The 115,343-nt window shown below is 43.2% G+C and carries 88 protein-coding genes, 1 other RNA gene and 5 pseudogenes (1 of these 94 running past the window's edge); 52 read left to right on the top strand and 42 right to left on the bottom strand.

Translation table 11 applies throughout. The features are described from left to right. The 5 genes and pseudogenes from AC58CZ_RS09935 to AC58CZ_RS09955 all read right to left on the bottom strand — a co-directional run. Positions 1–245, bottom strand: a pseudogene (locus AC58CZ_RS09935) (signal peptidase II); the annotation flags it as partial. A gap of 156 nt (positions 246–401) precedes the next feature. Then, positions 402–1,052 (bottom strand): IS1595-like element ISPssp3 family transposase, encoded by a 651-nt coding sequence (locus AC58CZ_RS09940; RefSeq protein WP_186474408.1) that lies wholly within the window; start codon positions 1,050–1,052, stop codon positions 402–404. A 202-nt stretch (positions 1,053–1,254) separates the two neighbouring features. Further along, positions 1,255–1,998, bottom strand: coding sequence for a TorF family putative porin (locus AC58CZ_RS09945; protein ID WP_071001644.1), 744 nt, complete (start codon positions 1,996–1,998; stop codon positions 1,255–1,257). Between the two features lie 348 nt (positions 1,999–2,346). After that, a pseudogene (locus tag AC58CZ_RS09950) lies at positions 2,347–2,574 on the bottom strand (threonine synthase); the annotation flags it as partial. A 53-nt stretch (positions 2,575–2,627) separates the two neighbouring features. Then, a complete protein-coding gene (locus AC58CZ_RS09955; RefSeq protein WP_497413148.1) occupies positions 2,628–3,278 on the bottom strand; it encodes an IS1595-like element ISPssp3 family transposase in 651 nt (216 codons plus the stop codon). Between the two features lie 55 nt (positions 3,279–3,333). On the opposite strand from AC58CZ_RS09955, the pseudogene AC58CZ_RS09960 reads away from it, so the two are divergent. Both AC58CZ_RS09960 and dsbD read left to right on the top strand, forming a co-directional pair. Next, a pseudogene (locus tag AC58CZ_RS09960) lies at positions 3,334–3,537 on the top strand (transposase); the annotation flags it as partial. Positions 3,538–3,650: 113 nt separating this feature from the next. Then, entirely contained in the window at positions 3,651–5,822 is a 2,172-nt protein-coding gene (gene dsbD, locus AC58CZ_RS09965) for a protein-disulfide reductase DsbD (protein ID WP_427648278.1), read from the top strand. A gap of 205 nt (positions 5,823–6,027) precedes the next feature. On the opposite strand, the pseudogene AC58CZ_RS09970 reads toward dsbD, so the two are convergent. Beyond that, positions 6,028–6,909, bottom strand: a pseudogene (locus tag AC58CZ_RS09970) (IS982 family transposase). 171 nt (positions 6,910–7,080) lie between these two features. Here AC58CZ_RS09970 and AC58CZ_RS09975 point away from each other — a divergent pair. From AC58CZ_RS09975 to AC58CZ_RS09985, 3 genes are all read left to right on the top strand, one after another. Next, positions 7,081–7,914, top strand: coding sequence for a cation efflux transmembrane domain-containing protein (locus tag AC58CZ_RS09975; protein WP_186474716.1), 834 nt, complete (start codon positions 7,081–7,083; stop codon positions 7,912–7,914). Positions 7,915–8,535: 621 nt separating this feature from the next. Further along, positions 8,536–9,390: a 16S rRNA (adenine(1518)-N(6)/adenine(1519)-N(6))-dimethyltransferase RsmA gene (gene rsmA / locus AC58CZ_RS09980; protein WP_071001639.1), complete on the top strand. Its 855-nt coding sequence runs from the start codon at positions 8,536–8,538 to the stop codon at positions 9,388–9,390. Positions 9,391–9,441: 51 nt separating this feature from the next. Further along, positions 9,442–10,278 carry a symmetrical bis(5'-nucleosyl)-tetraphosphatase gene (locus AC58CZ_RS09985; RefSeq protein WP_071001638.1) on the top strand — a complete coding sequence of 279 codons (837 nt, stop codon included), beginning with the start codon at positions 9,442–9,444 and terminating at the stop codon, positions 10,276–10,278. Positions 10,279–10,472: 194 nt separating this feature from the next. Here the strand turns inward: AC58CZ_RS09985 and AC58CZ_RS09990 are convergent, their stop codons facing one another. From AC58CZ_RS09990 to AC58CZ_RS10030, 9 genes are all read right to left on the bottom strand, one after another. Further along, positions 10,473–11,108 carry a BLUF domain-containing protein gene (locus AC58CZ_RS09990; protein ID WP_071001637.1) on the bottom strand — a complete coding sequence of 212 codons (636 nt, stop codon included), beginning with the start codon at positions 11,106–11,108 and terminating at the stop codon, positions 10,473–10,475. A gap of 234 nt (positions 11,109–11,342) precedes the next feature. Then, the gene (locus AC58CZ_RS09995; RefSeq protein WP_071001636.1) at positions 11,343–13,790 is read right to left on the bottom strand and encodes a site-specific recombinase; all 2,448 of its coding nucleotides are present in this window, start codon (positions 13,788–13,790) and stop codon (positions 11,343–11,345) included. Between the two features lie 233 nt (positions 13,791–14,023). Beyond that, the gene (locus AC58CZ_RS10000) at positions 14,024–15,808 is read right to left on the bottom strand and encodes an acyl-CoA dehydrogenase C-terminal domain-containing protein (RefSeq protein WP_212564468.1); all 1,785 of its coding nucleotides are present in this window, start codon (positions 15,806–15,808) and stop codon (positions 14,024–14,026) included. Positions 15,809–16,137: 329 nt separating this feature from the next. Then, positions 16,138–17,931 (bottom strand): acyl-CoA dehydrogenase C-terminal domain-containing protein, encoded by a 1,794-nt coding sequence (locus AC58CZ_RS10005; protein WP_494224820.1) that lies wholly within the window; start codon positions 17,929–17,931, stop codon positions 16,138–16,140. 494 nt (positions 17,932–18,425) lie between these two features. Beyond that, positions 18,426–20,138, bottom strand: a complete 1,713-nt coding sequence (locus AC58CZ_RS10010; protein ID WP_494224819.1) for an EAL domain-containing protein — start codon at positions 20,136–20,138, stop codon at positions 18,426–18,428. Between the two features lie 160 nt (positions 20,139–20,298). Continuing rightward, positions 20,299–21,165 (bottom strand): 16S rRNA (uracil(1498)-N(3))-methyltransferase, encoded by an 867-nt coding sequence (locus AC58CZ_RS10015; RefSeq protein WP_494224818.1) that lies wholly within the window; start codon positions 21,163–21,165, stop codon positions 20,299–20,301. A 297-nt stretch (positions 21,166–21,462) separates the two neighbouring features. Then, on the bottom strand, positions 21,463–22,311 hold the full coding sequence (gene metF / locus AC58CZ_RS10020; RefSeq protein ID WP_494224817.1) for a methylenetetrahydrofolate reductase [NAD(P)H]: 849 nt from the start codon (positions 22,309–22,311) through the stop codon (positions 21,463–21,465). Between the two features lie 13 nt (positions 22,312–22,324). After that, the gene (gene ahcY, locus AC58CZ_RS10025; protein ID WP_494224816.1) at positions 22,325–23,749 is read right to left on the bottom strand and encodes an adenosylhomocysteinase; all 1,425 of its coding nucleotides are present in this window, start codon (positions 23,747–23,749) and stop codon (positions 22,325–22,327) included. A 354-nt stretch (positions 23,750–24,103) separates the two neighbouring features. Continuing rightward, complete coding sequence (locus AC58CZ_RS10030; protein ID WP_494224815.1) at positions 24,104–26,017, bottom strand: TonB-dependent receptor domain-containing protein; 1,914 nt, start codon at positions 26,015–26,017, stop codon at positions 24,104–24,106. Positions 26,018–26,419: 402 nt separating this feature from the next. Between AC58CZ_RS10030 and AC58CZ_RS10035 the strand changes: the two genes are divergently transcribed. Continuing rightward, complete coding sequence (locus AC58CZ_RS10035) at positions 26,420–28,390, top strand: mechanosensitive ion channel domain-containing protein (protein WP_494224814.1); 1,971 nt, start codon at positions 26,420–26,422, stop codon at positions 28,388–28,390. Between the two features lie 42 nt (positions 28,391–28,432). Here AC58CZ_RS10035 and AC58CZ_RS10040 read toward each other — a convergent pair whose 3' ends face one another. The 5 genes from AC58CZ_RS10040 to AC58CZ_RS10060 form a co-directional block, all read right to left on the bottom strand. After that, positions 28,433–29,065, bottom strand: coding sequence for a DNA-3-methyladenine glycosylase family protein (locus AC58CZ_RS10040; protein WP_494224813.1), 633 nt, complete (start codon positions 29,063–29,065; stop codon positions 28,433–28,435). A 170-nt stretch (positions 29,066–29,235) separates the two neighbouring features. Next, on the bottom strand, positions 29,236–29,967 hold the full coding sequence (locus tag AC58CZ_RS10045; RefSeq protein WP_494224812.1) for a Smr/MutS family protein: 732 nt from the start codon (positions 29,965–29,967) through the stop codon (positions 29,236–29,238). Between the two features lie 107 nt (positions 29,968–30,074). Further along, complete coding sequence (gene trpC / locus AC58CZ_RS10050) at positions 30,075–30,950, bottom strand: indole-3-glycerol phosphate synthase TrpC (protein ID WP_494224811.1); 876 nt, start codon at positions 30,948–30,950, stop codon at positions 30,075–30,077. Between the two features lie 72 nt (positions 30,951–31,022). Beyond that, a complete protein-coding gene (gene trpD, locus AC58CZ_RS10055; RefSeq protein WP_286708301.1) occupies positions 31,023–32,144 on the bottom strand; it encodes an anthranilate phosphoribosyltransferase in 1,122 nt (373 codons plus the stop codon). A 101-nt stretch (positions 32,145–32,245) separates the two neighbouring features. Beyond that, complete coding sequence (locus AC58CZ_RS10060) at positions 32,246–32,869, bottom strand: glutamine amidotransferase-related protein (protein WP_494224810.1); 624 nt, start codon at positions 32,867–32,869, stop codon at positions 32,246–32,248. An 811-nt stretch (positions 32,870–33,680) separates the two neighbouring features. On the opposite strand from AC58CZ_RS10060, the gene glnA reads away from it, so the two are divergent. Together glnA and AC58CZ_RS10070 are read left to right on the top strand one after the other, a co-directional pair. Next, positions 33,681–35,090 (top strand): type I glutamate--ammonia ligase, encoded by a 1,410-nt coding sequence (gene glnA, locus AC58CZ_RS10065; RefSeq protein ID WP_494224809.1) that lies wholly within the window; start codon positions 33,681–33,683, stop codon positions 35,088–35,090. 222 nt (positions 35,091–35,312) lie between these two features. Further along, on the top strand, positions 35,313–36,005 hold the full coding sequence (locus AC58CZ_RS10070) for a DUF4124 domain-containing protein (protein WP_494224808.1): 693 nt from the start codon (positions 35,313–35,315) through the stop codon (positions 36,003–36,005). A gap of 130 nt (positions 36,006–36,135) precedes the next feature. Here AC58CZ_RS10070 and AC58CZ_RS10075 read toward each other — a convergent pair whose 3' ends face one another. Then, positions 36,136–36,852, bottom strand: a complete 717-nt coding sequence (locus AC58CZ_RS10075) for an SIMPL domain-containing protein (RefSeq protein WP_430284132.1) — start codon at positions 36,850–36,852, stop codon at positions 36,136–36,138. A 255-nt stretch (positions 36,853–37,107) separates the two neighbouring features. Here AC58CZ_RS10075 and ffs point away from each other — a divergent pair. The 11 genes from ffs to AC58CZ_RS10130 all read left to right on the top strand — a co-directional run bounded on the left by ffs (position 37,108) and on the right by AC58CZ_RS10130 (position 51,638). Beyond that, an RNA gene (ffs, locus tag AC58CZ_RS10080) (signal recognition particle sRNA small type) lies at positions 37,108–37,204 on the top strand. A 209-nt stretch (positions 37,205–37,413) separates the two neighbouring features. Continuing rightward, on the top strand, positions 37,414–38,010 hold the full coding sequence (locus AC58CZ_RS10085) for a LemA family protein (protein WP_494224807.1): 597 nt from the start codon (positions 37,414–37,416) through the stop codon (positions 38,008–38,010). A 39-nt stretch (positions 38,011–38,049) separates the two neighbouring features. Beyond that, the gene (locus AC58CZ_RS10090) at positions 38,050–40,938 is read left to right on the top strand and encodes a M48 family metalloprotease (RefSeq protein ID WP_494224806.1); all 2,889 of its coding nucleotides are present in this window, start codon (positions 38,050–38,052) and stop codon (positions 40,936–40,938) included. Positions 40,939–41,000: 62 nt separating this feature from the next. Then, positions 41,001–41,891: a DNA polymerase III subunit psi gene (locus AC58CZ_RS10095; protein WP_494224805.1), complete on the top strand. Its 891-nt coding sequence runs from the start codon at positions 41,001–41,003 to the stop codon at positions 41,889–41,891. Positions 41,892–41,983: 92 nt separating this feature from the next. Then, positions 41,984–43,120 (top strand): 3-phosphoserine/phosphohydroxythreonine transaminase, encoded by a 1,137-nt coding sequence (gene serC / locus AC58CZ_RS10100; protein ID WP_494224804.1) that lies wholly within the window; start codon positions 41,984–41,986, stop codon positions 43,118–43,120. 295 nt (positions 43,121–43,415) lie between these two features. Further along, entirely contained in the window at positions 43,416–45,248 is a 1,833-nt protein-coding gene (locus AC58CZ_RS10105) for an ABC transporter substrate-binding protein (RefSeq protein WP_494224823.1), read from the top strand. Between the two features lie 145 nt (positions 45,249–45,393). Then, positions 45,394–46,173 (top strand): hydroxyacylglutathione hydrolase, encoded by a 780-nt coding sequence (gene gloB / locus AC58CZ_RS10110; protein WP_494224803.1) that lies wholly within the window; start codon positions 45,394–45,396, stop codon positions 46,171–46,173. A 101-nt stretch (positions 46,174–46,274) separates the two neighbouring features. Then, complete coding sequence (gene yejB / locus AC58CZ_RS10115) at positions 46,275–47,345, top strand: microcin C ABC transporter permease YejB (protein ID WP_093070793.1); 1,071 nt, start codon at positions 46,275–46,277, stop codon at positions 47,343–47,345. Then, a complete protein-coding gene (locus AC58CZ_RS10120; protein ID WP_494224802.1) occupies positions 47,345–48,466 on the top strand; it encodes a microcin C ABC transporter permease in 1,122 nt (373 codons plus the stop codon). Before yejB ends, AC58CZ_RS10120 begins: the two co-directional genes overlap by 1 nt. Positions 48,467–48,482: 16 nt before the next feature. Continuing rightward, on the top strand, positions 48,483–50,150 hold the full coding sequence (locus tag AC58CZ_RS10125) for a dipeptide ABC transporter ATP-binding protein (RefSeq protein ID WP_494224822.1): 1,668 nt from the start codon (positions 48,483–48,485) through the stop codon (positions 50,148–50,150). Between the two features lie 183 nt (positions 50,151–50,333). Beyond that, positions 50,334–51,638: an iron-containing alcohol dehydrogenase gene (locus AC58CZ_RS10130; protein ID WP_494224801.1), complete on the top strand. Its 1,305-nt coding sequence runs from the start codon at positions 50,334–50,336 to the stop codon at positions 51,636–51,638. Between the two features lie 494 nt (positions 51,639–52,132). On the opposite strand, the gene folE is transcribed toward AC58CZ_RS10130, so the two are convergent. Continuing rightward, positions 52,133–52,729, bottom strand: a complete 597-nt coding sequence (folE, locus tag AC58CZ_RS10135; protein WP_494224800.1) for a GTP cyclohydrolase I FolE — start codon at positions 52,727–52,729, stop codon at positions 52,133–52,135. 395 nt (positions 52,730–53,124) lie between these two features. Here folE and AC58CZ_RS10140 point away from each other — a divergent pair, with 395 nt between their 5' ends. Both AC58CZ_RS10140 and AC58CZ_RS10145 read left to right on the top strand, forming a co-directional pair. Continuing rightward, positions 53,125–53,934 (top strand): enoyl-ACP reductase FabI, encoded by an 810-nt coding sequence (locus tag AC58CZ_RS10140; protein WP_165596971.1) that lies wholly within the window; start codon positions 53,125–53,127, stop codon positions 53,932–53,934. A 135-nt stretch (positions 53,935–54,069) separates the two neighbouring features. After that, positions 54,070–54,768: a DUF1275 family protein gene (locus AC58CZ_RS10145; RefSeq protein WP_494224799.1), complete on the top strand. Its 699-nt coding sequence runs from the start codon at positions 54,070–54,072 to the stop codon at positions 54,766–54,768. A 64-nt stretch (positions 54,769–54,832) separates the two neighbouring features. Here AC58CZ_RS10145 and AC58CZ_RS10150 read toward each other — a convergent pair whose 3' ends face one another. After that, on the bottom strand, positions 54,833–54,997 hold the full coding sequence (locus AC58CZ_RS10150) for a hypothetical protein (protein WP_167669405.1): 165 nt from the start codon (positions 54,995–54,997) through the stop codon (positions 54,833–54,835). 390 nt (positions 54,998–55,387) lie between these two features. On the opposite strand from AC58CZ_RS10150, the gene AC58CZ_RS10155 reads away from it, so the two are divergent. The 7 genes from AC58CZ_RS10155 to AC58CZ_RS10185 all read left to right on the top strand — a co-directional run bounded on the left by AC58CZ_RS10155 (position 55,388) and on the right by AC58CZ_RS10185 (position 64,771). Then, a complete protein-coding gene (locus AC58CZ_RS10155) occupies positions 55,388–56,809 on the top strand; it encodes a DASS family sodium-coupled anion symporter (protein WP_494224798.1) in 1,422 nt (473 codons plus the stop codon). Positions 56,810–56,937: 128 nt separating this feature from the next. Next, the gene (locus tag AC58CZ_RS10160) at positions 56,938–57,159 is read left to right on the top strand and encodes a metallophosphoesterase (RefSeq protein ID WP_494224797.1); all 222 of its coding nucleotides are present in this window, start codon (positions 56,938–56,940) and stop codon (positions 57,157–57,159) included. 36 nt (positions 57,160–57,195) lie between these two features. Beyond that, on the top strand, positions 57,196–57,738 hold the full coding sequence (locus tag AC58CZ_RS10165) for a metallophosphoesterase family protein (RefSeq protein WP_494224796.1): 543 nt from the start codon (positions 57,196–57,198) through the stop codon (positions 57,736–57,738). 68 nt (positions 57,739–57,806) lie between these two features. Continuing rightward, entirely contained in the window at positions 57,807–58,394 is a 588-nt protein-coding gene (locus AC58CZ_RS10170) for a DUF1543 domain-containing protein (protein WP_494224795.1), read from the top strand. Position 58,395: 1 nt separating this feature from the next. Next, a complete protein-coding gene (locus tag AC58CZ_RS10175) occupies positions 58,396–58,713 on the top strand; it encodes a hypothetical protein (RefSeq protein ID WP_494224794.1) in 318 nt (105 codons plus the stop codon). A 234-nt stretch (positions 58,714–58,947) separates the two neighbouring features. Then, positions 58,948–63,165 (top strand): ATP-dependent RNA helicase HrpA, encoded by a 4,218-nt coding sequence (gene hrpA, locus AC58CZ_RS10180; protein WP_494224793.1) that lies wholly within the window; start codon positions 58,948–58,950, stop codon positions 63,163–63,165. 190 nt (positions 63,166–63,355) lie between these two features. After that, positions 63,356–64,771, top strand: coding sequence for a hypothetical protein (locus AC58CZ_RS10185; RefSeq protein ID WP_494224792.1), 1,416 nt, complete (start codon positions 63,356–63,358; stop codon positions 64,769–64,771). Between the two features lie 138 nt (positions 64,772–64,909). Here AC58CZ_RS10185 and AC58CZ_RS10190 read toward each other — a convergent pair whose 3' ends face one another. Together AC58CZ_RS10190 and AC58CZ_RS10195 are read right to left on the bottom strand one after the other, a co-directional pair. After that, positions 64,910–65,239 carry a hypothetical protein gene (locus AC58CZ_RS10190; RefSeq protein WP_058024686.1) on the bottom strand — a complete coding sequence of 110 codons (330 nt, stop codon included), beginning with the start codon at positions 65,237–65,239 and terminating at the stop codon, positions 64,910–64,912. Positions 65,240–65,869: 630 nt separating this feature from the next. Further along, positions 65,870–66,730, bottom strand: coding sequence for an AraC family transcriptional regulator N-terminal domain-containing protein (locus AC58CZ_RS10195; RefSeq protein WP_494224791.1), 861 nt, complete (start codon positions 66,728–66,730; stop codon positions 65,870–65,872). Positions 66,731–66,895: 165 nt separating this feature from the next. Between AC58CZ_RS10195 and AC58CZ_RS10200 the strand changes: the two genes are divergently transcribed. Next, the gene (locus tag AC58CZ_RS10200) at positions 66,896–67,309 is read left to right on the top strand and encodes an organic hydroperoxide resistance protein (protein ID WP_284719382.1); all 414 of its coding nucleotides are present in this window, start codon (positions 66,896–66,898) and stop codon (positions 67,307–67,309) included. A gap of 350 nt (positions 67,310–67,659) precedes the next feature. On the opposite strand, the gene AC58CZ_RS10205 is transcribed toward AC58CZ_RS10200, so the two are convergent. Then, on the bottom strand, positions 67,660–68,577 hold the full coding sequence (locus AC58CZ_RS10205; RefSeq protein ID WP_494224790.1) for an EamA family transporter: 918 nt from the start codon (positions 68,575–68,577) through the stop codon (positions 67,660–67,662). Positions 68,578–68,871: 294 nt separating this feature from the next. Between AC58CZ_RS10205 and AC58CZ_RS10210 the strand changes: the two genes are divergently transcribed. Further along, a complete protein-coding gene (locus AC58CZ_RS10210; protein ID WP_494224789.1) occupies positions 68,872–69,555 on the top strand; it encodes a YetF domain-containing protein in 684 nt (227 codons plus the stop codon). Between the two features lie 109 nt (positions 69,556–69,664). On the opposite strand, the gene AC58CZ_RS10215 is transcribed toward AC58CZ_RS10210, so the two are convergent. From AC58CZ_RS10215 to pnuC, 3 genes are read right to left on the bottom strand one after another with little or no spacing between them, the layout of a single operon-like run. Continuing rightward, positions 69,665–70,051 (bottom strand): inner membrane CreD family protein, encoded by a 387-nt coding sequence (locus AC58CZ_RS10215; protein ID WP_494224788.1) that lies wholly within the window; start codon positions 70,049–70,051, stop codon positions 69,665–69,667. Between the two features lie 57 nt (positions 70,052–70,108). Next, on the bottom strand, positions 70,109–70,687 hold the full coding sequence (locus AC58CZ_RS10220) for an AAA family ATPase (RefSeq protein WP_256714059.1): 579 nt from the start codon (positions 70,685–70,687) through the stop codon (positions 70,109–70,111). Next, positions 70,659–71,363, bottom strand: a complete 705-nt coding sequence (gene pnuC, locus AC58CZ_RS10225) for a nicotinamide riboside transporter PnuC (protein ID WP_093070811.1) — start codon at positions 71,361–71,363, stop codon at positions 70,659–70,661. The genes AC58CZ_RS10220 and pnuC overlap by 29 nt, the downstream gene beginning before the upstream one ends. Before the next feature lie 278 nt (positions 71,364–71,641). Here pnuC and AC58CZ_RS10230 point away from each other — a divergent pair, with 278 nt between their 5' ends. From AC58CZ_RS10230 to AC58CZ_RS10260, 7 genes are all read left to right on the top strand, one after another. Beyond that, on the top strand, positions 71,642–72,787 hold the full coding sequence (locus AC58CZ_RS10230) for a beta-ketoacyl-ACP synthase III (protein ID WP_494224787.1): 1,146 nt from the start codon (positions 71,642–71,644) through the stop codon (positions 72,785–72,787). 239 nt (positions 72,788–73,026) lie between these two features. Next, positions 73,027–74,118 (top strand): peptide chain release factor 1, encoded by a 1,092-nt coding sequence (gene prfA / locus AC58CZ_RS10235; RefSeq protein WP_494224786.1) that lies wholly within the window; start codon positions 73,027–73,029, stop codon positions 74,116–74,118. A gap of 103 nt (positions 74,119–74,221) precedes the next feature. Beyond that, positions 74,222–74,530 carry a type II toxin-antitoxin system HigB family toxin gene (locus AC58CZ_RS10240; RefSeq protein WP_058024706.1) on the top strand — a complete coding sequence of 103 codons (309 nt, stop codon included), beginning with the start codon at positions 74,222–74,224 and terminating at the stop codon, positions 74,528–74,530. Continuing rightward, positions 74,520–74,870 (top strand): helix-turn-helix domain-containing protein, encoded by a 351-nt coding sequence (locus AC58CZ_RS10245; RefSeq protein WP_071001597.1) that lies wholly within the window; start codon positions 74,520–74,522, stop codon positions 74,868–74,870. Before AC58CZ_RS10240 ends, AC58CZ_RS10245 begins: the two co-directional genes overlap by 11 nt. An 83-nt stretch (positions 74,871–74,953) precedes the next feature. Continuing rightward, positions 74,954–76,480, top strand: a complete 1,527-nt coding sequence (lysS, locus tag AC58CZ_RS10250) for a lysine--tRNA ligase (RefSeq protein WP_494224785.1) — start codon at positions 74,954–74,956, stop codon at positions 76,478–76,480. Between the two features lie 151 nt (positions 76,481–76,631). Continuing rightward, a complete protein-coding gene (dnaX, locus tag AC58CZ_RS10255) occupies positions 76,632–78,563 on the top strand; it encodes a DNA polymerase III subunit gamma/tau (RefSeq protein ID WP_497413149.1) in 1,932 nt (643 codons plus the stop codon). Between the two features lie 235 nt (positions 78,564–78,798). Then, entirely contained in the window at positions 78,799–79,698 is a 900-nt protein-coding gene (locus AC58CZ_RS10260) for a LysR substrate-binding domain-containing protein (protein WP_494224783.1), read from the top strand. A gap of 108 nt (positions 79,699–79,806) precedes the next feature. On the opposite strand, the gene AC58CZ_RS10265 is transcribed toward AC58CZ_RS10260, so the two are convergent. After that, positions 79,807–80,988 carry an acetylornithine transaminase gene (locus AC58CZ_RS10265; protein WP_494224782.1) on the bottom strand — a complete coding sequence of 394 codons (1,182 nt, stop codon included), beginning with the start codon at positions 80,986–80,988 and terminating at the stop codon, positions 79,807–79,809. Between the two features lie 41 nt (positions 80,989–81,029). Continuing rightward, complete coding sequence (locus AC58CZ_RS10270; RefSeq protein WP_494224781.1) at positions 81,030–81,221, bottom strand: DNA gyrase inhibitor YacG; 192 nt, start codon at positions 81,219–81,221, stop codon at positions 81,030–81,032. Positions 81,222–81,403: 182 nt separating this feature from the next. On the opposite strand from AC58CZ_RS10270, the gene AC58CZ_RS10275 reads away from it, so the two are divergent. Next, positions 81,404–82,060, top strand: coding sequence for a class I SAM-dependent methyltransferase (locus AC58CZ_RS10275; RefSeq protein WP_494224780.1), 657 nt, complete (start codon positions 81,404–81,406; stop codon positions 82,058–82,060). A 155-nt stretch (positions 82,061–82,215) separates the two neighbouring features. Here AC58CZ_RS10275 and AC58CZ_RS10280 read toward each other — a convergent pair whose 3' ends face one another. Both AC58CZ_RS10280 and purD read right to left on the bottom strand, forming a co-directional pair. Then, positions 82,216–83,610 (bottom strand): AarF/UbiB family protein, encoded by a 1,395-nt coding sequence (locus AC58CZ_RS10280; RefSeq protein ID WP_494224779.1) that lies wholly within the window; start codon positions 83,608–83,610, stop codon positions 82,216–82,218. A 391-nt stretch (positions 83,611–84,001) separates the two neighbouring features. Then, positions 84,002–85,312, bottom strand: coding sequence for a phosphoribosylamine--glycine ligase (gene purD, locus AC58CZ_RS10285; RefSeq protein WP_494224821.1), 1,311 nt, complete (start codon positions 85,310–85,312; stop codon positions 84,002–84,004). A gap of 175 nt (positions 85,313–85,487) precedes the next feature. Between purD and AC58CZ_RS10290 the strand changes: the two genes are divergently transcribed. Both AC58CZ_RS10290 and AC58CZ_RS10295 read left to right on the top strand, forming a co-directional pair. After that, on the top strand, positions 85,488–85,703 hold the full coding sequence (locus tag AC58CZ_RS10290) for a hypothetical protein (RefSeq protein ID WP_494224778.1): 216 nt from the start codon (positions 85,488–85,490) through the stop codon (positions 85,701–85,703). Between the two features lie 65 nt (positions 85,704–85,768). Next, entirely contained in the window at positions 85,769–90,613 is a 4,845-nt protein-coding gene (locus tag AC58CZ_RS10295; protein ID WP_494224777.1) for an NAD-glutamate dehydrogenase domain-containing protein, read from the top strand. Between the two features lie 135 nt (positions 90,614–90,748). On the opposite strand, the gene AC58CZ_RS10300 is transcribed toward AC58CZ_RS10295, so the two are convergent. The 3 genes from AC58CZ_RS10300 to cysG form a co-directional block, all read right to left on the bottom strand. Continuing rightward, positions 90,749–94,624, bottom strand: coding sequence for an SbcC/MukB-like Walker B domain-containing protein (locus AC58CZ_RS10300; protein WP_494224776.1), 3,876 nt, complete (start codon positions 94,622–94,624; stop codon positions 90,749–90,751). Positions 94,625–94,702: 78 nt separating this feature from the next. After that, complete coding sequence (locus tag AC58CZ_RS10305; protein WP_494224775.1) at positions 94,703–96,274, bottom strand: exonuclease SbcCD subunit D C-terminal domain-containing protein; 1,572 nt, start codon at positions 96,272–96,274, stop codon at positions 94,703–94,705. 153 nt (positions 96,275–96,427) lie between these two features. After that, complete coding sequence (gene cysG, locus AC58CZ_RS10310) at positions 96,428–98,050, bottom strand: siroheme synthase CysG (protein WP_494224774.1); 1,623 nt, start codon at positions 98,048–98,050, stop codon at positions 96,428–96,430. Positions 98,051–98,360: 310 nt separating this feature from the next. Here cysG and AC58CZ_RS10315 point away from each other — a divergent pair, with 310 nt between their 5' ends. Beyond that, on the top strand, positions 98,361–98,540 hold the full coding sequence (locus AC58CZ_RS10315; protein WP_494224773.1) for an SDR family NAD(P)-dependent oxidoreductase: 180 nt from the start codon (positions 98,361–98,363) through the stop codon (positions 98,538–98,540). 39 nt (positions 98,541–98,579) lie between these two features. Here AC58CZ_RS10315 and AC58CZ_RS10320 read toward each other — a convergent pair whose 3' ends face one another. The 3 genes from AC58CZ_RS10320 to AC58CZ_RS10330 are packed head-to-tail and all read right to left on the bottom strand — an operon-like array spanning position 98,580 to position 101,538. After that, the gene (locus AC58CZ_RS10320; protein WP_494224772.1) at positions 98,580–99,218 is read right to left on the bottom strand and encodes a phosphoadenosine phosphosulfate reductase domain-containing protein; all 639 of its coding nucleotides are present in this window, start codon (positions 99,216–99,218) and stop codon (positions 98,580–98,582) included. 51 nt (positions 99,219–99,269) lie between these two features. Next, positions 99,270–99,860: a DUF934 domain-containing protein gene (locus tag AC58CZ_RS10325; RefSeq protein ID WP_494224771.1), complete on the bottom strand. Its 591-nt coding sequence runs from the start codon at positions 99,858–99,860 to the stop codon at positions 99,270–99,272. Continuing rightward, a complete protein-coding gene (locus AC58CZ_RS10330) occupies positions 99,853–101,538 on the bottom strand; it encodes a ferredoxin-like domain-containing protein (protein WP_494224770.1) in 1,686 nt (561 codons plus the stop codon). Before AC58CZ_RS10330 ends, AC58CZ_RS10325 begins: the two co-directional genes overlap by 8 nt. Before the next feature lie 355 nt (positions 101,539–101,893). Here AC58CZ_RS10330 and sat point away from each other — a divergent pair, with 355 nt between their 5' ends. Then, complete coding sequence (gene sat / locus AC58CZ_RS10335; protein ID WP_494224769.1) at positions 101,894–103,162, top strand: sulfate adenylyltransferase; 1,269 nt, start codon at positions 101,894–101,896, stop codon at positions 103,160–103,162. Positions 103,163–103,286: 124 nt separating this feature from the next. Here the strand turns inward: sat and AC58CZ_RS10340 are convergent, their stop codons facing one another. Next, positions 103,287–103,805, bottom strand: coding sequence for a hypothetical protein (locus AC58CZ_RS10340; protein WP_494224768.1), 519 nt, complete (start codon positions 103,803–103,805; stop codon positions 103,287–103,289). 366 nt (positions 103,806–104,171) lie between these two features. Here AC58CZ_RS10340 and AC58CZ_RS10345 point away from each other — a divergent pair, with 366 nt between their 5' ends. From AC58CZ_RS10345 to AC58CZ_RS10365, 5 genes and pseudogenes are all read left to right on the top strand, one after another. Continuing rightward, on the top strand, positions 104,172–105,299 hold the full coding sequence (locus tag AC58CZ_RS10345) for a sulfate ABC transporter substrate-binding protein (RefSeq protein ID WP_494224767.1): 1,128 nt from the start codon (positions 104,172–104,174) through the stop codon (positions 105,297–105,299). A 284-nt stretch (positions 105,300–105,583) separates the two neighbouring features. After that, positions 105,584–106,675, top strand: coding sequence for a sulfate ABC transporter substrate-binding protein (locus AC58CZ_RS10350; protein WP_494224766.1), 1,092 nt, complete (start codon positions 105,584–105,586; stop codon positions 106,673–106,675). A gap of 223 nt (positions 106,676–106,898) precedes the next feature. Next, on the top strand, positions 106,899–107,783 hold the full coding sequence (gene cysT, locus AC58CZ_RS10355; protein ID WP_071001578.1) for a sulfate ABC transporter permease subunit CysT: 885 nt from the start codon (positions 106,899–106,901) through the stop codon (positions 107,781–107,783). Position 107,784: 1 nt separating this feature from the next. Then, positions 107,785–108,723, top strand: a complete 939-nt coding sequence (gene cysW / locus AC58CZ_RS10360) for a sulfate ABC transporter permease subunit CysW (RefSeq protein ID WP_075107597.1) — start codon at positions 107,785–107,787, stop codon at positions 108,721–108,723. Between the two features lie 97 nt (positions 108,724–108,820). Continuing rightward, positions 108,821–109,540: pseudogene (locus AC58CZ_RS10365) on the top strand (sulfate/molybdate ABC transporter ATP-binding protein); the annotation flags it as partial. A 130-nt stretch (positions 109,541–109,670) separates the two neighbouring features. Here the strand turns inward: AC58CZ_RS10365 and AC58CZ_RS10370 are convergent. Then, on the bottom strand, positions 109,671–110,000 hold the full coding sequence (locus tag AC58CZ_RS10370) for a metalloregulator ArsR/SmtB family transcription factor (RefSeq protein ID WP_494224765.1): 330 nt from the start codon (positions 109,998–110,000) through the stop codon (positions 109,671–109,673). A gap of 323 nt (positions 110,001–110,323) precedes the next feature. Here AC58CZ_RS10370 and AC58CZ_RS10375 point away from each other — a divergent pair, with 323 nt between their 5' ends. The 3 genes from AC58CZ_RS10375 to bfr (AC58CZ_RS10385) all read left to right on the top strand — a co-directional run bounded on the left by AC58CZ_RS10375 (position 110,324) and on the right by bfr (AC58CZ_RS10385) (position 111,923). Then, positions 110,324–110,515: a (2Fe-2S)-binding protein gene (locus tag AC58CZ_RS10375; RefSeq protein WP_058025142.1), complete on the top strand. Its 192-nt coding sequence runs from the start codon at positions 110,324–110,326 to the stop codon at positions 110,513–110,515. A 374-nt stretch (positions 110,516–110,889) separates the two neighbouring features. Then, a complete protein-coding gene (bfr, locus tag AC58CZ_RS10380; RefSeq protein ID WP_223332615.1) occupies positions 110,890–111,378 on the top strand; it encodes a bacterioferritin in 489 nt (162 codons plus the stop codon). A 62-nt stretch (positions 111,379–111,440) separates the two neighbouring features. After that, positions 111,441–111,923 carry a bacterioferritin gene (bfr, locus tag AC58CZ_RS10385; protein ID WP_494224764.1) on the top strand — a complete coding sequence of 161 codons (483 nt, stop codon included), beginning with the start codon at positions 111,441–111,443 and terminating at the stop codon, positions 111,921–111,923. Between the two features lie 156 nt (positions 111,924–112,079). Here the strand turns inward: bfr (AC58CZ_RS10385) and AC58CZ_RS10390 are convergent, their stop codons facing one another. Then, a complete protein-coding gene (locus tag AC58CZ_RS10390) occupies positions 112,080–113,456 on the bottom strand; it encodes a DHA2 family efflux MFS transporter permease subunit (RefSeq protein WP_494224763.1) in 1,377 nt (458 codons plus the stop codon). 618 nt (positions 113,457–114,074) lie between these two features. Here AC58CZ_RS10390 and yghU point away from each other — a divergent pair. Next, positions 114,075–114,914: a glutathione-dependent disulfide-bond oxidoreductase gene (gene yghU / locus AC58CZ_RS10395; protein WP_494224680.1), complete on the top strand. Its 840-nt coding sequence runs from the start codon at positions 114,075–114,077 to the stop codon at positions 114,912–114,914. 244 nt (positions 114,915–115,158) lie between these two features. Further along, positions 115,159–115,343, top strand: the 5' portion of a protein-coding gene (locus tag AC58CZ_RS10400; RefSeq protein ID WP_494224681.1) for a DUF1176 domain-containing protein. 898 nt of this gene lie beyond the right edge of the window; 185 of the gene's 1,083 nt are visible here — the first part of the coding sequence; its start codon is at positions 115,159–115,161; the stop codon falls past the right edge of the window.

A 115,343-nucleotide genomic window follows, 5' to 3' on the forward strand; every position in this document is an offset into this window, starting at 1 on the left:
TACCAGATAAAAGCGCGACTGCCATTGGCAACCATTTTTGGCATTTTGTCCAACTTATCTTTAGGTGTTATTGAGTTGCCTGAAGTCACGTACATAGCTTTAGGCGTATGATTTATGGTTTTAGAGTCAATCGATTGATGAGTACTACTCACAGCTATAGGTACCTTCTTGTCAGCAATATTAGTACTAGCCGATTCAACGCTATTCAATTTAGTACTATCTAATCTGTCGGTAGATTCAGTCATAGTTGTTTCCTTTATCTATGTTTATACAATGAACAATGTTAAACGTATATGTTTTTGGTATACGATTATTAATCGCGCCACTTTCATAAACGGCTCCACTTACCGCTCTGGTATTATGAAACTTACGGTAATAATTTTTGGGGCTGTCCTAGATAACTAGTTCAAACCCTGTTTAACCCATTGTTTTAATTGTAGTAATTGCGACTTTGGGTCACTGTGATTAAAACGCCACTCACATTCCTTTAAATAGAAGTGAAAATGCTCTTTTGGGACCCCGTTAAACTTACGTAGATGCCGTTTAGCTTGGTTCCAGAAGTTCTCTATACCGTTAATATGATTCTTATCATTAACAAAGGTTTTGGAGTGGTTAATACGATAATGAGTAAACTCACTGACATCTAATGCGTTATAGCTTTTAAATGAGTCAGTATAAACAATGCTATCAGGCTTCACTTTTTCTCTTATAATGGGGATCAAAGTATCTGCTTTAGCATTGGGTATAATACAAGCGTAGACCTTGCCATTACGCTTTAATAGACCAAACACGGGCACTTTGCTACCAGCACCTCGCCCTCGCTTGCCTTTACGAGTGCCACCAAAGTATGATTCGTCTACTTCGATTTCGCCTTCAAATAGACCAGGGTCTTGACTATTCTCGTAAATAAGCAGTCTTAGCCTATGAAAGTAATAACTGGCTGTGGTTTTATTAACACCAACTAAGCTTGCTGCTGTTCTCGCGGTAGAACCGGCAACAAATAACTCGATGAGTCTGCTTTGTTTATACCAACTTAGTTTACTCTTTCTCATAGTGCTATCCTAAATAATTTTACTCATCTAGGACAGCCCCTTCTTTTTAATCTATTCAAACAATCTTTATTCGATATAAATATTAAGCATTTAACATGCCAAGACGTATTTAGAACCAATTCTCCATAAAAAAATCCTGCCTTGAAGTAAGACAGGATTTTTTTATCGCAAGGCTAATTTTCTAGCCTATGCTATTTACAACTTAGAATGCTTTAGTAATTGTAAATACAGCACCAGTCTCTACACCACGTTTGTACGGGTTGGTGTCGGCGTCAATATTTGTGCCGACAGCAGCAAGCTCAGCTGACAGGTCTTCAACAGAAGCAAAGCTGTAAGTCACACCAACTTTCCAGTCGATGTAGTTATCATCGCCACTAGCGTTATCACTGAAATCATAATCGTCAGCAGTGGTATAACCTAAGCTTGCTACACCACCGAAAGATGCGCTCAATGGCATGCTATAAGTCAGGTTTAAATACCATGCATCAGTATCTAAGCCAAAAAAATCATTAGTGAAATTCACGCTTGCAAGCAAACTGTCACCAACAGTGATGGTGTCTGCAAAACCTAGACGTGCATACAGCTCAAGCCAATTCAAATCAGAAGCACTTGGATAGCCGTAGTACCATAAACCGACATCTAAAACTGGTTTAGACGCCAAAGAGCCAAGTTCAGTGCTATAACCTACATATGGATCGAGCTCTAATGAGCTACCAAAGCCGACATTCGAGCCCCAGACACCTGCGTATAAGCCAGAGCTATGGGTTAATCCATAACCAACTTGAACGGCAGGGTCGCTTTCAGTTTGTGTCATACCACGATAGCGGTAATCTGAAGTCATTGCTGCAGTACCAGAGAATGATACATCGCTTTCAGCTGCCATAGTCAAGCCACTTGCACAAGTGAGTAAAGATGCAGCCACTAATGTAGAAAGTTTAAAGTTCATGTTGGTATTCCCCCAAGCTGTTTATTACAAATGTTCAAATCGAAATGATTTGACTCTGAACTTGTTATTGAAATAGCAAAGGGCGTGCCAACTTTATTAAGTTACTGTTTTATCTTATTTCTTTGCAATAAAACTGCAATAACTTACAAAACCAACTTTGAAGCATTATTGTATTGCACAAATATTGGGCGATTTATTGATTTTGCACCAAAACAAATCAAACTGTATCAAATTGTTTGTAAATAGGAATTATTCTTATACAGTTTATATTCTGCACGATGCAATAAAAAAAACCAACCGCAGTTGGTTGGCTTTTTAAGTATTTTCTTCTGAGCAAAGCATGAAAAATTATTTTTCCATATTTGATAGGATTGATGTTCTGACATCATCCAATGTGGCATTGATGGTGAGCATCACGGCATCGGCACATTGTTTGATCGCAGTGTCAGGATCTTTTAGACCATTACCCGTCACTGTGCAAACGATCACCGAACCTTCAGCGATTTTACCTGCTTTAATATCACGGATTGCACCGCCGATTGAAGCCGCCGATGCAGGCTCAACGAATACGCCTTTTACTTCTAATACTCTTGGATTAGGTTTGGTCATTTTGGGGCTGTCCTAGATAACTAGCTCAAACCCTGTTTAACCCATTGTTTTAATTGTAGTAATTGCGACTTTGGGTCACTGTGATTAAAACGCCACTCACATTCCTTTAAATAGAAGTGAAAATGCTCTTTTGGAACTCCGTTAAACTTACGTAGATGCCGTTTAGCTTGGTTCCAAAAGTTCTCTATACCATTAATGTGATTCTTGTCATTAACAAAGGTTTTGGAGTGGTTGATACGATAATGAGTAAACTCACTGACATCTAATGTGTTATAGCTTTTAAATGAGCCAGTATAAACAATGCTATCGGGCTTCACTTTTTCTCTTATAATGGGGATCAAAGTATCTGCTTTAGCATTGGGTATAATACAAGCGTAGACCTTGCCATTACGCTTTAATAGACCAAACACGGGCACTTTGCTACCAGCACCTCGCCCTCGCTTGCCTTTACGAGTGCCATCAAAGTATGATTCGTCTACTTCGATTTCGCCCTCAAATAGACCAGGGTCTTGACTATTCTCGTAAATAAGCAGTCTTAGCCTATGAAAGTAATAACTGGCTGTGGTTTTATTAACACCGACTAGGCTTGCTGCTGTTCTCGCGGTAGAACCGGCAACAAATAGCTCGATGAGTCTGTTTTGTTTATACCAACTTAGTTTACTCTTTCTCATAGTGCTATCCTAAATAATTTTACTTATCTAGGACAGCCCCTTACTTGAGCCTATGGATGAGGTACTACTCAATCATCGCTCTTTGGTTGAAACGGTGTTTGGGGAGCTTAAAAACTTGTGCCAAATCGAACACTCACGCCATCGTAGTGTCACGGGGTTTATCACAAACTTGCTGTCAGGTTTAATTGCTTATTGCTGGTTTCCCTATAAACCCACCATCAAAAATATGCCTCAGCAGGGACAGGTAGCAACATTGTAAATAGTGTCAATGAGTTACAATGTGGCTTATCCCGAACTGGGGTTGTAAATAGACAAGTCCATACAGACAGTGAATTGGTCAATTCGAATATTGGAAATAATAGGTAGCCCTTCATGTCCCTTAAGAGCGCAGAAAAGTCTCCGTCATTAACGCAAAATAAATCGTCGAAAAAATCTTATCTGTTGGCGTTCGCTTTCAGCGCGGGTTCATTATTGACAGGGCTAGCAGCGACTGGGCTGACGGCCGTGCCAGTGGCATCGCAAGCGGCAGGATTGGGCGATTTATTTAGCAGTGATAAAAGCGCGACCCAACCGAAATTTTTGCCCGTTAACGAAGCGTTTCAAGTTAGCAGCAGCAGCAAACCGACCAATAATGGCACGCGCTTAGCCATTAAATTTGACATTACGCCTGAGCACTATGTTTATAAAGACCAAATTAAGCTAACGCTGCCTGCAGGCGTGAGCGCCGCACCTTTTACCTTTAGCCAAAAGCCAGTCTCCATCGACGATCCAACTTTTGGGCAAGTATTGGTATTTGACCAAGCCAATATGGTTGCTACTACCATTTTGAGTAGTAGTAATGGCAAGGCGATAAATAATGCCGCCGTGACGATAGGTTGGCAAGGCTGTGCCAAAGCGGGTCTATGCTATCCACCGGAGAAAATAAAAACCACAGTCAATATTGCTGCTGCGTCACAATCGGCAGCCAATAGTTCAAGTAGCACTGCTACAGGTTCTGCGAGCAATAACAGCAATGCAGAAACTGCGCAAGCCTCTACAGATGGGACAGTTACCAATAGTCTTGCTACAGAGCAAACTACGCCAGATGACGAGGTGATTGATTACGCTTTGTTAGATGACGAAGCATTAGATGCAGAGCTTGGTGCGACCAATACCATCTCTGGTGCCGATGAAGAAGTGGTAGGCGATAATGTCACAAGTGAAGCAGCGAACAATGACGCTGTCATAAATAATGCTGCTGCAACGAACAATACCGTTGTTGGCGATAATGCGATTGATAGCGACCCTTTTGGCTTAGCCTCGCATCCGTGGTTGGCATTGGTGTTATTGTTCTTGGCAGGATTGGGCTTGGCATTGACACCATGCGTGTTACCGATGCTACCGATTGTTGCCAATATCGTCGCGCGTGAAGACAATCCAACGGTAAAACGCGGTGTTATTTTAACGACCAGCTACGCTATTGGTGTTGCCATCGCTTATGGTATTTTAGGCGCGGTCATTGCGGTATTTGGCGAATCGTTAGGCATTATCGGTTGGCTACAAAATCCGATTATTTTAATTGGGTTTGCCATCGTTTTTGTCTTATTAGCCCTTTATATGTTGGGCGTATTTAGCATTCGTCTGCCGAGATTTATCAGTAGTAAAATGCAGGGTCTAAGCCAAGCGGGGGATAGCAAGCTTGGTAGTACGGGCGGCAGTTTAATTGCGGGATTCTTATCGGCGCTCGTGGTATCGCCTTGTGTTTCGGCACCCTTATTTGGGGCGCTGCTTGCTGTATCAACGATTGGAAGTCCATTACTTGGCTTTGCGGCTTTATTTATGCTCGGTTTTGGTTTATCAGCGCCGCTTATTTTAATCGGCGCGACCCAAGGTAAAATCATGCCAAAAGCGGGTGAGTGGATGAACTGGGTCAAGCAGGGCTTTGCTTTGTTGCTTTTTGCCGTGGCATTGTTATTAATTGAACGCGTCTTTATCTCGCCTGTGATGCTGATGGTTTGGGCGCTGTGGTTTATGGTCGTGGCGATGTGGGCGTGGAGCTGGCTAGGCAAAGGTCGGATGCTGACCCAAGCGCTAGGCTTAATCGCTGGTATTTGGGCGACGTGTTTAATCGTCGGCGCCGCATTGGGCAATGACGACAGCTTGCATCCGCTTGCCTCCCTAACTGCGGTTCCGGTGCTGCAGACAACTGCTGGTCAACCAGCCACCAGTAATGCAACCGATAAGACGGTCACGACGCTGGCTGAGTTAGATGCCATTGTCGCCGCCAATCCTAAAGTGCTGGTCGATGTCACCGCCGAATGGTGTATTGCATGCCGGATTATGGAGAAAAACTTATTTCATAATCGCCCTGCGCAAATGCAAGATTGGCAATTGGTCAGACTTGATATCACGGAGACAACAGCGGATTCAAAAGCAATCTTAGCGCGTTATAAACTATTTGGTCCGCCAGCATTGCTGTATTATCAAGACGGGCAATTGGTCAATCAGCAAGTGGGTGAAATCGGGCGCGCAGCGTTTGAGCAAACCTTAACCGCGCTAAATTAATCGTTTAAATGTAGATAAATTCCACATCATTTCTACCCATTAAAAAGCCAACGTCCTTTGATAATAGGACGTTGGCTTTTTCAATCTTACTAAATAGCCTTTTTAATATAGACGCTAAATCCTTGGTTTAACGTTATTTATTACTATTCATTTAACTACTTAACCCCAGTTCGGGATAAGCCACATTGTAACTCATTGATACTATTTACAATGTTGCTACCTGTCCCTGCTGAGGCATATTTTTGATGGTGGGTTTATAGGGAAACCAGCAATAAGCAATTAAACCTGACAGCAAGTTTGTGATAAACCCCGTGACACTACGATGGCGTGAGTGTTCGATTTGGCACAAGTTTTTAAGCTCTCCAAACACCGTTTCAACCAAAGAGCGATGATTGAGTAGTGCCTCATCCATAGGCTCAAGTAATTGGGGTTTCATATTACGCCGAAGTTTGGTTATCAACGTGGTATCATTGTGTTTTGTGAGCCACTCGTTTAGGGCTTTACTGATATAGCCTCTATCCCCAAACACCTTGCCAAACACAGGCGTTGCCATATCCTTAACAGGCACTCTGTCATCCGTATTACCCGCAGTGACTTTAACAGATACAAGCTCGCCCTTATGATTGATAATGGCGTGTAGCTTAAAGCCATAGAACCAGCCCATGCTGCTTTTGCCTCGGGTTGCAAGTCCCTTAAAGACTTTATGACGGTAGATACGCTTGTTATGACAAACTGCTATCTTGGTTGAATCAATATAGCTGATACCCGTACAGTCGCCCATCATGCTTTGCAAGTAGCTGCACAGTGGCATGATACTGCGCGGCACAAGCTCTATAAATCGCGAGTAGCTCGGCAGATTTGGAAACGCCCGTTTCATCATGCCAAGCATATGGTGGTAGTAAAAAGACTTAAACTGTCGATACCGCAGTTGATGAAACAGTACCAAGATGGTCATCATTTCTGCTACACTTATCTGGCATGCTCTTAACCTTTGGTGTCCCGTTGCGATTAAATGAGCGTCAAACTCAGGTTTGAATTGCTAATAAAAGTCGTCAATATGGCAGTAGAGTTCGGTTAGGTTGTCCATGTAAGAAGTCCTTGTTGTGAAGTTTGTCTTGGTAAACTCACTTTAGCAACTTCGGACTTCTTTTTTTATCTTTTTTTTGAGCGCTTATCCCGAACTGGGGTTATTTATCAATTTCTCAGCCTGTTTTTTTCAGCCTACTTTTTGAACCACCACCCGGATATAAATGTAACTATGAATAAAACAACTTTTAAAATATCGAAGATGGACTGCCCTTCGGAGGAAAACCTAATCCGAATGAAATTAGAGGGCCACTCGAATATTGAACATCTTGAGTTCGACATTCCTAACCGTCAATTAACTGTGTTTCATCATGACAATATAGAAGGGATAGAGACTGCTATTCATGACCTAAAATTAGGAGACACCCTACTCTCGACCGAAACCATTGACCCCTCTGATCCCAACAATAATTTTAAAATTGATGCTGACTCTAGTCACAAAAAAGATGCTGAGCAAAGAAAGCTACTATGGATAGTGCTGGTCATTAACTTTGCTTTCTTTATTATTGAAATGAGCACGGGACTGATTTCTCGTTCGATGGGGTTGGTCGCCGACAGCTTAGATATGTTAGCAGATAGCTTCGTGTACGGAATTAGCTTATTTGCGGTCGGTGGAACGGTCATTAAGAAAAAACGGATTGCTAGAATTGCCGGATATTTTCAAATTACGCTAGCGATTCTTGGTTTTTTAGAAGTACTAAGACGTTTCTTTGGCAATGAGCAGTTACCTGACTTTTCTACCATGATAGTCATATCGATTCTTGCGCTAATTGCAAACTTGATTTGCCTCTATTTACTACAAAAATCGAAAAGCAAAGAAGAAGAAGCCCATATGCAAGCCAGTATGATTTTCACTTCAAACGATGTGATTATCAATTTAGGGGTAATTGTTGCAGGGATTTTGGTTAATTGGTTACACTCTAGTACGCCTGATTTGATTATTGGTAGCATCGTATTTGCTGTAGTTATTCAGGGCGCCTTTAGAATATTGAAGTTGAGTAAGTAGCCAAGCCTAATAACTGAAGCAAATAGCTCAAGTAAGTAGCTTAATTAAACCGCTAAGTGTAAAGTAACTGGGTTTGAAGCAAATAAACATCATAAGGATATGAGACCTCAAGCAATGATTGAACAAACTTTAAATCTAGTCACCACCAAAGACCATCAGCAAGTTGCCGTTTGGCGAATAATAGATGATGAAGTCTTTGATAAGAATCTGGGAGACCTTCCTAAATTTTGTGTAAGTATTTAATCTAAACGTCAGTTACACAGAATCTGGGATGGTCTCTTCAAGTCCTCACTAGCGCACCGATCATAGATAGAATATCTATGGTAAGTACATCATGAAGTACACTGTGGCTATCTCAGCAAGTTGAAACCTTAATACCATTAGCTCACAGCCAAGAGTTCAAGTCCTCATTAGGGTACCATCCTTATTCCCATTATGGGTCTTATGCTAGATGGTTCGAGAACAAAAAAGTGCCATGTCGGTTGTGATACATTTTAGATGACTTATAGATAAACTACCTCAAAAACACAGCCTAATTATGAGCTGTGTTATAATTTGCCATTATAACACCAGCACATTGCTATCATCTCTCATTTATCTTTTATCCATTAAGACTCTCTTATGTCCAACTCTACATTTGATGCTCAAGCCATTTCTAACAGTTTACGTACAGCCAAGCACCAACCGCGTAAGCGCTTTGGTCAAAACTTCTTGCATGATACCAGCGTCATTCGCGAAATCGTGGAAAGCATTCGTCTCGAGCGCGATGACAATTTGATTGAGATTGGGCCTGGTATGGGCGCATTGACCGAGCCTTTATTGGCAGAAGTAGATGCGATGACAGTCGTAGAGTTGGATCGCGATTTGGCAGACAGCTTGCGCATTCGTATTGGTGCCAATAGCCATCCAAATTTTACGATTATTAAAGATAACGCCATGCATGTGGACTATCGTGAGCTTTACAGCGAGGAGCGCGGTAAGCTACGTGTCGTCGGGAACTTACCATATAACATCTCAACGCCTATTTTGTTTCATTTGCTTGAGTTTGCTGATGTCATTCAAGACATGCACTTTATGCTACAAAAAGAAGTGGTTGAGCGCATCACAGCCGACGTTGGTAGCAAAACTTACGGTCGTCTGTCTGTGATTATGCAGTATTACTGTGATACAGATTATTTGCTGACTGTGCCTCGCGGCGCTTTTAATCCACCGCCCAAAGTCACCAGTGCCGTTTTTCGCCTAACGCCGCATATTGACAAACCGATAGTAGCAGAGGATGAAGAGTATTTTGCCATTGTGGTACGTGAGACCTTTAACCATCGTCGCAAGACGCTTCGCGCTATCTTCAAAAAATCAACCTTGCTGCCGACGCTGAGTGAGGATGATTTTGCCGCTTGCGGTATCGACCCACAGGCACGTCCTGAGACGTTGAGCGTTACAGATTTTGTCAATCTAAGCAATCAGGCTCGTCAATAGACGTTTAATGTAAATAATGACCAATTATTATATAAAAATCATAGAGGGATTATGAGTTTTCGCCATCAATATGTCATTGGTGACCTACAAGGTTGCCACGCGGCTTATCTACAATTACTAAAGACATTAGATTTTGATCCTAATCAAGACAAGTTATGGTTCGCCGGTGATTTGGTAGCGCGTGGTGAGGACTCATTAAATACCTTACGCGACGTCAAAGCGTTGTGTGAGCAGGGCGCTGCAGCAACGGTATTAGGCAATCATGATATCAATTTAATTGCAGTCTGGCGCGGCGCTGCAAAACTCAAGAGCAAAGACAAAACTGCGCCAATTTTTGCAGCGGATGACTGTGATGAATTGCTTGAGTGGTTACGCAGGCAGCCGATATTGGCGTATCCAGATGAGCATACGGTGTTGGTACATGCAGGGATTCCACCACATTGGAGTATTGAGGCAGCAGCAACATATGCAAAAGAGCTAGAATCGCAGCTGCAAGGGAGCTTAGAGCAGCTTGATGAACTACTGCCAAATCTCTATAGTAAAAAAGCCGATAAATGGCATTCAGGTATTGAAGGCTTTACCAGAATGCGAGCAATTGCCAATTACTTTACTCGTATGCGCCTGTGTCAGCAGGATGGTTTGCTTGAGTTTGATTTTAATGCTGGGCTAGATGAGCCTATGCCAACCGATTTTTTACCATGGTTTGAGTGGCAAGTACCGCGCACGCGTAAGATACTATTTGGTCATTGGGCCGCGCTACAAGGCGAGATTGATTTACCACATGCGCGTGCACTCGATGGTGGGTGTGTATGGGGCAACTGTCTGTTGGCGTATCGTCTCAGCGACGGCAAGGTAATAGCCTCAAGTGCACAGTGCCCGAGTTCATAACGTAGGCTACAAATACCCGGACTACAAATACCTTAGTATAAAAGCCTAAATAATCTTTTTAAATAGGTCCGCAAAAGCCGTCTGTTTCAAGTGGGCTATTGATTAATTAACAGCCCTGTTTTGATGGTTCTACTGAGATATACTCAGATGATTGAGTTATGCTCAAATGATTCATAAGGTGTCTAACTGAGTCATTAAGGAATAACGTCGTACCTGAATAATAGGACAGCGGCGGTTGACGCGACCAGTAGCCCAAGAAATATAAATAATAAGATATTATCTTGAGTTAACTTTTCTTCAAGCTCAGAGTAACCTAAGTCATCAAAGGTGATGTAGTTTGTGTCATGACTGATGTTAGAGTATTCGAACTTCCTCACACATTCAATAAAGTATTCAATAAACCAGTATGGCCAGTGTTCTGGTTTGAATGGTGAGATCTCTCCTAACTGCGCATGATCAGACAGTCTATGCCAATTGCTGGCGCTTAAGTTAAGACTGTGCATACGCCAATCTTCAAAGCGGCATTGACTGACCTGCTCAACAGCAACGACGTCTACTTTTTTATGGTTCCTATCTTTAAATATTCTTTGCATAAGAGAAAATACAACGTCTTTTGCGCCTTCTAAGCATTGAAGGAAGCTTTTTTCATCATTGCATAGAAAACCTGCAATTTTATTATTTTTATTGTAGACATGCGAGTGTCTTTGGATATGCTCAAATACAGATCTATCGGTGGTATTAACTCTACTAACATAGATGAGTCTTACAAGGGAGGTTGATGCAACGTCCTTCATAGATTCTTCCAGTTTGCTATGGCTGGCTATATTCATTCTTGTCCTTGTTTAGTGATCTATCCCAATATCTTATTGAGCCCGCTCTTCATTATTTTAGATGATTTTTGAATCCTAAGTTTGTTGAGCTGTGCGAGAGTTTTGCTTCTACGTCCATATTTTCAAGATTAAGGGGTAAAAGCTTTAGCTAAGTTGTGTGAGTGTTTCAGGCCTTGTACCAAATAGTTTTAATCTCAATAATTCACCAAGCATAAAGCCGCCCAAGCGAGCCTTTTAATCAGGCAGCTTTGGCGGCTTTTTAGGTTTTGGCAAAGGTGTTTTGGCATCGACAGTAGACTTGCCGTCAGCATCCGCATGATTTGACTTGTGACCAACAGTATCCTCATTATCGATGGTATTGAGCGTCTTGGTGACTTTGTCATATTGGATATCGTCGGTATAAGGCGTGCTATTTAGCTCTTCATCTGCCAGACCATCATCAAGATTGACAACCTTCTTAGGAGAGTTGTGAGGTTGGGTGTGATCGCCTTGTGGTTGACTGTCATAGTATATGTCTGTACTCGCTTCCGCGTTTTGCGCTACTGCTTGCTTAGACTCGGGTAATATTCTGACATCAGACAATCGGCGTACCACATAATTGCTTGGTATGGCTTTTCCATTTTTTTGTGCTGAAGTGTCATCAAATATCATGTGACCTTGACTATCGATTCGTGCATATTTCATTGGCTTGTCGCGTGGCCAGAAAAAGTCAGAAGGATGGCTAATGATATGTCCAAAAACTAGCTTTGTGAGACGACTCCATTCAAAGAAACGCACTTCTTTTGAACGTAAAGCAACAAATAACGCCAGCGAAAAACTGACTATCAAGTTGACCATACCAATAAGCGCCACACCCAATATAGAAATCAGAATGAGGCTCCAGCTGATGTCATCAGCAGATATATTGAACAATCCGTGTGCCAAGTTCGCTGATGCAAAAGCAATGTGGCGAATATCAATTGGTAAGCCGAATATGTAGCCGATGGTTGCTGTACTACCTAAGAAAACCCCGAATAAAAAGTTACCCATGATAGCGCCCAAGTTCGCTTCTATAAAGCCGCCTAAGCGCTTAAGCCATGATACAGGCAGTATATATTGTAGTAGTTTATGGCGTTGAATACGCGCACCTACTTTGTTATAGACCGCTAAATTGTCGTAATAACCGGCGATCAAACCCGCTAAGAACAAATATACGCCAGCGATAGCCGCATGAGGAAGCGCTAATGAGTGAAATGGATCCAAGTCATGGAGTAGATGACCTGCTTTTTCGGTACCAATCATCGGTGCGCCTGTGTACTGTAACCAAGCAAAAGAGATGATAAGTGCAACGGGTATCGCTAACATAACGTTGCCCATGATAGCGATGAACTGAGTACGTAAAATATCAACGACCAACTCTGATAGCTTATTTAGCTGATGAGACTTCTTGCCAGAGCCTTCAGATATAGTAGAAGCAATAGCAGCAGCGGTCATGGCTGGTTGCTTGGTAGCGACCGTTCCGCGAATCACGTGAATGAACACAAAGCCCAAGCCATAAATCATACTGTTAATAAATGCTCGACCCATCGGTGCGAGCGCCAATTGGTAAGCCAGTATTTTTATGGTGGCCATAAAGGCAATGACAAAACCGCCAATAGAGGCCTTTTTGAGCATCTTTTGATAGCCAGTCTTATCGGTGCTGATATAGTGTTCACCCACGCGACTGGCATTTTCAGTGACTTTACGTGACAGCAGTTTTGTGTTGTTATCAATCAAATGGCCAATGCTATAGCGGCGATTGGTAGTGGTGATCAGGGTCTGGATCAACTCAATGACGGCGCGATCTCTTCTTTGATTGTCGTCTGTGACAAGTTCTGTCAAGATACGCATGCGCTGCAAGCTTTGATCTAAGCGCAGCATCATATTGGTCAAACGAATAGAAATACCTGTTTTGTAGATCCGTTTGCGGATAGTCGCAACGATATCTTCGCATTGCTCAATCATAACCAGCAATGGCGCTGGATCAACGGCTTGCTCTGGGGTAATGTCGGTTAAGGTATCAAGCTCGTGCGCTTGTCTATATTGATTAACAAAGAGCACCGCTTCTTGGTTTTGAGCAACAAAAGAAGCAGAGTAGTTGAGCATCTGCGGATAAGAATCCATCAAATCAGGATGTAAGCCAAGACCGCTGATGCGATAAGACAAAATAATAATCGCATTCAAAATACTGTTTTTTGCCGTGGCAACCAAGTCTAGGTGTTTTTCTTCCACCCTCAGAAGCTGCACGAGTTCGTCCCATTTTTTTGTCTCAATATTGGCAAGCCAGCGCTCATCAGTACGCTTATCAAACAAGTAACCAACCAGTTCAACGACGGAGTCATCTTGAGGGAGTATCGGCAAAAACCGATGTCCGACCAATCGTCTTAAGCTATTAAAGAATCCTTGATCCGACATAATACCTGTATCGGTATATAGCGAGATTTGACGATATTGGATAATCAATTTCAGGACAAAGCTAGAGAGTCCATCGCCGTATTCTGGATGTTGATGGAGAATATCAATAAGGGTTTGAATGTTTTGGTTGGCTAAAGCAGGTTCTTTGTCGCTGACTCGTAGTTCATCGATCAAGCGTTTGAGCACCGCAGGATCGGGCACATCACTTAGGGCTGTAATCTGTTGTAATATGCGTTTTAATTCTGACACGTCGCACCCTTTATTGTGGTTGTTTCAATCGTTTTTATTATTTAACACTGTGCATGATATTGTTAGGAATCATGGCTTTTTATGGCACTTAAGTGACACCTTATCTTGCGCTATTTTAATCGTAACCACGCATCGATAGTGAATTATTTTGTTAGCAGTTATTTTGCCAAAAAAAAGGACAGTCATTGAACTGTCCTTTTTTCATGGTTTTATCGGGTCTTCATAATGAGCATTTAGCTGGCTGGTACATCAAAGTAGTCAAGATCAAAGTTCATCATCGGGTCACTACCAGCTTTGACCATCTGTGCATGCGCATTGATACGTGGCAAGATACGGCCAACGAAATAATCAGCAAGCTTGGCTTTGTTGGTGTAGAACTCACCCTCTTTGCCATTGGCGGCCTCGACCATCAACGCAAACATGTATGAGTAAGCAAGGTAGCCAAACGCATGCATGTAGTCAACCGCGCAGCCATTGATTTCGTTTTTGCGTTCGCCAATATTGTTCAGCACCGTTGTGGTGAGCTCTTCAATCGTATCCGCTGCATCTAAAGTAGCTTGTTTGATACCATGATCCGCTTGCATATTGTTAACAAAATCACGAATCTCACCCAAGAAATGGGTGACATATTTGCCGTTATTTTTTGCCACTTTACGGCCTAACAGATCAAGTGCCTGAATACCGTTGGTGCCTTCATAAATCTGCGCAATACGAGTATCACGAACGATTTGCTCCATACCCCATTCGCGGATATAACCATGACCGCCAAATACTTGCTGGCAATCAACCGTGGCTTCTAGTGCTTTGTCGGTTAAGAAGGCTTTGGCAACTGGCGTCAGTAGGGCAACGCGCGCCGCCGCGGCTTGAGCGGCCTCTGGGTCAGTACTAAACTTTTCTTCGTCAAGGTTTTTGGCGACATACATGGCAAAGCAGCGTGACGCTTCGGTGTTGGCTTTGGCATTTAGCAGCATGCGGCGCACATCAGCATGGTGGATGATGGCATCGGCAGGTTTTTCTGGGCTTTGGATTTGAGTGTCACTGCGACCCTGACCACGGTCATTGGCGTATAATGCTGCGTTTTGATAAGCCAGCTCAGAGCCACCAAGACCTTGCAGACCCATGGTCACACGCTCATAGTTCATCATAATAAACATAGAAGATAATCCGGTGTTTTCTGCGCCAACCATCCAGCCTTTGGCGTTATCAAAGTTCATCACGCAAGTGGCAGACGCTTTGATACCCATTTTGTGCTCGATAGAGCCAACCGCCAAGGTGTTGCGCTCGCCCAAGCTACCATCTTCATTGACCAAGAATTTTGGCACGACAAACAATGAAATGCCTTTTGAGCCTTCTGGCGCATTGGGGGTTTTTGCCAATACCAAATGAATGATATTGTCAGTGAGGTCATGCTCACCACCAGTGATAAAGATTTTGGTACCAGAGATATTATAGCTACCATCATCGTTTGGCACGGCTTTGGTTTTGATGATACCGAGGTCAGTACCCGCATGCGGCTCTGTCAAGCACATGGTACCAGACCATTCACCGTTATACATTTTTTCTAAGTAAGTCTGTTTTTGTTCTTCAGAGGCAGCGGCATTCAGACACAGCGTTGCACCGACGGTTAGGTTAGGGTATAGGGCAAACGATTGGTTGGCCGTAAAAACCATCTCTTCGGTGAGCATGGTAACCATTTTCGGGAAGCCTTGACCGCCGTATTCAGCGTTACCGCTTAAGCCAACCCAGCCTGATTCAGCATACTGTTTGTACGCGTCTTTAAAACCTGTTGGCGTAGTAACAACGCCGTCACCCTCAAAGGTTGCACCTTCTTCGTCACCGCTACGGTTGATAGGCAACAAAACGTTTTTTGACAGTTTTGCCATTTCTTCTAAAATCATATCGACGGTTTCGGTATCGACATGAGCTAGGTTTTCGTTATTTTGCCAAAATTGTGGCGCTTTAAATACATCATTTAATATAAAACGCATGTCATTAAGAGGGGCGTTATAAACAGCCATAAACATTCCTTTGGTTTAAATAGATAAAATTGGAGTTGTTAAGATTATCAACTGTTCTCTTGATGTAACCTTAGCGATTCATGTTCAAAGTTTAACAAATAAGCTTGTAGGCGGGTGTATTTCTTCGTGAATTGTGCGTGCACCAAAAGTTAGCAGCCACTATTGCAGTCATTGAGTAGGTTTTGGACAGAGCAACTACTTATAAAAAGCACGCGACTGGTTGCTATCAACGATCATAATCAGCATAGTAAGACCCATACCAAAAAAATCGGCAACACAGCTTGGTATGTTGCCGATAAAAATACGATATGAGAGGGATTTGGGGCTAATTAAAAAGCAAACTGGTCTACATCCATGCTCATGTATGGCTCAACGCCTGTGCTGATACGCTGTACATAGGTCGTGGTGCGTGGTAGTAGTTTAGTGAAATAGAACTGAGCCGTTTTAACCTTGGCATCATAGAATGCTTTTTCACCAGTGCCGTCGGCAATAGCGGTTTGAGCAACCAATGCCATACGCGCCCATAAATAAGCCAAAGTTACATAACCACTAAAGTACATGTAATCAACCGCGGCAGCGCCAACAGCGTCTGGGTTTTCAGTGGCTTGCATCCCAATACGTGATGTTAGATCACCCCATTCTTTGACATGTTTGGCAAGTGGGCGGATGAACTGACCCATCTCGTCATTTTCTTTGTTCTCTTCACAGAATGTGTGGATAATTTTGACAAAGTTTGCAAGCAGTTTGCCTTGCGAGCCCAGCACTTTACGGCCGAGTAGGTCGAGTGCTTGGATTTCTGTGGTGCCTTCGTAGAGGCAAGCGATACGCGTGTCACGGACGTTTTGCTCCATGCCCCACTCACTGATAAAGCCGTGACCGCCATAGACCTGTACGCCGTGATTGGCCGCTTCGAGCCCCGTTTCAGTCAAGAACGCTTTAGCAATTGGTGTCAATAGTGACAGCATTTGGTCAGCAAATTTAAGATCATCGCCTTCGCCTTTGGCAACGGTATCGGCAAAGTGTGAGAGGTAATAAACCAATGCGCGACCGCCTTCAGCAAAGGCTTTTTCGGTCAACAGCATGTTGCGAACGGCTGGATGAACGATGATTGGGTCAGCGACTTTTTCTGGCGCTTTGGCACCTGATAGTGAGCGCATCGCTAAGCGGTCTTTTGCGTAAGTCAATGAGCCTTGGAACGCATATTCTGCAGCAGTCAAGCCTTGAACTGCTGTACCGATACGAGCGACGTTCATAAAGGTAAACATGCACTGTAGACCGCGGTTTTCTGGGCCAATCAAGTAGCCTTTTGCACCATCAAAGTTCATCACGCAAGTCGCTGACGCTTTGATACCCATTTTGTGCTCAATAGAGCCACAGACGACGTTGTTGTTTTCGCCAAGGCTGTTGTCTTCATTGACCAACACTTTAGGTACGATAAACAGTGAGATGCCTTTGGTGCCAGCAGGCGCGCCTGGTAGACGGGCTAGAACGATATGAATGATGTTGTCGGTGAGGTCGTGCTCGCCTGCTGAGATGAAGATTTTTTGACCGGTGATGCTATAAGTACCGTCATCATTTGGCTCAGCTTTGGTACGGATAATACCCAAGTCAGAACCCGCATGGGCTTCTGTCAAGCACATGGTGCCTGACCATTCGCCGGTGACCATTTTTTCTAGGTAAGTTTGTTTTTGCTCATCAGTGCCATGATGCTCGATGGTTTGAATTGCGCCATGCGATAGGCCAGGATACATAGAAAATGACCAGTTAGCCGTACCGACCATCTCATTGATGACCGTTGATAGTGAGAACGGCATGTTTTGACCACCAAACTCTTCTTCAGCAGATAAAGCAGGGAAGCCAAGCTCACAGTACTGCTTATAAGCTTCTTTAAAGCCTTTTGGCGTGGTGACCTTACCATTGTCAAACTTACAGCCTTCTGCATCGCCGCTTTGATTCAGTGGTGACAACTCGTTTTCAGCAAAGCTTGCCGCCATTTCAAATAGGCTGTCCATTAGCTCGCGGTCAGCTTCTTGGAACGCTGGTAATGTTTTATAATGGCTTTCACTATCGAGTAGCTCATGCATCACGAATTGAATATCACGTAAGGGCGCTTTGTATTGCATAACTTCCTGTCCTTTTTAGAATGTAACCGATCATAGCCCACAATGAGCATATGGTCGCACTATCCTCTAGTGCGTTATTCTTACCTAGCCAGTCTGGAAATCTAAATAAATGATAAACAGTGAAGCAGGTCAACCATGCTATCGATTACATAAAATAGTGTTGAAAAGAGTGGTGATTGTCAGAGTCAAAGAAAGATTAAATGTCCTCTAACAAATTCACTATAAAAGATAGGCTTTCATTAGCGATTATACAAGTTTGGTGAAAGCACTGATAAGTCATGAACCTGTCTTGCATCGATTGTGCAATCAACGTTAGGCCTCAATCTGAATCATTAATAACCCTATGAAACATTGACCGATATACAACAGGACAGATCAAAGATTCAGAGTTGTATCAGCCAATTTTCATCATAAAAATAACGTTCACATAAAGAAAAACCGCTTTAGAGTCAAAGGCGCCAATAAGCGGTTTTATGATACCCAGAAAACAAGAGCTATTCGGTGGCATACTGTTTGACCAGCATTTCAGTGGCCACATCAGCGGGTACAGGTTTGCCAAACCAATAGCCTTGTCCGTTTTTGCAACCCATGTTCAGCAACACATCGCGCTGCTGTTCAGTTTCTATACCTTCTGCCACCACATGCATGTCTAGAGCATCTGCCAAGTCTAGAATGGCTTTTACAATGGCATGCTGAGTACGGTCGGTATCAATTTTTGAGATAAAACTTTTATCAATTTTGATAAAGTCAAAGGGGTAGTCTTGCAGATAACTCAAGGATGCATAGCCCGTACCAAAATCATCTAAGGCAAGACGGACGCCCAATTCTTTGAGAGAGTTGAGTTGTTTTCTGACATCATCATGGCGCTGAATCAAAGAGGATTCGGTCACTTCGATATGCAACTGACACGCCGCAATATTGTGCTGTACCAATAGGCCGCTCACCATGTCAAAAAATTCAGGATGACTAAATTCGGCCGCATCGGCATTGATACAGATATGCTGACAAAACCCTTGCTGTTGCCATTCAGATAACTGCTTGGCAATCTTGTTAGCCATCTGTGAAAACAGCTCAAACGAGAGCTTATGGGTCAAAATAGCATCGATAAAATGTTTTGGTTTTAGTAGACCGCGAGTGGGATGTTGCCAGCGAACTAGTGCTTCAAACCCTGTGATAATCCCCGTATCCAATAAGAATTTTGGTTGATAATACGGTATGAACTGTCCTTCAGCCGATGCTGCTCTCAGATCGGCTTCTAACTGTAGGCTGCCTGAAGTGGCTTTTTCAATCGTTTTGTCATACCAACGGATATCATCGCCGCCGTGTTGTTTGACATACTGTAAGGCTTTTTCTGCTTTGCTCAACAATCCTGTTACCTGAGCATCATTTTTGGGAAAGTAACTGACGCCTACAGAAATATGGCAGTAGATATTTGCATCTGTAGCCGCGTTTCCATTCATTGTGAAGGGTATCTCGCACATTTGCATGAGCGTATCTAGCTGATGACGTACCATATTGCCATCTTGACACTCAAACAATAAAGCAAAGTCATCCCCGCCAAAGTGGGAAAAGCAGCGTAAATGCTCTAAATGGAGCTCTTTGATACGTTTCACAAACTTCTGTATTAAAGTGTTTATTCCCTCAGACCCCAGCAAGCTTGCCAGATTGCGATAGCGGTCTATATTGAGACGTACAATCACGACTTCTTGATAGGTGTCTAATAAAACGTCACTGGCCTGACTCAAAAACACTTTGCGATTGGGCAATCCAGTCAGTTGATCGTAGTTGAGTAAATGAGCAACCTGCTTTTGATCTTTAACGACGGCAGACATGTCGCGTAGCATACCTACATGAAATACCGTTTGGTCGATACAAATTTTACGATAGGTGATTTGGCAATCGATCGTCTCACCATAGCGATTGGCCATGGAAAAATCCAACTCGTAGAAACCTGACTCTCTTAAATTATCCTTAATCTCTTTTAGGATAAGCTGCTCTTCTTCTGACAAAAATTCAGCCGCGTAAATACCGAGTGGACGACCGACCAAAAAGGATTCTTTATAGCCAATCATAAGCTCATAGCTGGCATTGACAGATAGATAGCGTAAATTGCTGTCTAATACAAAAACAGCATCTTCGATCTGCTCACACAGTTGGGCCATGAGTCGCTGTTTAATCGATACTGGAATGGGGTCAAAGTTGCTCATAATAATGTTTCACAAAAAATAAAGGCTTATAAAAAATAAGTACTGTGATTCAATTTACTAAATTAGAACTAAGATCACTTTTGATTCTACACAATATAAAACAAAAGTTCTATTTTAAAGTGTCTATAAATGATAGTAAATCTCATTAATGATACTGATTTTAACCATACAAAGCGAGTAAAGTAGTCAATGCAACCACGGATGCTGTCTCTGTACGTAATACCCTACTGCCAATTTGCCAAGGCATAAAACCTACAGATTCGGCCTTTTGACACTCATCGTCACTGAGACCTCCTTCAGGACCAATCAATAGTTCAATATAGGGAGACTCTTGCTTGAGAACTGAGGCCAGTTTCTCGGGTTTTGCAGGTTGTCCTGCTGCTGGCACACTCATCTGCATACGTAGATTTGCAGCGCTACGTAGCACTTGATAATAAGTGTCTTGGCTGAGTATAGAGACGATAGGACTGACCATTGTTGCTGTATTCAAGGCATCAGACGCAGGTTGATTCAGCCATTCATTGATAGATAGTGGGGCAAGTATCAGAGGTGGGCGATTCAGGCCGCATTGCTCGCATGCTGCTATAGCGACTTGTTGCCAGTGAGCCAGTTTTTTCTCGATTTGTGCAGGTTTTAGGTTGACCTCGCCATGATGACTACTAAGTAGCTGTATGGCAGTCACACCAAGCTCGGTTGCTTTTTGTACCGCATAATCCATACGCTCGCCGCGACTCATTACTAAGCCGATTTTACTAATAATAGGCGCCGTACGATCATCCTTTAGATGAGTGAGGAGGGTAGCCGTCGCGTTTTTTTTACTGATTGCTTTTAGCTCTACCTTATATTCACCACCAAATCCATCGAACAAGATACCTTGATCACCGATATTCGCACGCAGCACTCGGCACCAATGATGGACGATGCTGTCTGGCAACTCAACATGGCTCCCTAGAGGTAGGTCACCCAGCTTAGGTAAAGGCATAGCATCAGTATTGTCGTTATTAATGGCATAAAAAAAACGTCGCACTTGGTCTTATTCCTATTATTTGATTGTGAGCAGTTATTATTGACCCAGTAGAATATCACTTGATGCCACGAAAGGCATTCCTTTTATGATAATTACTGCTAGATAACAGCGCTCAACGGATAAACGACATTATCATATAGTAAGAAAAATTTAAGAAATACATTAAGATGAAATGTGTTTTTTGATACATGAATGTCCAGTAGATAAAATTTTCCAATAAAAAAACTGGCACTCCGAAGAGCGCCAGTTAGTTATAAATTCATTATATACTTGCTTAATTATCAAGATTATCAAGTATTAAACAGTAAGTCCTAATGCTTCAACCAAGCGTTTATTTGGCTCAACTTTGTTCATGCTATAAAAATGCATGGCTGGCACGCCTTCGCTCATTAAGCGCTCACATAAGCGATACACCACATCAAAACCAAACTCGCGAATAGATTTGCTGTCATCGCCAAAATCCGCCAATCGCTTGCGCACATAACGCGGAATATCAGCGCCGCAGCTATCAGCAAAGCGTATCAGGTTACTAGAGTTGGTGATCGGCATGATGCCAGCTACCAATGGTTTGGCAATGGTATCGATACCGCGTTTCTCTAACGTGTCACGCAAATACAGATAGCTGTCTGCATTATAAAAGAACTGCGTGATCGATGCATTGGCACCAGCGCGGTACTTATTCGCCAAGTTGTCAACATCAAACTCAAAGCTACGCGCTTGTGGATGCATCTCAGGATAGGCCGCCACTTCGATATGGAAGTGATCGCCTGAGTACTCACGAATGAACTTGACCAAATCTACTGCAAATGGCAGCTCACCCATACCCACCTGACCGGATGGCAAATCGCCACGTAGTGCGACAAGACGTCTGATGCCTAAGCTTTTATAAAACTCAAGTAACTCAGCGATTTGCGCTTTGTCATCGCCGATACAAGACATATGCGGCGCAATTTCAGTCTCACTGCGCGCGCTTAGTGCTTGTACGATGTCTAAGGTACGGCTACGAGTTGACCCGCCCGCACCGTAGGTCACCGAAAAATACGCCGGTGACAACTTATTTAGCTCATCATAAGTACTGAGAAGCTTTTCGTGACCTTGCTCGGTTTTTGCAGGAAAGAACTCAAAGGAGAAAGCAGGCTTACTCACAGTCAGGCTCCTTTTAGTATTTATAAGCGTCAGGTTTGAATGGACCTTCGACAGGCACACCCAAATATTCAGCTTGCTTTTGGGTCAGCTTAGTCAATGTACCGTTAAAGCCTGCAACCATCGCAGCGGCCACTTCTTCGTCCAACTTCTTAGGCAATACTTTTACGTATAAGTTATCAAAGCGCTCATCAGTCGGCAGATCAGCGAACTTTTCTTCGAACAGATACATTTGAGCCAATACTTGGTTGGCAAATGACCCGTCCATGACACGTGATGGGTGACCAGTTGCGTTACCTAGGTTCACTAGGCGACCTTCGGCAAGCAAGATCAAATAATCGTTTTCATCATCTGAGCGGAATACTTGATGCACCTGTGGCTTGATCTCAACCCAGCGCCAGTTATCACGCATAAACTGAGTATCAATCTCGGTATCAAAGTGACCAATGTTACATACAACCGCACCAGGCTTAAGGGCCGCTAGCATATGACGGTCACAAACGTGATAGTTACCAGTCGTGGTGACAATCAAGTCTGTGTCTTCAAGCAAGCGTTTGTTGATGCTGTCTGCACCGCCAGTGTTGTCACCGTCGATGTATGGTGATAATACTTCAAAGCCGTCCATACATGCCTGCATGGCACAGATAGGATCCACTTCTGACACACGGACAATCATGCCTTCTTGGCGTAAGCTTTGCGTAGAGCCTTTACCTACATCGCCGTAACCGATAACCAAAGCGCGGCGACCAGCAAGGAACATATCAGTGGCGCGTTTAATAGCGTCATTTAAGCTATGACGGCAACCGTATTTGTTGTCATTTTTAGACTTGGTAACTGCATCGTTGACGTTGATGGCAGGCACCTTTAATGTACCTTTATTCAACATCTCAACCAAACGGTGTACACCAGTGGTGGTCTCTTCTGAGATACCATGGATGTTGTCAAGAAGCTCAGCATACTCATCATGAATCAAAGCAGTCAAATCACCACCATCATCCAAGATTAAGTTGGCATCCCACAGCTGGCCTGAGGCTTCGCCGCCAACATGTACTTGCTGGCGTAGGCACCATTCGTACTCTTCTTCTGTTTCGCCTTTCCACGCATAAACAGGGATGCCAGCAGCAGCAATCGCTGCAGCAGCATGGTCTTGGGTTGAGAAGATGTTACATGAGGTCCAGCGGACTTCCGCACCTAACGCGACTAGTGTCTCGATGAGGACAGCAGTTTGGATGGTCATGTGGATACAGCCAGCGATTTTCGCACCTTTTAGCGGCTGGTCTGCTTCGTAGCGACGACGCAAGCCCATTAGGGCAGGCATTTCAGCTTCGGCAAGGGTGATTTCACGGCGGCCATAATCAGCAAGGCTGATGTCAGCAACTTTATAGTCAGTGAAAGAGGGGTCGATCGTATGGGCAGAGGGTGTAGTAGACACTGCGTCCATAATATGCTCCTATCAGTGGTTAACGAATGATAAAAAGAATAAAAACGCAGGTGCCGTTGTTTGCGCTGTGAGCGACCAAAAACATGGTCTCTCGACAGTTAACCGAGCCTAACATAACCTGTGATTGCATAACGATAGAATGTCAAGGCAGTAAATCACTGTTATGGCGCAACACCTCTCGGAGGTCGTTATTGTAATAGATGAGGGGTTAATTGTCACCTATTGACTGAGATAAATAGCTGAGGCCTTAGACAAACAAAACCTCAAACAGGAATCTATAGCCATAAAAAAAGGCCACCTTTAGATGACCTTTTTTGTTTTAGTTTAGATGGTTTTAATCAGACTAAGTTAAACTTAGTACCAGTTATAAGTTAGAGAGGTGAAAAAGTTAGTACCGTCAGTATTATAGCCAATATCTGTTATATAATCTTCGTTAGTGATGTTGTTTAAGCGTGCCGTCATAGACAAGTTATCAGTAAGCTTATAGTTACCACTGATGTTCAGCAATCCATAATTGTCTACAAATTGAGCGTCAGTATTGGTAATTCTGCTGTAATAGTCTCCCACATACTGATATTCAGCGCGTATATCTAAACTTGGTAAACGGTAGCCTATGTAGACTAATCCTTTATGTTCAGGACGATAAGGAAGGTGGTTACCACTGTAATCTATGGCATTCTGACTAAAATCTACTCTGCCAGTATAGTCACTCTTATCTTTAGCATCTTGATAGTCATAGCTACCACCAAATAAATAGCTATCAATAACCCAATCAGATGTTAATGATACACCTCTAATTTCAGCTTTATCTACATTGACAGCTGTGCCTTCTGGAAACGAAATTAGATCATCAACATCATTATAATAGCCAGTCAGCCGTGTAGCTTGTAATGGTGTGCTGTATTCAACAAAGGCTTCATAGTTGTCGCTGATTTCCGGCTGTAGATCAGGGTTGCCACCATATCCAGGGTATATATCATTGAACGTAGGTGCGCGGAACCCTTTTGCGTAGCTGGTACCAATACGCCATTCAGGGTTAATATGGTAGGCGCCGCCGAAATTATAAGTGGTTTCATCACCATATTGTGAGTTGTCATCAAAACGTATATTAGCTTGGGCATCGAACTGGTTAGTTGCCAAAACATAGCCTAAAAAGGTACTGGTCACATCGCGATCATCAATGTCATATTCACTACTATCTAGGCTTTGATTTAGGTACTCAACGCCGTAAACGCCTTGGCCGACCGCAAGTTGATGTTGACCTACTAAGCTGATTTGATCTTGTTTGCTGTCAAACACTCCACCGTATTCGCTAGAAGAGTCACTTTTATCAATTGAGTGACCATACTGTAATTTAAGTGAAGAGCCTGGTAGATAACGCCAATCTACGTATGCTTGAGCGCTACCGTTTTCTTGATCAGCATGAGCATTCTCATAATCACCATCATCAAAATCGGTAGTGGATTTACTGTACAAAGCACTGGCGCCTGCCAACCATTGATCATTAATACGTTGATTTAAAGCAATACTTACGTTGTCGCTTTCAAATCCATCTTCATCTTTATTATAACCAACTGCATTAGGCAGCTTGGCGCTAATGCCGTCATCTTCATTGTGACTAGCTGACAAACTCAATGTCGTGCCAGTCTCGTTAGCGAACTGTGCGCTAGCACCGTATAAGTATTGATCATTTGAGCCGACACCAGCGGTAACTGACATACTGCTTCGATCTATATTGCCGCCTTTAGTGAATACTTGAATGACACCGCCCATCGCATCCGCACCGTAGATGCTAGAACCTGATGCTCCATAGAGAACTTCAATTCGATCAATTTGATCAGCAGGTAGCAAGTTTAACGCGGCGCCGCCCGCACTTAACGAGCTATACCGTATACCATCAATAAGTACTAATATTTGTTTATTATCATAACCGCGCATATAAAAATTTGAGGTAGTCCCTGAGCCGCCATTGGTGTAATGACTGAACCCTGGCTGACGTCTAAGCACTTCCATTACCGTTTGACCTTGATAACGCTTAAGCACTTCGCTATCAATGACGCGAGTTTGTGCAATCACATTACTGGTTTTAGTGGGCGTACGCGTGGCTGTTACGACAATTTTGTCAAGCTCAACTTGTGGCATCTCGCTATCGTTAGTATTGATTACCTCAGGGGTCGCCGCCATCGATGTGTTGACTGCAAATAAACCAAGCGCGCTTAAGATACTTAGGCGAAGATAGGTACGTGAAGATGAACGTGATAAAGACATGATCGATTCCAAAGTAATCAAATTAAAAAATACAGACATAAAAAATAACTATTAAGACGTAAAAGGTGTCAAAAGTTACAAAAAACAGTATATAAGCAAAACTGCGCTCATTATCTACAAAAGTTCCGCCTTTATAAACCACTTTAACCTAATGTTTCTTCACGGTAGGATGAATATAATTCATGATGAGATGCTACTCATTCATTGGAAAGCTACTTTTCTTATTAATACATATCATTTTTAGCAAGTGAGAGAGGTTGCACAGAGCAATCAAAATAACTGACTGACACAGTTAGCGACAAAAACCTATAATCAAAAGCACTGCTGTTATAAATAATTGTTATCATAGTGCCGATATTATGTGTTCTTCATTGTGCCACTCATAAAGTTAAGAGGTTTGTTTTGTCTACTCAGCATAATCTGACTCCCAGTACCGCATCCCCTTCATCGAAATCTACTCTTAAGATACCATTTGCGGTCGTATTGCTTCTACTGGCGATGATATTAAGTATTGTGTTGCCAAGAACCGCTTTTGCTGTTGACGCTGGTTCGCTTGGCGTTGGTGGTGATAGTAGTGAGGAGACGGTAGCTACACCTTTACCTGATTCATTTGGGCGAGATACGCCGCGTCATACTGTACAGGGTTTTATCAGTGCGCTGGGCGAAAACGACTACTTGCTGGCAAGTAACTATCTAAATTTATCCAAGTCCGATAACCCAACGACTGTCGTACGTCAGTTTAAACAAGCGCTCGATGCGGGTGGGCGATTCCAACCTGATTTGCAAATCAGTAATACCCCTGAGGGCAATCTCACCGATCAACTACCACCAAGTCAAGAAAATGTCGGTGTGATTAACATCGGTGAAAAAAGTGTGTCGTTGTTACTAGAAAGAGTGGTCTCTAAAGAGAACGAGCAGTATTGGCAGTTCTCGAGTGAGACGCTGAGTTCTATACCAGAAGTGATAGAAAACTCAGAGCCGACCTTGGTATCGCGCTACACGGTGGATTCATTAGATGGCAAAAAGCTCTTTGGTTATCAGTTGGCTGATTTGGTCGCTGCGCTATCCATGATTGTGAGTAGCTTTGTCCTCACTTATATCGCAGTATGGCTGTTATACCATCTATTGAGGATTGTTTATCCTCGTGTGCGCGGTGTGCCTTTGCCATTACCGGACAAAGTGATACTGCCGCTTTCTGTGGTCATTATGGCGCTGATCTTATCTGAAGTGATGGTCTATGCAGGCGTGTCCGTCACGCTGCGCGAACCAGTCAATCGCTTTACTGATATTGCTTCTTGGCTTGCGCTAACTTGGCTGCTATTACGAGTTATTGATGCCATATTTACTCGAGCGGTCAACCTAAGCTATAAGAAAAACTATACTGAGCGTGTCTCAATCTTGGGACTGATGCGAAAAGTCGTCAAAGCGCTACTCTTAATATTTGCGGTCATTGTCATTTTTGGTAATTTGGGTTTTGACTTAACCACGGGTATTGCTGCACTGGGTGTGGGTGGTTTGGCATTGGCACTTGGTGCACAAAAGACCATTGAAAACCTTGTTGGTAGCGTCGTAGTCGTAGCGGATTCACCAGTACGTATCGGTGATTATTGCAAATTTGGCACTTATGAAGGTACTGTTATTGACATCGGTATTCGCTCATCACGTGTGCGCACATTGACACGGACCGTTGTCACGGTGCCAAACGGTGATTTTTCATCGATGCAGATTGAAAACTTTACCTCGCGTGATATGTTCCGCTTCTTTCATCAATTATATCTGAAGCGTACTGCGGATATCGATGTGGTCTTCAAGATGGTCAAAGACTTAGATGAGTTTTTAAAAGAGCATGAGATGACCAACCAAGAGTGGAATCAAGTTAATATTTTAGAGCTACGCCAAGACTGCTACGTCATTCAGCTACAGGCATATATCAATGCCAATGATGTGATGGAGTTTTATGATAAGCAAAACGTGGTATTCGTTGATGTATTAAACCAAGTCGCAAAATATGATGTCGAACATGCATTGCCAACCCAGCAGCTGATTGTCAATCAAGCTGAGCTTGAACATCATATGGAAAACAATATTGTTAAAACAGAGGATGACGCCTCAGAAGACCATAGCGATACGAATAGCAATGAAACAAATGTCAGTCTAGAAGACAATGATGATAATAATTCTGATGATGTGACTATCAACAAAGACCCCGACAATGCTAACGATGATATGGCAAATAACCACAAGTTATCTATGGCAACTGTCAGTAGAAAGGGAGCGCTAAAAGCGCTAAAGCATAAAAGTCGTATGCTACGAAAAAGTAAGTTTAAACACACCAAGCATAAATTTAGCCTTTCTATATGGAATCAGCCTTAGGCAAGAACTCTTCGCCTACGGCTATTTACTTTGTCAGGTGAGTCATAAAGGAATGGCGCTCTTATTGCGCAATGAGCCGTAGTATGACCACAGAAGTAGGCTGGCAGCGCTGCGATAAGGTGACCAGTGCTGAGTGAGGTTTTTGAGCTGTTTGGGTGTTGGTCGTTCTGCTAAGCCTAATAACTCCATCGCCGCAACCTTAATGGCCAAGTCGTCAACAGCAAGCACGTCTGCGCGTTTTAAAGAAAAGAGCAGGTACATCTCAGCGGTCCAGCGTCCGATGCCCGTAACCGCGGTAAGTGTGTTTATTACCTCTTCATCAGGCATGTTTTCTAAAGCTGCAAAATCGATATTATGATCCACTAAGGAGCGAATATAGCGAGTTTTTTGCTTAGACAATCCCTGAGCTTTTAAAGCCTCGTCAGTTGCTTCACCGATTTTATACGGCGTTGTCAACGCTGCATCAACCAACCGCTTCCAGATACTTGCCGCAGCGGCAACAGACAACTGCTGACCGACCATCGCTCTCATTAACTGCTCAAATCCACCTGCATTGTGCCTAAGATCAGGTAGACCAACTTGCTCGTAGACAGCCGCGAATTTTGGCTCAATTGCAATCAATGCGCTGATGTTTTCGGATAGCTCTTGGGGTGTCTCAATGGTTTGTATGCTCATATTGATGTCACTTTGGCAGTTAAATAGTGAGTGGATAATTCAATAGTAAAGGCTGATAGGCGAATATCAAAGGAATCATCGTTAAGGATTGACAGGTGGATAATCGATAAAAAAAGGACTGCTTATGGGCAGTCCTTTTTTATTTAATACCGTTGAATCACCAATACAACCTATTCACCATCTGTTTTAGGCTTTTTGAGCAGCACCAATACCGCACCATTGCCACCGTCTTTTGGCGGCGCAGAGCAAAATGCCAATACTTCTGGCAATTGGCGTAACCAACCATTGATACAGGTTTTTAGAATTGCTTCGCTACCTTTACCGTGGACAATTTTTACCATGGTTTCATTTTTTTGCTTCGCTTGGCTTAGCAGTTGCGTCATGGCGTCACGTGCTTCTTCTATCGTACAGCCATGGATGTCTACCGCATCGTACCAACGCAGCTTGCCTTTTTTGAGCTGATCAAAGATTTTGTTTTGCAAGGTTGGCTGCTTATATGACAGGTAAGCTTCAGCGGCGACTGGGTTCAGTAGCGCCTGCATGTCTGACAAGCCTGCGCCTAAATCGCTGGCTTCACTGCCTTGAGCGGCCGCACGTTTTGATAGTGTTGCGGCATCAGGTTTACCTACTCTTGCCGTGCTAGTAGGTGAGCGTACGTTTTTGTCTTCTAGCTGAATGACACCATGCATAGCTTGCATGAACAGTACTTTATCATCGTCAACATGTTCACTGTCTAGCTGCTTGACGGTCTTTTTCACTTGCTTTTGCGTTGGCAAAGCGACAGGCTCAGTGGGCTTTTGGTTTTCACCTTCAGGTGAGTTGGTATCACGGCCTTTACTTAATTGGCCTTTTAATTCTTTGAGCTGGTCTTGCATTTCTTTTGAAAACAGAGAGTTTGACATAAAAGTTAACGTATCGTTGGTTGATGAATGAAAGGTTGAGTCATTTATAGGGTAAATATTTTATTCAAGCTACCTGATTCTATTGAGGCTTGAACTATTGAGTTACTTTACTCGTCTACTGCGACGCCCGCAAGTAAGGATTGTAACGCTTGTCCCGGATGATCGGTTTTCATAAATTGTTCACCGATTAAAAAGTGCTGAATATCGTGACTTAGCATAAGACGAATATCATCACTGCTATGAATGCCGCTCTCGGTCACGATCAGTGGTTTTTGATCGGCATTATCAGCATCAGCAGAGAGTGCTTCGATTAAGATATTTTTCAAATCGAGCGTGGTTTGTAGGTCTACATCAAACGTGTTTAAATCACGATTGTTAATACCGTAAATATTGTGCGCTGAGCGTGGTAGCTGTAGCGCCCGATCAAGCTCAGACTGTGTATGCACCTCTATCAGCACATCCATACCAAGCTCAATACTTAGCGCGTGCAACTCTTGTACTTGTGTGTCATCTAGGCAGGCCATAATGAGTAAGATGCAGTCAGCACCCATTAAGTAAGATTGATATATCTGATAGACATCAATCATAAAATCTTTGCGAAGTATTGGTAAGCTTGAGACATTTGCCGCTTGAATAAGGTACGTATCATCGCCCTGAAAATAATCGCGATCAGTCAAAACCGATAGACAGCTGGCGCCCGCTTGCTCGTACTGCTGCGCAAATAGAGCAGGGGTAAAATTATGATTGATAACGCCTTTAGATGGCGAGGCTTTTTTGATTTCAGCAATAATGCCAACACCATTATTTTCAGTGTTAGCAGTACGTAATGCGGCAGCAAAACCTCGGCGCGGTTTGTTAGCAGCTGCGACTTGCGCTTTTAAGTCTGCAAGAGATAGCGCCGCGCGAGCTGCTTTTACTTCTTCTACTTTGGTTGCGACAATGCGCTGTAGTACCGAAGGTATGTCTGAATGAGTTGTGGTCATGCTGTTATCCGAATATTGTTAAAGGTATATAGGTAGTGATATATAGTTTTGCACTGTATTGGTGCGTATAAGTCAACCCTCAATCACTAGCTGCTGCGTGTATTTGGCCAAAGACTCAAGCTTGAGTAAAGCATCACCATTTTGGATAATTTTTTGAGCTCGGCTAACGCCATTAGGATAGTTGCTGGCAAGTCCGGCGGTATATATTGCCGCACCTGCGTTCAAAGCAATCATATCGCGGGCTTTAAGTACAGCACGGTCATGGGTATCAGCACCAGATAGAGCAGCGCGGATCAGTGCAAGGCTTTGCTCAGGAGAGTCGACATCGAGACCAATCAGGGTTTGCGATTCGATACCTGCATCTTCTGGCATCATCTCATAAACGGATATTTCACCATCTTTTAGTTCAGCAACTGTGGTCGAGGTTGCTAGACTGATTTCATCCAAACCATCTTTTGCGCCGACGACCATGACATGCCGTGCGCCTAGGTTTTTCATGACTTTGGCAATTGGCTCACACAGCTGCGCGGTAAAGACACCAATAACTAAATTGGGCGTACCAGCAGGGTTGGTTAATGGACCTAGAATATTAAAGATGGTACGCGCTTTTAGCTCACGACGTACAGGATTGGCATAACGCATGGCGCTGTGATGGTTGGGCGCAAACAAAAATCCAACCCCTTCATTCTCGATACAATCTTTTGCTTGTTCTGGAGTCAGCGCAAGACTGATGCCTGCTTGCTCAAGCAAATCTGAGCTACCAGATCTGGTTGAGACACCACGATTACCATGCTTGGCAACTTGTGCGCCAGCCGCCGCGACAACGAATGCCGATGCAGTCGATACGTTAAATAAGTTGGCACCATCACCGCCAGTACCAACGATGTCGACCAAATAGTCGCAGTTTTTTGGCTCAATATTGGCAGCCAGCGCGCGCATCGCACTGGCTGATGCGGTGATCTCATCGATAGATTCACCTTTCATACGTAGACCTGTCAAGATAGCGCCCATCATCGCGTCGCTACATCTACCTTGCATGATGATCAGCATCACTTGATACATCTCATCAAAGGTCAAATCGATGTGCTGAAAGATTCTACTCAAAGCCGTCGTCAATAATTGATGTATTTGGGCATCAGACAGTTTTGCAATACCCTCTGGCGTGTGAGCTTCTTCTGTTTTTGTCGTACTCATGATGATCTCGCTTATGATTGTTTTTTTATGTGAATCTGTTTTTTATGTGAATCTATCTATGATTTGAGATAGAGTAATGAAAGCAGGTTCTTAAGTCAAAACTAGCCTACCTGTGGTAGCGCATCTGATGCTAGTTTTGCCAAGCCATAAGTGTGTAAAAAGTTATTAAGTAGTTGATAGCCTGCTTCGCTCAAAATGGACTCAGGATGAAACTGGACGCCTTCTATGGCAAGTGACTTGTGACGGATACCCATGATCTCTTCAATACTACCATCAACGCTCTGCGTCCATGCGGTCAGCTCAAGGCAATCTGGCAGGGTACGCTTATCAATGACAAGTGAATGATAGCGTGTGACTTGCGATGGGTTTGGTAGTCCGGCAAATACGCCTTGGTCATTATGATAGACGGCTGATAACCGTCCGTGCATAACTTCGCCTGCTTTGACGACTTGTCCACCAAACGCCTGCCCAATCGCTTGATGACCCAAACAAATACCAAGTATCGGAATAATGCCTTTGAATGTCTCGATAACTTCGAGCGAAACACCCGCACGATCAGGGTCGCATGGACCTGGGCCAATAACAATCACGTCCGGTGCTAACGTTCGAATCTGCTCGATAGTGACCTGATCATTACGCCAAACGGTGATGTCCTGCTGCAATTCACCGAAATATTGTACGATATTGTACGTAAAGCTGTCGTAATTATCGATCATCAAAATCATGAAGGTTTCAACTTATCAGTTTTATTCTGTTTGTAATATGGGATATACGCCTACCGTTGTTCAGGGCTTTAGTTACCAAACAAAAGCAGCTATGATTACGACATAGGGCGTTATGGCGCGCGGTTATCTTACCACTATTTTGTTCTCTATCAAATGCAGGGCATGGGCTAGCTAAATAAGCATTACATAAAAATATTTTTCTCTGATCATAATGATTTCACGATCAGAGCCAAATCAGCAAATCGATATTTTATTATTGCACTGTAAAAGAACAATATAATAATTATAAGATTTTCTCAGCACCAATATAGTGCAAAATTATCACAATTAGTGCGTCGAATAACCTCTCAACATAAAGGTTGTTAGCAAAAATATACTTTCATATAAAAATTATTTGGCGTAAGGCACTGTAATTATTGGAAAAATGTTGTTTTAGGTGAGGTAAATAGTAATTTTTTTGAGATATTGGCATAGCCTTTGCATTGAGGTTGGTATGATTATTGATGACCATAACAACGGGTCTAAAAATAATTATTCATAAGTGCCAGAAGAGTTCAGCATGACGAGTTATATATTGCTAGAATGATATGAGAATTGACTTAGGATGTTTGTAGACCATTGAGATGACTATTGGTCTAATTAAGAAAGCGTCTTAGGTGAGTGTCTTGACTAATCCGACAAATAGTGCTGATAATAAGCATAATATCGAATGCGCTGTTTGGTATTGGAAGGACATCTGGAATTCTTGCACAAGAAATGGCACCAACAATTTTAAATCGCAATTACGTGATCAACACAACGGAGACTATTCATGTCGAATAAACTATTAGATCTTATCCAATCCTCTAATGCTAAATGGGTTGATTTTCGCTTTACTGATACGCGCGGCAAAGAGCAGCATATCAGCTTCCCAGCGCATACCGTTGATGAAGATGTCATGGAAGATGGCAAAATGTTTGATGGCTCATCAATCGCTGGTTGGAAAGGTATCGAAGCGTCAGATATGATCTTGCGTCCTGATCCAGAAACTGCTTTTGTTGACCCGTTCTTTGACGCGGTGACTGTGGTAGTGACTTGCGATATCATCGAGCCATCAACGCTACAAGGTTATGACCGTGATCCACGCTCTATCGCACGTCGCGCTGAAGAGTATTTAAAGTCTACTGGTATCGGTGATACTGCTTACTTCGGTCCTGAGCCTGAATTCTTTGTATTTGACGATGTTAAATGGTCAGTCGATATGTCTGGCGTTAGCCATAAAATCACGGCTGAAGAAGCAGCATGGTCGACTAACGAGACTTACGAGTGGGGCAACATGGCGCATCGCCCACGTGTGAAAGGCGGCTATTTCCCAGTACCACCAATCGATAGCTCACATGATATGCGTGCTGTTATGTGTGAACGCATCGAAGAAATCGTTGGTGAAGGTTCAGTTGAAGTTCATCACCATGAAGTGGCGTCTTGCCAGTCTGAAATCGGTGTTGCATTCAACACAATGGTACGTAAAGCGGATGAAGTTCAGCAATTGAAATATGTTGTCCATAACGTGGCGCACCAGTTTGGTAAAACAGCGACCTTTATGCCAAAACCAATCGTTGGTGACAACGGTTCAGGTATGCACGTGCATATGTCAATCTCAAAAGATGGCGTAAACACGTTCTCTGGTGATGAGTATGCTGGTTTGTCTGAGACCGCATTGTACTTCATCGGTGGTATCATCAAGCACGCTCGTGCGCTGAATGCTATTACCAACCCATCAACGAACAGCTATAAGCGTCTTGTACCGCATTATGAAGCACCTATCAAGCTTGCTTATTCAGCCTCTAACCGTTCGGCGTCTATTCGTGTGCCACATGTAAGCAGCCCAAAAGCGGTACGTATCGAAGCACGCTTCCCTGATCCAACGGCGAACCCATACTTGGCATTTGCTGCGCTATTGATGGCAGGCCTTGACGGTATCCAGAACAAGATGCACCCAGGCGAAGCAGCTGACAAGAACTTATATGACTTGCCACCAGAAGAAGAAGCGCAAATCCCAACGGTTGCAGAGAGTCTAGATGTTGCGCTACAAGCACTAAAAGATGACCATGACTTCTTGTTAAAAGGCGATGTGTTCACTAAAGACATGCTAGAAGCGTTTATTGCTTTGAAAGAAGAAGAAGTACAACGCCTAAACGTGACTGTACACCCTGTCGAGTTTGACATGTACTACAGCTGCTAATAACGAATTAGTCCGTTAAGTTAATTCGATAAAAAAGAACCAGTCAAGTGAATTTTGGCTGGTTTTTTTGTGCCTGTTCAAAAAGATAGTGGTATAAATGGATGATATTTTTTTAAATACCATTGATTTCACATCAAATCCTACTGATTTTGCACCAAAAGTGTCGCATAATAGTTCTTATAAAAGTATATTAATAGTAAATACTAATTAGGTTGACTGACTATGAGTTTGTTATCAAAGCGAGATTTGTTACGAGGTAATATACAGTTAGGAGCATTGGCTATCATGGCTAGCCTTTGTGCACCTCTCAGCAACGCAGCGCCTATTTATAAAGTGGTGGATGAAAACACGGGGCAAATCACCTTTACCGATCGTCCGCAATCCTATGAGCAGCAGGCTGATAAACAAGTCAGTCAAACCAATATCAGCACAGGGGCAAGTAGTGCGTCCAGATCGATGCCAAGTGAGGCCAGAGGCAATACCGATTTGCCTGCTGTTGCTACCACCACGCCTACGGTCAATGTGAACTATCAGTTAAGTATGATTGAACCGAGTGCCGAGCGTGCTTATCAGCGCCCTTCGCAGAATATTGTCATCGCGCTTGACGTAAAGCCTGCATTAAAAAATGGTGATCAAGTGAGCATTTATTTTGATGATGAAGAAATTGCTCAAGGTCTGAGTGCCTCTGTTGCGACAGTTGATGTTCAGCCAGGCCCGCATAGTATTCGCGCTGTCGTAAAAACAGTATCAGGACAAACCCGTCAGCAAGTCAATCGTACCGTGCATGTCATTCAAAACACCTTGATTCTACAAAAGAAAAAGAAGCTTGCCGAGCAGCTGCTTGCTTACGAGCGCTTGCCATGGCATCAGAAGGTACTGTTAAAAATGCGCGGTAATGACGCTGTATCTCAATAGCAAAGTCATTAGTAATATATAAATAAAAAGGGCAGACATGATAATCACGTCTGCCCTTTTTATGTATTGCTTCTACTGAGCTTTAAATAAGCCTGTTAAGCCTGTTGTCATTTACTTATTTGGTACTTACTTATTTGGTCAGCTCAATTGTACCATTGGCAGTGACTGAGATAGTGCTGTTACCAGACTCAAAGCTTTGGCTTGGTACTGACTCGTCTGCCATTCCTGATTTCATGCTCATAGCGCTATACATTGGACGTGGATAGTTGCTACCGGTATTCAAATTAACATTCACGACGCGATAGCCGCGTGCATCCCAAGCACGAGTCAGGCTCTTCGCTTGCTGCTGAAAAGCGCGAGATGCTTCAGTCATTAGTTTTTGCTCTAGCGCATCTTTTTTGGTATCTGAGACGCCAAAGTTAAGATTGTCCATGACTAAGGTTTCTTGTAGATCTGCAATCAGCTGACTGGTTGCTGCAAAGTCTGTACTTTTCAAGTCTATGTTTGCTTGACCTGTCCAACCAATGATTTTGTCGTTTTTGTCATAGCGTGGATAGGTACGCTGCTGCCCGGTGCTCACAGTCACGCTTGGGTAGCGCTTGGCAATCTTCATGGCATTATTGATTGACGTGTTGAGCATTGTCGCTAATGTTTTGGCATCCGTTGCCTGAGCCTTTTTATATAAGCTGGCGCGTACTTCATCGTTTTGGATTTCTTCTTTTACTTCTGTCTGAAACGTCAGTTGGTCATAGCCTGTTGGCTCTGCATGGGCGCTACCCATCATGGCTGTCATTAAACAAGCAGTACCAGAAGCGATGGCCAGTTTATTCAATAGAGCATTTTTCATTATTATCTCCTAAATTAGTTTTAATAGTCTTCATATGAATGTTTTTAAAATCCATTTTCATATGAGAAGTTGTGCGTCTCATTTTCTAAATGCGGACATGTGTGCAACTTCATTCACTAAAATAGCAAAATCTGTATAAGTTGCTGTGAGAATTTTGTGAGCTAGGTTACTGGGTTATTTTTCGATTAAAACAAACAGTTTTAAGATAGGGGTTGTAAAATTAAAAAATCCTTGTATAATCTCATCCGGTGGCTCCATTGGTAGCCTCGCAACATTGTTCTATGAATCCCGCCAGGACCGGAAGGTAGCAACGGTAATAGATTTGATGTGTGCCGAGGATGTGCTGATGGAGTCGCTTTTTTTTGCCTAAAATTTGATAGATATTCTAATAAAGTACCTAATATACCGGTATTCTGTATTAAGCCCTTCATTGTAAAGGGCTTTTTTTTGTCTAAAATTTCATTCGATTTCTTATTTAAATTAAAAGCGTCATTGATTCATATGCGTTAAAATACAATGTACTAACGTTTGTTAACATTCTGGACACTTTGAGGTTTGGTTATGAAGATGTTTGTTTGGCTGTTCATTATATTTGTGGTGCTAATCGTTGTGTTTGGGGTGTCCATATTTAATAAATTGGTGCGTGCACGTAACCAAGCAAAGAACGGCTTTGCGCAGATAGATGTGCAGCTCAAACGTCGCCATGATTTGATTCCAAATCTAGTCGAAACAGCCAAGCGTTACCTGACTCATGAGGAAGAGACACTGACACGAGTTATTAGCGCACGCAATCATGCTCAAAACCTACAAGACTCGCATAAGCATCAGCCAGACTCACAAGAGCACATGGCACTATTTGCCAAAGCAGAAGGCATGTTTTCCAAAGCGTTGAGTCAGTTTTCGGCAGTGGTAGAAGCCTATCCTGAGCTTAAAGCGGACAGTATGATCAAAGAGTTGATGGATGAGCTGACCAACACAGAGAACCGCATTGGTTTTGCTCGTCAGCACTATAACGATAGTGTGATGTTTTATAATAATGATCGTGAAGTGTTCCCTAACAATCTTGTCAGTACGACTTTTGGCTTTCGTCCGCTTAGTCCCTTGGTATTCGCAGACAGAGATACCATTGCTAAAGCACCGAATGTTAATCTGGGCTAAGATTTAGATAAATTTGGCCAATGTTAGGCAGCCCATTTAATGGACTTTTTTGGTGAACAGCGAATACGTACACGCCGCAGTCTATTACTGTATGGGCTGTTTTTTCTGATTGTGCTTGCTCATATGGCGGTGGCACTGGCTATCATGGGTTTGCTGTTAACGATATTCACGGGTGGTATATATCATTGGGTATTGATACTAGTCATTCTCTTTATAGTAGGCGGTTTCGTTGGTGGGAGTTTTTTAGAATATCGGCGCTTGAGAGCGGGTGGTCGCGCTATTGCTCAGCGAGTAGGGGCGGTCAGACTGTTTATTGATAACAGTCAGGAACCATGGGAGCACAGCCATGGGGTCGCGCATCAACATGAAATCAAAGAAAAAGTTCACTATCGCTCACATCATATAGCAGTACGAAGCGAGCGTGATTTCCCACCAGTCTATCGTCGTTATTATGAAATTGCCTATCAGTTAGCGATTGCGTCAGGTTTGTCTGCGCCTCTCTTATACGTACTACCCAATGAGCAAGGTATTAATGGCTTTGTCGCGGGTCGTCATAGCCAAGATATGGTGCTTGTCGTCACCCAAGGTGCGCTAGATAAGTTGTCTGATGAGGCGCTATATGGGCTCATTGGTCATGAGTATGGTCATATATTGCATGGTGATGCCACGTTCAATCTACAGCTGATGGTGGTGCTAGCTGGTTTACAGATATTATATGATTGGAGCGATCCAATTCCCAATAGCCGCTATTCTGACAATACAGTTGCCACCGATATTCCTCTATCACAGAGACAAGTTGACAGTCGTGCACGCCATATAGAGGCGCAGACCGCCCGTTTTACCACGCACAGTGAGTGGGTGGAGTATTGGCAGACACAATCACAGCATCAGCAGGCATCAGACAAACGTGAGTCTCGGTGGGTGCAAAGTAGACCTGTGATCGATCGTCAAGCACCCCGTAGTGTCTGGACACTACTGCTCCATGGTCTAAGCTTCTCAAGTATGGCCAGTGCCCAGCTAATCAAACACAGCTTTAATCGTGAGCGTGAGTTACTTGCTGATGCAACCAGCGTACAATTAACGCGCTCGCCTGCGATCATAGAAACCTTAAAAGCCATTCATCAGGACCCGATTGGGTCACGCCTCTCTGGTATTGCCGATGTCAATGGACTCAGCCATTTTTTCTTTGTCAGTAGTGGTACGGATCTGGGGGATGTGTCGTGGTTTGCCACTCATCCAAGCTTGACGGAGCGTATGAGTGCTATTAATGCTGATGCCTATCGTAAGTTTGCCGTACAAGTCGTTAAAGAAAAGCGGATCAATCAGCAGAAAATAAAAGAAATATATCGGCAGCGCCATCTAGGTGATTGGGGAGCTGTAATAAAAAATAGCCTAAGCAAAAATTCACAGAAAAAGTCTCAATTGCCGCATCGATCATTGCTCAATATTGATGCAGAAGAAAACCATAAGCAGAACGCTATTTTTGATAACACTGCAAGTAACAGTGAAAGCCAGACAGATAAAGGTCTTGAGTTCACTAAAGAGGTAGATACAATTATCGATGGTCGCTTGCAGGTAGAAATAGCACCTATAGATACCGATAATTTGCTGAAGCCTTGGCAGGCCAAACCTGACGCTGACCTACCAGAAGATACATTAATTAAAGCGAGCGATATTCAAAAGGTGTCACTCCCGCAATATGTACTCAATCATATTTATCATCCACTTGGTGCACAAGCGCTAATAGAAGCGGTCATGCTTTGCCATCAGCATCAACCATTGTCAACAAATGCATTATATGGTTTGGCAGATATTTGGGGTGAGGGCTTTTCTATTGAAAGTGACTCTACTAGTCATAAGCAAGTATTACCCCATAGGATAGATGCTAAGCTACTGGCCATAGTGGCCAATTTGGATAGACGTTTGGACAGTGCTTTGATTGTATTTGCATTAGCCCAGTTACGTCGTCATGACTTATCTGAAATACATATCAAAAAATTAAAGCTTAGAAGTGACAGCGAACACAGTCACGAAAGCAATCAGTACTATAAAAAACAAGCAAAATGCCGTACGATGTTGTTGCGTTACCAACAAGGTATGGTTGAGTTATTTCACCAACAGCTGACATCTGACTTAACTAAAAGCTTAGCTTGTGATTCTGTAGATCACAAAATATCGAGTGATCGCTCTTACTCGGCAGCGAATTCATTCAATCATTCATTAGCTGTAGAGAGGCAAAAATCATCCATACTGTCATTATGGCAAGCGTTACAATTACAGCAGTTACTACCGATATTGTCTGAGGTTTTACACGATACGGATACGCAAGCTCTATCATCACAGACACTCAAAACTGGTATAGAAGGCGTAAGGGTACAGCTAGATCCTTCAGGGCAAGTATTTGAAGCACTGAGCGATGCTCAGATATCGATGGTGGTTTTACTGGCGTATCGCCTATCAAAAGACGCTAAAGGCCAGATGATCTCAATATATGAGCGCTCATTATTGAGTGAAGGTGATGAGAGTGTGGCGCATTACATTTTAGATTTAAGACGTCATGCGCGTTTGGTTGATATTGATTTAACGACAGTGAGCGATGTCAATTTGCAATGGTTGTTATTAAAAGCACAACACTTAAATAGTATTCAATTATTAGCGATTATTGCTGCGGTTCCTATTTCTACTATTCATTCTATCAAGCGGCCCATAAATACTTTGGGTAGTACTAATTATCCAGAGAGACAACAGGATGGTAGTCAAATAGATTATAATGACGATAGCACGGTAAGACCTGCTCATCATGAGTATCGACAATGGCTAAGTACATTGCATACCGTGATGTTACACGATACGATAATCAGCCAAGATGAATATGATTGCCTGATCGCAATGTCAGAGCGCTGGCTAGGCGTACGGCAGCTTTTTTGATAAGAACTACCAACATCATCTAAAAAACTATATAGACAACATAATTAGGATAGTAGAGTCATATGAGTGATATCCAAGACCCGCTAAGTGTATTGCAGCGCCGTGTGCAGCAGCGCCAAATCCTAGCGATGATGGGTATCAATCAATGGGTGCGGCCTGAGTCAAGTACCGTAAATATAGCGGATATCACGATAGATTCGGTTGAGCACTCAAATACTGGCTCTATTGATACTGAATCCGCGAGTGCTGGAGCTGCTATAGAGACAGTCGTTCAGCCGACCAGTGGTTATGATACGAATGACTCTTATAGCAGCAACCATGACAATGTGAATGACGATACTCATGGTCTAGGTATTCATGAACAGGCAGCCACCGAGCAAAGCCCAGTCACCTATAGTTTTGATAGTGTGGGCAATGAGATATCTGCTACTTCAGATGCACCTCGTCTTCACAATAGTCCAGATATCGAATCAAACCAAACCGCCGCATTTTTTATAGATGAAGTGGTGCAGTCAACAACTGCGCCTATTGCGCCACATCAATTATCTCAAAGCAGTCATAATAGTGATAGTGTAAATGACGACAGCTTGAAAAAGGTAGCACCATTTAGCTTACAAGGTGGACGCTATGGGGACTGGGTGATATTGGTTGATATTCAAGCACTTAATAATGATAGCCAAAAGCTATGGAATAATATCACTCAAGCACTCTCAATGACTCATGAGACGACCTCATTTCCGATTTGCGCCGGTATGGACACAGTAGAGCTTGCCAATGCCAGCCTTGCTGGATATGTCTTTAGAATTGGTCTGCGCGAAGAGATAAAAGTTGCTGCTTTAACAGTACTACCTGAAGGTCTTCAGCACCCCAACCTTATGACTGTGCCTACATTAGATGACATGATTGCAGATAGTGATGCTAAACGTCAGCTGTGGGAGCGCATATCTCATTGAGTGATATTAAAACTGATATCGATGTAAATTTTTTTATCAACAAACTGAAATAAAGGTCGCTTCTTTATTTCATCATACCTAGGACTGTGATTATGTCTATAACCCAAACATCTACACCCACTGCTAATAATAGTACCCCGCATCGTCTGCCAAACTTCTGTGCTGGCCCTGCCACGATGCCAACATCCGTATTGGAGCGTGCTCAGAGCGAATTGCTCGACTGGCAAGGTCGCGGCCTATCGGTCATGGAAGTCAGTCACCGTAGTAAAGAATACATGGCGATTACTGACAAAGCAGAAGCTAAGCTACGCACGCTTATGGAGATACCAGATAACTATAAAGTGCTGTTTTTACAAGGCGGCGCTAGCTTGCAGTTTTCTGCCATTCCATTGAACCTGCTCAATGGTGGACGCGGCGATTATTTGACGACTGGTGCATGGTCAGGTAAGGCGATTAAAGAAGCCCAGCGCTATGAAGCACTTGGTCTGGGTAAGATTAACTTGGTCGCGACTGGCAAAGAGGACAACTTTACGACTGTACCTGCCCAAAGTGAGTGGAATATGAGTGACGATGCCGCTTATTTTCACTACTGTGCCAACGAGACTATCCATGGTCTACAGATATTTGAGCCGCCACAAGTAGACGCGCCAATCATTGCCGATATGTCATCTTGTATCTTGTCACAGCCGATAGACGTGTCTAAATTTGGTATGATCTACGCGGGCGCACAGAAAAACATCGGTCCTGCAGGTTTGGTCATTGCAATCATCCGTGATGATCTGTTGGGGCAGGCAAGTGAGTGGTGTCCTATGCTACTGAACTATGAGCACCAAGCAGACAAAGAGTCTATGTCTAACACGCCAGCGACGTACTCTTGGTACTTAGCAGGACTGGTGTTTGATTGGTTGGAAGAGCAGGGCGGTGTGGCTGCTATTGGCAAAATCAACCAGCAAAAAGCCGATTTACTTTATAAGACAATCGATGAGAGCAGTTTTTATAACAACCCAGTCGATCCTCAGTATCGCTCTATCATGAACGTGCCATTTACTTTAGCAGACAGCAGCCTTGATAAAGTGTTCTTAGAAGAGTCAGAAAAAGCTGGCTTGTTAAATCTAAAAGGTCATCGTGACGTAGGCGGTATGCGAGCCAGTATTTACAACGCTGTACCACTTGAGTGGGTACAGCAATTAGTCGACTTTATGATTGCGTTTGAAAAAAAGCATGCATAAGTCATAATAGCCTTTAAAATAAAAGACGCTGCTTTTACAAGTTGCGTCTTTTTTTATGAGTATATTTGTCGATGCGCAATTTTAGTAAAAAGCGTTCAATATCTGCCGCCATTACATCTAATACCAATGATGTCGTACTGATGGATGTCGCACTGATGCCGCGTAACATGGCAAACCATTAGGTTAAAAAACCTAAGTTTGTTATGATAAAATTTTGCTATAACACTATTTTGCCGTCAGCTCTTAATTTTTGATACTCGCATTGGTTAGCATAGAGGTTTGTTATAACGTTATGATGAAAAAAAATGCCCTGCTAAAAGCTGTTTTGCTAGCCATCACCGTCAGCTGGATACCGAGCAGTATTGCGGCACCTATCACAACGACAGCGCTTGGGCACAATAGCCCGACTGAGTATATTAATGCACCTTATATGCCCTATGCCAATCCAAAAGCGCCGTCAGGCGGTACGCTGTCGCTAGATACCCGCGGTACGTTCAACAGTGCTAATAAATGGATGACGACGGGTGTGGCGATGATTGGTACGGATTATCTATATGATACTTTGATGACGGGCTCATTAAATGAAGCGTTTACCATGTATCCACAGCTGGCCAGCAAGGTAACCTATGATCCAGACGATACGAGCTGGATTATCTATCACATCAATCCTGCCGCCCGTTTTTGGGATGGAACGCCTGTGACCAGTCATGATGTCAAAGCGACTTTTGATGCAATATTGAATAAAGGCCCCATGTCTATTCGTAGCTATCTGGCTGATATCAAGGACATTCAAATTATTGACGAGCAGCAAGTAAAATTTGTCTTTGCCTCTGCTGAGAACAAAGAAATCCTACTGACGGTTGGTCAATTTCCTGTTTTTGCAAAATCCTCAATTGAGGCTGATTTTGAAAAGATCAGCCTGACACCCTTGATGGGTAGTGGGCCTTATAAGCTGGGACGCGTCGATGCGGGGCGTTCGGTGAGCTACATACGTGATCCCAATTACTGGGGTCGTGATTTGATGGTCAATCGTGGTCGTTACAATTTTGACATGATTAAGTTCGTTTATTATCAAAGCGATGAGATTGCCTTTGAAGGATTTAAATCTGGTCAGTACCGCTTTCGCCCCGAAAACAAAGCATCAAATTGGGTGAGTGGTTATGATTTTCCTGCAGTGAAAACAGGTCTTATCAAAAAAGAGACCATAACCAGTCAAAACCCAGTGCCCATGCAGGCATTGGTGATGAATTTGCGCCGCCCAATCTTTCAGGACATTCGAGTGCGCCAAGCCCTAACGGCTGCTTATGATTTTGAATGGATGAATAAGACATTATTTCATGGACAGTACGAACGTTTGCAGAGCTTCTTTCACGGGTCGGAGCTTGCGGCAACTGGTACACCGTCTAGTGAAGAGATGCAGGTGTTAACGCCTTTATTGTCTGATCTTGAACCGATTCAGCGTAAAGCCGTCTTAGCAGAATGGCAGCTACCCACCAGTGATGGCAATGGCTTTAATCGACAAGGATTACTAAAAGCGCGGCAGTTATTGCTAGATGCTGGATTTTATTATGATGATATGAAGCTATATCAGCCGAATGGTCAGTCCGCCCAAATTGAGATTTTGATGACAGGCGAGACCATGGGCCGTGTCTTGTTGCCTTATATTCGTAATTTAAAACGCTTAGGGTTTGAGGCAACCTTGCGCCAAGTGGATGGGCCGCAATATTATGAGCGAACGCGCCGTTTTGATTATGATATGGTCGTCGATGTGTTTGCCCAAAGTCTATCGCCTGGTGCTGAGCAGGCTGCATTTTGGGGTAGTGCGGCGGCTGATGAGCCTGGCAATCACAATAGTGCTGGTATCAAAAATGCAGCCGTCGATGAGGTGGTTGCTAATCTTGGTAATGCCAAAAATCGTGACGAAATTGTGTTATATACGCAGGTGCTTGATCGGTTGTTGCGAGCGGGTCACTATGTCGTACCATTGTATGGTAAGTCTGGCACTAACGTTGCTTATTGGGACCAATACCGTCATACAGACACATTACCGACCAACGCCGTCGGCATCGATTACTGGTGGGTGGACAAAGAAGCAGAAGGACGCATCAACAAATATTTGAAGCAGTAAGCAGTACCTTTTGACAGGATCTGGTCTAGTAATAGCTGACTGCCAAACGTATAGGCTGTTACCACGCAGTAAAAGCGAGAAGTAAAATCAAAACGAAATAATTCAAAATAACGAGTAAAAAAATAACTACTGGTAAGGATTTGACATGAGTATCCGTATTCACCCCATTAAAGCGTTTAATGATAATTATATTTGGACCTTAATTAATGAAAATAATAAGCAGGCGATCGTCATTGATCCAGGTCAAGCCCAGCCGGTTATCGATTATCTAGAGACGCATGGACTAGAGCTAACCTCGATTTGGACCACGCATCATCATCATGATCATATTGGTGGTGTCGCAGAATTGCAGGAGTCGTATCCGATGACCCATCTGGTTGCGCATAGTGAGCATGGGGTTGATGAGGATCAAACCATTAAAGATGGCAGCACGGTGAGTGCATGGGGCTGCTCTGCACAAGTCTGGGACGTCTCAGGACACACCGCCAGCCACATGGCCTATATCTTAGATATTGATGGGCAAAAACATTGTTTCTGCGGGGATACGTTGTTTAGTGCAGGTTGTGGACGTGTCTTTACGGGTACGATTGAGCAATTGCATGATAGTTTTAAGCGTTTGAACGGCTTGCCTGATGAGACACTACTGTATCCTGCGCACGAGTATACGGCTAGTAACCTACGCTTTGGATTGTCTATCGAGCCTGACAACGAGGCAATGCAACAAGCACTAGCGCAAGCTGAGGCACAAACGGCACAAGGTGCGCCGACACTGCCAGTGACGCTAGAGCATGAGCGTGCGATAAACGTGTTTTTGCGTACCCAAGAGCCAAGTGTGATTGCAGGGGTTAAATCAAAAGTAACTATCGACGATGATAACTCTTTGATGGTATTTGCAGCGTTACGCGAGCTGAAAAACAATTTTTAATGCAAGCTTTTAATACATAGATATATTTGTGTAGACCTTTAGCACGAAAGAATATACTGCTGTCGTCATCGCCCTCTCTCTTTATTTAGGAAGTCGCCATTATGGGTCGTTATATCTTAAAAAGACTCCTACTGATATTACCGACACTATTTTTGATATTGCTTGCCAACTTTGTAATCGTACAAGCGGCACCAGGCGGACCTGTTGAGCAGCAGCTTGCCCTTATTGAGCAGGGGTCAAAAGACAACGCACTTGGTGGTAATATTGGCGCGGGCAGTGCAGGTGGCAATGACAGCACTTATCAAGGAACGCGCGGTCTCTCTGAGGAAATGGTCGCTGCTATTAATGCTCAATATGGCTTTGATAAATCCGCTCCAGAGCGATTTTGGCTTATGTTAAAGAACTACGCTCAGCTAGATTTTGGTGAGTCGTTTTTTAAAGGACAGTCGGTGACCGATCTCATTATAGAGAAGCTACCAGTCTCGATATCGCTTGGTCTTTGGAGTACGCTACTCATTTATCTGATCGCCATTCCTTTAGGGGTGTATAAAGCGATGCATCATGGCTCAGGCATTGATAAATTCACTGCCATGCTGCTGGCTATTGGACATGCGATACCTGTGTTTGTCTTTGCAGTTATTTTATTGGTATTTTTCGCAGGTGGCACCTATTGGAATATTTTCCCGCTACAAGGGCTCACGTCCGAAAATTTTGACCAGCTCAGCGCGCTTGGTAAGGTGAAAGATTACTTTTGGCATTTGGCACTACCGCTGCTAGCCAGTACCGTAGGTGGTTTTGCGGGCTTGACGTATCTGACCAAATTTAGCTTTTTAGAAGAGTTGGGCAAGCAGTATGTATTGACCGCTCGCGCAAAGGGACTGGGTGAGGGTCAGGTGTTGTATGGTCATGTATTTCGCAATGCTATGTTAATTATCATCGCAGGTATCCCAGCCGCTATCGTTGGTATTTTCTTTGCCGGTAACTTTTTGATTGAGATCATCTTTAAACTAGATGGGTTGGGTTTGTTAGGTTTTGAGGCCATTCAACAACGCGACTATCCAGTGATATTTGGCACGCTATTTATCTTCACCTTAGTGGGGCTGCTACTGCAATTAATCAGCGACTTAAGCTATCACTTAATTGATCCCCGTATTGATTTTGAGGGGCGCTAATGTCAAATAATCAATCTTCATCAAAGAGCAGTACTATTAATAGCGAATCAGATAAAGCGCCAAAGCCTGAGCACAATCCTCAGGTAGCGCTACCGAAAAAGCAGCGCTTAAACCCCATTTGGCAAGCGCGTTTAAATCGCTTTCGCCAAAATCGTCTTGGGGTAATATCACTGTTTGTTTTTGCAGTGATATTTGTCATTTGCATGGCAGCTAACGTCATTGCCAATGACAAACCTTTACTGGTGCAATATCAAGGCGATTATTATTTTCCGGTATTAAAGGCCTATCCTGAAACGACATTTGGCGGTGTATTTGAGACCGAAACCAATTATAAAGATCCTGCAGTGCAGTCGCTGATTGATGAGCAAGGGTTTTATATAATGCCGCCTATTCCGTTTGCTGATCAGACACCCAATGTCGAGCTTGGTCTGCCTTATCCAGCGGCTCCAAACGCTCAGAACTGGCTTGGCACTGATGATATGGGTCGCGATGTGCTCGCAAGGATACTTTATGGTATGCGCGTCTCATTGTTGTTTGGTCTGGCGCTGACGCTCGCTGGTGCTCTCATCGGTATTATTGTCGGTGCAATACAAGGCTATTATGGCGGCTGGGTAGATCTGGCAGGGCAGCGCTTTATGGAAGTATGGGGCGGTATGCCTCAGCTATTTATGATTATTATTTTGGTCAGTCTGTTTAGTCCCAGTATTATCATGCTATTTGCCATGATGCTGTTATTTGGTTGGATGGGGCTGGTCGGTTTGGTAAGAGCAGAGTTCTTACGTGCCCGTAATTTTGACTATGTGCGTGCCGCGCGTAATCTCGGTGTGTCTGATAGCCAAATCATGCTCAGGCATATTTTACCCAATGCGTTAGCCTCAAGCTTGTCGCAGCTACCGTTTATCTTAACGGCCAATATCATTGCGTTGACCGCGCTGGACTTTTTGGGTTATGGGTTGCCGCCTGGCTCGCCGTCTTTGGGTGAGCTGATGGTACAAGGAAAAAATAACCTTGATGCCCCTTGGCTGGCTTTGTCAGGGTTTTTTAGTTTGACCTTTATTTTGTCATTGCTCATCTTCGTCGGCGAAGCACTGCGTGATGCGTTTGATCCGAGGCGCTCTTGATATGACCGATAATATTATGGCTACCGAGCAATACAACGCGCCAAATGAAAATCTTAATCGCGCGCAAGACAAGCTCATGCTGACAGTAGATAGCCTAAGTATCACAACTGCTACAGGCATCCAGCTGGTCGATGCGCTGTCTTATGAGCTAAGACAAGGGCAAACTCTGGCTATCGTTGGTGAGTCAGGATCTGGCAAATCGATTGCCAGTCTTGCGTTACTAGGTCTGCTACCAGAGAATTTGACGATTAGGGGTGAGGTTCAGCTGGCAAGTACAGCAGGCATGTCTCAACTACCGATAGCGAATGACAAATCGCGTAATGCCGCATTACGTGCTATTCGTGGGCAGCGGATCGGTATGGTATTTCAAGAGCCGATGACAGCGCTGAATCCGCTACATACCGTTGCAAAACAAATCGCTGAATCACTGCGTTTAAGCGGCGTACCCAAAAAGCAATGGCGAGACACCAGCATTGCCTTGCTAAATGATGTCAATATCACGGATCCCGCTGACAAGTTGAATCGTTATCCACATGAGTTGTCAGGTGGTCAGCGTCAGCGAGTAATGATTGCGATGGCATTGGCTCAGCAGCCTGATATCTTGATCGCTGATGAGCCAACCACCGCACTTGATGTGACATTACAGCATGAGATTTTGGCACTACTGAATGATCTTAAATACCAGCATAATATGGCGATGATATTAATCAGCCATGATCTCAATCTGGTCAGGCGCTATAGTGATGAGGTTATCGTGATGCGCCAAGGTCAGACGATTGAGCAGGGTCAAACGTCGGCGGTATTTGATCAACCCAAGGCAGATTATACTCGCACGCTCATTCAGCAAGACTTCGGTCAAGCGCTACAGCCAGTAGCAGATCATGCAGATGGACCATCAACTGTATTAAAAGTGAGCAATCTCAACGTACAATTCTCAATCGAAAAAAGTCTATTTGGGAGTACAAAACGTTGGTTTGATGCGGTCAAAGCTGTTGATATGACCTTGCAAAAAGGACAGGCATTAGGGATCGTCGGTGAGTCTGGATCTGGCAAAACCACCATTGCACTGGCGCTGAGTCAGCTGCTTGGCAATCAAGCACGAGTGCATGGACAAATAGTGGTGAATGGGCAAGATATCTCAGCACTGTCCAAAAAAGCGCTACGTAACTTTCGCTCGCAGATTCAAATGGTGTTTCAAGACCCTTTTGCCAGTATCAACCCTCGTATGACGGTCATGCAAATTGTGGAAGAAGGACTGTTGGTACAAGGCGTGGATAAAGACGCGCGTCAGCAGGCGGTGATGGAGAGTTTGGCTACCGTCCATTTACCTTTAGCATTCGCGCAGCGTTATCCGCATGAGCTGTCCGGCGGTCAACGTCAACGCGTGGCATTGGCGCGCGCACTCATCATGAAACCGAGCCTACTTATATTGGACGAGCCTACCTCTGCGCTTGACAGTACCACGCAGGTAACGGTGGTCAGTTTATTGCGTGAAATTCAACAAAAGCTGCAAATAAGTTATGTCTTTATCAGTCATGATCTCAAAGTAGTACGCGCACTATGTCAGCATATTATGGTACTAAAACAAGGGGCATGCGTGGAGTCTGGGCTCACAGAAGATATCTTTAGCCAGCCACAGCATCCGTATGCCAAGCAGTTATTAAAGGCGAGCAGTACACAATAATAGCGACATACCAAAAAAGGCAGTGGTACAATCATGCTAGACAGTGGTTTGCTTTATTCAAACATCCTTGCTGTACATATACTTATCTACTCTGCTATTGGCAAACGTCGTTTAGCCTTTATCAACTAGCTCAAACTATTGTTATCGCGGTTAAAATCATCATTAAAAAGGATTTTTGTACCCATGAAAAAACAAAACAGTATTACTAAATTAGTAAAGAATAACAGCTTGCAGTATGCTGGTTATTTGGCAGTGGCTAAGACACGCGCTAAAGTGCTAAAAGCAGTCTCTTACGTGATACCTATCAGAAGACCGATGTTGTTTGTCGGTGAGGCTGCCTGTAATGAGCTATGCGACATGCTCATCAACGAAGGCAATACCAATGTCTTTATCGTCACTGATGCCGTGCTAAACAAACTCGGTATCCCTGCAAAAGTCACTGATTATCTAGATGCAAAAAATATCAGCTATCATGTCTATGATGGCATTACACCAGACCCTACTTTTAACGTAGTCAAAGAAGGACTGCGCCAATCTATAGCAGCAAATTGCGACGCTATTATCGCCATCGGCGGCGGTTCAGTGATCGATGCTGCCAAAATGATCGCTATGTCTCAAGGCAATAAATGCAAGCCTCAGCAACTGATTGGTATTCTTAAAGCAAGAAAACCCTCCGCGCCATTATATTGCGTGCCGACGACTGCCGGTACTGGCTCAGAGGCAACCCTTGGTGCAGTGATATCTGATGATAAAACACACCAAAAAGCATTGTCTATTGATCCAAGAATGGTGCCGCTCGCCGCAGCGATTGACCCCATTATCATGAAAGGTATGCCAGCACACATCACCGCTGATACGGGTATTGATGTATTGACCCATGCATTAGAAGCATGGATGAGTGCCAATGCCAGCGTGGAAACGGACTACTATGCAGCCTCTGCCGTCAAATCTGTCATGCATTATCTACCATTAGCTTACAAAGATGGTGGCAATCTAAAAGCAAGAGAAGAGATGGGAATTGCCGCCCATTATGGTGGTATCGCCTTTAACAAAGCGGGCTTGGGTTATGTGCATGCCATTGCTCACCAATTAGGTGCCTACTATAGCATTCCTCATGGTCGTGCTAATGCGATTGTGTTGCCTTATGTGCTTGATGTTAATCGTAAAGCAAGCAAGCAGAGACTGGCCGCACTGGCAAAAAGAACGGGTATGGTAGCAGACGGCCAAGCTGGTCATGGTGATAAAGAAATAGCAGATCATCTCATCGTACAAGTCAGAGCGCTTATCGCAAATTTAAATATTGATCCGACCGTTAGCGGTATGCAGGCCAGTGATTTTGATGATATTGCAAAAGCAGCAGCAAAAGAAGTCAGTGATACTTATGCCGTACCAACCTATCTCTCAGCAGCTGAAATTAAGGAAATTTTAACGAAAATTAAGCAAGTAAGTGATGAGAGTGCTGATAAAGACACTCAGAAAGCATCATAGCATTGTACTTGTACTGATAGACTTATGATAGACAAAAAAAGCCTATGACTCTTTTGAGGATAGGCTTTTTTAACACGTTTAAAACAATATAAGATATTGAAATAAAATAGTTTATCTCTATATGTTAACCATCCTAAAGCCTGTGTCATGATCAAATCATCTTGTAATTTATCTTGTGCTACGACTTAATTAATAAAAAATAACTTAATAAATTGTAAGTATATAACAATACAGGAATGTTTTATTGATACATAAGCGTTACGATAGTCAAATGATATTATGTTTGGGAGATTTTTATGAATCGCATATTATCGTCTACAATGATTGGCCTGGTTATCGTAACAATCATTGCAAGACTCTGGCGTATACGGCAAAGACTATGAGCTTGATTTGCTAAAACTTGAAATCTTACTTTGTATAGCTAAAACAAAAAGGACGCATTAGCGTCCTTTTTTTGTCTTACTTTCAAGCGTTTAGAGTAGATTTACAAGTGTTTAAAACGCCAGTTGGCGCTTAGGGACGGCACCCAAAAACTCATTACGAGCTTGATTGTTGTGTTGATACTCACCAAGCATCGCGGTACTACGCGTGGTTGAATGCTGTTTGCTGACACCGCGCATCATCATACACATGTGCGAGGCATCCATGACTACCGCCACGCCGCGACAGCCAGTAACATCCATGATGGTTTGTGCAATCTGTTCACTCAGGTTTTCTTGTATTTGTAGACGACGAGCAAACATATCGACAATACGGGCAAACTTCGACAGCCCCAGTACTTGACCATCAGGCAGGTAGCCAATATGAGCCACACCATGGAACGGTAGCATATGATGCTCGCACAGTGAATAAAACTCAATGTTCTGTACCAGTACTAGCTCACGATTGGCTGATGGAAAGACAGCATCATTGACCACTTCATCTATGCTTTGATGATAGCCTTTGGTTAAGTGAGCAAAAGCCTTTGCCGCACGTACAGGCGTGTCTAATAAACCAGGACGATTCAAGTCTTCGCCAGTCGAACCAATCAGTTGGCGATAGGATTCGGTACTTTCTTTATAATCTGGGGTTATTATTGGGGTGTTACTCATAAGTTTGGCAGCCATCCAAAATGTGGGTGTAGCTTAACGTTGAATCCTATCATGTCAGGATTCTTATAAAATTGTGCAAGCTGGGAAGGGCTGTGATTATACTCGAAATCTGCTGAACTTCATACTGCTGTGGTGAGTAGTTCAGAGTTTAGTCATTACAGGGCTGTCAGAGATACAATTAGAACGGTGACCATGATGATATTTCATTAGTATTATTGAGATACTAATGATAGTAACCAAGTACAGTTTACGACTGTTTACTTAAATGAATTCGTGTATAATTCGTGTATAATAAGTCATCTTTTGATTTGCATCATTTCATGACGCGTCACTTTCTAATTACTCTAAATAAACCTATATTCTAAATCATCTCGATTGATTCAAAAGGAAATCTTATGCTATTGCAAGGACAACGATTTGTCGTAACTGGCATCGCAAGTAAACTCTCTATCGCTTGGGCTATTGCAGAAGCGCTACACCGCGAAGGCGCCTCACTGATCCTGACTTATCCGAATGATAAAATCAAAAAGCGTGTGGACATGGCTGCCGAACAGTTCGAAGCGGATTTGGTGCTAGAGTGTGATGTCGCCTCTGATGAGTCGATTGCTGCTTGTTTTGAGCAAGTAACTGCGCATTGGGGTGATGGTATTGATGGTGTGGTACACGCCATTGGTTTTGCCCCAATGGATCAGCTAGATGGTGACTTTGTCAATGCTACTACGCGTGAAGGCAGCCACATAGCACATGATATCTCTAGCTACAGCTTTGTGGCATTGGCAAAAGCAGCTCGTGAGTTGCTTGCAATGCGTCATGGTTCTATGCTGACATTAACTTATGAAGGCAGTATCTCAGTATTGCCAAACTACAATGTCATGGGTATGGCAAAAGCCAGTCTTGAAGCCAGCGTGCGCTACTTAGCGACTTCTATGGGCGGCGAAGGTATCCGTGTCAATGCGATCTCAGCAGGTCCAATTCGCACGCTAGCTGCTAGTGGCATCAAATCATTCCGTAAAATGCTCGATATCAGCGAAAAAATCGCACCACTACAACGTAATGTCAATCAGATGGAAGTAGGTAACGCAGCACTATTCCTATTATCTCCGTGGGCATCTGGTATCACGGGTGAGATCATGTTTGTTGATGCAGGTTTTAATACCGTCGCTATCAGTGAGCAGTTGATGATGCTGGATGAGCCAGCGCAATAATCATTTAAGTATTTTTTGCGTTGATGGTCATTACCAATGATTCACTCAGCTATTGAAATTGAAAAGGCAGCCAATTGGCTGCCTTTTCTCGTTATACTATGGGTCTTTTTGGCAGTAGACCTTTAGGTGACAAATATGATAACCAAGTTACCAAAGTGGATATTGTGGGGTGGGGCAGTATTGGCATTTAGCGCCGGCTGCGTGAATACAACCGCATTGATGGGATTTGCCAATTTATCAGTCTCGCATGTCACCGGTAACGTTAGCTTATTTGCTGCAGCTATCGCTTACTCAGATTCTCATAGTATTTTGTATATCGGTGCGCTACTATTGTCTTTTTTGTCAGGGGCAATATTAAGCGGTTTTGTCATTGGGCAGACATCCTTAACACTAGGCCGTCGTTACGGGCGTGCGCTATATTTTGAAGCAGCATTACTAATAGCTGCCTACTGGTTATATCAGCAGCATGACTATCTCGGACAATTGGCAGCAGCGATGGCCTGCGGATTACAAAACGCGATGGTAGCCACTTATAGTGGAGCAGTTATTCGCACAACTCATTTGACAGGACTGACATCCGATATGGGTGCAGCAATCGGTAACTGGCTTGCGGGTCGCTCCATTAGTAAGCCGACATTGGGCTTTCAGGCCGTTATCTGGTATTGCTTCTGCGGTGGCAGTACAGTGGGGGCTTTTTTGTTTGCCAAAGTTGGCTATGATGCGTTGTTTGTACCCATCGCAATCGTTCTAACAGCAGCATTTATATATAACTATGTCTCCAATCACTTGCCAGAACAAAGAGAAACAAAACTAAAAAAGCGCTCATCATCATGACAAGCGCTTCTTATTTTTGCTGTTAATACTAGATAACTGGCTTTATCTGCCGTTCTGCCATCTTTTATTTTGCGCCTTCTTCTTGATGATCTTCATGCTCATGCATACCTTGCATCATATCTAACGCTGAGTCGTCAGTACGCTGTTGATCTTCTTTGGCCAGACTATCTTGATTGATGTCTTTTGGCGCCATTTTTGTGGTTGCATCGGTTTTATTTGCATCTGTCATAGTGTCATTCCTCTTGTTTTTATTGATGATTATCTATCTAACCCTAAAATTATGTGGTATCGGTTTTTACTTGTATAGCCCCAAATGATGAATGTTTGAATGCTTTATGTAATTTTTATCAACCAAGGCGTCCATTCAAAGCAGTGAGAACAAAGTAGTGAGAGAGCTACTATTGAAAAATCTCACAAAGTCGAGAGGTGATTATCATTAACGAATCAAACAGACATCCTAAAAAAACAAAATTAATCAAAATGTATTCATATATAAGTTATTCTGATATGATATTTTCGCGCGTAATGTTCGCTATATGAATATCATGATGTCTTAAAATAAGTGTGTGTTGCAATAATTTTGACTTCATACTCACTTTGGATGCGATAAGGATAATTTATGTCAGAGAAAAAGCTGGATAGCCATATTCCTGATGATGGTAACGAGTATTTATTTACGGATACATTCCCAAAGGGAACGGGAAAAGGATTGATCGTGGTCGCCATTGCGGCAATCATTAGTTTTATTATTTACAGTGTATTGCCATTTGAGGTCAGTGCTAACAAAGGGCTAGCAATGCTGTTTTTTATCGGCGTGCTATGGCTCACTGAGGCGATACACGTCACAATCACTGCGATCTTGGTGGTTGTGGTTGGGACATTAATTGGCATTCCTGATTTTAATGCTGAAGTCGGTCTGCAAAGCTTTGCCAGTCCCATTATTTATCTCTTCTTTGGTGGTTTTGCCTTGGCGGCCGCGTTACATGTACAAAAGCTTGATAGAAAGATTGCGCTAAAAATTCTTTCGTTATCAGGTGGTAAGCTAAGTACCGCTGTACTATTGATTTTTGGCGTGACTGCGTTTTTGTCAATGTGGATCTCAAATACGGCGACAACGGCAATGATGCTACCGCTTGCTCTCGGTATTTTGACGCAAGTGGACAGTAAAGAAGATCGCGGTACATTTGTGTTTGTACTGCTCGGTATTGCGTATTCAGCAAGTCTCGGTGGTTTGGGTACGATTGTCGGCTCGCCACCAAATGCGATCGCCGCAAAAGCGTTGGATATCGCGTTTGTTGATTGGATGAAATTTGGTATTCCAATGATGCTGATACTATTGCCAGTATTGTTGGGCGCGATGTACCTATTTCTAAAGCCTAATCTAAACCGCACGATGACCTTGCAACAGGATGAAACTATTCATTGGACCAAGCCGCGCGTATTGACAATTGCTGTTTTTATTATAACAGCGGTGAGCTGGATATTGTCTAAGCAAATTGGTGCTGCAGTTGGTATCGAAGATACAGATGCCGTTGTTGCATTGCTTGCAGCAGTGGCGGTCGTGAGTCTGGGGCTGGTGTCTTGGAAACAAGTATCAGACAACACGGATTGGGGTGTATTGATGTTATTTGGTGGCGGTATTGCGCTATCAAATATTCTAAAAGTATCAGGTGCGTCATTAGTACTGGGTGAGACGGTTGCTAATGGCTTACAAACCGCGCCACTATTGGTTGTGATGCTTGCAATCTCAGCTTTTATTATTTTCTTGACAGAGTTTGCATCAAACACGGCATCAGCTGCGCTCTTAGTCCCTGTATTTGCGGCAATTGCCGAGCACATGGGTATACCGAGCGAAGTATTGGTTCTCATTATTGGTATCGGTGCATCTTGTGCCTTTATGCTACCAGTTGCCACGCCGCCAAACGCTATCGTATTTGGTACAGGTTTGATCAAGCAAACAGAGATGGTACGTACAGGTGTCATCCTTAATATTATCTCTACTGTTATCGTTGGCTGTTGGGCGTATTTCTTCCTACTATAAGTCTAACGAACCATTAGCATTACCATGATAAATAATACCTGATGTCCCAATATTAATGAGGCATCAGGTTTTTATTTTTTATACTCTCTTAATTTATTACATTATAACTTATGGGGATAATAGACATTATGACGACATTCAATAATAAAAATTGCATTACAATCGCTGCTATTTCAGATATTCATAGTAATGTCTTCGCGCTTGACGCTGTGCTTGCTGATATCAAAAAGCGCGATGTCAATCAAATCGTCAATCTTGGTGATATTTTATATGGGCCGATAGCGCCTAAGGCGACCTATGAATTACTAATGGCCCATCGAGATGATATTGTTACCATTCGGGGTAATTAAGATAGGCAGATTTATGAGGCGCTGAATTTATCAACCATGGGAGAAGTCGCTGATAACCCAACGATGGATTTTATTGTCAGTGATCTTTCCAAAGGCGCGATTGAATGGATGCGCGCTTTACCGTTTGATTGTCATTTAAGTGAGGATGTTTATCTTTGTCATGGGACGCCAACTGATGACATGGTATATTTGCTTGAAGATATCGCAACAGGCGCACCGACAGTACGTAGCGACTCGAACATTTTATCATTATTAAATGGTATGGCCAGCCCTGTCATTATCTGTGGACATACGCATATTCCGCGCACGGTGACACTATCGTCAGGGCAAATGGTTATTAATAGTGGCAGTGTGGGTTATCCCGCCTACGAAGATAATTTGCCCATTCTTCATAAGATGCAAACGTATTCGCCTCATGCCAGCTACGCGCTTATAACCTGTATAGAAACGGCGCAAGGTAAATGCTGGCAGACTGAGCATATTAAGGTCGCTTATGATCATGAAGCAGCAGCAGAACTGGCGCTCAAAAATGGACGTAGAGATTGGGCATTTGCTTTAAAAACAGGGCGGGTATTGTAATAAGACGCGCTCGATATTATGTTCAATTAAAATTAGCTACAATGAAAAATTTATAAGGACTGCGTTACATGTTAACTTTATATATGGCTCAACTTGGTGGCCGTCCCAAAGGTCGCCTGATTGAACAGCATGACATCTTTTTTGGTGTGGCCAATCACGTCAGCGAGCTGGTAGAGGATATCAATCAGCATTGGCCAGAAGTCAAAAACAAATGGCACATTGATTCGTATCGAGCGATTACTAAAGTTGATGGCTATGCGATCAAATTGGTTGAAACAGCTAAGCAAATCACAAAAGGTGCTGATTTAAAGCTGTTTTTTATAAATTTGGGCGGCTATCAGCAGGGCAGTTTTGAAGAGTTTCATTATAAATTGCTTATTGTCGCCACCAGTAAGGCACAAGCCATTAAGCAAGCCAAGCAAAGCGAGTTTTATAAACAGTTCACTTTTAAAGATGATGCATCGCCGTTCGACGCCGCTTCACATATTGATGATAAGTTTGAAGTAGATATAGACGATATCTATAACGTGAATGATCTGCTCTCAAATGCTCAGCTGTTGATTGAGCTTATCGTTGATGCAGGCGGTGTCGATATCAAAGAAGATAAAGAATACGTGGGTTATCTGAGTATTAAAAATCTAAGGAAATTATCCTAATATGTCACTAGATATGTATTATAAAAGTGGTCTAATCCGCAAAGCGCGCTGTCAGATATCTGATGATATGCTGCCCATCCTTTATCAGATTCACGATAACGCAAAATTTCCACGATTAACGTGGTTAATTGACAATATTTATGAAAACCCGCAGATTCGTCCTGACATAGCGAAAGAGTTAGCTAATGAGATGTTAGGGTTTGAAAAATTGATACTGTCACTACATCTTCCTTTTCCTAGGCTGGCACTGCAAGAAATGCATACCTTTTTTGTGGGGGCTGCGACTCACCAACAGGTTATTTATACTGTTAGTCATTAGTTTTCTCATTTAGACCATTTCTATGCCTTTATTGATGTGAAATTTAATATTTATGGTCTAAGTGTGTCTTGATTTAATATTGATTATTAGATAGAGGCGTTATCGTCCTCATAGCCATAGAAAAAACTTCAGCTTTGCAACTAAGCATCATACAAGCATCATAACTACCTTGAATCACCCTGCATTTGCCTCCATAATCTAACCACTTATACATAATAAATAGCCTAAGCAAATATGTCTGATACTTTTGAAAATACCAGTCTAAAAACATCTACCGTAGATGAAACTAACATTGCAAAGCGACCAGCGGAATTACTGAGTGATTTACCAGTACTTGCTAAAGATAGCTATTACTTAAGCCGTCTCGAACGAGAGCTGGCGCGCGCTGCGGTGTTCAAAAATAAAAAATCTAATCATGATTCTGAGCAAAAAAACAATCACGACGAGGTCCTTACCAAGAAGCGTGCCCAATACGACAAGATAAAAACGCGCTCTCAAAAAGCAGTGCAGGCACGTATTGATAGCATCCCAAGTGACTTACCTGCCAAATTAAATCTTGACCTGCCTGTTAGTCAACGCGCAGAAGATCTGGTACAAGCGATCATTGATAATCAGGTCATTATCGTGGCGGGTGAGACAGGTTCGGGTAAAACCACACAGTTGCCTAAGCTTGCCATGCTGGCAGGACGCGGTATTACCGGACAGATAGGGCATACGCAACCAAGGCGATTGGCGGCTCGTAGCGTTGCAAACCGTATTGCCGAAGAGCTGGGTGAGCCTTTGGGTAATACGGTTAGTTTTAAGATTCGCTTTAATGAGCAAGGCTCAGCGCAATCTGTAGTCAAGCTGATGACCGATGGTATTTTGCTGGCTGAGCTGGGTCACGATCGTTTTTTGAGTAAATACGATACGATTATTATTGATGAAGCGCATGAGCGTAGTTTAAACATCGATTTTATTATGGGTTATCTGAAAAAAATGCTACCCAAGCGCCCAGATTTAAAAGTCATTATCACTTCAGCGACCCTCGATACCACGCGCTTTAGTGAGTACTTTAGTCATTATGATGCCAAGCTAAAACGGCAAGTTCCTGCACCTATCTTTAACGTCGAAGGGCGTAGTTTTCCAGTAGAAGTGCGTTATCGTCCGCTGACCGATGAGCCAGTAAACAGCTCAGAAGATGACAGCTATGATGATTTTGAAGAGAACCTGCCGCGTGCGGTGGTTGCTGCTGTCGAGGAGTGTTTTAGCGACGCGCAAAATAAAGGCCATGCTGATCAGGCTGATATCTTGATATTTGCTGCGACCGAGGCGGAAATTCGTGAAATGCAAGAAGTGCTTGAGCGCCATGGTCCACGTCATACCGAAGTGTTGCCACTGTTTGCACGGCAGACGTATGAAGAGCAGCAGCGTATCTTTCAGCCATCAGGTCGAGGTCGACGAATTGTCATTGCGACCAACGTTGCAGAGACGGCATTGACGGTGCCGGGTATTCGCTATGTGATTGACTTGGGGTTTGCGCGTATTTCGCGCTACTCGTATCGCTCACGTGTACAGCGTCTACCGATTGAGGCGATTTCGCAAGCGGCTGCCAACCAGCGTAAAGGTCGTTGTGGCCGTGTCGCGCCAGGTGTCTGCATTCGCCTATATTCTGAGGAGGACTTCAACGGTCGTCCTGAATTTACTGAGCCTGAGATTCTACGTACCAATTTGGCATCCGTGATATTACAGATGGCAAATCTGCGTTTAGGTAGTGTCGATGACTTTGAATTTATTGAGCCGCCTGATAGCCGATTGGTTACGGATGGTCATAAATTGCTTGATGAGCTGGGGGCAATCACTTCCAAAAAGGACATCGCTGCTCAGGATAAAACCAATAAGCCAAAACGTCAAAAAGGACTCGATCACCTGCGCTTGACCGCGACAGGTCAGAAAATGGCACGTATGCCAATCGATCCAAGGCTGGCACGTATGCTGGTGGCTGGTTCTGACTTTGATTGTATTCGTGAAATGCTGATTGTCGTGGCTGCGCTCGCTGTGCAAGATCCTCGTGAGCGCCCTGCCAACAAGCGTACGCAAGCGGATCAAAAGCATGCAGTCTTCCGTCAAGATGATTCAGATTTCTTGTTTTATTTGAGTCTATGGAAGGCACTGTTTGAAAAAGACGAAGACGGCAATAAACTGTCTGGTAATCAGCGTAAGCAGTTTGTGAAAAAGAACTATCTGAGCTTCCCGCGTGTTCGTGAATGGCATCAAACGCATCGTCAACTGCTACAAATGGTGACAGATCTTAAGCTGATAGATACCAGTGATGCACAAGCATCCGATAAAAATGTCGCTAAGAATGACCCAACCTCGATTGAAGATGAAGAACTAAAAGCCGTCAAATATGCCAATTTGCATAGAGCATTATTGACGGGTCTATTGTCTATTATTGCGCATAAAACCGAAAGTCGCGGTGAGTATTTGGCGGCGCGTCAGCAAAAAGCCAAGATATTCCCAGCGAGTACGGTGTTCAAACAAATCCCGCCTTGGGTCATGGCTTTTGAGATGGTTGAAACCTCGCAAGTTTTCATGCGTACCGTTGCCAAAATCGAACCCGAGTGGATTATTTCAGCGGCAGGGGATTTGCTTAAATATCACTACTTTGAACCACATTGGTCCAAGAAAACAGGACGGGTCAAAGCTTACGCGCAGATCAGCCTATTTGGTCTGATTATCATCAGCAAACAGCTGACCAATTATGAGCAAGTAAACTTGGCTGAATCACGAGAGATTTTCATTCGTGATGGTCTGGTGACTGGTAACTTCGGTCGTAATGCGCCATTTTTACAGCACAATATGGACAAGATTGCCCATGTTGAGCGCATCGAAGACAAGCTACGTCGCCGAGATCTATTGGTTGATGAAGAGACGCTATATCAGTTCTATGACAAAAAGATTCCCGAGCACGTCGCCAGTCGCAAAACGTTTGAAGACTGGCGCGCAGAGGTAGAGAAAAACGATGCTAAGTATCTGTTTTTTACCGATGAAGACGTACTTACTAGCCAAGCACCGACCACGGGCGATTTCCCAGAAGTATGGAAGCTGGGTGATCTAAAACTGCCACTGCGTTACGTCTTTGATCCAGCAAGTGATGATGATGGCGTGACCATACGCGTACCGCTTGCTGCATTACCACAGCTCGACGCCATTGAGCTACTATGGGGTGTACCTGGTTGGCGCTACGAGCTGGTATTGCAGTTGCTCAAATCATTGCCAAAAGATATCCGTCGTCAGATCGTCCCGATACCTGATACCGCAGATAATTTGTTTGATGAGTTGCAGCAGCAAGGTGGACAAGGGCTGTTAAAACAGCTGTGCCAAGCGCTCAATCGCCGCGGTATTATGTCGGTGACGCCAGAGAGCTTTAGCCCTTCCACGATTGATCGTTATCTGCAGCCACAAATCTGTGTGGTCGATGACAAAAACCGCATTATCGAAAAAGGTCGTGATCTACAAACGCTACAGATTCGTCATGCCTCTGAGACCAGTCAAGCGGTGAATGAGCAACAAGGCGCGCATACTGAATTCCCTGAGCATTTTGCCTTTAGCAAAAATCATCATAGTGCAGGCGTGGTTATGAAGCAGTTTGCGGCGCTCGTGGCTGATGAAGCAGGCGAAGCGGTATCGATCCATCAGTACACCGATGTCAATGCCGCACTACAAGCGCATCGTATCGGCGTATTAACCTTAATTAAAGGGAAGCTTGGCGCAAAGAAAAAACAGCTCACCAGTCAAGTGGATAAAATATTCAAACTGGCATTTGCACCGCTTGGTGATATGGAAAAGCTAAAAACAATCGTCATTGATGCTACATTGGATGCTACGCTTGAAGAGCATTATGTGTTATTTGATCATACCGAGAGCCTGCCTGAGAGCGCTGACGATATCGCAGTTGGATTGAGCGAGGAGTTACCGTTTACGCCTGAGGAGTATGCACAGACGCTAGAAGTTGTGTTAAATAACTTCTTATTGACCGGTCAAAGCGTCATAAAAACGCTGAAAAATGTTTATACGCGCTGGCAGCGTATTCGCCAGAGTCTGTTGATGTTAGACCGCGAGATATTTGGGGAATCTATCGATGATATCGAAGATCAATTAGAAGATTTGTATTTGGCTGATTTTGTTTACCGCATGGATTATAGCCATTGGCAGCAGTATCCACGTTATCTTGAGGCACTAGAGATTCGCTTAGAGCGTCTTGAGCATAATTTGGATGCCGACCTCGACGGTGTCTACGCGCTTGACTTGCATATGGAGCGGTTAGCAGGGCGTGCGGACAAAGAAGCCATTAGCGAATATCGCTGGATGGTGGAGGAGTATCGTATCCAGCTATTTGCTCAGCCGATGAAAACTCGTGTGGCAGTTTCGCCCAAGCGTCTTAGTAAAATGTGGGATAAGGTGAGTTAAAATATTACTAGTTTTTCAGGGTGGATTAGCAAACTCATAACCTGTCGATCTTGAATGCCGTGTCTTTTGGAGCTAATCCAGCTATAGGTTTGATATTAGCGTTTACATCAAATTATTAAAGATATTTATCGTTATTTGGATTGTGCTATTGGGCAATAATCAACAACACAGTGGTTGTTCTGGATAATAAATGAACATTAACGAACTATATAAGTATCAAAATACATATTTAGAAATTCTTGAGGAACTTTTTAGTAGCCTTGTAGGTAAAGATGCAATATTTTTTCACTCTTTCGATGAAGTTCTACAATTCAGCAAGAATAATTTAGAGAGGTTTAGTGGGATCTCAAATCCTTATGTTGATTTTTTTGACAAACTTACTAGCTTATATTCTAAAAATGGAACAGAGGTTTATAAATTTGCTCAAGAGCTCAATACTTGTAAGTTAGTATTGGGAGGTAGTTCACGTTTTTATGGCAGTCACCTGAATGCTACAAGGAGTTCATTGTTATTTGCTGATACAGTTTTAATTCCTGATCCAATATTACCGTACTTAGAAAGAGAGCGAATTGAGGAGAGGTTTCAGTATATTCCTGTACTTAAAGCTGTATTTTTTATCCTTCAGCTAAGGACACTTAATAGTTTTCAATTTGATATTTTACCTTTTATTATATTTCCTAGTTGGGAAAAATCGTTAGAATCTAAAGACGCATATACTCAGCAACAAACAAAACAGCTTCTTACTGATATTTTTTCATACTATGTAGATGATGGAATTCAGGTTTTAGAAGATGCTCATCAATTTAGTCAGAGTCATAAAGATATTTTTTTTAGAAAAGTACAAGAGAATAGATTGTTCGTTGCCCCAGGAGAAAAACCAGGAGGTAAACTTCAAGGCTCAATAGAACATTATAAAAAAGAAATGAAAATTTGGCGAAGTGAAGAATGGTGCAAGAAACACTTAAATATTTCTGAAAGTCAGTTAATTATAAATGCTATATGTGAGCGAATAATTCCACAGTATCATTTACTAGAAAATTCTATTGAGCTAAACAGCAATCCTTTGCTATGTATTGATAGTCAAGCACATTATTATCAACTAGTGAGTTCAATGAAAAATAGCTTCATTACTGAAATAAATAATGAAGATAGAAAAACAAATGCAATAATTAAAGCGTTAGTAAGTCCACGCATGGATTTTTTAGCTAACATTCCATACGATCAAATGATTAATATACGACAATCTAATGAGAATGTTTTGTTTAGGAAAGAATTAAGAGGACTTGTAAATAGCTTACCTTCTACTAAGCTAGAAGACTTAAATATAGTTGCTGGAGAAGTTTGTACCTATATTGAAGCTTTAGTTAGTCAACATCGCAAAGAGATAGAAGGTATTAGGAGTAAGTATAAAGCTAAACACATTCATACGGCTGGTATTGGTTATGCTAGTTTAGCAGTAACAATGTCACCTATGTTAGCTCCTTTAGTAGGTCTTGGTTTGATACCTACAGGTGGCAAATATATTATGGATAAACTGCAAGAAAGAAATGAGTTGAAAAAAGTTTCTAACTCGTTAATGGGCGTTATATCTCTGGCTAAAAAATGATATTGGCTGTATAAAGAAAAATTATTAATATAGTTAACTAAAAACTTTACTGCTATAAAAGTTATCACGATAATTAAACCTACTTAAATAAAAAGCCAGATCAGCAATTGCTACTCCGGCCTTTTATTTAAGTAGGTTTTAATGACTCATCTTTTCTGTGAGCACGCCCATACTATAAAGCATGAACGCAATCACTGTCAGTGCTACGATAAATGGTGTCAGTATCCAAATCACCACGTTAATCAGAATTGACGGCAGCAATCCATTAAATAGATCGAGATCTGGGGTAAAAAAATCTATCATCACATCCACTGCACGCTTGGCAATGGGGAAGAGTAGAGTGCTGAGGGCCAGCATATAGATATATTTGCTAAAGCCTGGGTCACTCATGACGACCATAAAATAGAACACTGAAAAAAAAGTGATACCTAGCGCCCAGCATTTGAGAGTGTAGCTTAAACGAATCATGTCATTTCCTCCCCCAAGCTTTTCGATAAATGTGCATAAAAAAACTACGCTATATATCCAATATTTTGAATATATATTATATGTTATAATACGAATATATTAGTGAGTCAACTGTTTTTTATTCGAATAACAAATCTCTTTTAGCTAAAAAATAAGAAAGTATAGAGATACCTTGAGTAGATATTTGCCTTAAAATCTATTTATAGTCAATCCTCTATAAAATAGTGACAGCGTTAACCTCACTTGAAGTATCACATATACATCTGCGCTTGGTTGCCTCCTTGTATCTCTTTTAAACTGAATCAACTATATCAGTGGATATCTCGATACTCAGATGAGCTCTTGTATCCACGAGAGGTTAGCGCTAGAAAGGGTTAGAAGAATAGTTAATCAATAATCTGTAGTAATAGATAAATGATCAATTCATTGAATCGTTCTGTAAGTACGCTATAGGGATAGTTTTGCTCTAAAGGCGTCACCCACCTCACGTTGATAAGTGCTTGAAATTGACCAAGGTAAGCGAGGTAGGCCTGACATTGAGTCTGTTATGCCAAAATCGATAAGTCCTAGAGTTACCATCACAACGATAATAAAATCCTGCCGCTATAGGTATCAATGGTGAGACAGTTATCACATCAGCTCACTGCTCGGACTGACTCCAAACAGCCGCTTGTATTCTCGGCTAAATTGACTGGGGCTTTCATAGCCAACTTGCATGGCTATTTGCGATATTTGTGCTCCTTGCCCATGTATTTTAATCAATCGTTTTGCTTCCATCAATCTTAAGCTTTTTTGATACTGTAGTGGACTCAACTGGGTGATTTCTTTGAAGTGCTGGTGAAACCCTGAGACACTCATGCCGCATCTACTGGCTAGACCCTCTATCATGATAGGCTCATTTAAATGCGACTTGATCCAGTCAGTGGCTTGGGCAATACGGTGTGTATGGCTACCATCAACGACCAACTGTCTAAGCTTGTTACCTTGCTCCGCTGAGAGTAGTCGATAATATATTTCTTGTTGAATCAGTGACGCCAAAAATTCAATATCGTTTGGATAATCAAGCAAGCGTATCAATCGATCAAATGCCGCCATTATCGCCTCATCTAACGGCCACTTTATGCCTAAGTGACCATTTGCTGTGGGTGTTTTAGAGGGTATTTGCGCCAATATCTCTCTAATCATGGCGAGATTTAATTTCATAGATAAGACGATGACAGCACTCTCTACTGAGGCATGTTTTATGTGCATGCTCAGCGGAATATTGACAGGACAAAACATCAAGTGGCTATTACTGAATCTTTGGCAGTCTGCTCCTAAATAAATCTCACGCTCACCTTGCAAGACAATACAAATGCTTGGCTTTTGGATATAGCTAACAGCTTTGCTTGGTCTATCGGCACAGTAAAAGAATAGCCCTGCGACAGCAGATTCGAGGGTTTGATTCCTAGGCAGTATATTAAGAAGTCGGTCTATGGTTTCTTGATTCATGAGGATAGCTTGTTTTTTAAGACTGACTGATAGTATAAAAATTTATAGAATTAGGCAAGAGTTATAGAGGTCTGTTCTAACGGATAACTGCCAGCGATTCTATAATAGTCTTATCACAACAGCGTAAGTACGACCTCTAATAATATAGATAAGGAAGCATAAACTATGAAAATATTTTATAAAACTCGTGCGACAGCCACTGGTGGACGTTCTGGTCATACTGGATTAGATGATGGTTCATTGGGGTTTGATTTGGTGTCTTTTCAAGAACAAGATAAAGAAGGTGTGAATCCAGAGCAGCTTTTTGCTATGGGTTATGCCGCTTGTTTTGATAGCGCTTTGAGCATGGTTGCGCAGCAAATGAAACTGCCTGTCACCGCTTCTAAAACTTCTGCGCAAGTTGGCATCGGTATGAAAGCAGATGGTAGCTACAACTTGGATATAGAATTGCATGTCGAAGTATCAGGTATTGATGAAGCGCAAGCACAACAGTTGATCGAAGCCACACATCAGGTGTGCCCATATTCTAATGCCACTCGTGGCAATGTAGATACCCGCTTAGAAGTTACCGTTATCTAAAGGCTTTTAGCTTTTACTGGTAGCGAGCGAGTCATTAACTCAATATGATAGCTTACACAAAACCGCCCCGATTTTTATAAATCAGGGCGGTTTTATGCTATCTAGTAGAATAGATTGATAGCGCGAACTTTTTGTCATTAGCTGAGCTAGTGATAGAGCATCATAAGTAATATCCTCACTAAGGCGTGTCCCTAGTTCAAGCATTTATCACTAAATAAGCTAAAAATGGCTCAATCTTTGACAAATAGCATCAAATAGCTGGTCAATATCTCGATATTGTCTGCACTATTATCCTTATTTGTCTGCGATTTATCTCATTTTTATCACCATTTTTAAAATAGTGACACGCCCTAGGCTGGCACTTTTTTATTTAACGTAAACACTAAGACTGCGCCTAAAATAACTGCACTGGCAATGATAAATGGTAACGTTAGCTGCTCAGATAAAAATATCACGCCTAGTACAGCCGCAATCACAGGCACACACAGCTGAACAATAGCCGCTTGTGTGGTTTTTAACAATGGCATCGCCGTATACCAAATACTGTAACCCAGCCCTGATACGATCGCTCCTGACGCACAGGCGAGCAATATCCCTTCGCTCGTAATACTTTCTAAGCTGATGTTTTTTAAACCTATTTCATCCAGATACATTAGGCCCACCAGTAACAATATCGGAACGGCTACCAAACTCCGCACAAAGTTAAAGCCTGTCGCTCGTAGCGGTGAGATGCATGATTTACCGCGTATACTATAGACGCCCCATGCCGCACCGCTCAGTGCCATCAATGCTGCAGCGTTGGGTGATGGAACGGCCGCTGATGGCAACATCAAATACACAAATCCTGCGACTGCGACGATAAATGCCAGCCACTGTAGTGCGCTGAGCTGCTCTTTTTTGTAGATACCCCAACTGATCATCGTGAGCTGAACCGCCGAAAATAAGATCAGAGCGCCAGTGCCTGTATCAAGCGCCACATAGGCAATCGAAAAACACAGCGCGTAAATCACCAAGCTGATGCTACTGAGCCAACTGCCTTTATCATTTAAGATAGCATCAATAGAAGGCTTGTCAGAGGCGAGTACTTGACGCTGTAGTTTGTAGGCGTGAATCGTCATAATAAACACTAAGCAAACAGCTGCACTCAGTAGGCGGATGATAGTAAAGCTCCAAGCATCTATATAGCCTGCTGCTAGGGCCATCCGGCAAAACAGGGAGTTTGCGGCAAATGCGATCAACGCAATAGTAGTATAAACAATGGCTTTCAAAAATAATTCCTACAATGAATAAGGGAGCATAAAACAGGCAAACATAGGATTTTAGTTTTGGGTGTGGATGTATTACTGTCACGATGGCTTATTTTTCAGCAAAAATAATTGCCGTCTCACAAGACAGAATATTTTGTCGTACTTGTGGCAAAAAGTCTTTCTTAAATGAGAATAACGATAGTTGTATTGACGATAAGGTCTGAAAATAGGGATGATGTGCTTCGCATCAAACGAACTATTAGAACAACATTCATTAAACACAATACATCAGATAAATAAATTGGAAACGAGAATATGGATTGGGCAAGTATTTTTATTCATGACACAACGTGGTTGTTTGCCGTTGAAATCTTAATACGTGTCACCGTCATGTTTGTATTAATTATCACGTTCTTGCGCTTTACTGGCAAGCGCGGTGTTCGTCAGCTTTCTATTTTTGAGCTGACCATTATCCTATCACTTGGCTCTATCGCAGGTGACCCTATGTTCACAGAGGATTTGCCGATTATTCAAGCCGTACTAATCATGGGTTCAGTCATTGTTCTTTACCGAATCTGTACGTGGGTTATGATGAAATGGCAGCCTTTTGAAGACTTATTGGAAGGCAAGTCACTTTATATAGTAGAAGATAGCATGCTGGTGCTCGATAAGATCAAGAAAGGCAAAATGTCTCATGATGAGTTTTTTGCTGAAATGCGTCAACAGGGCGTTGAGCATTTGGGTCAAGTGCGCATCGGTTTGCTTGAGACAGACGGCAACTTTAGTATTTTATTGCATTCCTCTGAAAATACAGTTTACGGCATGCCGCTGTTTCCCAAGCAATATCAAGCTGTTGAGCAAGTAGAGATAGGGGCTCATTACGCCTGTATGTATTGTGGTTATGTCGAGCAAATATTAGAAGCTGATAAATGCTGCCCGCGCTGTGAGGATGATTGCAATAATTGGGCTAAAGCGTTAAACAATCAGATAGTCAAGTAGCGTAACGACTAGGCTAATATAACGATAATGCTGCCTTATCAACTAAGCTAAGGCAGCATTAATTCAAACTATTATCAGTTTATGTGACTTTATTCATACAGCGCTTGGCTTATGTGACTTTGTACCAGTCAAGTTTACGAGTCATCACCATGACACAGGCAAGTACCATAAAGCAGAATATCGCGCCCAGTAATAGATTGAGATCTTCTGTACTTAAAATGCCGAAAAAGGCAGCATATAGTCCAGCAAGTGTTGCGGTAAAGATTAAAGCCCGTTTCAAACCGCCAAATACATAGTAGCTATACCAACCAATAAGTCCCACGCACGCGCTAGCGGCTATAGTATATGCTTGCCAAAAGACAATTTGCTCAGCAAGTGGTAGCAATAGGACATAAAAAACAATTTGGTTAATAGTGTTTTTTGCATGTTGGCGCCTCCTAAATGTCTTGAATCCACAGCTGCTGATACAGTTGGCTGCGGCGTTAATAGACATCATAGAGAGGAGGTAGCAAGAAAATATGCAAGGAAGATGAATAGTATGTGGAAAACCATTCTAGGGACTACCGAGATGAGCGAGCTGCGCTATTACTTGCCGGACACGTTCTTTTCTATCGCCACTAATACGCACAAAAGGTTTTTGATGCTTGCTTAATTGACTAGCAAAATAGGCGCTTATCTCATCACGTTGGTACGGACTGTCTCGCAGGTCATCAGCCACCCAGGGTATATCAACCTCAGTCAATAGTATCAAATCATAATGATGCGCCAATGCTGCTTGCTCAAGAGCGGTGGGGCAGTTACCATAATACCAATGAGAGTAGACCATTAGCTCAAACAGACTGGTATCACAAAACAAATAGCGGTTTTCATTAGACGTTTGGGTGACTTGTTTGGCCAGTTTGTTCTCTAACGCAATCTGACCTTGTGCGATAGGTAGCAGGTCATCCCATGTACAAGTAAGCTGCTCATCATCCCACTTCGCTTGCAAGTAAGTACGCATATATTCTGACACCCACAGACTATCGAAATGCGCTGCCAAATCACGGCATAGGGTTGTTTTCCCCGTACTTTCTGCGCCCAAAACTGCGACAGTAATGACAGATTCAGGCGTATGCTGTTCGAGGTTGTACACGGTAGCGTCGTTGCCATTCATAATAGGCCCAGATTGCAATGAGAGTGAAGACTACATATTGTAGCGCGGTAAAAGTAAAGCCTTTATAAAAGTATAGTGGTACTGATATCGCATCAGCAATGATCCATAGTATCCAATGCTCAATTTTGCGCCGTGCCATAAGCCACATAGCCATCAGGAACAAGGCTGTAGTGAGCATGTCGGTATAGTCCACCCAAGTGAATAAATGTACACCAAGAACGGCACCATCAAAACTAAAGCCGTTATTAATCACCGGACGGAAATAGTATATCAGCGCCACAAAAGACATGGTTGCTATTGCCAAAGCAGACAAGATAGGTACATCGCCTGCATGCAAATGCTCAATACGGACATTGTTTGACTCATGAGTCTCTATAGGCTGATTCTTTTTGTTCTTTGACCAGTTAATCCAACCATATAAACTCATCACCGTATAGTAAGCATTGATGAACATATCGCCAAACAGCTGCCATTTCCATAGTAAATATACAAATATCGCCGTGCTGATTAGGCCAATTGGAAAGACTAAGATATTGGTTCTGCTGGCAAGCAAGACACTTGCCACACCAAAAACCACGGCAATCAACTCTAGGACGATAAATGTCGTGGAGTAATCCGCATATTGACCAAATAACCAAGTAAGAAGTTCTGCCATTAGTATTCCTAAAGATGAGCGTGTATCGATGTGTTTGGGTGGTTACACAGAGCAAAATGGCGCTAATTATAACGTAGCTATCAAAGAATGACGTGAGTCTTTGCTTATTTATCGCCAGAAACAGATTATTTGTAACAAAGCATTAGAAAAAATTTAATATTCAGGCATAATAAACACACTGATTTTAAGTTTACAGTTATTCACTGAATTTGAATGGCTATTATTTTCCACTTTTATGCTTATTCCAAGCACCACAGTAGTAGACAAGGAAGCGTATCATGACGACTTGTATCACAGGCACTGGTCTTTTTATCCCACCTTACAGCATTAGTAACGAAGAGCTAGTTGAGTCATTTAACCAGTATGTTGAAAACTATAATGCAAAGCATGCTGAAGAGATAGCTGCAGAGACAATGACGGCACTTGAGCCTTCTTCAGCTGCTTTCATCGAAAAAGTATCTGGTATCAAATCACGTTATGTGATGGAAAAAGACGGTATTTTAGACCCTGAAATCATGGCACCAGTCATTGCCTATCGTAACTTAGGTGAAGAGCTGTCTGTGATGGCAGAAATGGGCGCGGCTGCGTTAAAAGACGCATTGGCTGATGCTGGACTTGAGGCCAATGACTTAGACGGCATTATCCTTGCTTGCTCAAATTTCCAGCGCACTTATCCTGCGGTTGCTATTGAAATCCAAAATGCCATTGGTATGGTTGGCGGCTTCGCTTATGATATGAACGTTGCGTGTAGTGCGGCAACGTTTGGCCTATCACAAGCGCATGGTTCTATTGTTTCTGGTCTTGCCAAACGTGTGGCTGTGGTCAATGTTGAGATTACCTCGGCGCATCTAAACTGGCGCAATCGTGACAGCCACTTTATTTTTGGTGATGTAGCAACGGCGACTATTGTTGAAAAATTAGACACGCCAAAGGGTTATGAGATTCTAAACGCTAAGCTATTTACTCAGTTTTCGACCAACATCAAAAACGAATATGGCTTTATGGATCGCTCAGAGTATCTAGCCGCGCAAACGGAGATGTATCCAGATATCAAAGCGCCGGTCACTGATAAACTGTTTTTGCAAAATGGTCGCAAAGTATTCCGTGAAGTTTGTCCAAAGGTGTCTGAGGTTATCACTGAACACCTACAAGAAAATGATATACCGACCTCTGATGTTAAGATGATGTGGCTACATCAAGCCAATGCCAATATGCTAGATTTGATTTTACGCACTGTCATCGGTAAAGAAGCAGATAAAGCGATTGTTCCAAGCGTCATTGCTGAATTTGCCAATACCAGCTCAGCCAGCCCTATGATTGTATTCCATCGCTATAAGGATGAGCTAGCGTCAGGTGATCTAGGTGTTATTTGCTCATTTGGTGCCGGTTACTCTATTGGGTCAGTATTGGTTCGTAAAGTCTAACGTTTTAATACGATGTTTTTGATAGATAAAAATAGCTAAGAGTCTTCTTAGCTATTTTTTTGTCTACTAATCTTGGTATCAGAACCAAGCATCTTTATTTAAGAATAAGTAGAGATATTTGAGAGTATAGTGACAAGATTGCTGCGAATATTGAGAAGAATGCTTAGAGGTTTTAATTTACCCCAAAAAATTTGCTATAATCACGAGCTTATTCCTCTTATCCAATTAAAAGTCCTTTTATGAAAGAATCCTTACGCCTGCGTTTAGACCAGATGGTAGACCGTTATGAAGAGGTCACCGCCTTGTTATCAGATCCTAGTGTCATCAGTGATAATAATAAATTTCGCGAATTGTCTGTAGAGCACAGCGACTTGATGGACATCACGACCTTATGGCAGAACTATCTGAATGCAGAAACGGATCAGGCCGACGCTGAGGCGATGCTAGCTGACGCGACAGATCCTGACATGAAAGAGATGATGCTCGATGAGATTGAAACGGCACGTGATACCATTGTAAAGATGGAAGAAGCGCTTAATGTCATGATGCTACCAAAAGATCCTAACGATAAGGTGCCAGCATTCTTGGAGATTCGTGCTGGGACGGGCGGTGATGAAGCAGCGATTTTCTCTGGTGATTTGTTCCGCATGTATCAAAAATACGCGCAAACCCAGGGCTGGACTGTTGAAGTTCTATCCGCGAACGAAGGTGAACACGGCGGTTATAAAGAAATCATTACTCGCGTATCGGGTAATAGCGTCTATGGTCGCCTAAAGTTTGAGTCTGGCGCTCACCGCGTACAGCGTGTGCCAGAGACAGAAAGCCAAGGTCGCGTGCATACGTCAGCCTGTACGGTTGCGGTCATGCCAGAAGTTGAAATCGATGATACGGTAGACATCAATCCTGCGGATATTAAGATGGATACTTTTCGCTCAAGCGGCGCGGGTGGTCAGCACGTTAACACCACTGACTCAGCCGTACGTTTGACGCATATTCCGACGGGTACTGTGGTAGAGTGTCAGCAAGAGCGTAGTCAGCACAAAAACCGTGCACATGCGATGAAAATGCTGGTCTCTAAAATCCAGCAAGCCAAAGTACAAGCGCAGGTCGATGTAGCGGACTCTATACGCCGTGACTTGGTCGGTAGTGGCGACCGCTCAGAGCGTATTCGTACCTATAATTTCCCGCAAGGGCGCATGACCGATCATCGTATCAACCTTACCTTATACAAGCTTGATTCTATCATGGAAGGTGACTTGGATGAGATTCTTGATGCACTGTTACGTGAGCATCAGGCTGACTTGATGGCCAGCATCGGCGGCGAGATGTAAGCCATAGCGGTGACTATGCGAGTGAGGTTAAGAAGGGGTATAGCGATTAGCGTTGCTATATTCCCAAATTGGGAATATAATTGGATGCTATATACTAAGTCATATGAGAGTTATTGCCAAAAGCAGTTTACGTAAATTCTGGGAACAGCCTAACAATGATGATGCAAAAGGTCAGCTAGAAGCTTGGCATGATTTTGCACTAAAAGCCAGTTGGCAATCACCGCAAGATATCAAAAACGATTTTAAGAATGCGAGTATTTGCGCTAATAATAGAGTCGTTTTTAATATTGCAGGCAATAAATACCGATTGGTGGTTGAGATGCAGTATCAGGCTGGTATTGCTTGGGTCAAGTTCATCGGTACTCATAGTGAATACGATAAAATTGATGTGGAGGTTGTCAATGAATATTAAACCAATTCGTAATGATCAAGATCTAGCACATGCATTTGCTCAGCTACAAGCTGTGTTTCAAGCTGATGAGGGTACACCTGAGGCTGATGAGCGCGAAGTGCTAGTAACCTTAATTGAAGCTTACGAAAACAAATATTATCCTATCGAACATGCCGAAGCTGTCGATGCTATTATTTTTCAGATGGAAAATCTAAATTTAAGTAGAAAGGATTTGACACCTTATTTGGGATCGGCAAGTAAAGTATCTGAAGTATTAAATCGTAAACGCCGATTGAGTTTGCCAATGATAAGAAAACTACATGAAGGGCTGCACATTCCTTATGAAAGTCTTATTCACTAGGTCTCCTCTATTTGAGATACTATTGTTTTGAGTATCAAATATTAACTAAAGATAGTTTACGGCTATCGTATTATGAGAGTTTTATGTCAAGAAATAACCAAGACCAAACCCAAGCGCCAGAAGACACCAATGAACTGATCGCGCAACTTCAAGCCAAGCTAGATGATATCACTGCCTCAGATAAACAGCCGTACCCAAACACCTTTAAACGCACCCATTATGCAAAAGATTTGCAAACGGCTTTTGATGGTGTGTCAAAACAAGAAATTGAAGAAAAAGCGGCGAATGGTGACAAAACACAGGTCAATGTGGCGGGCCGTGTCATGTTAAACCGTGGCTCATTCATCGTTATCCAAGACATGACAGGTCGTATCCAATTATATGTGGCACGTAAAGAGCTTGATGAGGAGACGCGTGCAAGCATCAAATCTTTGGATTTGGGTGATATCGTTGGTGTGTCAGGCTATATTGGTCGCTCAGGTAAAGGCGATTTATATGTGCATATTGAAGAGATTACGCTGTTGACTAAGACCCTACGTCCGATGCCAAATAAGTTCCATGGCCTAGCAGATGTAGAAGCGCGCTATCGCAACCGTCATCTTGATTTGATGACCAATGAAACGACTCGCGATACCTTTATGGTTCGTAGCCAGATTATCAGCGGTATTCGTCAGTTTATGCTGAATGAGCGTTTTATGGAAGTTGAAACGCCAATGATGCATCCCATTCCAGGTGGCGCGGTGGCTCGTCCATTTGAGACACATCATAATGCTTTGGATATGCCATTATACTTGCGTATCGCGCCTGAGCTTTATCTCAAGCGTTTGGTCGTTGGTGGGTTTGAGCGAGTATTTGAGATTAACCGTAGCTTCCGTAACGAAGGGGTATCAACTCGACACAACCCTGAATTTACCATGATTGAGTTTTATCAAGCCTATGCTGATTATCATGATTTGATGGACTTGACTGAGCGCATGTTTAATCAGCTAGCGATAGATGTCTTGGGTACGACAGAGATTACCTATCAAGAAGAAGCCATCAGCCTAAAAGCGCCATTTGCTCGTCTATCCATGTCTGACGCCATTGCAAAATATGCCAAAGACTTTGATATGTCACGTATCGACGATCGTGACTATCTGGCACAATACGCCTCAGTGACCCTTAAACAGCAGGTCAAAGAGGTGTTCGGTGTGGGCAAGCTCAAGACCATCATCTTCGAAGAAACGGCTGAGCACCAATTACGTCAACCAACGTTTATTACTGAATATCCAGCTGAAACGTCACCATTGGCACGTCGTAATGATGACAATCCTGAGATTACTGATCGTTTTGAGTTGTTTATTGGTGGTCGCGAGTTGGCGAATGGTTTTAGCGAGCTCAATGATCCAGCGGATCAAGCTGAGCGCTTCCGTGGTCAGGTTGCCGAAAAAGATGCAGGCGATGATGAAGCCATGCACTTTGATGAAGAATATATCGAAGCATTGTCTTACGGTCTGCCGCCAACCGCTGGTGAAGGTATTGGTATTGATCGCCTTGTGATGCTATTTACTGACTCTGCCAGTATCCGTGATGTGATTTTATTCCCACACATGCGCCGCAAAAATGATTAATGAGTCGTTAAACAAAGTCGCTTATTAAGCGCGGCTGAGTCATAATCAAATCAGCAAGAAGCCAGACGAATGCGCTGGCTTTTTGCTATAATGAATACCGAAAAATCGTATTAAAAATAAGAATATTAATTACTTGGCACAATGGATAGCTATGTCGCAGCAATATCAAGTTTTAGCTCGCAAATACCGACCCAAAAACTTTCATGAGTTGATTGGGCAGACGCATGTCTCGCAAGCGCTGATTAATGCGATTGATTATAATCGCTTGCATCATGCGTATCTGTTTACTGGTACACGCGGTGTGGGTAAGACGACGATTGCGCGTATTTTATCTAAATGCTTGAACTGTGATACGGGTATTACTAGCACGCCGTGCGGTGTTTGTGATAATTGTGTGGCGATTGATCAAGGACGCTTTATTGATCTTATCGAGATTGATGCCGCCTCTCGTACCAAGGTCGAGGACACGCGCGAGCTGCTTGACAATGTGCCTTATGCGCCAAGCCAAGGCCGTTACAAGGTCTATCTTATTGATGAAGTGCATATGCTGTCGACCCACAGCTTTAATGCGCTTCTCAAAACGTTAGAAGAGCCACCTGAGCATGTAAAGTTTTTGCTAGCGACCACTGATCCACAAAAATTACCGATTACGATTATTTCGCGCTGCTTGCAGTTCGTATTGCGTCCATTACCACAAACATTACTTAGCGAGCATTTAGCAAATATTTTAACCCAAGAGCAGGTTGGGTATACTCAGCCTGCCATTTGGCAATTAGCAAGTGCTGCCAAAGGCTCTGTGCGTGATGCATTGTCACTGACAGACCAGGCCATTGCTTTTGGCCAGGGCGCGCTTGATGATGCCACTGTCAATGCGATGCTTGGTCTTATTGACTCTGCCGACTTGGTACGATTGATCACAGATATTTATAACCATGACAAAACCGCTGTTGCCGCGCATATTGAGCAAATGCGTGCACAGATGGTCGATGCAACCAGCATGTTTGATGGGTTGGCTGAGCTACTCCATCAATTGGCATTGACCCAGTTATTGCCTGAGGTTGCACTCAATGTCAATGAGGCGCAAGCCAAAAACATCTATACGCTTGCCCAGCATATTAGCCCTGATGTGCTACAACTATACTATGAGATTGTTGTGCAGGCACGTGAAGGCGTCAAGCTTGCTAGTACGCCGATGCAAGCGCTTGAGATGTGCATTTTGCGATTACTGGCGTTTCGTCCATTACCAGTCGATGAAGTATTGAGTAATACTTATGATAGTGAGGTTCCTTCTACAGAAGCGACAACTATAGAGCCGACTACTTCGATGCCGCCTTCAAGTGCTATTACGCATGAAGCGTCAGCGCCATTACAGCCTTATGATATTGACTATCAAATGCAAAGTCATAATGAGTTACAAAGCCCCATTTATGATGACAGCTTCAGCATAGATGACTCTATTGGACAAAATGATAGCGTAGCACACTCAACTACTAGCTCTGAGCCAATTGTTGAGCCTGAGCCAATTGTTGAGCCTGAGCCAATTGTTGAGCCTGAGCCAATTGTTGAGCCTGAGCCAATTGTTGAGCCTGAGCCAATTGTTGAGCCTGACGCAAATGATTCTCAGTTAGCAGTACCATCAGATGAAGATCCTCGTACTTTATTACGCTGCGCCCCTCAAGAGTTGACAAGGGAGTGGAACTCGGAAAAATGGGATTACTGGCTACAGACAGCTCGTGAGGCAGAAGTGTTGGCACAGGACGAGCTGGCACTTGCCCGTCAAGGTACGATGATAGGTCAATGTAATGGAACAGCCACTTTTTTGACTAGTGTCGATAGTAGACATTTACAAGCGACTTTCCAGCAGTTAGCTGCTAAACTACAGCAACAGTTCACAAGTGCAGAGATTGATTTAAAAATTGATAGTAGTATTATGCAAAGCGATGACAAAACACCAGAGCGTCGCCAGCAAAAACGTCTGGAGCAAGCAAAAACGGTTGCTGAGATGAAGTTGCGACATACACCCGTCATGCAATATTTGACTGAGCGCGGTGAAGGAAAAATGGGTAAGGTACAGCTATATTAAGTTTCAAAAAAAGCTGTTATTAACCTCATTTAAAAATATAGATATGTTTTAGCAGTGGTTTTATATAAAATATCAAGGTGATATTGTGCTATCGCCTTGATATTTTTTTTGTTTTTATTGAATAAGCAATTTGCTTTCTTAAAAAATGAAAAATATTTAATAACGATAATATAAATTAAAATTCGTTATAATGGTTAAGTTATATTAAAAACTGAAATGAAGTTTAGGTGAGAATATGTTGGATAATTTACGCGGTATGGCTGTGTTCGCCAGTGTGGTCGGACACGGCTCTTTTAGTGGTTCTGCTCGCGAGCTTGGTATTACTACCAGTGCAGTCAGTCAGCAAATTCGTTCACTAGAGAATGAGCTTGGCGTTGTGCTATTGCATCGCTCGACTCGTAAGCTCAGCTTAACGGAAGCTGGTGAGAGCTTTTATGAGGCGGCAAAAGATGTGGTCAGCGCGGCTGAGCAAGGTCGAATCAAAGTTAATCAATTGCGAGATGAGCTAGCAGGTAGCCTACGGGTATCGACGACGCCTGAGCTTGGCGTGAATCATATATTGCCAGCGCTCTCCACATGGATGGCGGCACACGATGATTTGAGCGTGACCTATCTTGCAGACAACCACTATATCGATATGATTGATGAGCGTATCGACATCGCCATTCGCATGAGTCCATCGATTAATGACGCAAGCCTAAGTAGCCATCCTCTCACCGATGTGCGCCAGTTACTCGTGGCTTCACCCCAATATCTGCGTCAGCATCCTAAGATTAATACACCAAAAGATTTGGCTGATCATCAGCTCATTTGTATCGAAATCATGAAAGATGCCAATCAAGTCGATATGATTCAGACAGAGACCAACAAAAAAACGCGTGTGAAAATGAACTCGCGTATCTATACCAATAACGTTTTTATGGCGACAACGTTGGCAAAAGAAGGCCATGGGTTGGTTAGAATGATGGAGATGGACATCAAAAAAGAACTTGAGAGTGGAGAGTTGGTAGAGGTATTGACTGGTTATCAGTTGCCGAGCTTTGTACTATATGCCGTTACCTTAAACCGCGACCAACAACCAGCTAAAATCACTCGTTGCCTAGAAGTACTGAAGAAATATTTTCATGCAAACTAAGTGTTGTTTAGACTAGATATTGGTTGTTTCAATAATGGGTCAGCAAAAAGCCTATGGATAGAGTTGTCCATAGGCTTTTTTATTACATGCTACATATTCAAGCAAGCTTTAGAATGTTGGCTTTAATAAGTTGATCAAGCGTTCAGCGACTTGTGTGCTTTCATCACGGCTCATATTGAGCGGCGGTAGCAAACGTACCACATGGCCACCTGTCACATTGATGATAAGTTTTTGCTCGTCACGGGCACGATCTACCAATTGGCTACAATCCATGTCTTCAGGTAGCGCAATACCAATCATCATACCGGCACCGCGGCTACTTACGCCGTGTTGTCCTAGTGCATTGACGAGACTTTCTCGGATAAACAATCCTTCCGTCACCGCATTCTCCATGATGTCGCTATTTGCAAGTACATCGTACACGCTATGTACCACGCGACTGGCTAATGGCGTACCACCGTAAGTAGAGCCATGGCTACCTGCGCCAAATAATCCATTGGCACGCCCACGTACCATACAAGCACCAACTGGAAAGCCATTACCTAAGCCTTTGGCGGTCGTCAATACATCAGGGCGAGCATTGCTATGCTGATAGGCAAAATACTTGCCAGTACGACCATTACCGGTTTGCACCTCATCAAGCATGAATAACCAGTTATGAGCATCACACTCTGCTTGTAGCTCTTCTAAATAGGTAAAGCCATTGGCCGCAGTATTAAGACCACCTTCACCTTGGATCGGCTCTACAAAAATGGCGCAGATGTCCTCATAATCCAGTGCAGCCTGCTGAACGGCAGCAATGTCACCAAATGGTACACGAATAAAGTCATCATCTAGCGTATAAAACCCTTCGCGGGCTTTTGGATTAGCAGTGGCCGATAGTGATAGCAATGTACGGCCGTGGAATGACTGCTCCATCACGATGACTTTTGGGCGTGCAAAGCCTTGTTGCGACGCATACAGGCGTGCAAGCTTTAGTGCCGCTTCATTTGCTTCAGCGCCACTATTGGCAAAAAACACACTATCCATTTGAGCTGACGTACATAGTATCTCTCCTGCGCGCTCTTGCCAGTCGATACCGAACAAATTACTTGTATGAACCAAGGTCGCTGCCTGCTGTTGAATAGCATCGGTCACTTGTGGATGGCAATGTCCTAATCCACATACCGCGATACCAGTTAAGGCATCTAAGTATGGCGTATCGTCTTTTGTATAGAGCCAACTGCCTGCACCGCGGGTAAAGCTGATGGGTTGACGATTATAAGTGGGCATTAGGTAAGTAGCAGACATGTAAAACATCCTTGGTATAATAAATTGAGTAAAGAGGTAGGTTATAGCTCGTCAGAAAAAGGTGTGGTTTCTGCAGGTAACGTGTAGTCTTCATTTGCCCAAGCACCTAAGTCGATCAGCTTACAGCGACCACTACAAAATGGCTTATATTTGTTGTCTTGCCAAGCAGTTTGAGTGCCACAACGTGGGCAAGCGTAGGTTTTGGGTGCAGTGTTGGTATTAGAGTCAGTCATAATAAAGGTGGGAATATCCTTGATGTTATTAGTATCATTTGCGCACGATAGTTATTTATTATCATATAAATTGTGATGAATTTAGGAGTACTAGTTTTCGGTATATTACTATTCAATTAGATTGGCTATATAATAGCATGGGGCAGAATAATGACAAAAGACAAATGCTTTAAGGATAGTAGATGACAGACAATATCGAGTTCACACATCAGCAAGCGCGTGCCTTTCAACCACAACGACTCTCCGCACCGCGCGACTTTATGATTCCAAAAATCATCAGTGATAATAAAGACGAAAAGCCGTTAATCTTGGAGATTGGAGCAGGGAAGGGCAAGCATGCACTTAGCTTTGCCCTGCAAAATCCTGATAAGCATTTAATCGCCATTGAGCGCACACGCAATAAGTTTGATGCTTTTTCAAAGCTGGCTACACTGCAAGACCTATCGAACCTAGATGCGATCCATGCAGATGCGATTGCTTGGACGGTGCATGCGCTAAAACCCAATAGTGTGGCTAAAATATTTATTCTTTATCCCAACCCTGAACAGCATAATCCCAATCAGCAATGGCTAAATATGCCCTTTTTTGAGTTTCTACTATCTCGCTTGCAAGTAGGGGGAGAGATAATACTGGTCACCAATATTCAATCCTATATGGACAATGCAGAGCATCAAACAGCTAAGCTTTGGTGCCTACCAAATACTCGCTACCGAGTGCCTGTCGACAGCCAGCGTACACATTTTGAAGTGAAGTACCTAGCGCGGCAAGAGGTATGCTGGGAGTTAAGCATCCGTAAGCCAAAATGGTATAAAACAAGGTTTGATAATTGGCAAGCTTAATAATAGACGAAAAATAGCCTAAGTAATAAAAAATATAGTTAAAAGTGTGCCATTACAATATAATACGAAGATTAAATATAAAATAGCCTAAGCAAAAAATATAAACCAAAAAAAGCCGTCACTAAAGGACGGCCAAAATTTCGCACGTTTAAAAACTATAAATAAGGTTTGACCAAGGTACTAGGGTTGGTATGTGCATCAAGCACTGTTAAAAAAGTATATGCACCAATAAATTTGCGGCTAATAAACATGAATTCTTTTGGAGGAAGGTTAAATTCAAAAGATTGCATCGCACGAGTAGCTTTAGTGGATAAGCGTGAATGCAATTTGCTATTGGCCCAAATATAGCGATTTTGCTCATCCAAACAATCTGTAGGGATGTCATCGTTTTTCTCAGGATCGCTAAATGGCTCGGTAGCCAATAGGAACAATGAGGCAATATCAGAGCGTACTTTATCACTCATACTATCGAAGAAATCATAACCCGTCATCGCTAGAGTCATCGCCTGATGGTTGTGGTGATATCCAGCCCTTAATAGTCCACGGGCAATCGTAAGCAAATTACTATTAAATTGACGAATTGCACCAAAATCTAGCAAAACAAGTTTATCGATATCGTCTGTACTTTCACTAACTCGAACTAAATAGTTACCAAAATTAGGGTCCGTCTGCATTTCACCCCAGACAAAAATCTCTTGCATCATAATTTCGATGGCAGCTTGACCAATTGCACTGCGGCGCTCGTGAGGCAACAGCTGTAGTGCTTCAGACACGACAGTGATACCTGGCTCATATGACATACATAGCAGACGTTTTTTTGAGTAATTACGATTAATTTTAGGCACGATATAACGTGGATCATTGCTTAAACGATCGTAGAAACGCTCTGTTGTTGCTGCTTCTGCTTCATAATCGACTTCATGGTGGAGTAGGTCCCGTATTTCCTCAAACCAAGCATCGAGAGCGCGCGTTTGGGGGACGATGTTACTTACCTTTAGTAGTCGCTTAAATAGGGCGAGATCAGAGTTGATGGCATCGGCCACCCCCGGATACTGAATCTTCAACACGACTTGTTCACCAGTTGCTAATACTGTGGCCCGATGGACTTGGGCAAGAGAAGCCGTTCCAATAGGAACAGGGTCAACATCGAGCTCATTTAGTTTTTCACCCAATAGCTGGCGCAATGTTTGCTCAATTGTCGGCCAGGTAAGCGTCGCCGTATCATCATTGAGCGTTTGCAAGGCACGCGTAATCTCTGGTGGCAATATATGTTCACCATAGATGGCTAGCATTTGACCAATTTTGACAACTGAACCTTTCAATTTACCAAGCTCTGATGCCAGATAACTCGCTTGAGCTTCCATAAATGCTTGGTTACGTGCGGTCCGTGCTTCTTTATTCAAAAACATGCCAGACACACTATTACCCGCCCAACGACGACCAATATTTAAGGAGGTTTTAGCAATCGACATGCGGCGATCAAACCCTGAGGTTTTTAGACTATCGATTGATTGCTTATTGTTAGAAGGTTTAGACGTATCATTTGCCATAAATATAATCATTCATCCAGTTGGTATTGATTTGCGGGTTCGAGACCTACAATACAAGGGAGATGTGATGCACGGGTATAAAATTGTATCATATAAAGTGCATGGGTTTTATGAGCGCACACAGGCTGTTGATAGTTACTTTGTAAGTCAAAATAATTGCGTGATATTTTACCGATTTAATGTTGAGAGTTGTGCTCATGTCTGGTCTATCGTTAAGCCGCCATCTCATTTTTTATGAGCATTTCATCAAAAATAGACCTAAAAATGACTATCAAAAAATAAGACCTAGCATGCATGATGCTAGGTCAAATAATGTATAGCGTATCAGTCATATTTGCTTAATCAGACATATGGAGTGAAAAATACACGTTATCTGACAATGATTAACTCATCAAGCATTTTCACGAGCAATGGCATGATGCCCGATATCACGGCGATATTGCGCACCATCAAAGCTAATCGCAGCAGTGACTGCTAGTGCTGCTTGCTGAGCTTCAGAAATATTATTTGCTAAAGCAGTCACGCACAATACGCGTCCACCGTTAGTCACAACTTCGTTCTCATTGTCATTCGAGAATGCCGTACCAGCATGAAATACTTTAACCGCATTATCGTTCGTAGTGTCCAGCTCTGGCAAGCCAGCAATCACATCGCCTTTCGATGATGTTTCAGGATAGCCTTTCGATGCAACTACGATACCTAGAGCAGGGCGGTTGTCCCATTTGGCTTCGCTAGGCAGTTGACCTGCCAACCCTTGTGCAACCAAGTCTACCATTGATGACTGCAGGCGCATCAAAATAGGCTGCGTCTCTGGATCACCAAAGCGGCAGTTGAATTCAATTACATAAGGATCGCCTGCTTTATCAATCATAAGACCAGCATATAAAAATCCAGTATAAGGGTGTCCTGCGTCTTTCATCGCATCGACGACTGGCTGAATGACTTGTGACATCACTTTGTCATGAACGTCTTTGGTCACGACTGGCGCAGGTGAATAAGCACCCATACCGCCAGTGTTGGGACCCGTATCCCCTTCAAAAGCACGTTTGTGATCTTGGCTGGTCGCCATTGGCAAGATATTGTCACCATCAATCATGCAAATGAAGCTGGCTTCTTCACCTTGCAAGAACTGCTCGATGACCACACGACTACCAGCATCACCGAATTTGTTGTCCGCTAGCATATCGTCAATCGCTTCACGCGCTTGCTCAATAGTCTCAGCAACAATGACGCCTTTACCAGCAGCAAGCCCGTCAGCTTTGATAACAATAGGCGCGCCTTGCTCATCAACGTAAGCTTTGGCAGCAGTAGCGTCTGTAAATCCTTGATAAGCAGCCGTTGGAATATTGTTTTGTTCCATGAACTCTTTGGCAAAGGTTTTCGAACCTTCTAATTGAGCGCAGTAGGCTGTTGGACCCCATGCTTTGATACCAGCATCACGGCACGCATCAACGATACCAGTGACCAAAGGTGCTTCTGGTCCAACGATAACCATGTCAATATCATTGTTTTGGCAAAACTCGATAACAGCGCTGTGCTCGCTGGCATCAGTAGACGTTAAGACAACGTTTTGGCATTTAGGTTCAAGGGCCGTGCCAGCATTACCAGGAGCGATATAGACATTTTCGACATTGTCATCTTTTGCACACTGCCATGCCAGCGCGTGTTCACGACCACCTGAACCAATCACCAAAATATTCATCATACCTCTTGCCCTTAGCATTAAAGTTAATAATGAGCTATTCGTACGCTCGTAGATATATCGGCATATTCTAACAAAAAAACAGTATTGATTACTATGAGTATCCACTTGCCAGCACCTAATCTCGAATATTATGGCATTGAACATCATTGTCTCATTAGCAAAGGTTATCGACATGTCGTTGATTCATGAAATGATGTTGTACGCTTTAGCTCGCGCCGCAGGTGCGTTAAACTTCACTATATTGATGGCACTAAATCCTGATGGCTACATATTCATAAAAATAAGAGTAAAAAAGGAGAAAGTCTTTAGACGTCATAATAAAAGAATAAGTCGCGTGACTGGATATATTGCCATTGCATCACAAGTTATAAAGCCCTATATGCAATGACGGTAATTAACACAGATTGATAAACATAAATAGATAAACCAAACCTATAAAAAGGACGAAGGACAATGCCAAACTCCCTCAGTATCGCAAAAGAGCGCATTAGCCAGATAAGCGATATTGCTACCAGTTATGTACAAAAAGACAAATCGCTATTTGATCATTTTATCCATAGCTACTATGAGCCGCTGCATCAAGAAACTGCAGAGGCGATCAGTAATGCTGATTTGGCGGGCATGGCGCTACATCACTTTACATTGCTCAAAGCCTACGATTGCAGCAAACCACAACTGGCAGTATTGAATCCCTTAGCAGAAGAACAGCACTTTCATAGCTCACACACGGTCATTCAGATCGTGGCATATGATAGACCATTTTTAGTTGATACAATCTTGATGAGCCTAGAAGCTGAAGGTATCGATGTGCACCGCACTTACAATATTATCGTTAGTGTTAAACGCGATGAAGATGGCCAGATTACTTATGTTGAAGGCGCACATGAAAGTGCCACTTCTCATATGTCGTTGATTCATTGTGAAATTGCTTATCAAGATAATGAAAACTTGGAAGCATTGAAACAAATGCTTATGTCTAAAATTGACACGCTTGATACCGTCGTTGGCGACTGGAAACAAATGCGTGCTCAGTTAAATGACATTAAAGCTGAGCTGTCTAACAAACCACTGCCAGAAGTGTTCTACTCACAACAAGAAATCCAAGCATTTTTAGATTGGATTTTAGATGACCACTTTATCTTCTTAGGTTATCGCGAGTACCGCTTAGAAGGCGGTCACGAAATCGAAGTCACCGAACCTACTAATTTGGATTTATTTGCCATTGGTAATAGCGGTCTTGGTCTATTGCGCGGTTCAGAAGAAGACAAGATATCAGAAAGCTTCAATCAACTGCCTAAAGGGCTAAAACAATTATTAACTGAGCCGCGCGTGTTGATGCTGTCTAAATCAAGCCGTGTATCTCCGATACATCGCTCGGTATATATGGACTTTTTGGGTATCCATAAGTTCGATGATAATGGTAAATTGATTGGTGAGTATCGCTTTATCGGTTTGCTGACATCACAAGCGTATCAGCTTACCGTACAGCAAATACCGCTACTACGCGAAAAGGCCAACCAGATTATGGCCATGGCAGAATTGCCACGTGATGGTCATGCTCATCATAAATTGATGCATGTGATTAATACCTTGCCACGTGATGATCTGTTCCAAGCCAGCGTCGAAGAGCTGTACCCAATTGTCTCAGGTATTAGCCAATTACAAGACAAAAAGAGCTTACGCTTATTTAGCCGTATCGACCATTACCAACGTTTTGTCTCGTGCTTAGTTTATATTCCACGTGATAAGTTCAACACTGAGCTACGCATCAAAGTACAAAACGTTCTAAAAGATGCTTATAACGGTCTGTCTTCAGGTTTTACCACTGAATTCAATGAATCTGCGCACGCCCGCGTCCATGTCCATGTGCGCACAGTGCCAGGTCAAGTGAATGACGTTAATATCGCGACACTTGAAGCCAAATTGTCTGCACTCATGCAATCATGGGATGACAATTATCAAAAAATGCTGCTTGATAATGTGGGTGAGCAACAAGCCAACGCTTTGACTCGTCGCTTTTTAGATTACATTCCTGCTGCGTACCAAGAGCGTTTTGATGCTCGTACCGCAGTCGAAGATACGAAGCGTCTGGCGGGACTGACCGCAGAAAACCCAATGATTTGGCATTTATACCAGTCGACAGGCGATGCACGTAACCAACTTCACCTAAAGCTATACGGTCGCGAGCAGCCTGTTATCCTATCAAAGGTGCTACCAATACTTGAAAACTTTGGTGTATCGGTTATCTCAGCACAGACTTATGAGTTTGATTTGCCAGAGCAGTCTATTTGGATGCAAGAGTACGAGCTGACGCTAGAGCATGTCGATACGGTCAATATGCAAGTCGTGCGTGGTCAGTTCGAAGATAGCCTCAAGCAAATTTGGGCAGGCCGTGTTGAGAGCGATTCGTTCAATGAGTTGGTACTAACGACCAAGCTCGACACTTATGATGTCGTCGTATTACGTGCGCTGTCTCGCTATATGCTACAAGCTCGTGCGCCATTCTCCAGTGCTTATATTCAGCAAACTGTCGTTAAAAACAGTGATATCAGTGTGGCATTGGGCAGCTTGTTCGATGCGCGCATGAACCCTGAATATAGTGATGAGACGCGCCAAGAAAAAACAACGAAAATTCAAGAGAAAATCACTGCTGCGTTAGCAGATGTCGATAGCCTAGACGAAGATCGTATCTTGCGCTGGTACTTAGATTTGATCAATGCGATGGTACGTACCAACTTCTATCAAGTAGATAGCGACGGTCAACGCAAAGATCGTTTGTCGTTTAAGTTCTTGGCAGCAGACATTCCAAACCTACCTAAACCAAAGCCAATGTTTGAGATATTTGTCTATTCACCGCGCGTTGAAGCGGTGCATCTACGCGGCGGAAAGGTCGCCCGTGGTGGTCTGCGCTGGTCAGATCGTATGGAAGATTTCCGTACCGAAGTACTTGGTCTTGTCAAAGCACAGATGGTCAAAAACGCAGTAATCGTTCCTGTTGGCTCTAAAGGCGGCTTTATTGTCAAAACCAAAAGTATGGCTGATGGTCGTGAAGCGTTCCAAGCAGAAGGCATTGCCTGCTATCAAACGTTCTTACGCGGTATGCTTGATGTCACAGACAACATTGTAGATGGCAACATCGTCCCGCCAGCCAACACAGTACGTCATGATGAAGATGATCCGTACTTGGTTGTCGCAGCGGACAAAGGCACAGCGACTTTCTCTGATATCGCCAATGCGCTCGCAGCAGAGTACAACTTCTGGCTGGATGATGCCTTTGCTTCAGGTGGTTCAGTAGGTTATGACCATAAAGCAATGGGTATTACAGCGCGCGGTGGTTGGGAGTCGGTCAAACGTCACTTCCGTATGCGCGGTATGGATATCCAAAACCGTGATGACTTTACCGTGGTCGGTATTGGTGACATGAGTGGGGATGTATTCGGTAATGGTATGCTGCTCTCAACGCATACTAAGCTCGTTGCTGCCTTTAACCACCTGCATATCTTTATTGATCCTAATCCAGACACGGCGGCCTCATACGCGGAACGCGCACGCTTGTTTGAGCTACCGCGCTCATCATGGGCAGATTATAACGACTCCTTAATCAGTCAAGGTGGTGGGATATTCTCACGCCAAGACAAGACTATCGCTATCAGTCCTGAGATGAAATCGCTCTTTGATATCAGTGCAGACAGCCTTGCACCGAACGATTTGATCAGTGCGTTATTACGTGCGCCTGTCGATCTCATCTGGAATGGTGGTATCGGTACTTATGTCAAAAGTGCAAATGAGACGCATGCCGATGTTGGCGATCGAGCCAATGATTCGCTACGTATCGATGGTAATGAGCTACGTGCAGCCGTCGTTGGTGAAGGTGGTAACTTAGGTCTAACCCAGCAAGGTCGTATCGAATACGCTCAAACGGGCGGACGCATATATACAGATGCCATCGATAATTCAGGCGGTGTAAACTGCTCGGATCATGAAGTCAATATCAAAATCTTACTTGGCAAAGTGGTCGAGCAAGGCGATATGACGCTGAAGCAGCGTAATGAATTGCTTGAGAGTATGACTGACACCGTAGCAGAATTGGTACTACGTCAGAACTACTTGCAACCACAAGCCATTGAGCTGAGTCATATTCGCGCCGCAGCCAATCTAAGCGATCATCAGCGCTTTATCCAAATGTTAGAGAATGAAGGGCGCCTGGATCGTGCGATTGAGTATCTACCATCAGATGAAGAGATTACGAAACGTCAAAAAGCAGATACTGGTCTGACCAACCCTGAGCTCGCAGTCGTCTTGGCTTATGGCAAAATGTGGGTCTATGACAATCTGTTATCATCTGATTTACCAGATGATCCGTACTTCATTAACGAGCTACGCAAATATTTCCCAGATGAGCTTGCATCACGCTTTTTTGATGAGATGACTGAGCACCGCTTGCATCGTGAAATCATCAGCACTTACTTGACCAACAGTGTGGTCAACCGCTTAGGTATTGAAGCGCTATTCCGTCTGTTTGAGGAAACCGATCAATCACTAGCGACTATCGTGCGTGGTTATGCGATTAGCCGTGATGTATTCAACGTATCGCGCGCTTGGCAAGCATTAGAAGCACTAGATAACCAAGTTGAAGCAACACTACTGCTGAACCTTGAGCTGCGTCTACGTGATGCGCTTGAGCGTGGTGTGGTCTGGTTCATCAATGCCTTTGGTCAAAACTTGCAAGTTGCTGATATGATTAGCCGCTTTAGTGATAGTGTTGAAAAACTGACTAAGCCAAGTGGTTTTATCGAGCAGCAGTTTGCCCAATATTTGCAAGAAGACACCGAGCGTTTGATGCAAAAAGATCTGTCTGACAACGATGCTACCTTATTTGCGATGCTACCGTATCATGTCGATGCGCTTGATGCTGCATTGCTGGCTGAGCAATATGAGCGTCCTGTTGATGAGATTGCAACCCTATACTTTGAAGCCTATCAAGTGTTGCAGTTAGATTGGATGATGGACAATATTGCCAATTTACCACAGCAAGACTACTGGGATCGCCGTGCACGCCATGCGTTAGTGAACGAGTTGTCACGTAGCTTGCGCCTACTAATGGATGCGGTACTGTCTAAACCAGATGCCAAGCAAGCATTTAGTGAATGGAAAGCAAGACACGTCGATCAGCTTGCAGCAGTCACGACAGAGATGAATAAGTTAGATGAGCTGCATAGCAACGATGAAGAAGGTCAAATTGGTCTGTCAACGCTGTCAGTATTGATGAGTGAGCTGAGTGGTTTAGTCACTAAATAATCAGTTACTCAGTAAGAAATAAATATCTGTAAGTTCAAAAAAACCACCGTTCTTAATGTTCGGTGGTTTTTTATTGTCTAAACAAAATCGTTTAATCGAAAGTAGAGTAGAAAGTAGCAAACTGACTAGCTTAAATTACGAGGCTTTTTCACTGACAACTTTGTGACATCCTTGACCACTAATTCGGCTAAAGCCGCCCGAGAGCTTTTCGACCTTAATTTGGGTTAAGATACGATCTTTTAGCGCCTGTACATGGGAGATTACCCCGATTAATTTTCCTTCTTGCTGCAAATTGGTCAGTGTATCTAGCGCAATATCCAAAGACTCTTCATCCAAGGTACCAAAACCTTCATCTAAAAATAGCGAGTCCACGCGAATATTTTGGCTGGCCATTTGTGATAGTCCTAGTGCTAGAGCAAGGCTAATAATAAAGCCTTCACCGCCTGAGAGATTTTTGGTACTACGAATCTCACCGCCTTGATAATTATCAATGACGTTGAGCTCAAGCGGGCTATTGTCATCACGAGCCAGCAGGTAGCGATCACTCATTTTTTGCAGCTGAGTATTGGCATGATTAACCATCAGATCAAAAGTGAGGCCTTGAGCAAAGGTACGATACTTTTTGCCATCAGACGAGCCAATCAATTTATGTAGCTGTTGCCACACTTGTAACTTCTCTTTTTGGGCATTGATGGCATCAATCTGTGCCTGTTGCGTGCTTTTCTTATCCTCATTGTCTCGTAACTGCTGACTGATTGCACCAATTGACTCAATGCAGCTATTAAACTTCTCTTGGACTTGCGCTTGCTGCTGGATAAGCGTTTCTTTATCGTCTGTTGTCAGCGGATTAGCTTGCTTATCTTCTAATGCTTTCTCGGTTTCTTTCAATAAGGATTGCGCTTGCTTGAGTGCATAATCAATATGTTCTTGCTGCTGCTTGAGTGCATTACGCTCATCCATAGGCAAGCGCGCCGCCAAAAAATCGGGTTCTGCGTAAAAACTTGAGGAGGCAAGTGCCGTTTGGAACTGGTTTTCTAGAACCTGCACGGTATCAGCTGCTGCTTTGATTTGCTGCGTGATTTGCTCTCGTTGGTCTTTTAGCTGCTTGAGCGTGTATTCAGCACTGTCTAGTTGTCTTTGGGCAACGGACTGATCGGTTTTCGCTTGTTCTAATGCCTCGCGCAAACGCTGCTCTTCTGCATCGGGATCTTTGTCGGCGAAGACATTGATTCTGTGTGTTTGTAGCTGCTCAAGCGCCTTTATTTTTTCAATCACGAGTTGAACCAGACTATCAAGCTCCTGTTGGTCTTTATCCAACTGGGTTTGTTTGGTATCGATCTGTATTTCTAGACCGCCTAGTTCTGTCGCTAGCTTTTGCTGATGCTCTTTATAATTATTAAGCCCATTTTTTATGGTTATAAGCGCTGCGTGCTGCTGACGCAATGTCGTGATATGCGTATGATAATCCGCCTCGTTTAGGATAACTTGGCTATCAATACTTTCCATCAGGGGATGTAAAGTTGGCTTCGAGGTGCGTATCTGCGCGATTTCGTTTGACTGAAACGTGCCGGCGGCGTATCTTTCTAAGAGCTGAATGATGTCATTTTTAAGGGTGGTTAATTCAGAGAAATTATCGTGAATGTGTTTATCTGTATTATCTATACTCACGGATGTTATTTTGATATTCGTCTCAATCCCATTAATATCGCTTGCCAGCTTATGCTGCTGTTGTGCTAATGCGCTAATGTCCTCGCGCATGGTAGCGAGCTTCTCACCAAGCCTCTGATAATTGGACAGCGTGCCTTTAAGTGATGCTTTACGTTCGGTCAATTGATGTTGAGTGCTCTTTAACACCGGTATTATATCTACATGTGTCTCAAGTTGCTGCAATGGTTGTATCATTGCCGCGATAAAAGGTGAGTACTTTTCCTTCAGGACTAAACTCACTGACTGCTTGATATCAGCTGCTAGTTTTTGTGCTTGATCTTGTAGTAGGTTTTTCTGTTTTTGCTGTCGCTCAAGCTGCTGCTGTTTGGTTGCTTGACTGATACGATGTACAGATAAGCTGTTTTCCAAATCGGATATGGTGGTGTCCAGCTCTATCATTTGTTGCTGAATCTGATCTGCTTCGGTATCTGATATCAAATGCGGGTGGTTTGCGCCATAAGGATGCTCAAGCGATCCGCACAGCGGGCAGGGATGACCGTCTTTTAGATCAGCAATGTGGCTTTCTAGAGTGGCTACTTTTTGTAGTAGATATAACTGTGTTTGTTTGTCTTGCCGCTTGTCTTTAGTGGATTGGATAGTGGATGCTTTATTAGTAATGATATCAGCCAGCACTACCAGATCGTCTTGTATTACTGGTAGCTCAGTGTCTATATCTTTGATCTGTGCGCGAAGCTCATTGAGCTTATCTGCTTTTGACTCTATTTGTTCAAGCTGACGATCGAGGCCATCTATCTGTTCTTGTTCGCTGCGTATCTCAGGTAGAGACTGTCTTTCAATTAATTCGGCTTGCTTTTGTTGCAATTTCTCGATCTGAGCTTGCAGAGCTTTTTCTTTAGCCGCTTGATCCTTTTGTAGTGGATACAAGGTTCTAAGATGGCTTTGATACTGGTCTGTATTGTGTTTTTGGTTGGCCTTGCTGATATTTAAATCAGCATTGTCTTGGAGCAGTGCTTTTAAACTGGTGCAATAACTCTTAAAATTAGCAATATCGCCGTCGATGTCATTTAAGTCATTTGCACCATTAAGATTGCGCGCTATATCTGCTAATTGGGATTTATTTTGTACTGCTTGTTGTTGATGGTGATCAATCTCTAGGCGTAAGCGCTGAGTATGGTCCGATAAAGTATTCTCCCTTTGCTGCGCTTCTTTTAATCCCTGCGTTTGCTGCGTAATGTCGATATCTAGTCTACGCGCTTCTCTAATATTAGGTAAGGTGGATCGCAGCGCTTCATCAGCGGCTTGTACGCGAGTTTTTACGGTATCTAGCAGCACGTTCGCTTGGTGTAAGTTATTCTGTGTTTGCGGCAGCGTATCGTTAATTCCTTGCTGTTCATTTTGTAAACGTTTTAGATTATTGCGGTCAGAGGCAAGCTTTCCGTATTGACTATCAATCTCCAACGCCTTATTGGCAGCGGTTAAGCGTCTAGCGTCATGGATAAAGTCTTGCTGAGCCTGCTGAGCCTGCGCTAGATCATTTTGATAAGTATTCAGTTTTTCTTTTGATTCTGTGACGCTATCTAGCCACTTTATCTTTTCGACCAAATCTTGAATTTCTCGCTGCTGCGTACTCTGGGTGCTTTGATATGACTGCAAATCGGCTCTTAATTGACCTTCTTCTTCGGCATATAAAAGTGCCAAGCCATCTAAACCATATTGCAGTTTACTCAATATCTCTTCTTCAGTGCGTTTTTTATTATGAACATGTGTTGAAATGGTGGCATAAATATCAGTACCTGTAATTTTTTCTAAAATATCGGCACGCTCGTCAGCTTTTGCCTTCAAAAAAGCTGAAAAACTGCCCTGAGCCAGCAATATAGAGCGAGTGAACTGCTGAAAGTCCATCCGAGTCAGTTCAATTATTTTATTTTTGGTATGTTTTAGCGTGCTCTCTAACAGCTCATCTTCTTTTGACGAGTCATCAACGTTTATCTTAGCAATTTCATGAGTTGCGTCTTGCAGATTGCCATCTGCCTTATTATAAGCACGGCGCTGTCCCCAACGGCAGCGGTACTGCTCACCATTTAAATCAATCACGACTTCAGCGAAGCATTCCGCTGTTTGCCGCGTCATTACTTCATTGCTGCTTTTGCTGATACTGTTGATCCTTGGTGTTTCACCATATAGCGCCAGACAAATCGCATCCAATATGGTGGTCTTGCCAGCGCCAGTCTGTCCTGTGATCGCAAAGATACCTTCATTGGTAAAAGCGGTGTCAGCAAAATCAATGTGCCATTCACCTTTGAGAGAATTGAGGTTTTTGAGTCTGAGTTCGATTAGGCGCATGGATATATCTTATTATTAGTGATAGCAGCAACTGCAAAAATTTAGAAAATAGAAGTGCGATAATGATTCACACTTATATTATTCTGCCTGTTTGTCCTCATGATGTAAGTGATAAAGTATCTGACCATAGGCATCACGCAACGAGTCTTTTTGTGACTCAGCCACCTCATTAATCGTCAAGCAGCGCTCAAATACTTCCATCTCATTCAAGTCTTGCAGATTCTCCGAGGTTTGCTGTTGGTTAAGCACTTTATTATAAGTGCGGGTGTTCTTAATCTTTAATACCTCACATGTCAGCCCATCTACCATCGTTTGTACTTGCTCACGTAAGTCACTGACAATCTCGTCACCCGTATAGACCACCTCTAACCAAACAGAATCCGTTGGTGTGAGTGATTTTATCGTTTGTGAGATTGTGGTTAGGTCACCAGATATCTGCGCTAGCTGTTGGAACTTTGGAATGGGTAGAGAAACTACTTGCATCTGATTGTGGTCATCATGATGCAAAACTTCGTTAGAAGTAATGGAGTCGTTAGGCTTGGGTTTATGCTGTTTTTGATCGTCAGTGTTCGCTTGAAGAGCCGCTGTTGTTATCTCATGATTATCAGCTGGCGCGTCAAATCCAAATAAGTCATCCATATAGGCAGTGGCTTGACTCGCTATTTTCTTAGCAGTCTTTTCTGCTGATTTTTCAACCTTAGTAACCGTATTAGATAGATGAGGTACAACGCTATCAGATGTGATGTTTACTTCTATGATTTCATTATCAACATTAGCTATAGCACCAAACTGTACCAGCAATACCTGTTTTTGCTGTTTTGCCTCTCCGAACCCCATCGCGATGGGTGAGCCTGAGTAGCGAATACTCTCACGACCGCCAACGCGCTGTGGTACGTGCAAATGCCCAAGTGCGACATAGTCAAAACCCTCATCAAACATATCAGCGGAGATTTTGCCAAGTGAGCCAACATAGAGATCGCGCACGCCGTCATCATCGGTTGTTTTGCCACCAGCGGCGAATAGATGACCTGTGGCAATGATAGGGATATGCCGTTGATGTACCTCGATTAATTTGGCCTGCTGTTCTCTAGCAATCGCTGCTACCTCATCATAGTGAGCGCGAATACCTCTGATAACATTGGCATCTTTGCTATCCGCAGACTCGCCAGCGCTACTGCTACGTACATCACGGTCGCGCAGGTAGGGTACAGCGGCGATAATGCAATGAGGATTGTTATCATCATCACCTAAGACCAATACCTCATCTTCTAAATCATCACAAGCAGTCCCAATCACATGGACATTCAAAAATTTGAGCACATTGCTTGGCGCATCCAAAAACGTCGGTGAGTCATGATTGCCTGCGACAATGACCACATGCTGACAGCAGGAACGTGAGACCTTACCCAAAAACTCATAATATAGCGCTTGGGCTTTATTGCTGGGCGTCATGGTATCAAAGATGTCACCTGCGACAATCAATATATCTACTTGCTGTGCGCTAATGGTGTCTTTTAGCCACTGCAAAAATGCCTCAAACTCTTCATAACGCAGACGACCATAAAGCCTGCGCCCCAAGTGCCAATCGGACGTGTGCAATATTTTTAAAGGTCTAACAGAGATATATTTAGAAGCAATAGATAGGGGCATAGTTTGGCTTATCATTAAACGTCAGAACATTAATTAGGTAGCTTTCATTCTAGCAAGAATCGTTGAGATTTTCTCTGTTGCCAAAAGAAAACCCTACCAATAGATAATTGACAGGGTCGCTTTGCGGTACAGGTAATAATAAAACACAGAAGATTAATCGATGATGAGCTGCTCTAGATCGTCCCCTGAATTTGTCGCAAGATTTGCAATCATCGATAGCGCATGAGCTTGTTGATCTATGGGCTGTTTGACTGCTTCACCTCTTGAGCCTTCACGTAACCAGTTTTTAGCTATGTCATCGCTGCTTTGGTTGTGCTGCTGATTTTGTAAATTGTACCAAGCCAAATCATGATGCAAGCTGACCACTTCGCCCATAATAAGCAGGGCAGGCGTCGGCAGCTGAGCGGTTTCTTGCTGACTGACGATGCTGGCAAGCGTACCTGTTAGGACTTGCTGATTGGGCATACTGGCATTAGAGACAATGGCAATTGGCGTATCAGCGCTACGACCAGCGTCAACCAAGCCTTCAGTCAAGCGCGCCAGCGAATGCAGACCCATATAAAATACCACCGTCTCATCGGTGTTCAAGAAGTTTTTAAAGTTGTTGTTGGGCGTGCCTGCCTTCAAGAATCCTGTCACAAAACGTACGGACTGTGAGTGGTCACGGTGAGTTAAGGGTATGCCAGCATAGCTAGCAGCGGCATTGGCAGCGGTGATCCCTGGTACGACCTGATACGGCACACCATGAGCGCGCAGGCTTTCAATTTCTTCACCGCCACGACCAAAGATAAATGGATCGCCACCTTTTAATCGAACCACACGCCGACCTTCTTTGGCGCTATTGACCAATAACTCATTGATGCCAAGCTGCGCGACAGTATGGTTACTGCGTTTTTTACCGACAAACACTTTGTCTGCATCACGGCGGCAAAGATCCAGCACTTGTGGAGATACCAAGGCGTCATAGTAGACAATATCTGCTTGCTGCATCAAACGCAGCGCTTTAAATGTCAAAAGCTCTGGGTCACCAGGGCCTGCGCCAACGATATAGACTTCGCCTACGGGGGGTGATTTTTTTTCTGACTCGTCTGATAGCGTAGGCGTTGTATTTTCCGCAGCATGGGCTTTATCATGAATAGCAGCGGCAGTACTATCTAAATCCGCTTGCAACTGGGCAGCCGCTTCGGTTTCATTACCCGCAAACATCAGCTGACTGACTTGACCCTCAAACGCGCGCTCCCAAAATTGGCGGCGTCCCGTCAGCGTTGGTATTTTGGACTTTACCTCACTGCGAAAATCCCCTGCCAACTTGGCCAATTTACCATAGCCTTGCGGGATTAAGGTTTCAAGGCGTGCCCGTAATAGCCGTGCCAATACAGGCGCTTTACCATTTGATGAAATGCCGATGACAATAGGGTTACGATCAATAATGGCTGGAAAGATAAAATCGCACAATGGCGGCGTATCGACCACATTGACCGGGATATTTAGCTCAGTCGCATCTGCGTGAATCTCATGGTTAAGCGTTTCATCGTCAGTCGCGGCAATGATCACGCGAGCGCCTGACATATAGGATTTGTGATAGTTTTTTTCAATCAACTCGTGCTTATTGTCGCTCAGTAACTCTCGTATTTCGTGGCTGATATCAGGCGCAAGAATCATAATGCACGCACCCGCACGGCTGAGCAAGTCCGCTTTACGCAGTGCCACTTCGCCGCCGCCCACGATGAGCACTTTACGGCCTTCTAATTTAAAAAATAGCGGGAAGGTGTTCATAGTGTCACCATATATTGAATTATTTATTATAAAAGTAGAAAAGATATAAGGAATGCCGCCATTATGAGGTATCACAGACACACTCTCACCTAATGAATTGGCATTAGTATATTCGTTTTTGAAATATTAATTGATATTTTTCTTGCTAATAGGAATAGATTAAATGATTTTCTTAAATCAATAAATTATTTAATACACGCTAACATATCCCAAAATTAGGGTGTGCTAGCATGTCTTAAGATAATTAATCGTATATCAATAATTCACAATATTTAAAAAGAGTAAGCATACTATGAAATTATAAGACAGAGTGGCAATTATATTTGGTGGCATTTCAGGGTTGGGCGAGGCGACGGCAAAGGCGTTTGCTAATGAAGGTGCTAAAGTCGTCGTCACAGGACGCGATAAGGTGGCGGCGCTATTATTTAGGTCGCAAATAGCTTTAGTAGTTGCAAATATGATCGTCAATCATAAAAAAGCCCTCTCTTAAATTAAAGAAAGGGCTTTTTTCATTCAGAAAACACTAAAATTACAGCTGCGTGTGCAGACCGCACTCACGGCTCTCTTCTACCTTAGTTGGATCAAAGTAGTCATGCTCGTTTGGCAAGTTGTGCTCATCTAAGTATACATCCAAATCTGCATCAGTTTTTTCAAACAATGGCGCTACTTTCAATACGCCATCTTTTGATAAGCTAAGTACATCAAGCCCTTGACGGAACTCAGTTTGGTCTTTACGAATCGCGTTAAACCATACGTCAGGCTTTAGCTCAGCAAGGGCGCGGCGGAATGGCTCAAGTTTCACTTGTTCAGTGAACTCGCCATGTTGCGGGTTGTCAATGCCTGGGATGCCATTCATGGTTGAATCACGGTGTGCAGCGGTTTGTTTTGGGATATAAGTCACAACGTTGAGATCAAGATCACGAATCAATTTGTTGGCAAATTGATAGGTCGCATCGGTGTTATAGCCTGAATCTACCCACAATACCGTGATGTCAGGGCGCTGCTTGGCAACCAAATGCAAGATCGCTGACTCATAAGGACGGAAGTTGGTGGTGATGATTGGGTTTTTGGCTTGCGTCAGCGCCCACGCTACAATCTCTTCTGGTGATTTACCTTGCAAATCTTGGTTTGCTTGGTCGATATCTAGGTTTGGGTGTAATTGGCTCATAATACATTCCTTAATAATTGTTAATATAAAAATGGTTCTTTAATATCGCGTTTAGGTTTTTGAGAACATCGGTAATGCTGAAGCGTCTCGACCATCATAGCTACTGGCTAGAGCAGTGAAGGCTTGGCTAATATCAGATTTAGCATCATGCTCATTGAGTACAAAGCTAGTAGCACCAGCGCGCAGCAAATAAGCGATTTGATCACGACCAAACGCGCCTGCCATGCGAATATCACCTTCATAACCAAGCTGACGCAGAGTCTGTGCAAAACTAAAACCGCGACCGTCCACAAAACTTGGGACATGAATGACGATCAAGTCTTGCGTCAATAAAAAGTCTTTTACATCAGGCAGATCATCAGCATCGGTGTTGGACGTGATCCACACACCCAATCGGCTGCTGTGCTGCTTGAGGATATCCAATACTTGCGCGAGCAAACCGTTTGCCAGTTTTCCATCAGCATTTAATAAATCTGCTAATGGGACAAGTACATCAACTTTTTCTTGTTTGTGTAACAGCTCAAGTAAGGTCAGGTTTGATAACGCGATACCGTCAGGCAGCTGCGCTGTCGCTAGCGCTTGCCAAGTATCTTCGCCACTGATGTCTGCGCCATGGCTATCGAGCACATGATGATTAGCCATAGACCTTCTCCTTAAAGGGGGCGATACCAACGCGGTCAATCACGTCACCAAAACCCTCAACATCTTGTTCGTTAGTGCCGCGTATATCGAGATACACATCTAAAATGGTTTGTAAGGTGCTGGCCACATCATCCGCTGGCACCGCTTTTCCTAAGATTTTGCCCAATTTGGCGTCATTACTAGAGTTACCGCCAAGGCTAATCTGATACCAGTGCTCGCCTTTTTTGTCCACACCCAAGATACCGATATCACCTGTGTGATGATGGGCGCAAGCATTCATGCAGCCTGACATGTTTAGGCGAATATCACCAAGATCATACAAGTAATCCAAATCATCAAACTGCTTTTCGATTTGCTCAGCGATATTGTGCGTAGTCGCATTGGCCAGTGAGCAATAATCCCAACCTGGGCAGACAATCATGTCGGTTAAGGTGTTGATATTGGCGCGTGCTAAATGCAAATCTGATAGCTGCTGCCACAATTCATAAAGCTCATTGGTTTGCACATCAGCGAATACCAGATTTTGCTGATACGTACCGCGCAATTCACCAAAGCTATAACGATCAGACAAATCGGCAAGCGCATCCATTTGCGCATCACTCAAGTCACCTGATGGCACATAACGACCGTCCACCAGTCCGGCTTTTAAAGAGATCACGACCGCACGGTAACCGTCCACCTTATGTGCCACGGTGTTTTGCTTATACCAATCAGCGAAATCTTTATTGTCTGCCAATTGTGCTTGCAACTCTGATTGTACTGCGAGCGCATCAAATGACTGATAATCAGGCATGCTAAAGTAGCTAGCAGCGGTGTCAAAATTCTCTTCAGTCAAAGTAAGCGGGCCGTCTTTGGTGTGCGCCTCCCACTCAGCCTCCACCAATTTGGCAAACTGATCGCCGCCTAAGCTATCAACCAAAATTTTAATACGGGCTTTGTACTTGTTATCACGGCGACCATGCAAGTTATAAACGCGCAAAATGGCATCGAGATAGCTGAGTAAATGCTCACGAGGTAAAAACTTGCGAATCGTTTTACCAATAATAGGCGTACGTCCTAAGCCACCACCAACGATCACTTCAAAGCCAAGCTCGCCTGCGTCATTGGTAACGACGTGCAGACCCACATCATGTACTTGCGTTGCCGCACGATCCGCTTCGGTACCGATGACTGCAATTTTAAATTTACGTGGTAAAAAAGCAAACTCAGGGTGGAAGGTTGACCACTGACGAATGATTTCGCAATAAGGACGTGGATCAGCAATTTCTTCTTTATGGATACCCGCATAAGGATCGGTTGTGGTGTTACGAATACAGTTGCCTGAGGTTTGGATGGCATGCATCTGTACCGTTGCCAATTCTGCCAAAATGTCTGGCACTTCTTCTAGTTTTGGCCAGTTCAGCTGAATATTGGTACGGGTGGTCATGTGCCCATAGCCTTTATCATACTTACGGGTAATCTCAGCCAATTTGCGTAGCTGATAGCTGGCAAGCAAGCCGTAAGGAATGGCAATACGCAGCATCGGCGCATAACGCTGGATATACAAGCCGTTTTGCAATCGCAGTGGCAAAAACTGCTCTTCTGGCAGCTCACCTGCCAAAAATCGCTCAGTTTGGTCGCGAAATTGGGCAACTCGTTCGTCTACTAACGTCTGGTCAGCGTAATTATATTGATACATGACGTAATCTCAGTTTTGTTTTTGGTCTTAAAAGCAGCGATGGCAGCAATCTAATATCTGTGCTCGTAGGTGATAGACTTTACCACAAATCGCAATTTAAACAATTCAGGGTCACATCATATAAGCTTCTATCTATAAACATAAATTCCTTTCAGACATATCCATATCCAAACACAGCATAAATTTTCATAACGAAAGTTAGGTAGCCTATGCTTATCAAATTTAACGCCTGATCACTAGTACGCTACTTCTTATCTATCGACGGCTTTCTTCTCAGTTTTGTATATTTAATCACTTTCGTATTTTTGCTCATCTCTTCCAACCATTCTTTCTAATAAGAGGTTTTAATAACGATATGTCTCAGACCCAGATTCAGTCCCAAAGCCAAAATCAATCCCAATCAAAGCTGGTTCCACCACATGGCAGTGCCGAGCTAAAGCCACTGTTGTTAGAAGGCGAAGCACGCGAGCAAGCACTAGAGCTTGCCAGCACCTTACCAACCATTACCTTAAGCTCACGCGAGCGTGGTGATCTGATCATGTTCGGTATTGGCGGCTTTACACCATTAAATGGCTTTATGAATAAAGCTGATTGGCAAGGTGTGGTTGATAACATGCGCTTGCAAAGTGGGGATAATAAAGGTTTGTTTTGGCCCATTCCGATCACCTTGTCTGCACCAAAAGCGACGGCGGATAGTTTGAGTCAAGGCAACAAAGTGGCATTGGTCGCACAAGATGGCGAAGTTATGGGCATCTTAACAGTAGAAGAGACCTATGCCATTGATAAAGAACACGAGTGTCAGCAAGTATTTACCACCACAGATCCAGAGCATCCAGGCGTCCAGCAAGTATTGGAGCAAGATGATGTCAATATTGCAGGTAGCGTAGAAGTACTGAGCGAGGGCGAGTTCCCAACGCGTTATCCTGGTATCTATAAAACGCCCGCGCAAACACGTCAAATCTTTGAAGAGAAAAACTGGAAGACTGTGGCGGCTTTCCAAACGCGTAACCCGATGCACCGCTCACATGAATATCTGGCCAAAATCGCAATTGAGATCTGCGATGGTGTGATGATTCATTCATTGCTCGGCGCACTAAAACCAGGTGACATTCCAGCAGAAGTACGTCAAGAAGCCATCAAAACCTTGATTGATAATTACTTCAAACAAGACACGGTCATTCAAGCAGGTTATCCATTAGATATGCGCTATGCTGGTCCACGTGAAGCCTTATTGCACGCGTTATTCCGCCAAAACTATGGCTGTAGTCATCTGATCGTTGGTCGCGATCATGCTGGTGTGGGCGATTACTATGGCGCGTTTGATGCGCAAACCATTTTTGAACAGGTTGGCAAAGACGATCTCATCACCCAGCCGCTAAAAATTGGCTGGACGTTCTGGTGTAATGCTTGTAATGCGATGGCATCTGACAAGACTTGCCCGCATGACGCGTCTGAACACGTTAAAGTATCAGGTACCAAGCTGCGTAAAGCGCTGTCAGAAGACATGGAAGTACCAGAGAACTTTAGCCGTCCAGAAGTGCTTGAGATACTACGTAACTACTACGGTAGCATCGCTCGTGAAGAACGTGCTGAGATCAAACTCACGGGCGCCTCTGCGGTGTAAACCCTAGCGTGTCAGCATAAAAAATCAGTGCTACATTAATAATAAAAAAGGTGTCAGACTTATGGTCTGGCACCTTTTTGTTTTTATCATTTTTAGCATCTCTCACCGCAGTTAGCGTGAGCTATCAAACCTCTAAATCTTCTGTCAGCTTTTGATACTCTCCCGCAAGTGAGCCACCGCCTGAGCAAAAATAATTCAGCGCATACGTATCTGGGCTATCAATCGTCAGCATATTGTCTTTAAATTGAAAAAAGACGGTGCTGTCATTTGCCTGTGCCTGAAAAATTGTACCGTGTGCCGCGTCTTGCCCCATTAATATCGCCTTACCATCAAACTGACAAGTCTGTTTTTTGATATCACTACGTGAGCGAACTTTTATATCGATTTGTTGGTCACTCTCTGCACGCACCATGACGCCAACCCAGTCATAGCCTTGTGCGCGTTTGTCATAATCTGCAGAAGCATAATCACCAGAAATATAGTCTTTCATAACATCCACTGGAATTGAATGAACCGCTACAGCATTGTTCGCAGAACTCTTCACCGCGGGCGTCAAATTATGACAACCCGTTACGGCAGCTAGGGTAGTGGCTATCAATGTTAATGCTGCAATAGAATGAAAGCGATGGGACGAAAAAGTCATAAAAAGGCCTTTGGTTAAATAAGACGGTAAAATGGATATAGCATTGGCGCTTGGGCCCTACCATATAGAATAAGGGTATAGCCTAGCTAAATTATAGCCTATTTAATAAGCCTGCCTGCAATGATTTACCTCACGTTTCCCATAATTTCCTAAAAGCATATGCTAAGTGCTTATGCCAACATCAAGACTTGATAAGCGGATTCGTCACTAAGCGTTTGCTATTTATGCTGCTAGCATAGCTTTCATCATCCGAAAACCGAAATCAACAGAGTAAAAGTCAAAAGAACCAAGCTCAAATGATTGTAAGCCCTATGATGATGGTCAAAATTTTGACAACACGCTTCTACCACCTTTATCGAGAGCATCATGCAAAAAAAATTCCAAAAATTCCGCATTGCTAGCATCCAGCCAACCAATACTAAACATATAAAAGCGCGGGTACTTACCACTAGCGGCATGCTCGCAGCAGCGATCATGATGACAGGATGTAGTCCAACCGAAGAGGCGCAAAACGAGGCAGCAAACAACGCTAATGGTGAGACGCAGGATGTCAATCTACTCAATGTCTCCTATGATGTGTCTCGTGACTTTTATAAAGAATATAACGCGCTATTTAGCACTGATTATCAAAAAGCCCATCCAAACAGTAAGGTCAATATCAACCAATCGCATGGCGGCTCTAGTAAGCAGGCGCTCTCTGTTGCCAATGGACTACAAGCAGATGTGGTCACCTTTAACCAAGAGAGCGATATGAATCTGTTGGTGGAGAAAGGTCTAGTCGCTTCTGATTGGCAGCAAGCACTACCCAATAATGCTGTGCCGTACACCAGCACTATGGTGCTACTGGTTCGTGCAGGTAATCCAAAAAACATTCAGGATTGGTCAGATTTAGCCCGTAACGATATCGATGTGGTCACGCCCAATCCCAAGACCAGTGGTACGGCACGTTATGCCTTTTTGGGGGCTTACGGCTATGGCTTGCATCAATTTAAAGAAAACAGTAGCGACAACCCTGTTAAAACCAATGACTTTATCAAAAAGCTGTTGGCAAACGTGGTCACTTATGACAATGGCGCACGTGCTGCGACGACCAGTTTTACTCAGCGCGGCCTAGGTGATGTACTCATCACCACCGAAAATGAGGCGAATTTGGCCGCTCAGCAATTCGCTAAAGGTCAGGTCGATATTGTCTATCCCAGTTACTCGATTACGATTGCCAACCCAGTAGCAGTCGTCACGGCAGTGACTGATAAAGCGGGCAAGACCGAAGCGGCAAGTGCCTATCTAAAAGGATTGTGGGACAAGCCTGCACAAGAGCTGATGGCAAAAATGTATATGCGTCCGAGTGATGAGCAAATACTTGCCGCCCATAAGGACACATTACCTGATATTGAAACGTTTGAGCCTGTCGCCGTCTTTGGCCCATGGGCAGAGATTATGGATACTTTTTTTGTAGACGGCGGCCGTTTTGATCAGCTGGCACGTACTAAGTAGTTATTTAGCCATTTAGTCATTGAGTTTTGGTTTGTAGCAGGGCCTGTGTCCTCACTGGCAAGTGACGCGCGTGCAATACATATCAGGCGCTTGCCAGTAGGGAGTTCATCGACTAGCAAACAGCCAGTTATATATGCAGAGTATTTAAACAACTTATTGATATAATTGGTTTTGTCTACTTGTTATTCCCTTTTGGCAATAACATACGCATATTCATCATTAAACATAATAAGATGGCGCTGTTAGCATACTTGCATTACACAACTGACATCTTTGAGGTATTTATGACAGACGTAGCTCGTTATCAACAAAAGAGTAAAACCCTTAGTGCCTTGAGTATCGCAGGCGTTGCTTTGACATTAGGTCTAACTGGCTGTAGCAACAGCGAGACGACTGAGGCGGCAGCTGATGGTGCCGCAGCGACAGAGGGACAAAATATTGAGCTACTCAATGTCTCTTATGATGTAGCACGTGACTTTTACAAAGACTACAACCCTTTGTTTGTTGAGCATTATAAAGCTGAGCATCCAGACAGCAATATTCTTATCAAGCAGTCACATGGTGGTTCTAGTAAGCAAGCACTGTCTGTGGCTAATGGTCTACAAGCAGATGTGGCGACCATGAACCAAGGCTCAGATATTGAGCTGCTCGAAAAAGAAGGCTTGGTTGATTCAGATTGGGAAAGCCAATTCCCTGACAATGCAGTGCCGTTTACCAGTACGATCGTATTTTTGGTACGTAAAGATAATCCGAAAAATATCAAAGACTGGGAAGATTTGACCAAGGACGGTGTTGAGATTGTCATGGCCAATCCAAAAGTGACGGGTAATGGTCGTTATGCCTTCTTAGGTGCTTATGGGTATGGCCTCCATGCTTTTGATCAAGATGAGACAAAAGCTAAAGGCTACGTCAAAGACATGCTCAAAAACGTCAAAGTTTATGAAAATGGCGGCCGCGCTGCGACAACGACTTTCGTACAGCGCGGTATCGGTGATGTGCTAGTGACTTTTGAGAATGAAGCCAACCTTGCTGCAACTGACTTTGGTGCCGGTCAAGTAGACATCGTTTATCCAAAATATTCAATCAAATCAGAAAGCCCTGTGGCTGTTGTGAAGACGGTAACAGATAAAAAAGGCACTACCGATGCTGCCAAAGCGTATCTTGATTATTTATGGAGTGAGCCTGCGCAGCAGCTAGCAGCCGATTTATACTTACGTCCTAGCGTTAAGAGCGTTCTTGACAAAAACAGTGACAAATTGCCCCCAGTTGAGACTTTCCGCCCGAACGATGCCTTTGGCACATGGGATGAGATCATGAGCACTTACTTCAGTGATGGCGGTGTGTTTGATCAGTTGGCTGTTAATGCCCCGCAGTAATCGCCTGCTACGTATATAAGAACTGCTAGTGCGCTAACCACTAAAACTGGTTGAAGCAGTTAATCGTACAGTCATTAAGCACCCCATAAAGGACATGGTCGTATGCACTATGTCCTTTATATTGTAAGCCGACCAATAATAATTTTAATAACAGTTGTGATAATAATGGTCTTACGGTGAGCACCCTCGCTAAGTACCATCAGTTAGGCAATAGGACATCACTATGAGTGCAACATCTTCTTCTGCCAGCAAACCCACCAACAAAAAAGGGTGGTTGACACGCTTGCGTCAGCGCAATGTGCTACCTGGGTTTGGTCTGAGCATGGGCATCACTGTCTTTAGTTTGTCATTACTAGTGGTGCTACCGTTTGCCATGATGGCCTATACCACAACTCAGATGGGTTGGACGGGTTTTTGGGAAACCATCACCCAGCCGCAAGTCACTGCCGCAATTAAGCTCAGCTTATGGATGTCGTTTTTGGCGATGCTGACCAATATGGTCTTTGGTACACTGGTTGCGTGGGTACTTGTCCGCTATGAGTTTTGGGGTAAGTCGTTAATTAATGCCTTGGTTGATTTGCCATTTGCACTACCAACCGCCGTTACAGGTATCTCGCTTGCGACGCTATATGCGCCTAATGGCTTGATTGGTCAATGGTTTGCCAAGTTCGATATTCAGGTCGCCTTTACGCCGATAGGTATTTGGCTAGCATTGGTTGTGGTGAGCTTTCCCTTTATCGTCCGTGCAGTACAGCCAGTACTGGCAGAGCTATCAGTTGAGTTTGAAGAAGCCGCCGCCGTATTAGGTGCCAATCGCTTAACCACTTTTCGTAAAGTGATTTTGCCAGAACTACTGCCTGCACTACTAATGGGTGCAGGTATGATGTTTGCCCGTGCTACTGGCGAGTATGGCTCCGTTATTTTTATCGCGGGTAATATTCCGATGCAGTCTGAGATTTTGCCGCTCATCATCATCAGTAAACTTGAGCAGTTCGATGTTCAAGGTGCTTCTGCGGTTGCGCTGTTTATGCTACTTATATCGTTTGTGATTTTATTGACCATCAATATCATGCAGTGGAAACTGTCGCGCCGCGTAGGAGCTCGCTAATATGCAAATATCTAATAGCTACGACTACCAAAGCAACGCTGCAACCAAAGACACGCCATGGATACGCCGTACCTTTATTGTGATCGCTGTGCTGTTTATGGTCCTAATGCTGGTGGTGCCATTATTGGCTGTGTTTTATGAGGCTTTTAAAAACGGCTGGCAGTTATATCTTGCATCATTGGTTGACCCTGAGGCATTACAAGCGATCAAACTGACATTGATCACAGCGGCGATTGTTTTACCGATCAACATGGTCATGGGTATTGCGATTGCATGGTTGGTCACACGCTATCAGTTTAAAGGTAAGCAGCTGGTCACCACCTTACTTGATTTACCATTTTCCGTATCACCTGTCGTTGCCGGTTTGATGTTTGTGCTGCTATTCGGACTGAACTCTACGATTGGTGGCTGGCTTGAAAGTATGGGTTTTCAGGTAATATATGCGGTGCCTGGTATTATTCTGGCGACGCTATTTGTGACCTTTCCGTTTGTTGCACGTGAGCTGATACCATTGATGCAGACACAAGGCGACTCTGAGGAACAAGCCGCATTGACCTTGGGCGCGACTGGCTGGCAGACCTTTTGGCATGTGACATTGCCTAATATTAAATGGGCGCTGCTATATGGTTTGATTTTGACCAATGCACGAGCGATGGGCGAGTTCGGTGCGGTCAGTGTCGTATCTGGTCACATTCGCGGTGAGACCAATACCATGCCGCTATTGGTTGAGATTGCCTATAATGATTATAACTTTACCGCTGCATTTGCCTTATCGAGCTTACTTGCCGCACTTGCCCTAGTGACGCTACTGATTCAGCAAGTCATGACCAAAATACAAGAGCGAAAATTTGCTAAGTCTGAACGTTTGGCGGCTGCCCCTGAGCTACCAGTGAGTGCCAATGCGACGACGTCAACGGCTGAGAGTGCTAGTAAGCTATAAGTTGTTTGGGTAAGTATTCAAAATTGTTCAATCATATTGACACAGTCGTTAAGACATCAGTCTCAATACGACAAAAGATATTATAAGAGATACCATTATGAGCATTGAGATTCGCAACGTTAATAAAAAATTTGGTGACTTTACGGCTTTAGACAATATCAATATTACTGTGCCAACTGGCAAGCTGACGACCTTGCTAGGTCCATCAGGCTGCGGTAAGACCACATTGCTACGTATCATTGCGGGTCTGGAATATGCCGACTCTGGACAGGTACTGTTTGATGAGATGGATGTCACCAATACGCCAGTACAGAAGCGTCATATTGGCTTTATGTTTCAGCATTACGCGTTGTTCCGTCATAAGAACATCGCAGATAACGTTGCCTTTGGATTGACGTTACTACCAAAGAATGAGCGTCCTAGCAAAGCGGATATCGATAAGCGCGTGGCAGAGCTGTTAGATCTCGTACAGCTCCCACAAGTTGCCAATGCGTATCCGCACCAACTATCAGGTGGTCAGCGTCAGCGTATTGCGCTAGCACGGGCACTTGCGGTCAAGCCAAAGCTGCTATTGCTGGATGAGCCATTTGGTGCGTTAGATGCCAAAGTACGTAAAGAGCTGCGCACTTGGCTAAAGAATATCCACCACGAGCTTGGTATCACAAGTATCATGGTGACCCATGATCAAGAAGAAGCCCGCGCCGTCTCTGACGAGATCGTCGTCATGAATCAAGGTCGAGTAGAGCAGGTAGGAACGTCAGAGGAGCTGATACACCAGCCCGCCAATGCCTTCATCAGCGACTTCTTAGATTTGGCTTAGCGGCTCAGCTTTTATCTCATTGTCATTCATAACTGATAAGCCAAAAAAAATCCTACTTAGGTAGGATTTTTTTTGGCCTGTTGAATCATACAGAATGCAATTAACTACACTTGTCTATCTATAACATTTAAGCAAGTCTCGATTCATCTTTAACTGAATCACTTGGAGAGAGTTGATCATAAGTGATATTCAAGATGTCTTGACACCATTCTGGTAAGTCATCAGCGACTTCATACCACATCCATGTACCGTCACGTACACAGCTTAAGATACCCAGTTTTTTCAAATGGTTCAAATGACGCGATATCGTTGGTTGCGGTTGATCAAGCATGTCTACCAAATCACCCACGCAACGTGCTTCTTTTTTAAAAAGAATTTGAAATATTTTTAGGCGTGTTGGATCAGATAGGACTTTGAACAAATCGATAGGTCGTATCGTAAAATTATTATCAGACATAGGAAAATTCCAATGGACTTCGTTTATAGGGGTTCAATATAATAGCAGTTATCTAGAAAATCGATTAAAAAATAAGCAAAATTACAGTTCATCGTTAATTTACTACCTTCTATAATATTCGGTTACATGGACGCTTATATCCACTTACATAGATGAGTGGAGCGAAATACCACTGTACCATCACGACCAAAAAATTTCCGAATGTTATTGAAAATGATAACAATTATCGTTATTATACTGCATGTAATCAGCGTGATGCTAAGCAAGTAGTCGCTATCAACAAGTAGTCGCTATCAAATAGTGGTAATCAGAGGAGCCAATCCATGTACGTATGTATCTGTAATAACGTCAAAGAAAAGCAAATCCAAGCAGCCATTGCTTCTGGTGTAGATACCCTTGATGGTCTAAAAGACACTCTCGACGTTGCCACCTGCTGTGGATGCTGTGAGCCTATGGTCAATGACTATTTAGACGAACATCACGCAGCACTCGATGTCTTAGCGTATGCAGTATAACTACTTTCAGCTTATTCGATCTTATCTCTAATCCAACCAAATATATTCAATATATTGCATCTATTCTTTTATTATACATAAGGAGTAGATAGCAGGCGTCCATATAACCTCATCGATACGCCAACATCGCTGCTATCAATATGTATCAAGTATCGTAACTGACAACTGTAGCTAATTACAATTCTCAATTAGCATCTTATTCTTAGTTCACAACATTACATGCCACGTGACGACTGTATGCTACTATATCTGTCAAAGATTGTAAGACGTTTTATTGATTCGACCCTTTACTGATCAGTTTACGTATTTAGGTATCTTTATATATAAAAATATGAATATATAGATCGGCAAAAACATATAGAGGAGTGTGCATTATGAAAGGCAGTCAAAAAGTTATTGATTATTTGAATTTCTTGTTAGGCGGCGAGCTGGCTGCACGTGACCAGTATTTTATTCACTCAGAGATGTATGCTGAATGGCATTATGGCAAATTGTACGATCGTATCCATCATGAAATGGAAGACGAAACACTACATGCACAAGCAATTATTCGTCGTATCTTAATGCTAAGTGGTACGCCAAAAATGACGGTTGATACGATCAATATCGGCAGCACTGTGCCTGAGATGTTGCAAATTGATCTTGATTTAGAATATAAAGTACAAAAACATCTAAAAGAAGGCATTGCGCTTTGTGAAGCAGAGCACGACTATGTCACACGTGAGATGCTTGTTGAGCAGCTAAAAGATACGGAAGAAGACCATGCGCATTGGCTTGAACAACAGTTACGCTTAATTGACATGATTGGTCTGCCTAATTATCTACAGACCCAGATGGCTGAAGTCACTCCTAATCTTGTTTGATATCATCATAGATACGAATAAAAACTATAGTATTTAATATAAATAAGAAAGGGAGAGAGATTATGAAAGGGGATAAAGAGGTCATTCGTGCATTAAACAAGGTACTTGGTCAATCATTAATTGCGATTAACCAGTATTTCTTGCACGCACGTATCGTCCGTCATTGGGGCTTAGAAGCGCTTAACGACTCACTTTATAAGCAGTCTATCGCTGAGATGAAATGGTCAGATGATTTGATTGCGCGTATCTTGCTGTTAGGTGGTTTACCTAACTTACAGGAATTGGGTAAGGTATTGGTCGGCGAGGATGTACCAGAAGTTATTGAGTGCAATCTGCGCCTTGAGAAGCAAAAATTTGATATCATCACCGATGCAATCACCTTGTGCGAGACAAAGTCTGACTATGTGTCTCGCCAGCTGTTGGTCACGCTAAAAGATGGCAATGAAGAATACCAGGATTGGCTAGAGACGCAAGAAGATTTGATAGAAAGTATGGGTGCAGAACGCTATATTCAATCACAAATCAGTGATGATGACGAGCCATAAATAATTTGTCTTAATTAGCATTCGTCTCAATCAGCAATGAAACAAACTTGCCAGCGTGTGATTGGTTTTTAACCAAAATACACGCTGGCTTTTTACGTTTAGAAACCTCTAAAGGCTTATATGCGGCAATCAGCTTTTAAGTATTTACCGAGGTAGTTAGTACAAACCACGCCCATCTTCTGGTTTTAACCGTAAAAAACCCAATCCTGAGAGAATAGTAAAGCCGCCCAGTATCCCATAAGTGACCTGAAAAGCAAGTAAGGTATCTACTTGAAACCGCTCACGTAACAAGTTGAGCAGTGCGGCACCAAAGGCAATACCCAAGCCGATTGCCATTTGCTGATTGACCGCCATTAAGCTGTTGCCACTACTGGTCTGTGCCCCTTGTAGATCGCCGATAGTGATGGTATTCATGGCACTGAACTGGATTGAGTTACAAACACCAATCACAATCAGCACCGGGATCATCCACAGCCACTGCGCCGCATCTGAGAACAGTCCTAGTACAATGATCAGTAAACCCAAAATAAGGGTGTTGTATACCAATACCACGCGGTAGCTGTAACGCTGAATAATTTTGCTGACAAAGGGTTTTATCCCAAGTGCACCAACTGCAATGGGTGCTAATAACCAGCCTGCCTGCGAAGGTGTGTATTCAAACACGACTTGTAATAGTAATGGTAATAAAAAAGGCACGGCACTGATGCCAATACGAGTGGATAGATTGCCAGTAATACCAATACGAAAAGTGGGCACATTAAAGAGTGTCAAAGAAAATAGCGGCGCAACATGGCGTTTAGCATGCCATACATAGGCCAGTAAAAAACCAATCGATGCGGCAGCTAGCAATAGCGCATTGTAACCGTGACCCACTTTTGAACCCATCTCAACTGCCAAGGTTAAGGCGCACGCACCCAATGCAAACAGCCCAAAACCGACCCAGTCTAAAGACTGCTTATCCCCAAACAGCGCAGGTATGAGTTTTTTGCCAATGACAAACCCCACCACACCCATCGGAATATTGATCAAAAATATCCAATGCCAGCTGGCATATTGGACCAAATACCCTCCAAGCAAGGGTCCAACCAGCGGCGCGACCAAGGCAGGAATCACTGCAAAATTCATTACCGTCAATAACTGATTACGCGGGTAGGATTTTACCAAAATCAAACGCCCAACTGGGGTCATCATAGCGCCGCCAATACCTTGTATCACCCGTGATGCGACCAAAAAATTTAAAGTAGAGGCCATAGCGCACAGTAGTGATCCCACGCAAAATACCACAATGGCTGATAGGAAAACATGGCGCGTACCGTATTTGTCTGCCAAAAACCCACTAATTGGAATAAAAATTGCCAAGGTCAATGCATAGCTGATAACGGCCCACTGCATTTTTAACGGTGACTCATCTAATGCCAAGGCCATCTGCGGCAGTGCGGTGTTCAGGATAGTGGCATCCAGAATTTGCATGAATAGCGCCACTGCTAACACATAGGGTAGGTATTTATTTTGAGTTGGGGTGAGCGTTAGCATGTCAATCCCATTGGGTATCTCATTATGAAGTCAAAAAAAATCGCCTCTGACAATCAGATCTGCCAGAATGCGCGATATAAGTTGAGTAGTATAAGAAAGCTTGTATCGTAATAAAAGTAGCTCAAGGTAACGAGATACCCTGATAGGCTTGAATCATTAGGTGATATGTCATCACTTACAGCAAAATCGTAACATTGATTACAAGAGAAGACTTTAATATCAGGACACGTTATCGTTATAGTAAAGCCTAGTTAACAAATAGCATAGCAATTGATAGAATGATTAGCATGGCTATAGTGAATTCAGTATAAAAACGATACAGTGGGACTGGGATAAATTTTTCGCAGCCTCTGTCTGCGTAGGCACAGCACGCAAGGAAAATTTAGACCAGTTCCACCTTGATATATAATGTATCTGTTTTATTTAGGATTGACTATATCAAGAAAAACAGTACTAAGATAAGTAAAAGCTGATATAACCAAAAATAATGGCAATACTGACTAAGGATATTTTATGAGTAATGCATCAACCAGTGACACACAAANAAGAAAAACAGTACTAAGATAAGTAAAAGCTGATATAACCAAAAATAATGGCAATACTGACTAAGGATATTTTATGAGTAATGCATCAACCAGTGACACACAAAACGATAAATATGTGCCGCCTAAAGTTTGGACACAAGACAAAGATAACGGCGGTAAGTTCGCAAGCATCAACCGCCCAACCTCTGGCGCTCGTTATAATAAAGAGCTACCAGTAGGCGATGCTCCGTTACAGCTATACTCATTGAACACACCCAATGGCGTTAAGGTAAATATCTTATTAGAAGAGCTGGCAGAGCTTGGTATTAGCGGTGCTGAGTACGATGCTTATAAAATTGATATCTCGCAAGGTGAGCAGTTTGGCTCAGGATTTGTAGCGATCAATCCCAACTCAAAAATTCCAGCGTTGGTCGATCATTCTGCTGATACCGCTGGCGAGCCAATTGCTCTTTTTGAGTCGGGCGCGATTTTAATGTATCTGGCGGAGAAGTTCGATAAGTTTCTACCTTTATCACTAGGTAAGGCGCGAGCAGACTGTCTCTCTTGGGTGATGTGGCAAATGGGTAGTGCGCCTTTCTTAGGCGGTGGCTTCGGACATTTCTATGCCTATGCACCAGAGCCGTTAGAATATCCAATTAATCGTTACACCATGGAGACTAAACGTCAGCTTGATGTATTAGATACCCATCTAAAAGACAGTGAGTATTTATGCGGTAATGATGAGGCTGATTATAATATTGCCGATATGATTATTTGGGCATGGTATGGACAGTTGGTACTCGGTAAGCTATATGATGCGGCAGAGTTTTTGCAAGTACAAGACTACAAACACATACAGCGCTGGGCGAAAAAAATTGCTGAGAGACCTGCCGTTAAGCGTGCTGTGGAGCTAGAACTAAAGCCAATCGATTAATTATTAGCACGAGCATCATTTAATTATTTTCAATGACAGTTAGGCCGGTAAGTTTAAGTTACGCACTTATCGGCCTATTTTTATTATATTTAAAATAATAAATATACAGGTAACTACCTACTTTCTTTTGCATTTACATAATGGTACATTAGCACAACAGATAGAAACATTAATGCGTTAAGATAACCGCTTATCACCGTGACAGACAGGTATTTATACTTATTTGATTGATGAGTAATGGATTATGAAACACAATAATAAAATGCGCTTACCTATGCTTGCAGCAGTTAGTATGGCTTTGTTTGGTACAGCGAGTATGGTGAACGCCGAAACTGAGTTTACCAGCCAAGATTGGCAGGTGGTCTGTGATAATACCCGTACTTGTCGGCTGGCAGGCTATCAAGCAGAGAATAACAGTGAGTTCCCTGT

The sequence above is a fragment of the Psychrobacter sp. CR212 genome (genome assembly GCF_059693765.1).

What these genes read in the sequence shown, in the direction of transcription:
- AC58CZ_RS09940 (WP_186474408.1), bottom strand. Translation starts at nt 1,052, where the DNA reads ATGAGAAAGAGTAAACTAAGTTGGTATAAACAAAGCAGACTCATCGAG.
- AC58CZ_RS09945 (WP_071001644.1), bottom strand. Translation starts at nt 1,998, where the DNA reads ATGAACTTTAAACTTTCTACATTAGTGGCTGCATCTTTACTCACTTGT.
- AC58CZ_RS09955 (WP_497413148.1), bottom strand. Translation starts at nt 3,278, where the DNA reads ATGAGAAAGAGTAAACTAAGTTGGTATAAACAAAACAGACTCATCGAG.
- dsbD (WP_427648278.1), top strand. Translation starts at nt 3,651, where the DNA reads ATGTCCCTTAAGAGCGCAGAAAAGTCTCCGTCATTAACGCAAAATAAA.
- AC58CZ_RS09975 (WP_186474716.1), top strand. Translation starts at nt 7,081, where the DNA reads ATGAATAAAACAACTTTTAAAATATCGAAGATGGACTGCCCTTCGGAG.
- rsmA (WP_071001639.1), top strand. Translation starts at nt 8,536, where the DNA reads ATGTCCAACTCTACATTTGATGCTCAAGCCATTTCTAACAGTTTACGT.
- AC58CZ_RS09985 (WP_071001638.1), top strand. Translation starts at nt 9,442, where the DNA reads ATGAGTTTTCGCCATCAATATGTCATTGGTGACCTACAAGGTTGCCAC.
- AC58CZ_RS09990 (WP_071001637.1), bottom strand. Translation starts at nt 11,108, where the DNA reads ATGAATATAGCCAGCCATAGCAAACTGGAAGAATCTATGAAGGACGTT.
- AC58CZ_RS10000 (WP_212564468.1), bottom strand. Translation starts at nt 15,808, where the DNA reads ATGGCTGTTTATAACGCCCCTCTTAATGACATGCGTTTTATATTAAAT.
- AC58CZ_RS10005 (WP_494224820.1), bottom strand. Translation starts at nt 17,931, where the DNA reads ATGCAATACAAAGCGCCCTTACGTGATATTCAATTCGTGATGCATGAG.
- AC58CZ_RS10010 (WP_494224819.1), bottom strand. Translation starts at nt 20,138, where the DNA reads ATGAGCAACTTTGACCCCATTCCAGTATCGATTAAACAGCGACTCATG.
- ahcY (WP_494224816.1), bottom strand. Translation starts at nt 23,749, where the DNA reads ATGGACGCAGTGTCTACTACACCCTCTGCCCATACGATCGACCCCTCT.
- AC58CZ_RS10030 (WP_494224815.1), bottom strand. Translation starts at nt 26,017, where the DNA reads ATGTCTTTATCACGTTCATCTTCACGTACCTATCTTCGCCTAAGTATC.
- AC58CZ_RS10040 (WP_494224813.1), bottom strand. Translation starts at nt 29,065, where the DNA reads ATGAGCATACAAACCATTGAGACACCCCAAGAGCTATCCGAAAACATC.
- AC58CZ_RS10045 (WP_494224812.1), bottom strand. Translation starts at nt 29,967, where the DNA reads ATGTCAAACTCTCTGTTTTCAAAAGAAATGCAAGACCAGCTCAAAGAA.
- trpC (WP_494224811.1), bottom strand. Translation starts at nt 30,950, where the DNA reads ATGACCACAACTCATTCAGACATACCTTCGGTACTACAGCGCATTGTC.
- trpD (WP_286708301.1), bottom strand. Translation starts at nt 32,144, where the DNA reads ATGAGTACGACAAAAACAGAAGAAGCTCACACGCCAGAGGGTATTGCA.
- AC58CZ_RS10060 (WP_494224810.1), bottom strand. Translation starts at nt 32,869, where the DNA reads ATGATTTTGATGATCGATAATTACGACAGCTTTACGTACAATATCGTA.
- glnA (WP_494224809.1), top strand. Translation starts at nt 33,681, where the DNA reads ATGTCGAATAAACTATTAGATCTTATCCAATCCTCTAATGCTAAATGG.
- AC58CZ_RS10070 (WP_494224808.1), top strand. Translation starts at nt 35,313, where the DNA reads ATGAGTTTGTTATCAAAGCGAGATTTGTTACGAGGTAATATACAGTTA.
- AC58CZ_RS10075 (WP_430284132.1), bottom strand. Translation starts at nt 36,852, where the DNA reads ATGAAAAATGCTCTATTGAATAAACTGGCCATCGCTTCTGGTACTGCT.
- AC58CZ_RS10085 (WP_494224807.1), top strand. Translation starts at nt 37,414, where the DNA reads ATGAAGATGTTTGTTTGGCTGTTCATTATATTTGTGGTGCTAATCGTT.
- AC58CZ_RS10090 (WP_494224806.1), top strand. Translation starts at nt 38,050, where the DNA reads ATGGACTTTTTTGGTGAACAGCGAATACGTACACGCCGCAGTCTATTA.
- AC58CZ_RS10095 (WP_494224805.1), top strand. Translation starts at nt 41,001, where the DNA reads ATGAGTGATATCCAAGACCCGCTAAGTGTATTGCAGCGCCGTGTGCAG.
- serC (WP_494224804.1), top strand. Translation starts at nt 41,984, where the DNA reads ATGTCTATAACCCAAACATCTACACCCACTGCTAATAATAGTACCCCG.
- AC58CZ_RS10105 (WP_494224823.1), top strand. Translation starts at nt 43,416, where the DNA reads ATGAAAAAAAATGCCCTGCTAAAAGCTGTTTTGCTAGCCATCACCGTC.
- gloB (WP_494224803.1), top strand. Translation starts at nt 45,394, where the DNA reads ATGAGTATCCGTATTCACCCCATTAAAGCGTTTAATGATAATTATATT.
- yejB (WP_093070793.1), top strand. Translation starts at nt 46,275, where the DNA reads ATGGGTCGTTATATCTTAAAAAGACTCCTACTGATATTACCGACACTA.
- AC58CZ_RS10120 (WP_494224802.1), top strand. Translation starts at nt 47,345, where the DNA reads ATGTCAAATAATCAATCTTCATCAAAGAGCAGTACTATTAATAGCGAA.
- AC58CZ_RS10125 (WP_494224822.1), top strand. Translation starts at nt 48,483, where the DNA reads ATGGCTACCGAGCAATACAACGCGCCAAATGAAAATCTTAATCGCGCG.
- AC58CZ_RS10130 (WP_494224801.1), top strand. Translation starts at nt 50,334, where the DNA reads ATGAAAAAACAAAACAGTATTACTAAATTAGTAAAGAATAACAGCTTG.
- folE (WP_494224800.1), bottom strand. Translation starts at nt 52,729, where the DNA reads ATGAGTAACACCCCAATAATAACCCCAGATTATAAAGAAAGTACCGAA.
- AC58CZ_RS10140 (WP_165596971.1), top strand. Translation starts at nt 53,125, where the DNA reads ATGCTATTGCAAGGACAACGATTTGTCGTAACTGGCATCGCAAGTAAA.
- AC58CZ_RS10145 (WP_494224799.1), top strand. Translation starts at nt 54,070, where the DNA reads ATGATAACCAAGTTACCAAAGTGGATATTGTGGGGTGGGGCAGTATTG.
- AC58CZ_RS10150 (WP_167669405.1), bottom strand. Translation starts at nt 54,997, where the DNA reads ATGACAGATGCAAATAAAACCGATGCAACCACAAAAATGGCGCCAAAA.
- AC58CZ_RS10155 (WP_494224798.1), top strand. Translation starts at nt 55,388, where the DNA reads ATGTCAGAGAAAAAGCTGGATAGCCATATTCCTGATGATGGTAACGAG.
- AC58CZ_RS10160 (WP_494224797.1), top strand. Translation starts at nt 56,938, where the DNA reads ATGACGACATTCAATAATAAAAATTGCATTACAATCGCTGCTATTTCA.
- AC58CZ_RS10165 (WP_494224796.1), top strand. Translation starts at nt 57,196, where the DNA reads ATGGGAGAAGTCGCTGATAACCCAACGATGGATTTTATTGTCAGTGAT.
- AC58CZ_RS10170 (WP_494224795.1), top strand. Translation starts at nt 57,807, where the DNA reads ATGTTAACTTTATATATGGCTCAACTTGGTGGCCGTCCCAAAGGTCGC.
- AC58CZ_RS10175 (WP_494224794.1), top strand. Translation starts at nt 58,396, where the DNA reads ATGTCACTAGATATGTATTATAAAAGTGGTCTAATCCGCAAAGCGCGC.
- hrpA (WP_494224793.1), top strand. Translation starts at nt 58,948, where the DNA reads ATGTCTGATACTTTTGAAAATACCAGTCTAAAAACATCTACCGTAGAT.
- AC58CZ_RS10185 (WP_494224792.1), top strand. Translation starts at nt 63,356, where the DNA reads ATGAACATTAACGAACTATATAAGTATCAAAATACATATTTAGAAATT.
- AC58CZ_RS10190 (WP_058024686.1), bottom strand. Translation starts at nt 65,239, where the DNA reads ATGATTCGTTTAAGCTACACTCTCAAATGCTGGGCGCTAGGTATCACT.
- AC58CZ_RS10195 (WP_494224791.1), bottom strand. Translation starts at nt 66,730, where the DNA reads ATGAATCAAGAAACCATAGACCGACTTCTTAATATACTGCCTAGGAAT.
- AC58CZ_RS10200 (WP_284719382.1), top strand. Translation starts at nt 66,896, where the DNA reads ATGAAAATATTTTATAAAACTCGTGCGACAGCCACTGGTGGACGTTCT.
- AC58CZ_RS10210 (WP_494224789.1), top strand. Translation starts at nt 68,872, where the DNA reads ATGGATTGGGCAAGTATTTTTATTCATGACACAACGTGGTTGTTTGCC.
- AC58CZ_RS10215 (WP_494224788.1), bottom strand. Translation starts at nt 70,051, where the DNA reads ATGATGTCTATTAACGCCGCAGCCAACTGTATCAGCAGCTGTGGATTC.
- pnuC (WP_093070811.1), bottom strand. Translation starts at nt 71,363, where the DNA reads ATGGCAGAACTTCTTACTTGGTTATTTGGTCAATATGCGGATTACTCC.
- AC58CZ_RS10230 (WP_494224787.1), top strand. Translation starts at nt 71,642, where the DNA reads ATGACGACTTGTATCACAGGCACTGGTCTTTTTATCCCACCTTACAGC.
- prfA (WP_494224786.1), top strand. Translation starts at nt 73,027, where the DNA reads ATGAAAGAATCCTTACGCCTGCGTTTAGACCAGATGGTAGACCGTTAT.
- AC58CZ_RS10240 (WP_058024706.1), top strand. Translation starts at nt 74,222, where the DNA reads ATGAGAGTTATTGCCAAAAGCAGTTTACGTAAATTCTGGGAACAGCCT.
- AC58CZ_RS10245 (WP_071001597.1), top strand. Translation starts at nt 74,520, where the DNA reads ATGAATATTAAACCAATTCGTAATGATCAAGATCTAGCACATGCATTT.
- lysS (WP_494224785.1), top strand. Translation starts at nt 74,954, where the DNA reads ATGTCAAGAAATAACCAAGACCAAACCCAAGCGCCAGAAGACACCAAT.
- dnaX (WP_497413149.1), top strand. Translation starts at nt 76,632, where the DNA reads ATGTCGCAGCAATATCAAGTTTTAGCTCGCAAATACCGACCCAAAAAC.
- AC58CZ_RS10260 (WP_494224783.1), top strand. Translation starts at nt 78,799, where the DNA reads ATGTTGGATAATTTACGCGGTATGGCTGTGTTCGCCAGTGTGGTCGGA.
- AC58CZ_RS10265 (WP_494224782.1), bottom strand. Translation starts at nt 80,988, where the DNA reads ATGTCTGCTACTTACCTAATGCCCACTTATAATCGTCAACCCATCAGC.
- AC58CZ_RS10270 (WP_494224781.1), bottom strand. Translation starts at nt 81,221, where the DNA reads ATGACTGACTCTAATACCAACACTGCACCCAAAACCTACGCTTGCCCA.
- AC58CZ_RS10275 (WP_494224780.1), top strand. Translation starts at nt 81,404, where the DNA reads ATGACAGACAATATCGAGTTCACACATCAGCAAGCGCGTGCCTTTCAA.
- AC58CZ_RS10280 (WP_494224779.1), bottom strand. Translation starts at nt 83,610, where the DNA reads ATGGCAAATGATACGTCTAAACCTTCTAACAATAAGCAATCAATCGAT.
- purD (WP_494224821.1), bottom strand. Translation starts at nt 85,312, where the DNA reads ATGAATATTTTGGTGATTGGTTCAGGTGGTCGTGAACACGCGCTGGCA.
- AC58CZ_RS10290 (WP_494224778.1), top strand. Translation starts at nt 85,488, where the DNA reads ATGTCGTTGATTCATGAAATGATGTTGTACGCTTTAGCTCGCGCCGCA.
- AC58CZ_RS10295 (WP_494224777.1), top strand. Translation starts at nt 85,769, where the DNA reads ATGCCAAACTCCCTCAGTATCGCAAAAGAGCGCATTAGCCAGATAAGC.
- AC58CZ_RS10300 (WP_494224776.1), bottom strand. Translation starts at nt 94,624, where the DNA reads ATGCGCCTAATCGAACTCAGACTCAAAAACCTCAATTCTCTCAAAGGT.
- AC58CZ_RS10305 (WP_494224775.1), bottom strand. Translation starts at nt 96,274, where the DNA reads ATGCCCCTATCTATTGCTTCTAAATATATCTCTGTTAGACCTTTAAAA.
- cysG (WP_494224774.1), bottom strand. Translation starts at nt 98,050, where the DNA reads ATGAACACCTTCCCGCTATTTTTTAAATTAGAAGGCCGTAAAGTGCTC.
- AC58CZ_RS10320 (WP_494224772.1), bottom strand. Translation starts at nt 99,218, where the DNA reads ATGAGCCAATTACACCCAAACCTAGATATCGACCAAGCAAACCAAGAT.
- AC58CZ_RS10325 (WP_494224771.1), bottom strand. Translation starts at nt 99,860, where the DNA reads ATGGCTAATCATCATGTGCTCGATAGCCATGGCGCAGACATCAGTGGC.
- AC58CZ_RS10330 (WP_494224770.1), bottom strand. Translation starts at nt 101,538, where the DNA reads ATGTATCAATATAATTACGCTGACCAGACGTTAGTAGACGAACGAGTT.
- sat (WP_494224769.1), top strand. Translation starts at nt 101,894, where the DNA reads ATGTCTCAGACCCAGATTCAGTCCCAAAGCCAAAATCAATCCCAATCA.
- AC58CZ_RS10340 (WP_494224768.1), bottom strand. Translation starts at nt 103,805, where the DNA reads ATGACTTTTTCGTCCCATCGCTTTCATTCTATTGCAGCATTAACATTG.
- AC58CZ_RS10345 (WP_494224767.1), top strand. Translation starts at nt 104,172, where the DNA reads ATGCAAAAAAAATTCCAAAAATTCCGCATTGCTAGCATCCAGCCAACC.
- AC58CZ_RS10350 (WP_494224766.1), top strand. Translation starts at nt 105,584, where the DNA reads ATGACAGACGTAGCTCGTTATCAACAAAAGAGTAAAACCCTTAGTGCC.
- cysT (WP_071001578.1), top strand. Translation starts at nt 106,899, where the DNA reads ATGAGTGCAACATCTTCTTCTGCCAGCAAACCCACCAACAAAAAAGGG.
- cysW (WP_075107597.1), top strand. Translation starts at nt 107,785, where the DNA reads ATGCAAATATCTAATAGCTACGACTACCAAAGCAACGCTGCAACCAAA.
- AC58CZ_RS10370 (WP_494224765.1), bottom strand. Translation starts at nt 110,000, where the DNA reads ATGTCTGATAATAATTTTACGATACGACCTATCGATTTGTTCAAAGTC.
- AC58CZ_RS10375 (WP_058025142.1), top strand. Translation starts at nt 110,324, where the DNA reads ATGTACGTATGTATCTGTAATAACGTCAAAGAAAAGCAAATCCAAGCA.
- bfr (WP_223332615.1), top strand. Translation starts at nt 110,890, where the DNA reads ATGAAAGGCAGTCAAAAAGTTATTGATTATTTGAATTTCTTGTTAGGC.
- bfr (WP_494224764.1), top strand. Translation starts at nt 111,441, where the DNA reads ATGAAAGGGGATAAAGAGGTCATTCGTGCATTAAACAAGGTACTTGGT.
- AC58CZ_RS10390 (WP_494224763.1), bottom strand. Translation starts at nt 113,456, where the DNA reads ATGCTAACGCTCACCCCAACTCAAAATAAATACCTACCCTATGTGTTA.
- yghU (WP_494224680.1), top strand. Translation starts at nt 114,075, where the DNA reads ATGAGTAATGCATCAACCAGTGACACACAAAACGATAAATATGTGCCG.